This is a genomic window from Kitasatospora cineracea (assembly GCF_003751605.1).
GTDB classification, from domain to species: domain Bacteria; phylum Actinomycetota; class Actinomycetes; order Streptomycetales; family Streptomycetaceae; genus Kitasatospora; species Kitasatospora cineracea.
Genome location: NZ_RJVJ01000001.1, coordinates 2,260,898 through 2,374,651, shown reverse-complemented (window position 1 = coordinate 2,374,651; position 113,754 = coordinate 2,260,898). Strand labels below are relative to the sequence as shown.

General features: G+C 74.3%; 98 protein-coding genes (2 of these 98 only partly in view). 40 read left to right on the top strand and 58 right to left on the bottom strand.

Annotation, left to right across the window (positions count from 1 at the left end):
• A protein-coding gene (locus EDD39_RS10985; RefSeq protein ID WP_123555190.1) for an aldehyde dehydrogenase family protein crosses the window boundary here: on the top strand, window positions 1-605 show its 3' portion. The gene continues 304 nt to the left of window position 1, outside the view; only the last 605 of its 909 coding nucleotides appear in the window; its start codon lies beyond the left edge, outside the window; its stop codon occupies window positions 603-605.
• Window positions 606-799: 194 nt separating this feature from the next.
• Window positions 800-1,435 carry an ATP-binding protein gene (locus tag EDD39_RS10980; protein WP_030457287.1) on the top strand — a complete coding sequence of 212 codons (636 nt, stop codon included), beginning with the start codon at window positions 800-802 and terminating at the stop codon, window positions 1,433-1,435.
• A 178-nt stretch (window positions 1,436-1,613) separates the two neighbouring features.
• Here EDD39_RS10980 and EDD39_RS10975 read toward each other — a convergent pair whose 3' ends face one another.
• Window positions 1,614-2,420, bottom strand: coding sequence for a SigE family RNA polymerase sigma factor (locus tag EDD39_RS10975; protein WP_425269748.1), 807 nt, complete (start codon window positions 2,418-2,420; stop codon window positions 1,614-1,616).
• A 283-nt stretch (window positions 2,421-2,703) separates the two neighbouring features.
• Between EDD39_RS10975 and EDD39_RS10970 the strand changes: the two genes are divergently transcribed.
• From EDD39_RS10970 to EDD39_RS10955, 4 genes are all read left to right on the top strand, one after another.
• Window positions 2,704-3,381 carry a response regulator transcription factor gene (locus tag EDD39_RS10970; protein WP_208765475.1) on the top strand — a complete coding sequence of 226 codons (678 nt, stop codon included), beginning with the start codon at window positions 2,704-2,706 and terminating at the stop codon, window positions 3,379-3,381.
• Between the two features lie 31 nt (window positions 3,382-3,412).
• A complete protein-coding gene (locus EDD39_RS10965) occupies window positions 3,413-4,924 on the top strand; it encodes a sensor histidine kinase (RefSeq protein ID WP_123555184.1) in 1,512 nt (503 codons plus the stop codon).
• Complete coding sequence (locus EDD39_RS10960) at window positions 4,921-5,238, top strand: hypothetical protein (RefSeq protein ID WP_123555182.1); 318 nt, start codon at window positions 4,921-4,923, stop codon at window positions 5,236-5,238. The genes EDD39_RS10965 and EDD39_RS10960 overlap by 4 nt, the downstream gene beginning before the upstream one ends.
• 97 nt (window positions 5,239-5,335) lie before the next feature.
• The gene (locus EDD39_RS10955) at window positions 5,336-6,043 is read left to right on the top strand and encodes a VanZ family protein (protein WP_162869990.1); all 708 of its coding nucleotides are present in this window, start codon (window positions 5,336-5,338) and stop codon (window positions 6,041-6,043) included.
• 13 nt (window positions 6,044-6,056) lie between these two features.
• On the opposite strand, the gene EDD39_RS10950 is transcribed toward EDD39_RS10955, so the two are convergent.
• The gene (locus tag EDD39_RS10950; protein WP_123555177.1) at window positions 6,057-6,875 is read right to left on the bottom strand and encodes a hypothetical protein; all 819 of its coding nucleotides are present in this window, start codon (window positions 6,873-6,875) and stop codon (window positions 6,057-6,059) included.
• A 291-nt stretch (window positions 6,876-7,166) separates the two neighbouring features.
• Between EDD39_RS10950 and EDD39_RS10945 the strand changes: the two genes are divergently transcribed.
• Window positions 7,167-7,349 carry a PspC domain-containing protein gene (locus tag EDD39_RS10945; RefSeq protein WP_030905187.1) on the top strand — a complete coding sequence of 61 codons (183 nt, stop codon included), beginning with the start codon at window positions 7,167-7,169 and terminating at the stop codon, window positions 7,347-7,349.
• Between the two features lie 111 nt (window positions 7,350-7,460).
• On the opposite strand, the gene EDD39_RS10940 is transcribed toward EDD39_RS10945, so the two are convergent.
• The 3 genes from EDD39_RS10940 to EDD39_RS10930 all read right to left on the bottom strand — a co-directional run bounded on the left by EDD39_RS10940 (window position 7,461) and on the right by EDD39_RS10930 (window position 10,331).
• Window positions 7,461-7,955, bottom strand: coding sequence for a hypothetical protein (locus EDD39_RS10940; protein WP_208765474.1), 495 nt, complete (start codon window positions 7,953-7,955; stop codon window positions 7,461-7,463).
• A 188-nt stretch (window positions 7,956-8,143) separates the two neighbouring features.
• Window positions 8,144-9,292 carry an adenosine deaminase gene (locus EDD39_RS10935; protein WP_123555175.1) on the bottom strand — a complete coding sequence of 383 codons (1,149 nt, stop codon included), beginning with the start codon at window positions 9,290-9,292 and terminating at the stop codon, window positions 8,144-8,146.
• Window positions 9,293-9,374: 82 nt separating this feature from the next.
• On the bottom strand, window positions 9,375-10,331 hold the full coding sequence (locus tag EDD39_RS10930; RefSeq protein ID WP_123555174.1) for a LysR family transcriptional regulator: 957 nt from the start codon (window positions 10,329-10,331) through the stop codon (window positions 9,375-9,377).
• 64 nt (window positions 10,332-10,395) lie between these two features.
• Here EDD39_RS10930 and EDD39_RS10925 point away from each other — a divergent pair, with 64 nt between their 5' ends.
• Window positions 10,396-11,667, top strand: a complete 1,272-nt coding sequence (locus EDD39_RS10925) for an MFS transporter (protein ID WP_123555171.1) — start codon at window positions 10,396-10,398, stop codon at window positions 11,665-11,667.
• Window positions 11,668-12,103: 436 nt separating this feature from the next.
• On the opposite strand, the gene EDD39_RS10920 is transcribed toward EDD39_RS10925, so the two are convergent.
• From EDD39_RS10920 to EDD39_RS10890, 7 genes are all read right to left on the bottom strand, one after another.
• Complete coding sequence (locus EDD39_RS10920; RefSeq protein ID WP_123555169.1) at window positions 12,104-13,381, bottom strand: thymidine phosphorylase; 1,278 nt, start codon at window positions 13,379-13,381, stop codon at window positions 12,104-12,106.
• A 96-nt stretch (window positions 13,382-13,477) separates the two neighbouring features.
• Window positions 13,478-13,879, bottom strand: coding sequence for a cytidine deaminase (locus EDD39_RS10915; RefSeq protein WP_123555167.1), 402 nt, complete (start codon window positions 13,877-13,879; stop codon window positions 13,478-13,480).
• The gene (locus EDD39_RS10910; RefSeq protein WP_123555165.1) at window positions 13,876-15,141 is read right to left on the bottom strand and encodes an ABC transporter permease; all 1,266 of its coding nucleotides are present in this window, start codon (window positions 15,139-15,141) and stop codon (window positions 13,876-13,878) included. Before EDD39_RS10910 ends, EDD39_RS10915 begins: the two co-directional genes overlap by 4 nt.
• A complete protein-coding gene (locus EDD39_RS10905) occupies window positions 15,138-16,304 on the bottom strand; it encodes an ABC transporter permease (protein WP_051816391.1) in 1,167 nt (388 codons plus the stop codon). Before EDD39_RS10905 ends, EDD39_RS10910 begins: the two co-directional genes overlap by 4 nt.
• Before the next feature lie 4 nt (window positions 16,305-16,308).
• Window positions 16,309-18,138 carry an ABC transporter ATP-binding protein gene (locus tag EDD39_RS10900; RefSeq protein WP_244256672.1) on the bottom strand — a complete coding sequence of 610 codons (1,830 nt, stop codon included), beginning with the start codon at window positions 18,136-18,138 and terminating at the stop codon, window positions 16,309-16,311.
• An 84-nt stretch (window positions 18,139-18,222) separates the two neighbouring features.
• On the bottom strand, window positions 18,223-19,281 hold the full coding sequence (locus EDD39_RS10895) for a BMP family lipoprotein (protein ID WP_123555163.1): 1,059 nt from the start codon (window positions 19,279-19,281) through the stop codon (window positions 18,223-18,225).
• 286 nt (window positions 19,282-19,567) lie between these two features.
• A complete protein-coding gene (locus EDD39_RS10890; protein WP_425269676.1) occupies window positions 19,568-20,818 on the bottom strand; it encodes an amidohydrolase in 1,251 nt (416 codons plus the stop codon).
• Window positions 20,819-21,215: 397 nt separating this feature from the next.
• Between EDD39_RS10890 and EDD39_RS10885 the strand changes: the two genes are divergently transcribed.
• On the top strand, window positions 21,216-23,270 hold the full coding sequence (locus tag EDD39_RS10885) for a S53 family peptidase (protein ID WP_244256671.1): 2,055 nt from the start codon (window positions 21,216-21,218) through the stop codon (window positions 23,268-23,270).
• Window positions 23,271-23,448: 178 nt separating this feature from the next.
• On the opposite strand, the gene EDD39_RS10880 is transcribed toward EDD39_RS10885, so the two are convergent.
• Window positions 23,449-25,038, bottom strand: a complete 1,590-nt coding sequence (locus tag EDD39_RS10880; RefSeq protein ID WP_123555161.1) for an acyl-CoA mutase large subunit family protein — start codon at window positions 25,036-25,038, stop codon at window positions 23,449-23,451.
• A 183-nt stretch (window positions 25,039-25,221) separates the two neighbouring features.
• Between EDD39_RS10880 and EDD39_RS10875 the strand changes: the two genes are divergently transcribed.
• On the top strand, window positions 25,222-25,965 hold the full coding sequence (locus EDD39_RS10875) for an SDR family oxidoreductase (RefSeq protein ID WP_123555159.1): 744 nt from the start codon (window positions 25,222-25,224) through the stop codon (window positions 25,963-25,965).
• Between the two features lie 256 nt (window positions 25,966-26,221).
• Window positions 26,222-26,719 (top strand): 2-oxo-4-hydroxy-4-carboxy-5-ureidoimidazoline decarboxylase, encoded by a 498-nt coding sequence (locus EDD39_RS10870; RefSeq protein WP_123555157.1) that lies wholly within the window; start codon window positions 26,222-26,224, stop codon window positions 26,717-26,719.
• Here EDD39_RS10870 and EDD39_RS41990 read toward each other — a convergent pair.
• A complete protein-coding gene (locus EDD39_RS41990) occupies window positions 26,709-27,476 on the bottom strand; it encodes a hypothetical protein (protein WP_123555155.1) in 768 nt (255 codons plus the stop codon). The genes EDD39_RS10870 and EDD39_RS41990 overlap by 11 nt on opposite strands.
• A 245-nt stretch (window positions 27,477-27,721) precedes the next feature.
• Between EDD39_RS41990 and sdhC the strand changes: the two genes are divergently transcribed.
• From sdhC to EDD39_RS10845, 4 genes are read left to right on the top strand one after another with little or no spacing between them, the layout of a single operon-like run.
• The gene (gene sdhC, locus EDD39_RS10860; RefSeq protein ID WP_030457313.1) at window positions 27,722-28,102 is read left to right on the top strand and encodes a succinate dehydrogenase, cytochrome b556 subunit; all 381 of its coding nucleotides are present in this window, start codon (window positions 27,722-27,724) and stop codon (window positions 28,100-28,102) included.
• Between the two features lie 5 nt (window positions 28,103-28,107).
• Window positions 28,108-28,596 (top strand): succinate dehydrogenase, hydrophobic membrane anchor protein, encoded by a 489-nt coding sequence (sdhD, locus tag EDD39_RS10855; protein ID WP_030905128.1) that lies wholly within the window; start codon window positions 28,108-28,110, stop codon window positions 28,594-28,596.
• Window positions 28,597-28,623: 27 nt separating this feature from the next.
• Window positions 28,624-30,366 carry a succinate dehydrogenase flavoprotein subunit gene (gene sdhA / locus EDD39_RS10850; RefSeq protein ID WP_123555153.1) on the top strand — a complete coding sequence of 581 codons (1,743 nt, stop codon included), beginning with the start codon at window positions 28,624-28,626 and terminating at the stop codon, window positions 30,364-30,366.
• The gene (locus tag EDD39_RS10845; protein WP_030457316.1) at window positions 30,366-31,139 is read left to right on the top strand and encodes a succinate dehydrogenase iron-sulfur subunit; all 774 of its coding nucleotides are present in this window, start codon (window positions 30,366-30,368) and stop codon (window positions 31,137-31,139) included. Before sdhA ends, EDD39_RS10845 begins: the two co-directional genes overlap by 1 nt.
• Window positions 31,140-31,226: 87 nt before the next feature.
• Here EDD39_RS10845 and EDD39_RS10840 read toward each other — a convergent pair whose 3' ends face one another.
• The 3 genes from EDD39_RS10840 to EDD39_RS10830 all read right to left on the bottom strand — a co-directional run bounded on the left by EDD39_RS10840 (window position 31,227) and on the right by EDD39_RS10830 (window position 34,715).
• Window positions 31,227-32,570 (bottom strand): hypothetical protein, encoded by a 1,344-nt coding sequence (locus tag EDD39_RS10840; protein WP_123555151.1) that lies wholly within the window; start codon window positions 32,568-32,570, stop codon window positions 31,227-31,229.
• A 120-nt stretch (window positions 32,571-32,690) separates the two neighbouring features.
• Window positions 32,691-34,310, bottom strand: coding sequence for a hypothetical protein (locus EDD39_RS10835; protein WP_148089426.1), 1,620 nt, complete (start codon window positions 34,308-34,310; stop codon window positions 32,691-32,693).
• Between the two features lie 132 nt (window positions 34,311-34,442).
• Entirely contained in the window at window positions 34,443-34,715 is a 273-nt protein-coding gene (locus EDD39_RS10830; RefSeq protein WP_123555147.1) for an SCO4848 family membrane protein, read from the bottom strand.
• Between the two features lie 137 nt (window positions 34,716-34,852).
• Between EDD39_RS10830 and EDD39_RS10825 the strand changes: the two genes are divergently transcribed.
• The gene (locus tag EDD39_RS10825) at window positions 34,853-36,067 is read left to right on the top strand and encodes a D-alanyl-D-alanine carboxypeptidase family protein (protein WP_341869295.1); all 1,215 of its coding nucleotides are present in this window, start codon (window positions 34,853-34,855) and stop codon (window positions 36,065-36,067) included.
• Between the two features lie 61 nt (window positions 36,068-36,128).
• Here the strand turns inward: EDD39_RS10825 and EDD39_RS10820 are convergent, their stop codons facing one another.
• From EDD39_RS10820 to EDD39_RS10810, 3 genes are all read right to left on the bottom strand, one after another.
• A complete protein-coding gene (locus EDD39_RS10820; RefSeq protein ID WP_123555145.1) occupies window positions 36,129-37,016 on the bottom strand; it encodes a class I SAM-dependent methyltransferase in 888 nt (295 codons plus the stop codon).
• Between the two features lie 91 nt (window positions 37,017-37,107).
• Complete coding sequence (locus EDD39_RS10815; RefSeq protein WP_123555142.1) at window positions 37,108-38,052, bottom strand: YihY/virulence factor BrkB family protein; 945 nt, start codon at window positions 38,050-38,052, stop codon at window positions 37,108-37,110.
• Window positions 38,053-38,231: 179 nt separating this feature from the next.
• Window positions 38,232-39,230: a glycosyltransferase family 2 protein gene (locus EDD39_RS10810; protein WP_425269675.1), complete on the bottom strand. Its 999-nt coding sequence runs from the start codon at window positions 39,228-39,230 to the stop codon at window positions 38,232-38,234.
• A gap of 140 nt (window positions 39,231-39,370) precedes the next feature.
• Between EDD39_RS10810 and EDD39_RS10805 the strand changes: the two genes are divergently transcribed.
• Window positions 39,371-42,949, top strand: a complete 3,579-nt coding sequence (locus tag EDD39_RS10805) for a bifunctional glycosyltransferase/CDP-glycerol:glycerophosphate glycerophosphotransferase (RefSeq protein WP_123555140.1) — start codon at window positions 39,371-39,373, stop codon at window positions 42,947-42,949.
• 137 nt (window positions 42,950-43,086) lie between these two features.
• The gene (locus tag EDD39_RS10800) at window positions 43,087-45,519 is read left to right on the top strand and encodes a CDP-glycerol glycerophosphotransferase family protein (protein ID WP_123555138.1); all 2,433 of its coding nucleotides are present in this window, start codon (window positions 43,087-43,089) and stop codon (window positions 45,517-45,519) included.
• A gap of 55 nt (window positions 45,520-45,574) precedes the next feature.
• Here EDD39_RS10800 and EDD39_RS10795 read toward each other — a convergent pair whose 3' ends face one another.
• From EDD39_RS10795 to EDD39_RS10785, 3 genes are read right to left on the bottom strand one after another with little or no spacing between them, the layout of a single operon-like run.
• Window positions 45,575-46,132 carry a 2'-5' RNA ligase family protein gene (locus EDD39_RS10795; protein WP_123555136.1) on the bottom strand — a complete coding sequence of 186 codons (558 nt, stop codon included), beginning with the start codon at window positions 46,130-46,132 and terminating at the stop codon, window positions 45,575-45,577.
• Window positions 46,132-47,169, bottom strand: coding sequence for a tryptophan--tRNA ligase (gene trpS / locus EDD39_RS10790; protein ID WP_123555134.1), 1,038 nt, complete (start codon window positions 47,167-47,169; stop codon window positions 46,132-46,134). Before trpS ends, EDD39_RS10795 begins: the two co-directional genes overlap by 1 nt.
• A 29-nt stretch (window positions 47,170-47,198) precedes the next feature.
• Window positions 47,199-48,512 carry a hemolysin family protein gene (locus EDD39_RS10785; RefSeq protein WP_123555132.1) on the bottom strand — a complete coding sequence of 438 codons (1,314 nt, stop codon included), beginning with the start codon at window positions 48,510-48,512 and terminating at the stop codon, window positions 47,199-47,201.
• 185 nt (window positions 48,513-48,697) lie between these two features.
• Between EDD39_RS10785 and EDD39_RS10780 the strand changes: the two genes are divergently transcribed.
• The gene (locus EDD39_RS10780) at window positions 48,698-50,269 is read left to right on the top strand and encodes a glycosyltransferase family 39 protein (protein ID WP_162869989.1); all 1,572 of its coding nucleotides are present in this window, start codon (window positions 48,698-48,700) and stop codon (window positions 50,267-50,269) included.
• 71 nt (window positions 50,270-50,340) lie between these two features.
• Here the strand turns inward: EDD39_RS10780 and EDD39_RS10775 are convergent, their stop codons facing one another.
• The 3 genes from EDD39_RS10775 to EDD39_RS10765 form a co-directional block, all read right to left on the bottom strand.
• A complete protein-coding gene (locus EDD39_RS10775) occupies window positions 50,341-51,333 on the bottom strand; it encodes a malate dehydrogenase (RefSeq protein WP_123555128.1) in 993 nt (330 codons plus the stop codon).
• Window positions 51,334-51,499: 166 nt separating this feature from the next.
• Window positions 51,500-51,913: a DUF3017 domain-containing protein gene (locus EDD39_RS10770; protein WP_208765473.1), complete on the bottom strand. Its 414-nt coding sequence runs from the start codon at window positions 51,911-51,913 to the stop codon at window positions 51,500-51,502.
• A 5-nt stretch (window positions 51,914-51,918) separates the two neighbouring features.
• Window positions 51,919-52,773, bottom strand: a complete 855-nt coding sequence (locus EDD39_RS10765; RefSeq protein WP_123555127.1) for a bifunctional methylenetetrahydrofolate dehydrogenase/methenyltetrahydrofolate cyclohydrolase — start codon at window positions 52,771-52,773, stop codon at window positions 51,919-51,921.
• Window positions 52,774-53,121: 348 nt separating this feature from the next.
• On the opposite strand from EDD39_RS10765, the gene EDD39_RS10760 reads away from it, so the two are divergent.
• Together EDD39_RS10760 and EDD39_RS10755 are read left to right on the top strand one after the other, a co-directional pair.
• Entirely contained in the window at window positions 53,122-53,565 is a 444-nt protein-coding gene (locus EDD39_RS10760) for a DUF2752 domain-containing protein (RefSeq protein ID WP_208765472.1), read from the top strand.
• A gap of 131 nt (window positions 53,566-53,696) precedes the next feature.
• Window positions 53,697-54,425 (top strand): RDD family protein, encoded by a 729-nt coding sequence (locus EDD39_RS10755; protein WP_123555125.1) that lies wholly within the window; start codon window positions 53,697-53,699, stop codon window positions 54,423-54,425.
• Window positions 54,426-54,510: 85 nt separating this feature from the next.
• Here EDD39_RS10755 and purH read toward each other — a convergent pair whose 3' ends face one another.
• Window positions 54,511-56,094, bottom strand: coding sequence for a bifunctional phosphoribosylaminoimidazolecarboxamide formyltransferase/IMP cyclohydrolase (gene purH / locus EDD39_RS10750; RefSeq protein ID WP_123555123.1), 1,584 nt, complete (start codon window positions 56,092-56,094; stop codon window positions 54,511-54,513).
• Entirely contained in the window at window positions 56,091-56,750 is a 660-nt protein-coding gene (purN, locus tag EDD39_RS10745; RefSeq protein ID WP_244256669.1) for a phosphoribosylglycinamide formyltransferase, read from the bottom strand. Before purN ends, purH begins: the two co-directional genes overlap by 4 nt.
• A 356-nt stretch (window positions 56,751-57,106) precedes the next feature.
• Between purN and EDD39_RS10740 the strand changes: the two genes are divergently transcribed.
• A complete protein-coding gene (locus tag EDD39_RS10740) occupies window positions 57,107-57,715 on the top strand; it encodes a hypothetical protein (protein WP_123555119.1) in 609 nt (202 codons plus the stop codon).
• A gap of 65 nt (window positions 57,716-57,780) precedes the next feature.
• Here EDD39_RS10740 and EDD39_RS10735 read toward each other — a convergent pair whose 3' ends face one another.
• Window positions 57,781-58,803: a Scr1 family TA system antitoxin-like transcriptional regulator gene (locus EDD39_RS10735; RefSeq protein WP_123555118.1), complete on the bottom strand. Its 1,023-nt coding sequence runs from the start codon at window positions 58,801-58,803 to the stop codon at window positions 57,781-57,783.
• Between the two features lie 107 nt (window positions 58,804-58,910).
• On the opposite strand from EDD39_RS10735, the gene EDD39_RS10730 reads away from it, so the two are divergent.
• Genes EDD39_RS10730 through EDD39_RS10720 form a run of 3 tightly spaced genes read left to right on the top strand, consistent with a single transcriptional unit; the run spans window position 58,911 to window position 59,838 of the window.
• Window positions 58,911-59,123: a hypothetical protein gene (locus EDD39_RS10730; RefSeq protein ID WP_123555116.1), complete on the top strand. Its 213-nt coding sequence runs from the start codon at window positions 58,911-58,913 to the stop codon at window positions 59,121-59,123.
• Between the two features lie 41 nt (window positions 59,124-59,164).
• A complete protein-coding gene (locus tag EDD39_RS10725; RefSeq protein WP_123555114.1) occupies window positions 59,165-59,449 on the top strand; it encodes a hypothetical protein in 285 nt (94 codons plus the stop codon).
• Window positions 59,449-59,838: a hypothetical protein gene (locus tag EDD39_RS10720; protein ID WP_123555112.1), complete on the top strand. Its 390-nt coding sequence runs from the start codon at window positions 59,449-59,451 to the stop codon at window positions 59,836-59,838. Before EDD39_RS10725 ends, EDD39_RS10720 begins: the two co-directional genes overlap by 1 nt.
• Here the strand turns inward: EDD39_RS10720 and EDD39_RS10715 are convergent.
• Together EDD39_RS10715 and EDD39_RS10710 are read right to left on the bottom strand one after the other, a co-directional pair.
• Window positions 59,790-60,467 (bottom strand): response regulator transcription factor, encoded by a 678-nt coding sequence (locus tag EDD39_RS10715; RefSeq protein ID WP_123555110.1) that lies wholly within the window; start codon window positions 60,465-60,467, stop codon window positions 59,790-59,792. The two genes, EDD39_RS10720 and EDD39_RS10715, sit on opposite strands and share 49 nt — an antisense overlap.
• Window positions 60,464-61,609: a sensor histidine kinase gene (locus tag EDD39_RS10710; protein WP_123555108.1), complete on the bottom strand. Its 1,146-nt coding sequence runs from the start codon at window positions 61,607-61,609 to the stop codon at window positions 60,464-60,466. Before EDD39_RS10710 ends, EDD39_RS10715 begins: the two co-directional genes overlap by 4 nt.
• A 132-nt stretch (window positions 61,610-61,741) precedes the next feature.
• On the opposite strand from EDD39_RS10710, the gene EDD39_RS10705 reads away from it, so the two are divergent.
• Together EDD39_RS10705 and EDD39_RS10700 are read left to right on the top strand one after the other, a co-directional pair.
• Window positions 61,742-62,650, top strand: a complete 909-nt coding sequence (locus EDD39_RS10705; protein ID WP_123555106.1) for an ATP-binding cassette domain-containing protein — start codon at window positions 61,742-61,744, stop codon at window positions 62,648-62,650.
• Window positions 62,647-63,387 carry an ABC transporter permease gene (locus EDD39_RS10700; protein WP_123555104.1) on the top strand — a complete coding sequence of 247 codons (741 nt, stop codon included), beginning with the start codon at window positions 62,647-62,649 and terminating at the stop codon, window positions 63,385-63,387. Before EDD39_RS10705 ends, EDD39_RS10700 begins: the two co-directional genes overlap by 4 nt.
• A gap of 180 nt (window positions 63,388-63,567) precedes the next feature.
• On the opposite strand, the gene EDD39_RS10695 is transcribed toward EDD39_RS10700, so the two are convergent.
• Window positions 63,568-64,839 carry a cell division protein PerM gene (locus tag EDD39_RS10695; RefSeq protein WP_123555102.1) on the bottom strand — a complete coding sequence of 424 codons (1,272 nt, stop codon included), beginning with the start codon at window positions 64,837-64,839 and terminating at the stop codon, window positions 63,568-63,570.
• A gap of 126 nt (window positions 64,840-64,965) precedes the next feature.
• Here EDD39_RS10695 and EDD39_RS10690 point away from each other — a divergent pair, with 126 nt between their 5' ends.
• A complete protein-coding gene (locus EDD39_RS10690) occupies window positions 64,966-66,414 on the top strand; it encodes a LuxR C-terminal-related transcriptional regulator (protein WP_162869988.1) in 1,449 nt (482 codons plus the stop codon).
• A gap of 108 nt (window positions 66,415-66,522) precedes the next feature.
• Here EDD39_RS10690 and sucD read toward each other — a convergent pair whose 3' ends face one another.
• From sucD to EDD39_RS10665, 5 genes are all read right to left on the bottom strand, one after another.
• Window positions 66,523-67,413 carry a succinate--CoA ligase subunit alpha gene (gene sucD / locus EDD39_RS10685; protein ID WP_123555098.1) on the bottom strand — a complete coding sequence of 297 codons (891 nt, stop codon included), beginning with the start codon at window positions 67,411-67,413 and terminating at the stop codon, window positions 66,523-66,525.
• 19 nt (window positions 67,414-67,432) lie between these two features.
• Window positions 67,433-68,605, bottom strand: a complete 1,173-nt coding sequence (sucC, locus tag EDD39_RS10680) for an ADP-forming succinate--CoA ligase subunit beta (RefSeq protein ID WP_123555096.1) — start codon at window positions 68,603-68,605, stop codon at window positions 67,433-67,435.
• Window positions 68,606-68,949: 344 nt separating this feature from the next.
• The gene (locus EDD39_RS10675) at window positions 68,950-70,083 is read right to left on the bottom strand and encodes a VWA domain-containing protein (protein ID WP_123555094.1); all 1,134 of its coding nucleotides are present in this window, start codon (window positions 70,081-70,083) and stop codon (window positions 68,950-68,952) included.
• A 148-nt stretch (window positions 70,084-70,231) separates the two neighbouring features.
• Window positions 70,232-72,655, bottom strand: a complete 2,424-nt coding sequence (locus EDD39_RS10670) for a DUF5682 family protein (protein ID WP_244257161.1) — start codon at window positions 72,653-72,655, stop codon at window positions 70,232-70,234.
• An 11-nt stretch (window positions 72,656-72,666) separates the two neighbouring features.
• Window positions 72,667-73,764, bottom strand: a complete 1,098-nt coding sequence (locus tag EDD39_RS10665) for an ATP-binding protein (protein WP_208765471.1) — start codon at window positions 73,762-73,764, stop codon at window positions 72,667-72,669.
• 253 nt (window positions 73,765-74,017) lie between these two features.
• Between EDD39_RS10665 and EDD39_RS10660 the strand changes: the two genes are divergently transcribed.
• The 7 genes from EDD39_RS10660 (at window position 74,018) to EDD39_RS10635 (ending at window position 79,908) form a co-directional block, all read left to right on the top strand.
• Window positions 74,018-74,698, top strand: a complete 681-nt coding sequence (locus EDD39_RS10660; RefSeq protein WP_123555088.1) for a WXG100-like domain-containing protein — start codon at window positions 74,018-74,020, stop codon at window positions 74,696-74,698.
• Window positions 74,695-75,492, top strand: a complete 798-nt coding sequence (locus tag EDD39_RS10655; protein WP_123555086.1) for a hypothetical protein — start codon at window positions 74,695-74,697, stop codon at window positions 75,490-75,492. Before EDD39_RS10660 ends, EDD39_RS10655 begins: the two co-directional genes overlap by 4 nt.
• Before the next feature lie 20 nt (window positions 75,493-75,512).
• The gene (locus EDD39_RS10650; RefSeq protein WP_123555084.1) at window positions 75,513-76,040 is read left to right on the top strand and encodes a hypothetical protein; all 528 of its coding nucleotides are present in this window, start codon (window positions 75,513-75,515) and stop codon (window positions 76,038-76,040) included.
• Between the two features lie 43 nt (window positions 76,041-76,083).
• Window positions 76,084-76,614: an SUKH-4 family immunity protein gene (locus tag EDD39_RS10645; protein ID WP_123555082.1), complete on the top strand. Its 531-nt coding sequence runs from the start codon at window positions 76,084-76,086 to the stop codon at window positions 76,612-76,614.
• Window positions 76,615-76,702: 88 nt separating this feature from the next.
• Complete coding sequence (locus EDD39_RS10640; RefSeq protein ID WP_123555080.1) at window positions 76,703-78,016, top strand: SWIM zinc finger family protein; 1,314 nt, start codon at window positions 76,703-76,705, stop codon at window positions 78,014-78,016.
• Between the two features lie 183 nt (window positions 78,017-78,199).
• Window positions 78,200-78,334 (top strand): hypothetical protein, encoded by a 135-nt coding sequence (locus tag EDD39_RS41985; protein ID WP_279633963.1) that lies wholly within the window; start codon window positions 78,200-78,202, stop codon window positions 78,332-78,334.
• Window positions 78,331-79,908 carry a DUF5691 domain-containing protein gene (locus EDD39_RS10635; protein WP_123555078.1) on the top strand — a complete coding sequence of 526 codons (1,578 nt, stop codon included), beginning with the start codon at window positions 78,331-78,333 and terminating at the stop codon, window positions 79,906-79,908. The genes EDD39_RS41985 and EDD39_RS10635 overlap by 4 nt, the downstream gene beginning before the upstream one ends.
• Window positions 79,909-79,994: 86 nt before the next feature.
• Here the strand turns inward: EDD39_RS10635 and icmB are convergent, their stop codons facing one another.
• The 6 genes from icmB to EDD39_RS10605 form a co-directional block, all read right to left on the bottom strand.
• The gene (icmB, locus tag EDD39_RS10630) at window positions 79,995-80,399 is read right to left on the bottom strand and encodes a coenzyme B12-dependent isobutyryl CoA mutase small subunit (protein WP_030457357.1); all 405 of its coding nucleotides are present in this window, start codon (window positions 80,397-80,399) and stop codon (window positions 79,995-79,997) included.
• Window positions 80,400-80,568: 169 nt separating this feature from the next.
• Window positions 80,569-83,202: a DNA helicase PcrA gene (gene pcrA / locus EDD39_RS10625; RefSeq protein WP_123555076.1), complete on the bottom strand. Its 2,634-nt coding sequence runs from the start codon at window positions 83,200-83,202 to the stop codon at window positions 80,569-80,571.
• Between the two features lie 101 nt (window positions 83,203-83,303).
• The gene (locus EDD39_RS10620; RefSeq protein WP_244256668.1) at window positions 83,304-84,500 is read right to left on the bottom strand and encodes a hypothetical protein; all 1,197 of its coding nucleotides are present in this window, start codon (window positions 84,498-84,500) and stop codon (window positions 83,304-83,306) included.
• A gap of 170 nt (window positions 84,501-84,670) precedes the next feature.
• Window positions 84,671-86,248: a glycosyltransferase family 39 protein gene (locus EDD39_RS10615; protein WP_162869987.1), complete on the bottom strand. Its 1,578-nt coding sequence runs from the start codon at window positions 86,246-86,248 to the stop codon at window positions 84,671-84,673.
• A gap of 82 nt (window positions 86,249-86,330) precedes the next feature.
• The gene (locus EDD39_RS10610) at window positions 86,331-87,008 is read right to left on the bottom strand and encodes a LuxR C-terminal-related transcriptional regulator (RefSeq protein WP_030457361.1); all 678 of its coding nucleotides are present in this window, start codon (window positions 87,006-87,008) and stop codon (window positions 86,331-86,333) included.
• A complete protein-coding gene (locus EDD39_RS10605) occupies window positions 87,001-88,380 on the bottom strand; it encodes an ATP-binding protein (RefSeq protein WP_123555071.1) in 1,380 nt (459 codons plus the stop codon). The genes EDD39_RS10610 and EDD39_RS10605 overlap by 8 nt, the downstream gene beginning before the upstream one ends.
• Window positions 88,381-88,514: 134 nt before the next feature.
• On the opposite strand from EDD39_RS10605, the gene EDD39_RS10600 reads away from it, so the two are divergent.
• Both EDD39_RS10600 and EDD39_RS10595 read left to right on the top strand, forming a co-directional pair.
• Window positions 88,515-90,068, top strand: a complete 1,554-nt coding sequence (locus EDD39_RS10600) for a PspC domain-containing protein (RefSeq protein WP_123555069.1) — start codon at window positions 88,515-88,517, stop codon at window positions 90,066-90,068.
• Window positions 90,068-90,295, top strand: a complete 228-nt coding sequence (locus EDD39_RS10595; RefSeq protein ID WP_030457364.1) for a hypothetical protein — start codon at window positions 90,068-90,070, stop codon at window positions 90,293-90,295. The genes EDD39_RS10600 and EDD39_RS10595 overlap by 1 nt, the downstream gene beginning before the upstream one ends.
• Here EDD39_RS10595 and EDD39_RS42515 read toward each other — a convergent pair.
• The 12 genes from EDD39_RS42515 to EDD39_RS10535 all read right to left on the bottom strand — a co-directional run bounded on the left by EDD39_RS42515 (window position 90,292) and on the right by EDD39_RS10535 (window position 108,395).
• Complete coding sequence (locus EDD39_RS42515) at window positions 90,292-91,293, bottom strand: Rieske 2Fe-2S domain-containing protein (protein ID WP_123555067.1); 1,002 nt, start codon at window positions 91,291-91,293, stop codon at window positions 90,292-90,294. The genes EDD39_RS10595 and EDD39_RS42515 overlap by 4 nt on opposite strands.
• 146 nt (window positions 91,294-91,439) lie before the next feature.
• On the bottom strand, window positions 91,440-93,026 hold the full coding sequence (gene guaA, locus EDD39_RS10585; protein WP_123555065.1) for a glutamine-hydrolyzing GMP synthase: 1,587 nt from the start codon (window positions 93,024-93,026) through the stop codon (window positions 91,440-91,442).
• A 749-nt stretch (window positions 93,027-93,775) separates the two neighbouring features.
• Window positions 93,776-95,326 carry a zinc ribbon domain-containing protein gene (locus tag EDD39_RS10580; protein WP_148089425.1) on the bottom strand — a complete coding sequence of 517 codons (1,551 nt, stop codon included), beginning with the start codon at window positions 95,324-95,326 and terminating at the stop codon, window positions 93,776-93,778.
• A gap of 64 nt (window positions 95,327-95,390) precedes the next feature.
• A complete protein-coding gene (locus tag EDD39_RS10575) occupies window positions 95,391-97,151 on the bottom strand; it encodes a GMC oxidoreductase (protein WP_123555060.1) in 1,761 nt (586 codons plus the stop codon).
• A gap of 15 nt (window positions 97,152-97,166) precedes the next feature.
• The gene (locus EDD39_RS10570; protein ID WP_123555058.1) at window positions 97,167-98,774 is read right to left on the bottom strand and encodes a succinic semialdehyde dehydrogenase; all 1,608 of its coding nucleotides are present in this window, start codon (window positions 98,772-98,774) and stop codon (window positions 97,167-97,169) included.
• A gap of 116 nt (window positions 98,775-98,890) precedes the next feature.
• Entirely contained in the window at window positions 98,891-100,588 is a 1,698-nt protein-coding gene (locus EDD39_RS10565; protein WP_123555056.1) for a serine/threonine-protein kinase, read from the bottom strand.
• Between the two features lie 156 nt (window positions 100,589-100,744).
• A complete protein-coding gene (locus EDD39_RS10560) occupies window positions 100,745-101,827 on the bottom strand; it encodes a protein kinase (protein ID WP_123555054.1) in 1,083 nt (360 codons plus the stop codon).
• Window positions 101,828-101,880: 53 nt separating this feature from the next.
• Window positions 101,881-103,548 (bottom strand): serine/threonine-protein kinase, encoded by a 1,668-nt coding sequence (locus EDD39_RS10555; RefSeq protein ID WP_123555052.1) that lies wholly within the window; start codon window positions 103,546-103,548, stop codon window positions 101,881-101,883.
• Window positions 103,549-103,801: 253 nt separating this feature from the next.
• On the bottom strand, window positions 103,802-104,920 hold the full coding sequence (locus EDD39_RS10550) for a GuaB3 family IMP dehydrogenase-related protein (protein ID WP_014136225.1): 1,119 nt from the start codon (window positions 104,918-104,920) through the stop codon (window positions 103,802-103,804).
• A gap of 165 nt (window positions 104,921-105,085) precedes the next feature.
• A complete protein-coding gene (guaB, locus tag EDD39_RS10545) occupies window positions 105,086-106,588 on the bottom strand; it encodes an IMP dehydrogenase (protein ID WP_123555050.1) in 1,503 nt (500 codons plus the stop codon).
• Window positions 106,589-106,865: 277 nt separating this feature from the next.
• Entirely contained in the window at window positions 106,866-107,588 is a 723-nt protein-coding gene (gene shbA, locus EDD39_RS10540; RefSeq protein ID WP_081966661.1) for an RNA polymerase sigma factor ShbA, read from the bottom strand.
• Between the two features lie 195 nt (window positions 107,589-107,783).
• On the bottom strand, window positions 107,784-108,395 hold the full coding sequence (locus EDD39_RS10535; protein ID WP_014136228.1) for a response regulator transcription factor: 612 nt from the start codon (window positions 108,393-108,395) through the stop codon (window positions 107,784-107,786).
• A 533-nt stretch (window positions 108,396-108,928) separates the two neighbouring features.
• Here EDD39_RS10535 and EDD39_RS10530 point away from each other — a divergent pair.
• Entirely contained in the window at window positions 108,929-109,255 is a 327-nt protein-coding gene (locus EDD39_RS10530; RefSeq protein ID WP_030457376.1) for a WhiB family transcriptional regulator, read from the top strand.
• Window positions 109,256-109,340: 85 nt separating this feature from the next.
• Here the strand turns inward: EDD39_RS10530 and EDD39_RS10525 are convergent, their stop codons facing one another.
• The 3 genes from EDD39_RS10525 to groES form a co-directional block, all read right to left on the bottom strand.
• Window positions 109,341-110,342 (bottom strand): LysR family transcriptional regulator, encoded by a 1,002-nt coding sequence (locus tag EDD39_RS10525; RefSeq protein ID WP_123555047.1) that lies wholly within the window; start codon window positions 110,340-110,342, stop codon window positions 109,341-109,343.
• 266 nt (window positions 110,343-110,608) lie between these two features.
• Window positions 110,609-112,243: a chaperonin GroEL gene (groL, locus tag EDD39_RS10520; RefSeq protein ID WP_123555045.1), complete on the bottom strand. Its 1,635-nt coding sequence runs from the start codon at window positions 112,241-112,243 to the stop codon at window positions 110,609-110,611.
• 114 nt (window positions 112,244-112,357) lie between these two features.
• Complete coding sequence (gene groES, locus EDD39_RS10515) at window positions 112,358-112,663, bottom strand: co-chaperone GroES (protein WP_014136232.1); 306 nt, start codon at window positions 112,661-112,663, stop codon at window positions 112,358-112,360.
• Window positions 112,664-112,956: 293 nt separating this feature from the next.
• On the opposite strand from groES, the gene EDD39_RS10510 reads away from it, so the two are divergent.
• Together EDD39_RS10510 and EDD39_RS10505 are read left to right on the top strand one after the other, a co-directional pair.
• The gene (locus tag EDD39_RS10510; protein ID WP_123818211.1) at window positions 112,957-113,280 is read left to right on the top strand and encodes a hypothetical protein; all 324 of its coding nucleotides are present in this window, start codon (window positions 112,957-112,959) and stop codon (window positions 113,278-113,280) included.
• Between the two features lie 30 nt (window positions 113,281-113,310).
• Window positions 113,311-113,754: the 5' end (the start) of a class I SAM-dependent methyltransferase gene (locus EDD39_RS10505; protein WP_123555041.1), read on the top strand. It continues 735 nt past the right edge of the window; only the first 444 of its 1,179 coding nucleotides appear in the window; its start codon is at window positions 113,311-113,313; the stop codon falls past the right edge of the window.

Here is a 113,754-nt window from a genome sequence, read left to right as displayed (position 1 = left end):
AGGGCGTGGGCGCCAGGAAGGCGGCGGCGCTGGTGGACGCGGCGATCGACCGCTGGATCTGGTACGCGGGCTGGACCGACAAGGTCGCGCAGGTCGCGGGCGGCGCCAACCCGGTGGCGGGGCCGTTCTTCAACCTGTCCACCCCGGAGCCGACCGGCGTGGTCGGCGTCCTGGCGCCGCGGGCCGGCACCGGCTTCTCGCTGCTGGGCCTGGTCTCGGTGATCGCCCCGGCGATCGCCACCGGCAACACCGTGGTGGTCGCGGCGGCCGAGCAGGCCCCGCTGCCCGCGCTGTCGCTGGGCGAGGTGCTGGCCACCTCGGACGTGCCGGGCGGCGTGGTCAACCTGCTCTCCGGCCGCACCGCGGACCTCGCCCCGACGCTGGCCTCGCACCAGGACGTCAACGCGCTCGACCTGGCCGGGGCGATCGACCCGGACGGGCCCGGCGCGGCGGCGGCGCTGGAGGCGTCGGCGGCGGATACATTGAAGCGAGTGGTCCGGCCGGCCGCCGACCCGTCCGCCGAGGACTGGACGGCCGCTCCCGGCACCGGGCGGCTCCTCTCCTTCCTGGAGACCAAGACGGTCTGGCACCCGATGGGCATCTAGCCCACCCGCCCGACCCCGCAGACCGGCCGTCCTCAGTGCCCTACCCCCCCCGGGGCCCGGGCGGCCGTGACGGGCCCGCACTTCTCCCCCCCCTGGTGCGGGCCCGTCCCCATGCCCGCGCACCCGCCCCGTCCGCAGGAGGGGCCGACCGGCGGGTTCCGAGCTGCCCCTGTGATGCCTCAGACTGGTTTCCCGTGAGTGACACCCCGCTGAACCGCCGCCCGATATCCCGCGTCATCCTGCTGTCGGGCCCCTCGGGGTCGGGAAAGTCCTCGCTGGCCGAGCGCAGCGGCCTCCCGGTGCTGCAGCTGGACGACTTCTACAAGGACGGCGACGACCCGTCCCTGCCGCAGCTGCCCGACGACGGCGGGACGGACTGGGACTCCCCGCTCTCCTGGCACGCGGAACAGGCGCTGGCCGCGATCCGGACCCTGGCCTTCGAGGGCCGGGCCGAGGTCCCGGTGTACTCGATCCCGGACAACGGCCGGGCCGGCAGCCACCTGCTGGAGCTGGACGGCGCGGCCGGCTTCGTCGCCGAGGGCATCTTCGCCGCCGAACTGGTCCGCCGCTGCGCCGCCGAGGGCCTGCTCGGCGACGCCCTGTGCCTGCGCAACAAGCCGTCCACGACGGCCTGGCGGCGCTTCCGGCGGGACGTCCGGGAGGGCCGCAAGTCGGTCCCCTACCTGGTCCGCCGGGGCCTGCGCCTGATGCGGGCCGAGCGCGGCATCGTGGCCCGGCAGGTCGAACTGGGCTCCTACGCCTGCTCCGGCGTGGAGGCGGGCCGCCGGATCGCCGCGGTGGCCCGGCAGCTGCCCGCCGAACTGGTCTGAGCGCACCCGGCCCGCACAGCGCGACGGGCGGGGCCCCGGTGCCGTTTCCCCCGCACCGGGGCCCCGCCCGTTCCGTTCGGGTGCGGGACCTTCCCCCGCGGCCGTCTCCCCCGAGCCGTCCGCCGCGTCCCGCGCCCTTCCCCCACTGCCCGTCCCCCGACGGGAGTCCTGCGTGTCGTCAGGCGACCAGCTCGCCGAAGGCGTGCACGGTGTCGCCGGAGCGGTTGAGCTGCTCGTCCTCGCGCATCCGGCGCAGCGCGCGCCAGATGGAGCTCTTCACGGTGCCGACGCTGATGCCGAGGATGTCGGCGATCTCCGGGTCGGTGCGGCCCTCGTAGTAGCGCAGCACGAGCATGGTGCGCTGGTTCTCGGGCAGCTTGGCGAGCGCCTGCCAGAGCACGGCGCGCAGTTCGGTGCCGCCCATCGCGTCGGTGTCGCCGGCGTGCTCGGGGAGTTCCTCGGTCGGGTACTCGTTGACCTTGCGGCGGCGCCAGGCGGAGATGTGCAGGTTGGTCATGGTGCGGCGGAGGTACCCGCCGACGGCGGCCTTGTCGGTGATCCGGCCCCAGGCTCGGTAGGTGGAGAAGAGGGCGCTCTGCAGCAGGTCCTCGGCCTCGTAGCGGTCGCCGGTGAGGTGGTAGGCGGTGGCGTACAGGGAGGCGCGGCGCTCGCGCACGTACGCGGTGAACTCGGCGATGTCGCGTGCCTCGTCCGTCGCGGCGGCCGGGTGCTCCCCCTGCGCGCCTCCCTGTTCGGCCTGCTCACCCCGGAAGGTCTGCGGTGCGACCCGCAGCGTCCGGCCCCCGGCCAGGTTCCCCAACCGGCCGTGGGTGGTGTCCCCGCTCCTGGTCCCCACGACCGGGCGGCGGGTCCCGGCGTTGTGCGCGCACCCCCGTACGAGCACGTTGCCGGCGTTCTCCTCCTCGTGCCGCGTCCGGTTGGTGCCCAGGACGGCGGAACGCGGCCCGGCGTTTCGGGTCGTCAGCGTTGCGGTCATCGGGCACCCCCATGGTCGGTACGAGCGGTTCTGCGCCGCTGCGGTTCCGGGCGGTGGCCCGGCCCCGTTCTGCGGCGACGAGGAAAATCCTGCCGTCCGCTCGTCATGGCGGTGTCCGTCGACTGTCACAGGGCTGTCACAAGGAGGGGCGGCCCGTGACGGTCCCGGGCTCCTCGGATGCGGACGCCGGAGCGGGGCGGTCCGGTTCCCGGTGCGCCGGGAGTCACCCGGGTGGGTGCTTCCGGTGGCCGGGTGGGACACAATGACCCCCGTGTCTTTCCTGCTTCTGATCGAGGACGACGACGCCATTCGCACCGGCCTCGAGCTCGCCCTCACCCGCCAGGGTCACTGGGTGGCCGCCGCCGCGTCCGGCGAGGACGGTCTGCGCCTGTTCAAGGAGCAGCGCCCGGACCTGATCGTGCTGGACGTGATGCTGCCCGGCATCGACGGCTTCGAGGTCTGCCGGCGCATCCGCCGCACCGACCAGCTGCCGATCATCCTGCTGACCGCCCGTTCCGACGACATCGACGTGGTGGTCGGCCTGGAGTCCGGCGCCGACGACTACGTGGTCAAGCCGGTGCAGCCCCGGGTGCTGGACGCCCGGATCCGCGCGGTGCTGCGCCGCGGCGAGCGGGAGAGCTCGGACTCGGCGGCGTACGGCGGCCTGGTGATCGACCGTTCGGCGATGACCGTCACCAAGGACGGCCAGGACCTCCAGCTGACCCCGACCGAGCTGCGGCTGCTGCTGGAGCTGAGCCGCCGCCCCGGGCAGGCGCTCTCCCGCCAGCAGCTGCTGCGGCTGGTGTGGGAGCACGACTACCTGGGCGACTCCCGGCTGGTGGACGCCTGCGTGCAGCGGCTGCGGGCGAAGGTCGAGGACGTGCCGTCCGCGCCGACGCTGATCCGCACCGTCCGCGGGGTCGGCTACCGTCTCGACCCGCCCGCGTGACCCTTCTCCCCCTCCGACTGGTGAGCCTTTTTTGACCGACCATCAGACCGCGCCGCGCCGCGCCCGTTCGGCGTCCTGGCGGCGGCTCAGTTCACTGCGGGTCCGGCTGATCGCGGTGTTCGCCGCGGTCGCGCTGGTCACCGCCGTCTCCGCGTCCGGCATCGCCTACTGGCTGAACCGCGACGCGGTGCTCAAGCGCGCCCAGGACACCGCGCTGAACGACTTCCGGGGTTCGCTGACCCGGAACGTCTCGCTGCTGCCGCTGCACCCGACCTGCCAGGACCTGCGGATGCTGGCCGTCCAGGTGGCCAGTTCCGGGCTGGCGTACGACGTGGTGGTGGTCGACGACTCGGTGCCGGACTGCACGGCGTCCTCCGACCCGATCGGCTTCTCGCTGCGGCAGGTGCCGGCCGCGCTGGTCACCGCGGTGAACAAGCCGCGCGAGACCGGCCCCGGCAACCCGTACCAGTACCACCTGTACTGGCAGCGGGTGAACCTGGCCGGGCCGTACGTGGTCGGCGGGACGAAGGTGGTGCCGGGCGGGCCGACCGCCTACATGTTCAAGTCGCTGCAGAACGAGCGGGCCGACCTGAACACCCTGGGCGTCTCGCTGGCGATCGCCACCCTGCTGGCGCTGGTCGGCTCGGCGCTGCTCGCCCAGGCCGCCTCGGCGACCGTGCTGCGGCCGGTGCGCCGGCTCGGGGACGCCGCCCGGCGGCTCGGCGAGGGCGAGCTGGACACCCGGCTCGACGTCGAGGGCAACGACGAACTCGCCGAGCTGGCAAGGACGTTCAACCGCACCGCGGAGTCGCTCTCGGAGCAGGTCGCGGAGCTGAGCGCGCGCGAGGCGCAGTCCCGCCGGTTCGTCGCCGACATGTCGCACGAGCTGCGCACCCCGCTGACCGCGATGACCGCCGTCACCGACATCCTGGAGGACGAGGCCGACGCGCTCGACCCGATGATCGAGCCGGCCGTGCGGATCGTGGTCTCCGAGACCCGCCGGCTGTCCGGCCTGGTGGAGAACCTGATGGAGGTGACCCGGTTCGACGCGGGCACCGCCAAGCTGGTCGCCGACGAGGTCGACATGGCCGACCTGATCATGTCCTGCATCGACGGCCGGGCCTGGTACGACGCGGTCGAACTGGACGCCCCGCGCGGCATCCTGGCCGTGGTCGACCCGCGCCGCCTGGACGTGGTGTTCGCCAACCTGATCGGCAACGCGCTCAAGCACGGCGGCTCCCCGGTGAAGGTGAGGGTCCGCCAGGACGACGAGGCGCACACCGTCGTCGTCTCGGTCTCCGACGGCGGCCCCGGCATCCCGGAGGACGTGCTGCCGCACGTCTTCGACCGCTTCTACAAGGCCGACAAGGGCCGGGCCCGCTCCGAGGGCAGCGGCCTGGGCCTGTCCATCGCCGAGGCCAACGCCCGGATCCACGGCGGCGACATCACCGCCGCCAACAACCCGGACGGCGTCGGCGCGGTCTTCACCCTCACCCTGCCGCTCACCCAGCCGCCCGCCCCCGGGCCGGAGGACCGCCGATGACCCCCCGCCCCCGTCCCGCCCGCCGGGCCCACCGGTCCCGCGCGCTGGCCCTGCTGGCCGGCGGCCTGCTCGCCCCCGCGCTGCTGACCGGCTGCGGCATCCGCCCCACCGAGGTGCCGGTGGACGCCGGCGCCCCGGCCAGCCGCACCGCCTGCCCGGGCGAGGTGCTGGTCCCGATGGCGCCCGAGAGCGCCTCCCCGTCCGCCGCCCCCGCGCCCGGCCCCTCCCCGGCGGCCGGCCGGACCCCGGCCCCGGCGCCGTCGGCCACCCCCAGCAGCGCGTTCGTCGCCCCGTCCGCCAGCACCTGCCCCTGAGCCGGGGGCGACGACGGTGCGGAAGGCCGCAGGACCCGGCGGGGCCGCCGGACGGCCGCGGGGAACCGGGCCGGACGGAACCTGCGTCCCCCGCAGTGTGCACACCACCGCACCCCGCGACCCCGCGGCCGCCGACCACCGCCCGACCCGCCGACCGACGGCCGGGCGGGCCGGTGCCGGGGCGGCGGCGCCGTACCGGTCGCGGACGGCGGCCCGGCTGCTGCTCGGCCTGCACCTGCTGCTGCTCGGCTGGCTGAGCCTGCGCCCCGTCCCGGTCGCCTGGACCAGCCCGCCCAACCTCAGCCCGTTCTCCTCGGTCCACCAGGCGCTGTCCCTCGGCCCGGCCGCCGCCGCCCGCCAACTCGGCTCCGGCATGCTGCCGTTGGCCCCGATCGGGGTGCTGCTGCCGCTCGCCGTGGGCTCCCCCCGCCGCTCCTGGCTGCTGTCCTTCCTGCGCACCACCGGCGCGGCCGCACTGCTCGGCACCGCCCTGGAGATCCTGGAGGGCTGGGCGCCCGGCCACGTCCTGGACGTGGACGACGTCCTGCTCGGCATCGCGGGCGCGGCCCTGGCCCACCTGCTGCTGATGCCCCCGCTGCGCGCCCTGGACCGGCGCCGCTCCACCACCGGCTGGATCGAGGCCGCCGAGACCGCAGAGGCGGCCGAAGCCGTCGGGGCCCCGGCCGCCGAGGACACCCCGTCACCGGCCGCCGGCCGCACCGAGGACCGGAACCGGACGCGCCCGCGCCCCGCCCCGGCTCCCGCGCTGTCGGTGCTCGGCTCCCCGGCTGCACCGCGGAGCTGAGCACCGACCGGGATCAGCCCGCGGCCTTCTTGAGCTCGTCCAGGTCGATGACCTGGTCGGCTGCCGGGGCGGCCGCCTGCACCGGCTTGTCGAAGTCGCTGAACTGCATGCTGCCGGTCGCGCCGCTGTCCACCGAGAGCAGGTAGGCCTCGCCCTGATTGGCGACGGCGACCTCCATCGCGTCGCCGCTCTTCTCGCCCTCCACCTTGAGGACGACCGCGTCGACCCCGCCGACCTTCTTGGTGCCGCCCTTGGTGCCGCTGTTGTCCGGCGTGCCGTCGTCGTTCAGACCCGCCTTCTTCAGCAGCCCCAGCGGCATGTCGCAGAACTCGCCGAAGCCGTCGGCCAGGTCGGTGGACTTGGTGGAGGTCAGCCACTTGCCCCCGATCAGGTTGGCGACCGAGGCGTTGGCGCCCGGGACGACCACCTTGATGAACTCGGCGTCCGGCTTGAGCCACACCTTCCCGCCGGTGCGCAGGATCTCCGCCTTGCCCTTGCCCTTGATCCCGATGGTGCCGGCGCAGTCGCCGGTGGAGCCGGAGGCGACGTCACCGCTGACGTCGCCGTCCGCGTCCTGCACCTGGAAGGCGGCCTTGACGCTCTTGAGCTTCCCGTTGGCGGCGCGCATCTTCGTCATGATCTGCTCGACCGACAGCCCCTCCAGGCCGCCGCCCGCCGCGGCGGGCTTCGAGGTGGCGGCGCCGGCCGAACCGGAGGCGGCGGCAGCGGGCGCGGAGTCGCCCTTCTTGGTCCCGTCGGAACCACAGGCCGTCAGGCCGGTGACACCGAGGACGGAGAGCACGGTGGCGGCCAGCAGCCGGTTCGCACGCATCAGAATCTGTTCTCGTTTCCTGTGACGATCGGATGCGCGAGTCTTCCAGTGACCGGAACCGGCCCCTGCCTTACCTCCCTCTTATTTACCCTCCCATTACCTTAGGTGGTCCGCCGCACAAACTCAGGGTGGCCCCGGAGCCGACCCCGAGTCCGGCGTCCTCCCGCCCGGGGACCGCACCAGGGTCCGGATCGGCTTCGCGGCTGACGCGAAAGGCCAGGTCACGGCGGCAGGATGGAGTCATCGCCCGGTCGGACGGACCGCACCGGGCCCACCCCCACGGAGGAGAAGATGAGCACCCTCGCCCGCCCCCGCCACCGTCGCGTCATCGCCGGCGTCTGCGCCGGGATCGCCCAGCGCTTCGGGCTGGACCCGTGGACGGTCCGGATCATCTTCCTGGTGTCCTGCCTGCTGCCCGGCCCGCAGTTCCTGGTCTACCTGGCGCTGTGGCTGCTGCTCCCCCAGGAGCCGTGACCCGGCCCGCGCCGCCAGGGCCCGTCGCGGGCCCGGCGCTCCGGCACGCACACGACAGGGGCCGTTCCCCCCAGCGGGAACGGCCCCTGTCGTGCGTCCGCGTCCGGTGCGTCAGCCGCCCAGGCCCGGCAGGCTGGGCAGGCCGGGGGCGCCGCCGCCGGTCGGGGAGAGGCTGCTCAGGGTGCCGACCACGCCGCCGACCGGGGTCTTGGCCAGGCCCTGGCCGCCGGGGACGGAGTCCAGGCCGCCGACCCGGTTGGCCGCCGCGGCGGGCGCGGACGGCGCCGGGGCGCCCTGCATCTGGTCGGCGCCGCCCGGGCCGGTCTGCTCGGCGACCGGCGGGGCCTGCTCGACGGCGGGGGCCTGGGCCGGGGCGCCGGCGGCCGGGTTGAGGGTGCCGGTGACCGTGCCGAGCTGGTCGCCGCCGGGGAGCTTGCTCACCGCGCCGGTGGCCGCACCGGTCACGCCGGGGTTGGTGAGCGCGCCGGTCGGCAGTCCGAGGCCGCCGGGGGCGGCCGGCGCGGCGGCGGCGGAGCCCGCGGCGACGGCGGCGAAGGCGACGCCGAGCGCGGCGGTGCCGGCGGCCTTGAGAGTGGCCTGCTTCATGTGTGCGTCCTCAGTCCTGGTCGGGCCGGTGCACCGGCGGACGCCCGGAGTCGGGGACGTCGCCGTCACACCGAGTCAGCAGTGACCGGCCCACCGTAGTGAGAAGTCCCCGCACCCTTCAAAGCCCGACCACTCCGGAGAGTGATAAGTCCGACCATCTCCCTGGACGCCGGAGCTGCGCCGGTCCGCTAGCCGCGCGGGCCGAACAGCCACTCCGCCTTCAGCTCGGCGTACCCGGGCTTGATCACGTCGCTGATCATCGCCAGCCGCTCGTCGAACGGCAGGAACGCCGACTTCATCGCGTTGACGGTGAACCACTCCAGGTCCGCCAGGGTGTACCCGAACGCCTCCACCAGGTGCGCGAACTCGCGGCTCATCGAGGTGCCGCTCATCAGCCGGTTGTCGGTGTTGACGGTGACCCGGAACTTCAGCCGGGCCAGCAGCCCGAGCGGGTGCTCGGCGTACGAGGGGGCCGCGCCGGTCTGCAGGTTCGAGGTCGGGCACATCTCCAGCGGGATCCGCTTGTCCCGGACGTACGCGGCCAGCCGGCCCAGCTCGACCCGGCCGTCCGCACCGACCGTGATGTCGTCCACGATCCGCACCCCGTGGCCGAGCCGGTCCGCGCCGCAGCACTGCAGCGCCTCCCAGATCGACGGCAGGCCGAACGCCTCGCCCGCGTGGATGGTGAAGTGGTTGTTCTCGCCCTTGAGGTAGTCGAACGCCGCCTGGTGCCGGGTCGGCGGGTGGCCCGCCTCGGCGCCCGCGATGTCGAAGCCGACCACGCCGCGGTCCCGGTGCCGGTTCGCCAGCTCGGCGATCTCCTGCGAACGGGCGGCGTGCCGCATCGCCGTCAGCAGCGTCCCGACCCGGATCCGCCGCCCGCGCGCCCGGGCGTTGGCCTCGCCCAGCCGGAAGCCCTCGTTGACGGCCTCCACCACCTCGTCCAGGCTCAGCCCGGCCTCCAGGTGCTGCTCCGGCGCGTACCGCACCTCGGCGTACACCACCCCGTCGGCGGCCAGGTCCTCCGCGCAGTCCGCGGCCACCCGCACCAGCGCCGCCCGGGTCTGCATCACCGCGCAGGTGTGCGCGAAGGTCTCCAGGTACCGCTCCAGCGACCCGGAGTCGGCCGCCTCCCGGAACCACTCCCCGAGCTCCTTCGGGTCGGTGGTCGGCAGCCCCCGGTAGCCGCAGTCGGCGGCCAGTTCGACGATCGTCTCCGGCCGCAGCCCGCCGTCCAGGTGGTCGTGCAGCAGCACCTTCGGCGCCCGGACGATCTGCTCGGGGGTGGGAACGCGCGGGGCCGTGGTGCCCGCGATTGCACTGATCTGCTTCTCCATTGCCGGAGCATAGCCCCTACGCGCGTAGATTGCCTACCACCACGCCGGTTCCCCGCCCGCCCCGGGCCTACCCGCCCCGGGCCTAGTCGTGCGCCAGGATGCTCCCCCGCCGCGAGAGCACGAAGTCGCGGAAGGCCGCCGCCGGCGGCGTGAGCGGGCGGTTCGCGTGCCAGGCGAGGCCGATGGCCCGGCGGGTGCGGGGCGCGGTGACCTCCAGTTCGACGACGCCGGGGCGGGGGACCAGCGCGGGCGGGAGCAGCGCGACGCCGAGGCCGGCCGCGACCAGGCCGCGCAGGGTCTCGACCTCCTCGCCCTCGAAGGCGATCCGCGGGGTGAACCCGGCCTCCGCGCAGAAGCCCTCCATGATGTGGCGCAGCCCGTACCCCTCCTCGACCGTCACCCAGCTCTCCTGCGCGACCTCGGCGAGCCGGATCCGGCGGCGGGCCGCGAGGCGGTGGTCGGCGGGGACGGTGAGGAAGAGCCGCTGCTCGTCCAGCGGCCGGGCGGTCAGGCCGGGTTCGTCCGGGAGCGGGGAGACCAGGCACAGGTCGAGCTCCCCGGCCCGCAGGCGCTCCAGCATCGCGGCCACGTAGTCCTGGACCAGCTGGAAGCGCACCCGCGGGTGCCCGGCCCGGAAGCCGCGCAGCAGGGCGGGGACGGCGTCCGTGCCCATGGTGTGCAGGAAGCCGAAGGCGACCCGCCCGGCCGCCGGGTCGGCCTCCGCGCGGGCCGCCTCGACGCCGCGCTCGACCTCGGCGAGGGCCCGTTCGACGGCGTCCAGCAGGATCCGGCCGGAGCGGGTGAGCCGGACGGTGCGGCCCTGCCGGGCGAGCAGGCCGACGCCCAGGTCGGCCTCCAGCCGGGCGATGGCGCGCGACAGGGTGGGCTGCGGCATGCCGAGCAGCTGGGCGGCCTGGGTGACGTGCTCGAGCCGGGCGACCGCCGCGAACTCCGCCAACTGCGGTGCGAGCAGGGTCACATCGGCGTCCGGGCCGAGTTCGGCGAGGCGGGTGGGCCCGGAGCTGCTCTCATGCGTCATGGCATCAATGCTCCCCCATTCATGCATTGGACGCATCAAGCGGCCCGGGCCTAGCGTCGACACCATGCAGCCCGCCAGTACCGAGGCGTCCGCGCCCGCCCCCACCCGCACCCCCGCCGACCTGCGCCTGCGCCCCGGCAGCCGGGACTTCCGCCGCGCCAACCTCGCCCTGTTCGCGGCGGGAGTGGCCACCTTCGTCCTGCTGTACTCGACCCAGGGCCTGCTGCCGATCCTCTCCGCCGACCTCGGCCTGACACCCGGTCAGGCCAGCTGGACGGCCTCCGCCTCCACCCTCGGACTCGCCCTCGCCCTGCTCCCGGCCAGCGCCCTGTCCGACCGCTACGGGCGCACCGCCGTGATGACGGCCTCCACCCTGGCCGCCGCGCTGCTCGCCGTGGCCCTGCCGTTCGCCCCGGACCTCACCACCCTGGTGGTGCTGCGCGCGGTGCAGGGCGCGGCCCTGGCCGGTCTGCCCGCCACCGCGATGGCCTACCTCGCCGAAGAGGTGCACCCGTCGGCGCTGGCCTCCGCGATGGGGCTGTACGTGGCGGGCAACTCGATCGGCGGGATGGGCGGCCGGCTGGTCTCCGGCTGGGCCGCGGCCGCCTGGGGCTGGCGCTGGGGGCTGGCGGTCTCGGCCGCCCTGGCGCTGCTCGCCGCGCTCGCCTTCCGCGCCCTGGTCCCCCGCGCCCGGCACTTCCGCCGCGCCCCCGTCGACGCCCGGGCCCTGGCCGCCACCGTCACCGCGCACCTGCGCAACCCGCTGCTGCTGCGGCTGTACGCGCTGGGGATGCTGTTCATGGCCGTGTTCGGCGCGGTCTACAACACGGTCGGCTACCGGCTGACCGCCGCGCCCTTCCACCTCCCGGAGTCGGTGGCCGCCTCGATCTTCGTGGTCTACCTGGTCGGCACCGCGTCCTCCGCCTCCGCGGGCCGGCTGACCGCCCGCTGCGGCCGCCGCGGCACCCTCTACCTGGCGATCGGCACCACCACCGCCGGCCTGCTGCTCTCCCTCGCCGGCTCCCTGCTCTGCGCGGTCCTCGGCCTGGTCCTGATCACCGCCGGCTTCTTCGCCGGCCACGCCACCGCCTCCTCCGCCGTCGGCCGCACCGCCGCCACCGGCCGCGCCCAGGCCTCCGCCCTCTACCTGATCGCCTACTACCTGGGCAACAGCCTCGGCGGCACCCTCGGCGCCGACGCCTACCACTCCACCGGCTGGTCCGGCACCACCGCCGTCGCCCTCACCGCCATGGCCTGCGCGGCCGGCGTCACCCTGTACGCCACCCGCCGCGCGCACGCGACCCGCCGCGCCGAGGGCGCTGCCGTCCGGGCATGACCGACGAGTACCGGGCGCCGCGGGCGACGGCCGATCCGGTGCCCGCGGTGGCGGACCCGCGGGCTCCGGAGACCGCCGGCGGCACGGTCCACCTCGCGCTCGCCCCGGGCCCGCGGCACGGCGCCACCGTGGAACTGCTCCGCCGCCGACCGGCCGCCCGGCTCGCGGCGCCCGAACGGGCAGTCCCGGGCCATCCCCTGCAGGCCCCGCACCCGAGCCTGCTGCGCCGCCCCGGCCTCGGCCTCCCGTCCCCTCCTCGCCGTCGAGTCGCCGTCGAGGTCGTCGCCCCGCACAGCCCGGCGACCGGCTACCGGCGACCGGGACAAGGCCCGCGACCACGCGGCCACGGGCACCCCGCTCCGCCTCCTGGTCGACCCCCGCCCGGGCACCGGCGTCCTGCGCACCTGCTCCGCGTAGCAGGACGCCGGGCGCACGGCTAGCCGATCCGGTCCAGCACGATCGGGGCCGGGGTGAAGACGGTGCCCGCCGGGGCGACGGTGACGGCGCCCTCCAGGGCCTCCAGGGCGTAGTCGAAGCGCTCGGGGGTGTCGGTGTGCAGGGTGAGCAGGGGCTGGCCGGCGGTCACCGGGTCCCCCGGCTTGGCGTGGAGTTCGACGCCGGCGCCGGCCTGGACCGGGTCCTCCTTGCGGGCGCGGCCGGCGCCGAGGCGCCAGGCGGCGACGCCGACGGCGTAGGCGTCGAGGGCGGTGAGGACGCCGGTGGCGGGGGCGGGGACGACGTGGGTCTCGCGGGCGACCGGGAGGGGGGCGTCGGGGTCGCCGCCCTGGGCGGTGATCATGCGGCGCCAGTGGTCCATGGCGGTGCCGTCGCGCAGGGCGTCGGCGGGGTCCTTGCCGTGGACGCCCGCGGCGGCGAGCATCTCGCGGGCGAGGGCGAGGGTGAGTTCGACGACGTCGGCGGGGCCGCCGCCGGCCAGCACCTCGACCGACTCGCGGACTTCGAGCGCGTTGCCGGCGGTGAGCCCGAGCGGGGTGGACATGTCGGTGAGCAGGGCGACCGTGGCGACGCCGGCCGAGCGGCCCAACCCGACCATGGTGCGGGCGAGTTCGCGGGCGTCGTCGAGGTTCTTCATGAAGGCGCCGGAGCCGACCTTGACGTCCAGGACGAGGGCGCCGGTGCCTTCGGCGATCTTCTTGGACATGATCGAGGAGGCGATCAGCGGGATGGCCTCGACGGTGCCGGTGACGTCGCGCAGGGCGTAGAGCTTCTTGTCGGCGGGGGCGAGCCCGTCGCCGGCGGCGCAGATGACGGCGCCGCAGCCGCGCAGCACGTCGAGCATCTCCTCGTTGGAGAGCAGGGCGCGCCAGCCGGGGATGGACTCGAGCTTGTCGAGGGTGCCGCCGGTGTGGCCGAGGCCGCGGCCGGAGAGCTGGGGGACGGCGGCGCCGCAGGCGGCGACCAGCGGGGCGAGCGGGAGGGTGATCTTGTCGCCGACGCCGCCGGTGGAGTGCTTGTCGGCGGTGGGGACGCCGAGCGAGGAGAAGTCCATCCGCTCGCCGGAGCGGATCATGGCGTCGGTCCAGCGGCTGATCTCGCGGGCCGTCATGCCGTTCAGCAGGATGGCCATGGCCAGGGCGGACATCTGCTCGTCGGCGACCTCGCCGCGGGTGTAGGCGTCGATGACCCAGTCGATCTGGGGGTCGGTCAGTTCGCCCCGGTCGCGCTTGGCCCGGATGACGGAGATGGCGTCCATACACGTGCTCCAGAAGAGGTGGCCGTAAGAGGTGAAATGCGTAGAGTGCCGCGGGATGTCCCCCGCGACACTCTACGCGCGTAACCGCGCAAACAGCTACAACTTGTCCGGCCCGAACGCGTCCGGCAGCACCTCGCTCATCGGCCGCACCCCGGAGGGCAGTTCGACCAGCAGCTCGGGCCCGCCGTGCTCGTACAGCAGCTGGCGGCAGCGCCCGCACGGCATCAGCAGCTCGCCGCCGCCGTCCACGCAGGTGAAGGCGACCAGCCGGCCGCCGCCGGAGGCGTGCAGCGCGGAGACCAGCCCGCACTCGGCGCACAGGCCGAGGCCGTAGGAGGCGTTCTCCACGTTGCAGCCGACCACCGTGCGGCCGTCCTCGACCAGGGCCGCGGCCCCGACCGGGTACTTGCTGTAGGGCGCGTACGCGTGCCGCATCGCGGCCCGGGCGGCCTCCCGCAGCGCCTCCCAGTCGACGTCCCCGACCTCGACGGCCGTCACTTGGCCTGCCCCTTGCGGTAGACCTGGCCGTCGGCCTTGGGCATCCGCAGCCGCTGCGAGGCCAGCGCGAGCACCACCAGGGTGATGACGTACGGGGTGGCGACGATCAGCGGGCGCTGCACCTGGTCGGTGCAGGCGTACCAGGTGGCGGTGCCGCCCGCGACGACCAGGCTGATCACGCCGGCGGTGAGCTTGCGGCGGTAGAACTGCCAGAGCGCGAGCAGCGCCATGGCGATGGCGACCACCAGCAGCAGCACGTGCACCGAGTCGGCGTCGCGCAGCTGGAGGCTGTCGGTGAAGCCGAACAGGCCCGCGCCGGCGGCCAGGCCGCCCGGCATCCAGTTGCCGAAGATCATCGCGGCCAGGCCGATGAAGCCGCGGCCCTGGGTCTGGCCGTCCCGGTAGAAGTGCGCGGCGACCAGCGACAGGTAGGCGCCGCCGAGGCCCGCGAAGGCGCCGGAGGCGACCACCGCGAGGTACTTGTACTTGTAGACGTTGACGCCCAGCGACTCGGCGGCGGTCGGGTTCTCGCCGCAGGAGCGCAGCCGCAGGCCGAACACGGTGCGCCAGAGCAGGAAGTAGCTGGCGACCAGCAGCGCGGCGGCGATCAGGGTGACCACCGACAGGTCGGTGACCAGGCCGCGGACGATGCCCGCCACGTCGGAGACCAGGAACCAGTGGTGCTGCTCGATGCCGTCCAGCCAGCCGGAGAGGCCGGGGAAGGTGAAGGTGGGCAGCGCGTCGGCGGGCGGCGACTGGTTCGCGCCGGCGCCGTCGTTCACGTAGTCCTTGTAGTAGATCCGGTTGACGTAGGCGCAGATGCCGGGGATCAGCAGGTTGATGCCGACGCCGGAGACGATGTGGTCGACGCCGAAGGTGACGGTGACCAGCGCGTGCAGCAGGCCGCCGAGCGCGCCGCCCGCCATGCCGGCCAGCAGGCCGACCCACGGGTTGACCAGGAAGCCGCCCCAGGCGCCGCAGAAGGTGCCGGCCACCATCATGCCTTCGAGGCCGATGTTGACCACGCCCGCGCGCTCCGCCCAGAGGCCGCCGAGGCCGGCCATGGCGATCGGGACGGCGGAGGCCAGCGCGGCGGTGATCTGGCCGGAGGAGGTCAGGCCGTGGTTGCCGGTGGCGGCGCCGACGGCGGCGAACAGCACCAGGGCGAGCGCGATCAGCAGCAGCACCACCGGCCAGGTGAGCTTGGCCCGCTTCGCGGGGGCGGCCGGCGTCTTGGGCTTGTCGGCGACTGCGGTGCTCATGCCGCGACCTCCTTCTGGGCGGCCGCGGCAGCCTGCGCGGCGAGCTCGGCGCCGACCTTCTGCTGCTGGCGCTTGAGGCCGTAGCGGCGCACCAGTTCGTAGGCCACGACGACGCAGATGACGATGGTGCCCTGGATCACCGGGATGATCTCGGCCGGGTAGTCGCCCCGGGTGGGCAGCTGGGCGCCGGAGGCGTCCAGGAAGGCGAACAGCAGCGCCGAGAACGCGATGCCGATCGGGGTGTTGCGGCCGAGCAGCGCCACCGAGATGCCGATGAAGCCGAGGCCGCTCTGCACGTTCTGCCCGAAGTACGGGGTGTTCTGCATGAGTTCGGGCAGGCCGACCAGGCCGGCCAGCGCGCCGGAGACCACGATCGAGGTGATCACCATGCGCTTGACGTTGACGCCGGAGGCGCCCGCGGCGCTCTCCGAGCGGCCGGTGGCGCGCAGGTCGAAGCCGAACCGGGTGCGGTTCAGGGTGAAGTGGAAGACCACGCCGACCAGCACCGCGATCACCAGGAAGCCCCACAGGGTGCCGCCCTGGGTCTCGAACGAGAAGAACCGGCTGGACTCGGAGATCTTGCCGGTCTGGATCGAGTTGGTGGTCCCGCTGGTCTTCGGCGCGAGCACGCCCGGCACCAGCAGCACGCCGATCAGCGCGACGGCGATGGCGTTCAGCATGATGGTCGAGATGACCTCGCTGACGCCCCGGTAGACCTTCAGCAGGCCGGCGATCGACGCCCACAGGCCGCCGACGCACATGGCGACCACCAGCAGCAGCGGGATCTGCACGAAGGCCGGCAGGTCGATCTGGCTGCCGACGTACGCGGCGAACAGCATGGCCAGCTTGTACTGGCCCTCGATGCCGATGTTGAACAGGTTCATCCGGAACCCGAACGCGGCGGCGGCCGCGGCCAGGTAGTACACGATGGCCTTGTTCAGGGTGGCGACCTGGCCGTCGGACGCGGTGCCGTAGTTCCACATGATGGAGAACGCGTCGAACGGGTCGCGGCCGGAGACCGCCAGCAGGGTGCCGGCGATGATCAGCGACAGCAGCACCGCCAGCACGGGGGCGGCCAGCGCGAGGCCGATCCGCTCCAGGTCGACGCGCTCGCGCAGCGACCGCTTGGCCGCGGGTGCGGCCGGGGGGTTGGGACTGGTCATGTGGTTACTCCCCCGCCTGCTCGTCGTCGGCGGTGTCGGTGGGCGGGGTCGCCTCGGCGGCGGCCTCGGTGGCCTCGGCCGCGAGGGCCTGCGCCTCGGCGACGGCCTCCGGGTCGGACTCGATGTGGCCGGTGGCGGCGCCGGTCATCGCACTGCCCAGGTCCTCGGCGGTGACGGTGGCCGGGTCGGCGTCGGCGACCAGGCGGCCGCGGTAGATCACCCGGATGGTGTCGGACAGGCCGATCAGCTCGTCCAGGTCGGCGGAGATCAGCAGCACCGCGAGGCCGTCGCGCTGGGCGGAGCGGATCTGCTCCCAGATCTGGGCCTGCGCGCCGACGTCCACGCCGCGGGTGGGGTGGGCGGCGATCAGCAGCTTCGGGGAGTGGCTCATCTCCCGGCCGATGATCAGCTTCTGCTGGTTGCCGCCGGACAGCGAGGCCGCGGTGACCTCGATGCCGGGGGTGCGGACGTCGTACTCCTCGACGATCCGCTGGGTGTCGGCGCGGGCGCCGACCAGGTCGAGCAGCACGCCCTTGGAGTTGGGCCGCTCGGTGACGTGGCCGAGGATCCGGTTCTCCCACAGCGGGGCTTCCAGCAGCAGGCCGTGCCGGTGCCGGTCCTCGGGGATGTAGCCGATGCCGGCCTCGCGGCGGGTCCGGGTCAGGGTGCGGGTCAGGTCGGCGCCGTCCAGCACGACGGTGCCGGCGTCCAGCGGCAGCATGCCCATGATGGCCTCGACCAGTTCGGCCTGGCCGTTGCCCTCGACGCCGGCGATGCCGAGGATCTCGCCCTTGCGGATCCGCAGCGAGACGTCGTCCAGGACGATCCGCTCGACGCCCTCGGCGTCCGGCTTGGCGATCCGCAGGCCCTCGACCCGGAGCATCTCGGTGTCGGTGACGGTGGACTCGCGGCTCTCCGGGGAGGGCAGTTCGGCGCCGACCATCAGCTCGGCGAGCTGGCGGGCGGTCACCTCGCGCGGGTCGGCGTCGCCGACGGTGGTGCCGCGGCGGATCACGCTGATCGCGTCGGCCACCGAGAGCACCTCGTGCAGCTTGTGCGAGATGAAGATGACGGTGACGCCCTCGGCCTTGAGCTCGCGCAGGTTGTCGAACAGCGCGTCGACCTCCTGCGGGACGAGGACCGCGGTCGGCTCGTCCAGGATCAGGATCCGGGCGCCGCGGTAGAGCACCTTGAGGATCTCGACGCGCTGCCGGTCGGCCACGCCCAGGTCCTCGACCAGCGCGTCCGGCCTGACGCCCAGGCCGTACTGGTCGGAGAGCTCGCGGATCCGGGCCTTGGCCTTGGCGCCGATGCCGTACAGGCTCTCGCCGCCCAGGACGATGTTCTCCCAGACGGTGAAGTTGTCGGCCAGCATGAAGTGCTGGTGGACCATCCCGATGCCGCGTGCGATGGCGTCCGCGGGGGTGGAGAACTCCACCCGCTCGCCGTCGATGGCGATGGTGCCCTCGTCCGGCTTCTGCATCCCGTAGAGGATCTTCATCAGGGTGGACTTGCCCGCGCCGTTCTCGCCCATCAGCGCGTGGACGGTGCCCCGCTGCACGGTGATGTCGATGTCGTGGTTGGCCACCACGCCGGGGAAGCGCTTGGTGATGCCGCGCAGTTCGACGGCAGGTGTCGCCGTCCCCGCGCGGGGGGTGCCGTCCGTCGGGACGGAGTCGGAGGGGGTGATGGCGATCTCCTGCTGGTCGTCGGGCGCTTCGTCGCGCTGAGGGCTCAGGGGGAAACCCGGGAGGAGCCGCGCCGCGGGGCCGGGGCGTGGTGCGGCGGTGGGGACGGAACCGGCAGGGGCCCGGGCGGGCGCGCCTGGGCGCATCCGTCCGGGCCCCTGCCGTGCGATCCGGTGGGCCCGCCGGTCCGCCGCCCGGTGGGGGCGGGGTGCGGCGGGCCGCTGCCGTCCTTACGGGGCGGTCGGGACCGTGGTCTGGCCGCTGGTGATCTGCTGGGTGGCGGCGTCGAGCTTCGCCTTGAGGTCGTCGATGTAGCCGCCGGTGACGGACAGCGAGACGCCGCCCTCCTTGAGGTCGAAGTTCTTCACGCCGGTCAGCACGTTGCCGTCCTTGGCCGACTTGATGTAGGTGAACACCGCGGTGTCCACGTTCTTGACCATCGAGGTGAGGATGTGGGTCTTGTACTTCTCCAGGGCCGGCTGCTTGGCTTGGTCGGAGTCGACGCCGATGGCCCACTTGTCGCCGGCGGCGGTGGAGACGGCCTCGATCGCGCCGGTGCCGGAGGAGCCGGCCGCCGAGTAGATGACGTCGGCGCCCTTGTCGAGCTGGCCCTGGGCGGCCTGCTTGCCCTTGCCCGGGTCGGCGAAGCCGGAGGTGTCCGGCGGGGTGCTCAGGTAGGTGACGTCGATGGTGATGCCGGAGTTCACCGACTTGGCGCCCGCGGTGTAGCCGGCCTCGAACTTCTTGATCAGCTCGGACTGCACGCCACCGATGAAGCCGATGTGGTTGGTCTTCGACTTGCTGGCCGCGGCCACGCCGGCCAGGTAGGAGCCCTGCTCCTCGGAGAAGGTCAGCGAGGTGACGTTCTTCGGCTGGTCGGCCGCCGCGGAGTCGATGATCGCGAAGTTGACGTTCGGGTTCTCCGCCGCGACCTTGTCCACCGCGTCCTGGTAGGCGAAGCCGACCGCGATGATCGGGTTGAAGCCGCTGGTCACCAGGGACTTGAGGCGCTGCTCGCGGTCGCTCTCGGACTCGCCGGACTTGGCCTCGGCCTCGTTCACGGTGGCGCCCAGCTCGTTCTTGGCCTTGTCCAGGCCGCGCGCGGCGGAGTCGTTGAAGGACTGGTCGCCGCGGCCGCCGATGTCGTAGGCCATGCCGACCTTGAAACCGGAGGCCCCGGCACCGGCCGAGGACTTGTCGTCGGTGCTCTTTGCGCCGCAGGCGGCGAGCGAGGCGATGCCCAGGGAACCCGAGAGCACGACCGCGGCGAGCTTGAGTGAACGGCGCAAGGGAGTTTCTCCTTCTCACACACCCGGTTGGCGTGGTCGAGCGCCACCGTAACGCGCGTAGAACACGGTTGTGTTACGGCCTGCGGAGGCACCCGGGTTGTTATCAAAATGTGGTCGTACGCCCAGGCAAATCCAGACATAGCCGCACACATGATCAACCCGATGTTCATTACCGGCTGGTATCGGGCCACCACGGTACGCCCCCCTCCCGAAGGCCGAGAAGGTGCCGCGCCGAAGTGCGGGGGCCCGGGGCCTCGGCCCCGGGCCCCCGCGCGCGCGAACCGGGTCAGATCCGGGCGTGCTCCAGCGCCAGCGCGGCGAACAGTTCGACGCCGATGCCGATCGCCCGCTCGTCCGCGTCGAAGTCGCCCTGGTGGAGGTCGCGCGAGCCCTTCTCGTGCGGGCCGCGCACCCCGAGCCGGGCCAGCGCGCCGGGGGCGTGCTCCAGGTACCAGGAGAAGTCCTCGCCGCCCAGGCTCTGCTCGGTGGGCTCGACCACCGGGCCGCTCCCGTCGGCGAACCGGGCGTTCATCGCGGTCTCCAACTGGTCGATCGACGCGGCCTCGTTGACCACCGGCGGGACGCCCCGGTGGTAGTCCAGCGTCCACTTGGCGCGGTGCGTCTCGGCCAGGTGCGCGACCAGCTCCTCCAGCACCTCCGGCGTCTCCCGCCAGCCGGCCAGCTCCAGGCAGCGGACGGTGCCCTCCAGTTCGGCGTGCTGCGGGATCACGTTCGGCGCGGAGCCGGACGCGATCCGCCCCCACACCAGCGAGACGCCCCAGCGCGGGTCCATCCGGCGGGAGAGCCCGGCGGGCAGCTCGGCGGCCAGCTTGGCCACCGCGGTGACCAGGTCGGTGGTCAGGTGCGGGCGGGCGGTGTGCCCGCCCGGGCCGTCCAGCGCGATCCGCACCTTGTCGCAGGCCGAGGTGATCGCCCCGGTCTTCAGCCCGATCCGGCCGACCGGCACCTTGGGGTCGCAGTGCACGGCGAAGATCCGGCCGACCCCCTCCATCCCGCCGGCCGCGACGACGTCCAGCGCGCCGCCGGGCATCATCTCCTCGGCGGGCTGGAAGATCAGCCGCACCGGGCGGGCCAACTCCCCGGCGGCCAGCGCCTCGGCCAGCACCAGGCCGGTGCCGAGCACCACCGCGGTGTGCACGTCGTGGCCGCAGGCGTGCGCCCGGCCGGGGAGCGTGGAGCGGTATGGCACGTCCTGCTTGGCGTCGTCGATCGGCAGCGCGTCGATGTCGGCGCGGAACGCCAGCAGCGGGGTGCCCGGCGCGGTGCCCGGCGGGACGAGGTCCACCAGCAGCCCGGTGCCGCCCGGCAGCACCCGCGGCTCCAGCCCGGCGGCGACCAGCCGCTCGCGCAGCAGCCGGGTGGTGCGGAACTCCTGGCGGCCGAGCTCGGGGTGCCGGTGGAGGTCACGGCGCAGCTCGATCAACTCGTCCCGGTACGACGCCACCCGGGCGCGCAGGTCGGCGGGCGGGCGGGCGGCGGTGACGGTGGCGGCGGCTGCCGGCTGGGGATCGTTCACCTTGACAAGAGTAGGCCGACGGTGGGGTTTTGGCCCGGGTTCCGGAGAACTGATCACCGGATGGGTGCATAGCGGCCGCTGGGGTGGGTAGGACACTTCGTTTCGCCGCCCTTCGTTCCGACCCCCCTGCCCCTGTGCAACGACCCGCACCGGCGATCGGACACGGCGGCTGCTCCGTGCGGGCCCCGGAGCGCCCCGGTCAAACGTTTCCCCCGATCGAGTCATGCGGGGGTAAAGCTTTCGGACCTGCTCTTGAGTGGCGTACATCAGTCCGAATAGACAGCTTCCGCACAGTCAACTCCGGTGCCGCGGTGGGGGGTCTTCCGCTCGCGGCGCACCTCGTCACGCCCTCACGAGGGGCAGCCGACGATCCATCGAACGAGAAGGGGGGACCGACGTGCCCATCGCGCGCAACAAGCTCGCCAAGAGCATCGCACCGGCCACCGTCGCCGCCGCACTCATCCTCGCCACCCTCGGCGCGGTCGCTCCGGCCTCCGCCGCCACCCCGGCCGGCGACGGCGCCCAGGCGCTGCCCGGCACCCACCCCGAGTGGGCCACCCCGCAGGCCGACGCCGGCGCCGCCGACGCGGCCGCCCCGGCCACCGCGCGGATCTACCTGGCCGGCCGCGACGCCAGCGGCCTGGCCGCACTCGCCAAGGCCGTCTCCGACCCGAACTCGGGCTCCTACGGCCAGTACCTGACCTCGGACCAGGTCCGGGCGAAGTTCGGCGCCGGCCCGGAGCAGGTCAAGGCCGTCACCGACTGGGTGACCGGCGCGGGCCTGACGGTCTCCGCCAGCACCGACCACTACGTGCAGGTGGCCGGCTCCACCGCCGCGATGGCCAAGGCCTTCGGCACCGGCTTCCACAACTACCGCACCCCGGACGGCACCCACCGCGCGCCCACCGCCGACGCCAAGGTCCCCGCCGCGGTGGCCGGCTCGGTGCTGGCCGTCTCCGGCCTGGCCGACGCGATCCACAAGAACAGCTCGACCGCCACCTCGGTGCGCGAGGCCGAGCAGCGCGCGAACGCCGCCGCCCGGCTCGCCGCCCCGGACAAGAAGGCCCCGGCCACCCTGCCGGACGTGCCGACCTGCTCCGAGGACGGCTACGGCTCCAAGACCGCCAAGGGCGCCCCGGTCGGCTACGAGAAGAACGAGCCCTTCGCCCCCTGCTCGTACGTCCCCTCCCAGCTGCGCAAGGCCTACGGCGTCACCGACGCCAAGGTCTCCGGCAAGGGCGCCCGGGTGGCGATCATCGACGCCTACGGCCTGTCCACCATGGAGCAGGACGCCAACCACTACTCCTCGCTGCACGGCGACCAGCCGTTCAAGCCGGGCCAGTACACCGAGTACGTCACCCCGGACAAGTGGACCCACGAGGACGAGTGCGGCGGCCCGGCCGGCTGGGCCGGCGAGGAGGCGCTCGACGTCGAGATGGTCCACGGCCTCGCGCCCGACGCGCAGGTCGTCTACGTCGGCGGCAACTCCTGCTACGACGAGGACCTGTACGACGCGATGGCCAAGGTCGTCGACGGGCACCTGGCCGACATCGTCTCCAACTCCTGGGGCGAGATCATGCACGGCACCGGGGGCGACATCGACCCGGCCGTGGTCGCCGCCGACAACCAGATCTTCCAGCTCGGCGCGGTGACCGGCATCGGCTTCACCTTCTCCTCCGGCGACTGCGGCGACAGCTCCCCGGGCGCGGCCGCCACCGGCGCCAACTGCCAGAAGGACACCAACCAGGCGCAGACCGACTGGCCGTCCGCCTCGCCGTGGGTCACCTCGGTCGGCGGCACCGCCCTCCAGCTGGACAACAAGGCCGGCAAGTACGGCGCCGAGGTCTCGATGGGCGACCTGCGCTCGGTGCTCTCCGCCGACCAGAAGTCCTGGAGCCCGTTCCCCGGCACCTTCTACTTCGGCGGTGGCGGCGGCGTCTCCAAGGACTTCGCCCAGCCGTGGTACCAGCAGGGCGTCGTCTCCGACCGGATCTCCAAGACCGCGGCCGACGGCACCAAGTCCGCCACCCCGCTGCGCGCCACCCCCGACATCGCCATGAGCGGTGACCTGGTCGCCGCCACCCTGGTCGGCTTCACCGACGGCGGCGCCTACAGCGAGGGCGGCTACGGCGGCACCTCGGTCTCCGCCCCGGAGACCGCCGCGATGTTCGCCAACGCCATCCAGTCCCGCGGCGGCCGCGCCCTCGGCTTCGCCAACCCGGCCCTCTACGACCGGGCCGGCAGCAAGGCCTTCCACGACGTGAACGACGACGCCGTCCACACCAAGCGCGGCAACGTGGTCGACCTCGGCGTGGTGAGCGGCTCGCTCCGGGTCCGCCTCTACAAGATCGGCGCCGACTTCGGCCTCTCGGCCGACCGCGGCTACGACACCGCCACCGGCCTGGGCTCCCCGGGCAAGGACTTCTTCAAGTCCTTCGCCATCAAGAAGTAACCGGCGGCACACGGCGGAGGGGCTGTCGGGGGATTCCCCCGGCAGCCCCTCTCCCCGTTCCCGCGCCCCGTCGGGGGCGCGGGGAACCGCGCGAAGCGGAGGGCGCACGCCGGCAAGGTCGCGGCACCGGCGGCGGGTCGCACCGCCGGAGCGCCGCCGCCCCTTGCGGCGCGGCGGCTCAGAACCGGTCGACCGGCACGTACGTCCCCCACACGCCGCGCAGCGCGTCGCAGACCTCGCCGACCGTGGCCCGGGCCGCCAGGGCCTCCTTCATCGGGTAGAGCACGTTGTCGGTGCCCTCCGCGGCCTTGCGCAGCTGCGACAGCGCCCGGTCGACGGCCGAGGTGTCCCGGTCGGACCGCAGCCGGGCCAGCCGCTCGGCCTGCTGGGCCTCGATCGCCGGGTCGACCCGCAGCGGCTCGTAGGGCTCCTCCTCGGCGAGCTGGAAGCGGTTGACGCCGACCACGGTCCGCTCGCCGGAGTCCTGCTCCTGCTGGATGCGGTACGCGGTGCGCTCGATCTCGCCCTTCTGGTAGCCCTGTTCGATGGCGGCGACGGCGCCGCCCATGTCCTCGACCTTGGCCATCAGCTCCAGCGCGGCGGCCTCCATCTCGTCCGTCATCGCCTCGACCACGTAGGAGCCGGCGAACGGGTCGACGGTGGCGGTGACGTCGGTCTCGAAGGCGAGCACCTGCTGGGTGCGCAGCGCGAGCCGGGCGGACTTCTCGGTCGGCAGGGCGATCGCCTCGTCGAAGGAGTTGGTGTGCAGCGACTGGGTGCCGCCCAGCACCGCGGCGAGCGCCTGCACCGAGACCCGGACCAGGTTGACCTCGGGCTGCTGGGCGGTGAGCTGGACGCCGGCGGTCTGGGTGTGGAAGCGCAGCATCTGCGACTTGGGGTTCTTCGCGCCGAACTCCTCCTTCATGACGCGGGCCCAGATCCGGCGCGCGGCACGGAACTTGGCGACCTCCTCCAGCAGCGTGGTGCGGGAGACGAAGAAGAAGGAGAGCCGGGGCGCGAAGTCGTCGACGTCCATCCCGGCGGCGACCGCGGTGCGGACGTACTCGATGCCGTTGGCGAGGGTGAAGGCGATCTCCTGCGCGGGGTTCGCCCCGGCCTCGGCCATGTGGTAGCCGGAGATGGAGATGGTGTTCCACTTGGGGATCTCGGCCCGGCAGTACTGGAACACGTCGGCGATCAGCCGCAGGCTGGGCTTGGGCGGGAAGATGTACGTGCCGCGGGCGATGTACTCCTTGAGCACGTCGTTCTGGATGGTGCCGGTGAGCTTGTTCGACGGCACGCCCTGGGCCTCGCCGACCAGCTGGTAGAGCAGCAGCAGCAGCGAGCCGGGCGCGTTGATGGTCATCGAGGTGGAGACCTCGCCGAGCGGGATGCCGCCGAAGAGCACGTTCATGTCCTCGACGCTGTCGATCGCCACGCCGACCTTGCCGACCTCGCCGTGCGAGATCGCGGCGTCCGAGTCGTAGCCCATCTGGGTCGGCAGGTCGAAGGCCACCGACAGGCCCATGGTGCCGTTGGCGATGAGCTGCTTGTAGCGGGCGTTGGACTCGGCGGCGGTGCCGAAGCCGGCGTACTGGCGCATCGTCCACGGCTTGCCGGTGTACATGGTCGGGTACACGCCGCGGGTGAACGGGTACCGGCCGGGCGCGCCGAGCCGGCTCGCGGCGTCGAAGCCGTCCAGGGTGTCGGGGCCGTACACCGGCTCGATCGGCAGGCCCGACTCGGTGCGGCGGGGCTCGGCTGCCATGGGTGTCCTCCGCGGGGAAAGGTGTGAGGGTTAGCGCCGATTAACGGGTCGGCTGGATACGCAATGTAGCCGTGCCCCGTCGGGAGCAGACAGATGCCACGGCTGGGACCTTGCTCACAACATCCGCAACCCGCTCCTTGGGATGATCAGTCCACCGACCGGACACACGAGGAGTGCACGAACATGACCGAGCAGAAGGTGGCCGTGGTCACCGGCGCCAGCAGCGGAATCGGGGCGGCGACCGCCCGCCGACTGGCCGCGGACGGCTTCGAGGTGGTGCTGACCGCCCGCCGCACCGAGCGGATCGAGGCGCTGGCGAAGGAGATCGGCGGCCGCCCCTACACCCTGGACGTCACCGACCGGGCCGCGGTGGACGCGTTCGCCGCCGAGGTGGGCCGGGTCGACGTGCTGGTGAACAACGCGGGCGGCGCGCTCGGCGCGGAGAGCGTCGAGAACGGCGACCCGGCGGACTGGCGCACCATGTACGAGGTCAACGTGATCGGCGTGCTGCACCTGACCCAGGCGCTGCTGCCCGCGCTGCGCGCCACCGGCGGGGGCACCGTGCTGATCATGTCCTCGACCGCGGCGCTGGCCGCGTACGAGGGCGGCGGCGGGTACGTGGCGGCCAAGCACGCCGTCCACTCGGTGGCCCAGACCCTGCGCCTCGAACTCGTGGCCGAGCCGGTCCGGGTGATCGAGATCGCGCCCGGCATGGTGAAGTCGGAGGGCTTCGCGCTGACCCGCTTCCGCGGCGACCGGGAGAAGGCGGACGCGGTCTACGCGGGCGTCGCCGAGCCGCTCACCTCGGAGGACGTCGCCGACACCGTCTCCTGGGCGGTCACCCGGCCCGCCCACGTGAACATCGACCTGCTGGTGGTCCGGCCCCGCGCCCAGGCCGCCAACCACAAGGTGCACCGGGCCAGTTGATCCGTTCCGCGTGAACGGAAAGGGCGGCGGGTCACAACTTGATAGCTCGATCGGGTGAAATCGGCCCGCCGCCTCCCCAACTGATGAGCCCTCAACTACCGTGGAGGCGCTGCCCCGCCGAGCTGTACCGGCCCCGCGCGGCGGCACCGCCGCACCCGCCTTCCCTGGCTCACCCCCCCGTCTCTGCAGCATTCCGCCTTCCTGCCCTCACGAGGAGGATCCGCTGGCCAGCGACATCCCGCCGCAGCGTCTCGACGTGCGGTCGGCACCGTCCCTGCTGGGGCTTCACCGGTTCAACGAAGCCGACTCCGGTGCGGTGGAGGAGGCGCTGCTCGCCTGTTGCGGCAGCCACCGCTGGGCCCTCCGCCTCACCGCCCACCGCCCCTATCCCGACATAGAGTCCCTGCTCGCCGCGGCCAGCGAGGCCAGCTACGACCTGCGCCCCGCGGACCTCGCGGAGGCCCTCGCCGACGAGAGCTGGATGCCCCAGCCGCTGCTCGGCATGCGCGCCCCCGGCAGCCAGGCGGCGCACACCGCGCTGCGCGCCGCCCACGCCGCGTACGAGGCCCGGTTCGGGCACGTCTTCGTGGTCTGCCTGGACGGCGTCGACCCCGAGGAGATGCTGGACGCCGTCCTCACCTCGCTCCGCACCCGGCTCGCCCACGACCCCGACGAGGAACGCCTGGTCTCCGCCGAGGAGTTGCGCCGGATCGCGCTCAGCCGCCTCGAGCACCTGGTCGCGGTCAAGAGCTGACGGATCCCCCGGCCGGGGCCCCTTCCGGGGGCCCCGGCCGCTTCCCGTTCCGGCCGAACCTGGCCAGCTGCGCCGCCACCACGTCCCGGTCCGGCTCCGGTGCCGGGTGCCCCGTCGCGTCGAGGGTGGTGAAGACCGCCAGCAGGTCCCCGGTCCGGGTGACCAGGGCGCGCTGGACGATGGTGGTGCCGCCGGTTTCATTCGTGAGGGTGAAGGCGGTCGCGGCGTCGGCTCCTCCGGGGGTGGGCGTGTCGAGGCGGGTGAGCAGGTGCCGGCCGGCGGTGGAGGTGAACGCCCGGCAGCGGTCGAGGACCCGGTCGAGCCCGGAGTGCACGGCGGCGGCCCGGCCGGGCCGGAAGGCCAGCACCGCGGTGTAGAGCGAGGCGGGGGTGTCGCCGGCCCGGGCGATCTCGAGGTCGGTCTCGGCCAGCGGGCCGGCCGCGTCCTTGGACGGGGTGAGGGCGTCCAGGACGGGCTGGCAGGCCGGGGCGTCGGCGGTCTGCGGGGGGCTGGAGATGTCGTTCCGGCCGGGCTGCATCAGGGTGACGTGCCAGCCGGGGGCGAGGTCGGCGTCGGTGACGGCCAGCGCGCGCACCGCGACGGCGTCGTACTCGGGCCCGGCGGGGCTCCCGGCGGAGGCCGCCGCGGTGGTCACCGCGGCGTCGGTGGAGGGCGGGCGCGGCGCGCCGGTGCAGCCGGCCGCGGCGAGCGCGAGCGCGAGGGCGGTGGGGGCGGCGAGGGCGGGCAGGGGTCGCACGGCGGGCCTCTCGGCTGGGCGGCGGGGGGAGCGGGAGGCGTACCGTAGCGCAGCCGAGTGGTGACGCAGCGTCACGGTTCCCGTTCCGATTAGGCCGTGCGTGCCTGATTGATCACACCAGGGGCCCCCGACGGCGGTTGCCGACGGCGCGTCGATAGGATGCTCGCGGCCGGTGGACCGTATCCGGCCGGGCTGACCGACACCGAAGCCGGCCGAGCCCCCGAACCGCTTCCGGAGGGTTTTCCGTGCCGGCTGGAACGCTGTACCGCGGCCGGGAAGGCATGTGGAGCTGGGTGGCTCACCGAGTCACCGGCGTCCTGATCTTCTTCTTCCTGTTCGCACATGTCCTGGACACCGCCCTGGTGCGGGTGTCGCCCGAGGCCTACGACTCGGTGATCGCCACCTACAAGTTCTGGCTGGTGAACCTGATGGAGTACGGCCTGGTGGCCGCCATCCTGTTCCACGCCCTGAACGGTCTGCGGGTCGTGGCGGTGGACTTCTGGGCCAAGGGCCCGAAGTACCAGAAGCAGATGCTGTGGACCGTCGTGGGCGTCTGGGTCGTCCTGATGGCCGGCGCCTTCTACCCCGTCCTCGAGCACACCCTTCGCACCTGGTTCGGGGGCTGATCCTGATGTCGACTGACACCAACGACCTGGTGGTCCCCTCCCTCCAGGCCCACACCGCCAAGGGACTGGGCACCGGCAACCCGGCCGACGCCTTCGTGGTGGAGCCCGCCCGGGCCCGCACGAAGAAGACCCCGCGCCGCACCCGCACCAACTTCGAGATGCTCGCCTGGCTGTTCATGCGCCTGTCGGGTGTCGTCCTGGTGGTGCTGGTCCTCGGCCACCTGCTGATCAACCTGATGCTGGACGGCGGTGTCTCCCGGGTCAGCTTCGCCTTCGTGGCGGGCCGCTGGGCGTCCCCGTTCTGGCAGGTCTGGGACCTGCTGATGCTGTGGCTGGCGATGCTGCACGGCTCCAACGGCATGCGCACCGTCATCAACGACTACGCGGAGAAGGACGCCACTCGTCTGTGGCTCAAGGGTCTCCTCGGTGTCGCGACCGTCTTCACGGTCGTCCTCGGCACCCTGGTGATCTTCACCTTCGACCCGAACATCTAGACGAGCCACCAGAGGCGACTGACCCCCATGCAGATTCACCAGTACGACACCGTCATCGTCGGCGCCGGCGGCGCCGGCATGCGCGCGGCCATCGAGTCGACGCAGCGCAGCCGCACCGCGGTGCTGACCAAGCTCTACCCGACCCGGTCCCACACCGGCGCGGCGCAGGGCGGCATGTGTGCCGCGCTCGCCAACGTCGAGGAGGACAACTGGGAGTGGCACACCTTCGACACGGTCAAGGGCGGTGACTACCTGGTCGACCAGGACGCCGCCGAGATCATGTGCAAGGAGGCCATCGACGCGGTCCTCGACCTGGAGAAGATGGGTCTCCCCTTCTCCCGCACCGACCAGGGCCGGATCGACCAGCGCCGCTTCGGCGGCCACTCCCGCAACCACGGCGAGGCCCCGGTCCGCCGGTCCTGCTACGCCGCGGACCGCACCGGCCACATGATCCTGCAGACGCTGTTCCAGAACTGCGTCAAGCACGGCGTCGAGTTCTTCAACGAGTTCTACGTCCTCGACCTGCTGATCAACGAGGGCCGCACGGCCGGCGTGGTGGCGTACGAGCTCGCCACCGGCGAGATCCACGTCTTCCAGGCCAAGGCCGTGGTGTTCGCCTCCGGCGGCACCGGCAAGATGTTCAAGGTCACCTCGAACGCGCACACCCTGACCGGTGACGGCCAGGCCGTGGCGCTGCGCCGGGGCCTGCCGCTGGAGGACATGGAGTTCTTCCAGTTCCACCCGACGGGCATCTGGCGGATGGGCATCCTGCTCACCGAGGGCGCCCGCGGCGAGGGCGGCATCCTGCGCAACAAGGACGGCGAGCGCTTCATGGAGCGCTACGCCCCCGTCATGAAGGACCTCGCGTCCCGTGACGTGTGCTCCCGCGCGATCTACTCGGAGATCCGGGCCGGCCGCGGCTGCGGCCCCGAGGGCGACCACGTCTACCTGGACCTGACCCACCTGCCGCCGGAGCAGCTGGACGCCAAGCTGCCGGACATCACCGAGTTCGCGCGCACCTACCTCGGCATCGAGCCCTACACGGACCCGATCCCGATCCAGCCCACCGCGCACTACGCGATGGGCGGCATCCCGACCAACGTCGAGGGCGAGGTCCTGCGCAACAACACCGACGTCGTCCCGGGCCTGTACGCCGCGGGCGAGGTCGCGTGCGTGTCGGTGCACGGCGCCAACCGCCTGGGCACCAACTCGCTGCTGGACATCAACGTGTTCGGCCGCCGGGCGGGCATCGCGGCCGCCGAGTACTCCGACAAGCACGACTTCGTGCCGCTGCCGGAGAACCCGGGCGCGCTGGTCGAGGCGCTGGTGGAGGGCCTGCGGGAGTCCACCGGCACCGAGTCGGTCGCCAAGATCCGCCAGGAGCTGCAGGAGTCGATGGACACCAACGTGTCCGTCTACCGCACCGGCAAGACCCTGCAGCAGGCCGTCGAGGACGTCACGGCGCTCAAGGAGCGCTTCAAGAACGTCTCGATCGCGGACAAGGGCTCGCGCTACAACACCGACCTGCTGGAGGCCGTCGAGCTGGGCAACCTGCTCGACCTGGCCGAGGTCCTGGTCGTCTCCGCGCTGGCCCGCGAGGAGTCCCGCGGCGGTCACTACCGCGAGGACTTCCCGACCCGCGACGACGTGAAGTTCATGCAGCACACCATGGCGTACCGCGAGGTGGCCGAGGACGGTTCCACCTCGATCCGCCTCGACTACAAGCCGGTCGTGCAGACCCGCTACCAGCCGATGGAGCGTAAGTACTGATGTCCACTCCGACCGTCGAGACGCACTCGGCCGCGCTGGACGCGGTCGAGGCGGGCAGCACCCAGCTGATCAGCGTCACCTTCCGGATCCGCCGGTTCAACCCGGAGGAGCACCCGGACCCGGTGTGGGTGGACTACCAGCTGGAGATGGACCCGAAGGAGCGCGTCCTGGACGCGCTCAACAAGATCAAGTGGGAGCAGGACGGCACGCTCACGTACCGCCGCTCCTGCGCGCACGGCATCTGCGGTTCGGACGCCATGCGGATCAACGGGCGCAACCGGCTGGCGTGCAAGACCCTGATCAAGGACGTCAACCCGGAGAAGCCGATCACGATCGAGGCCATCAAGGGCCTCGCGGTCCTCAAGGACCTGATCGTGGACATGGACCCGTTCTTCCAGGCGTACAAGGACGTCATGCCGTTCCTGATCACCAACGGGAACGAGCCGACCCGCGAGCGGCTGCAGTCGCAGGCCGACCGCGAGCGCTTCGACGACACCACCAAGTGCATCCTGTGCGCCGCGTGCACCTCCTCGTGCCCGGTGTTCTGGAACGACGGCCAGTACTTCGGCCCGGCGGCGATCGTCAACGCGCACCGCTTCATCTTCGACTCGCGCGACGAGGGCGGCGAGCAGCGCCTGGAGATCCTCAACGACCGTGAGGGCGTGTGGCGTTGCCGCACCACCTTCAACTGCTCGGAGGCCTGCCCGCGCGGCATCGAGGTCACCAAGGCGATCCAGGAGGTGAAGCGCGCGCTCGTCACGCGTCGCTTCTAGTCCGGCCCGTTCGAGGGGCCCGTCCGGAGTTCGCTCCGGGCGGGCCCTTCGGCGTCCGGTCCGCGCGGCGTTCAGGCAGGGCGGCGTTCAGGCGGGGCGGCGGGTGCGGACGGTGGCGAGGGTGAGCAGCAGCGGGCCGAGGAACAGGGCGGCGCCCATGGCGCGGTAGTCCTGGTCGGCGGCGGAGGCGGTGAGCGCCAGCTGGACGCCGAGGACGGCCGCGCCGGCCACCGGGACCAGGGCCCGGATCCGGTGCCGCCAGGCGTGCAGCACGGCGGCGGCCAGGCCCAGGTAGGCCCACAGGGCGCCGCGCCACAGCAGCCGGTCGAGCTGCGGGGCGCGCAGCAGGGTGCGGCTCCAGCTCGCGGCGGCGTGCAGCGGGTGCCACAGGCCGCGCGAGCCGGCCGCCGGGCCGGGCACCCCGGTGGCGGCGTGCGGGCCGCCGTCGGCCGCCCACACGGCCCAGGCGATCCGGCCCCGGCAGAGCCGGGCGTCCAGTACCCGGTCGGGGTGGTCGCGGAGCAACTGCCGCCAGGCGTCGGCGAGTTCGGTTTCGGCGCGGCGGGCCGCGGCCGGGTTCCAGCGGTCGGTGAGGGCGGCGGTGGCGGAGCAGTCGGCGCCCGCCGCGGCCCAGTCGGCGGGCGGGGCGACCGCCGTCAGCGCCGGGTCCAGCGGGGCGGCGGCCCGGTACTGGGCCCGGGCCAGGTCGGCGGCCCGCAGCGGGTGCAGGTCGCCGCCGCGGGCGGCGGGGTGGCCGAGCAGTCCGAGCGCGATCGGCACCGCCAGCGCGAGCACGGTCAGCAGCGCGAGGCGCACCCGGGCCCCGGGCAGGAACAGCAGCAGCACCGCGACGGCGACCAGGGCCGTCCCGGCGCCCCGGGTGCCGGTCAGGGCGAGGGCGCAGACGGCCGCGGTCAGCACGGCCAGGTCCAGCCGCTGGGCGGGGCCGCCCTGCGCGAGGGTGCCCTCGGCCCGCCGGGCGAGCAGCCGCAGCCCCGCCCCGGTGAGCAGCAGCGCGGCGACGGTGGCGACCGCCTCGGGGGTGGCCGAGACCACCAGGCTCGCGGTCGGCGGCAGTCCGGCCAGCGCCAGCGCGACCGGCCCGCTGTAGCGCCCGCGCACCCCGAAGTGGGCCAGCGCGGCCACCAGGTAGCCGAGGGCGAAGGCCGCCGCCGCGGTCTGCACCAGCACCGCCGGCCCGGTGTGCAGGGCCCGCACCGCGGCCGCGTACAGCGGCGCGCCCGGCTCGGGGGCGTCCCCGGTGAACGCCGGGTAGACCGCCGCCCACCACAGCAGCAGCACCGCCCAGCAGGCCGCGGCCACCGCGGACGGCAGTCGCAGCCGGGACTTCGCCCGCCGGTGCCGCCGCTCCCGTTCCTGCCGCCGCGCCCACTCCGGGCGGGTCTCACCGAGGGTGGTACTGGTACTCACGCCGAAGCCCTCCCAGCAGTTCGTGCCGGGCAGGCTAGCAGCGGGATTCGGCCACTTGAAGGGGGCCCGCACCGGGAAGCTCCGGTGCGGGCCCCCGCGGGCCCCGAGGGGGGGGCGGCGTCAGGCCAGGGCGCCCCGGTCGGCGGGCGCGGTGGTGCCGCGGTAGGTGAGCAGGTGGCGGTCGGCGGTGACGGCGTACAGGTCGGGGCGGCCGTCGCCGTCGAGGTCGCCGGAGCTGCCCAGGGTCGGGTAGTCGGCGGCCGGGAAGGTGCCGAGGACGGTGCCGGTGGCGGGGTCGGCGAGGCCGGAGAAGTCGTAGCCGCCGCCGGCGAGCTTGGGCACCGGGTGGGCACGCAGGGTGCCGGTGGCCTGTTCGCGGGACCACAGGGCGAGGTTGCCGTCGGCGTCGGGGCCGGGGGCGATCAGGTCGTAGCCGTTCCAGGCGCCGCTGGTGGTCAGGCGGGTGGCGTCGCCGAACCAGGAGGGGTCGTTCTGGAGCCAGAGGTCGCCGTGCTCGACGTCCAGCAGGGTGATGCCCTCGGGCTGGAGCGGGTCGGTGGGCCCGAAGGCGACCAGCTGCTGGACGTCGGAGTAGTCGTGCAGCATGTCGGCCGGGCAGGCGACCTGGTTGAACGCGGTGTCGACGCAGCTGGTGGCGTGCCCGGACAGCGACGGGGAGCGCACGCCCAGCGGCAGGGAGCCCTGGTTGACGTACTGGTAGAGGTAGCTGCCGCCCGGGTCGTGGGCGTAGACCGTGTCGGCGGGCGCGCCGCCGCCGCTCCAGCCCCTGTGGAGCACCTGCAGGCCCGTCCAGCTCGCGCCGTTGGGGGACCAGACGGCAGGGACGACGGTGCTCGGGGCGGTGGTGGTGGAGTCCCCGCTGATGACCAGCAGGTTGCCCCGGGAGTCGGGCAGCAGGATGTCGGGGACGCCGTCGTTGTCGACGTCGCCGAGGGCCTTGGGCGGGTTGGGGTTCCACGGCGCGTAGAAGGAGTAGCGGGCGCCCCAGCCGATCCGTCCGGCGTGGTCGACGGCCCGGACCTGGAGGTCGTTGCTGCCCCAGTCGCCGGGCTTGATGGTGAGCGTGGCGGTGCCGTCGGGGCCCGCCGGGACGGTGCCCGGGCCCGGTGCGCACAGGTCGGTGCCCGCGCCGGGCACGCCGAACATGCCGTTGAGCACGTACTGGAAGCAGGCCACGCCGGAGCCGCCGTCGGTGGCGGAGAAGGTGAAGACGCCCGGCTGGCCCGCGTACTTGCCGCCGCCCTGCTCGGGGAAGTCGGCGGAGTGCACGGTGGGGACGGCGGGGTCCGCGGTGTCGACGCCGAAGCGGCAGGTGGCGGTGGGCTGTCCGGAGCCGGGGCGGTACTGTGGCCAGACCTGCCAGGTGTAGCCGGCGCCCTCGGCCAGGCCGGTGGCGGGGGCCCGGACGGTGCCGTCGGCGGCGGTGTCGGCGGTGGTGTCGAGGAGCTTCGTGCCGTGCGCGTCCCACAGCTTGAAGCGGGCGGCGGGCGCGGTGGTGTGCGCGCTGAGGACCGGGTCCGCGGTGGTGGTCCAGCCGGGCGTGCCGGTGGCGGCGCAGCCGTCGGCGGCGGCGCTGCCGAGGACGGGGCCGGGCAGGACGGCCGGGCCGGTGACGGCGGGGCCGGTGTCGGCCTGCGCGGCGGGTGCGGCGAACAGGCCGGCGGCGAGGGCCGCCGTCGCGCAGGCGGCGAGCAGGCGCGGGGACACGGCTCGGGTCAAGGTTCCCCCCAGGGAGAGGTCGGACGGGCGGGTCGGGCCCGCCCGGCCGGGCATCTTTCTCCTCGGCCCGGGTGCTGCGCAAGCGAATTGACCACGCCTCGGACGGGCCTTTTCGCGGGGGGGGGGGGGGGGTTATTCGGTGGCGGTGCCCTCGGCGGCGGCCGCGCCGCGCAGGGCGCGCAGGCCGCGGACGCCGATCCAGCCGATGGCGAGGCCGAGCAGCAGGGAGGTGATGGTGAGCAGCAGGTGGACCCAGAAGAACGCGGTGGGCCGGGAGTGGTCGCCGTTGACGAAGGCCTGGCTGCCGGAGTCCTTCCACAGGTTCTTGGCGAAGGTCGTCCAGACGAAGAGCGACCAGACGCCGAAGGCGGTGAGGAACCAGGAGACCGGGCGGCTGAGCTTCATGGCGGGGTCCTTCGCGGCAGACGGGGTGCCCGTCCAGTATGCGGGGCCCGCCGATCGGAGCAGCGGGCGGTACTCGTTCGTGGCGCGGGGCGGCGGCGTCGCCGGGGGCCGGGCGTGGTGCGGGTTATTTTCCCGGAATGCTGATAATCCGCCGGATTCTCCACGGTTCGTCCGCTGTCGCCCTGCTGCTGGTGCCCGTCCTGCCGGCGGGCGCCGCCGTGCCCGGGGACGCCCCGCCGCCCGGCGTGGTGGGCGGGGAGCGGCTGGGCGCGGCGGGGGTGCAGGTGGCGCCGGGGCCGGGGGCGCCGCCGCTGCCGAAGGACCTGACCGGGAAGTCCTGGGTGGTCGCGGACGCGGGCAGCGGGCAGGTGCTGGCGGCGTTCGGCGCGCACGCCCAGCTGCCGCCCGCGTCGACGCTGAAGATGCTGTTCGCGGACACCGTGCTGCCGCGCTTCCCGGCCTCCCAGGTGCACCGGGTGGCGTGGGCGGAGCTGCAGGGGATGGGCGCGGGCAGCAGCCTGGTGGGCATCAAGGAGGACCTGGACTACAAGGTCGAGGACCTGTGGCGCGGGGTGTTCCTGTCCTCCGGCAACGACGCGGTGCACGTGCTGGCGAACATGAACGGCGGCGTGGCGAAGACGGTGGCCGACATGCAGGCCCGGGCCGAGCAGTTGCAGGCCCGGGACACCCACGTGGTCAGCCCGGACGGCTACGACATGGACGGGCAGGTCACCTCGGCGTACGACCTGACCCTGTTCGCCCGGGCGGGCCTGCGCAATCCGGAGTTCCGCGGCTACTGCGCGACCCGCTGGGCGCAGTTCCCGGGCGCGGTGGACAAGAAGACCGGGCAGCGCGGGAGCTTCGGCATCGCCAACACCGACCGGCTGCTGGGCACGTACCCGGGCCTGATCGGGGTGAAGAACGGCTACACCACCAACGCGGGCGCCACCTACACCGGCGCGGCCGAGCGCGACGGGCGGACCCTGCTGGTGACGGTGATGCACCCGGCGAACGGCACGAAGGTGTACGAAGAGGCGGCGGCGCTGCTGGACTGGGGCTTCGCCGCGGCCGGCAAGGTCACCCCGGTGGGGACGCTGGCCGAGGACGGCGCCCCGGAGCAGCAGGCCCCGGCGGCCGCCGCGCAGCCGGTGGCGGACGCCCCGGCGCCCTCGGGCACCCCGGCCGGGTCGGCCGCACCGGCCGCACCGGCGGGCGGGCTGGCGGCGCACGCCGCGGCGGGCGGCCCGGGGCCGGCCACCTGGTCGGCGGTGGGGCTGTGCGCGGCGGTCGCGGTGGCGGGGCTGCTGCGGCTGCGGGCGCTGCGCCGCCGGGCCGCCCGGTCGGGGGACTGACCGGTCGGGGGCTGACCGGACGCCGGACGGGCCGCGCGCCCGTCCGGCGCTTCCCGGGGCGTCAGGCGGCCCGGCGGGCGGCGCGCAGGGCCCGGCGCACCGAGCGGGTGGCGAACGGCGGCAGCACGTCGAGGGCGACCCGGCGGGGCAGCGAGCGGCGGGCCGGGGCGGGCGGCCGGGACGGCCCGGACCCGGGCTCGTCCCAGGCGAGGCGGTGGCAGAGCTGCCCGGCGAGGTGCTCCTCGTCGAGCCGGAAGCCCTCGCCGCGCCAGTCCCGGGCCAGCAGGTCGGCGCGGACGGCGTCGGGGTCGCCCCAGGTGCCGTAGAACTTCTCGGGGGTGAGCAGGACCGGGTGCAGGTCGAGGGTGAAGACGGCCTCCCAGACGGCGGCGGCCACGCCGGGGGTGTGCGGGGCCCGGTAGTCGTCGAGGGCGACGACGCCGTTCTTGGCCAGGGCGTCCCGGGCGACCAGGATGTCGCCGGCCACGTGCTCGTACAGGTGGGAGGCGTCGACGTGGACGAAGCGGCAGCTGCCGGCCGGGATCCGGCCGTCGGCGAGCACCGAGGTGGGGGCCTGGACGATCACCGGCAGGGCGGGGTGGAAGGCCTGGTAGTTGGTCTCGAAGGCGCGCCGGGTCAGGGTCTGCCGGTAGGACATGTCCATCTCGGCGGAGTTCTCGTCGTCCGGCGCGTCGAGGTCGAACAGGTCGCAGACGGTGAGGGTCTCGCCGTCGCGCAGGTGGCTGCCGAGCAGGATCGCCGAACGGCCGAGGTAGGCGCCCAGTTCCAGCAGGTCACCGCTGGTCCCGGCGGCGCTCTGCCGGTCGAGCAGGTGCGCGAAGACCTCCTGGTCGGCCCGGAAGAACCAGCCCGGGACGTCGTCGGGGGTGGTCGGCACGGGCAGCCCGGCGGGGGCGGGCGGCACGGCGGCGGTGTCGGGTGCGGACACACGGTCTCCTGGGGAGCTGGCCGGCGACCGGGTAGGGCGCGGCGGCGGCGTGCGGTCGGCGGAAGCCGGTCGGCTGTGACCGGGATCATAGTCACTCGTCCGGATGGCGGACAGCAGGAGGAGCGGGTGTTTTCGCGGCGGCCTCCAGCGCGGCCCCGGCCTGCCGCAGGGCGCGCTGCCGGGCCTCCTCCGGGTCGGCGAGCGCGGTCCAGGCCGCGCAGTACATCAGCAGCCGGGTGACGAAGTCGATCCACAGCAGCAGCGCCACCGGCACGCCGAACGCCCCGTACAGGCTGCGGCCGGCCACCGAGCCCAGGTAGGAGGAGAGCAGCAGTTTCAGCAGTTCGAAGCCGACCGCGCCGATCAGCGCGCCCTCCAGCAGGGCCCGGCGGTGCTGTCCGGTGATCCGCGGAAACGGGCCGAGCAGGTAGGCGAACAGCAGCAGGTCGGCGCAGACCGCGATCAGGAAGCCGAGTCCGGACAGCAGCCAGCGGGCGGCGGTGCCGTGCAGGTCCAGGCCGTCGGCGAGCCGGTGGGCCAGGGTGGTGGCGAGTGCGGAGGCGGCCAGCGAGGCCAGGCAGACCAGGCCGAGGCCGAGCAGCACCACGCAGTCGCGGGCCTTCACCAGGACGGGGTTGCCGCCGTCGTCCGGCAGCCGCCATATGGCCCGCACCGCGCCGCGCATGGTGTCCACCCAGCCGAGGCCGGAGACCAGCAGCAGCAGGCCGGAGACCAGGCCGACGGTGCCGGCATTGGCGACCATGGCGTTCAGGTCGAGCGAGTCGGCGAGGCCGGGCAGCTGCTCGGTGATCTTGTCCTGGAGCTGGTGCACCCGGGAGTCCGAGAGGGTGGCCAGGGCGATCGCCAGGGCCACCGTGAGCAGCGGGAACAGGGCCAGGAAGCCGAAGAAGGTGACCGCCCCGGCCAGCCGGTTGCCCTGGACGTCGTCGAAGAGCAGGTACACCCGGTAGGGGCGGCTGCGCAGCAGGCGGGCGGCCGCCGGGCCGATCACGGGCAGCTTGGTGAGGAAGTCCACGCCTGGCTGTATACCGCCGTCCGGGCCGCCGAGGCGGGAGCGACGCGGGGACGGGGCGCGCCGTGACGCGCCGTCAGCGGCCGCTCACCGGGCGGCGGTTCGGCGGCGGACGGCGCGCGGCGGCCCTGCGGCGGTTCGGCCCCGGCTCGGCGGCGGTTCGGCGACGGTTCGGCCCCGGCTCAGCGGCGGACGGCGCGGCGGGCCCGGGCGAGCGCCCGCAGGCCCTGGAAGCCCAGGTAGTTGCCGCGGGCGAGCAGTTCGCCGCGCAGGCCCTCCCGGCCGGGGGCCGGCCGGTAGCCGGCCGGGCGGTGCCGGGCGCAGTGCTCGGCGGCCCGGCGGAAGAACTCGCGGCGGTCGCCGGCCGGGACCCGGCCGGGCTTGGAGACCACGGTGGCGAGGTGGCCGAGCATCATCCGGTAGATCACGGGGCGCCAGCGGTCCAGGTCGGGGCGGGTGTCGAGGAAGGCGAACACCCGGTCGTACTGGGCGAAGACGTCGAAGTGCTTGCGGGAGGCGGTGGCGAGGATGTTGCCGCCCTCGCGGCGCTGGCGGTAGTGGACGCCGACGGCGTCGAGCAGGGTGATCCGCTCGGCGGCGAGCAGCGCCGGGTAGGTGAACGGGGTGTCCTCGTAGTAGCCGGGCGGGAAGTCCAGGCCGTGCCGGAGCAGGAACTCGCGGCGGTACGCCTTGTTCCAGGCGACCTGCAGCAGGTCGAGCAGGTCGCGGCGCTCGTCGAGGGTGAACACCTCGGCGCCGGGCCGGGCGAAGACCGGGGCGGAGACGGAGCGGGTGACCCGGCCGTCCCAGTAGCTGCGGGCGTAGTCGAACACCAGCAGGTCGGGGTCGCCGGTGGCGCGCAGCCGGGCGTCGGTGTCGGCGAGCAGGCCGGGGGTGAGGGTGTCGTCGCTGTCCAGGAAGACCAGGTAGTCGCCGGTGGCGAGTTCGGCGCCGGCGTTCCGGGCCGGGCCGAGGCCGACGTTCTCCGGCAGGTGCCGGACGGTGACCCGGCTGTCGCGGGCGGCCGCGGCGTCCAGGATCGCGCCGCAGCCGTCCGGCGAGCGGTCGTCGACCGCGATCAGCTCGAAGTCCGTGAAGGACTGGGTCAGGACCGACTCCAGGCACTCCGGAAGGTACTCCTCGACGGCGTGCACCGGCACCACCACACTGAACCGCGGCATCTCTTCACTCTCCCGACCTGGCCTGGCCTGGCGCAGACTAGCAAGCCCGGAGAGGTAGGATCGCGGCCGGTGCCGGTCCGCTTTAGCACGTTTCTCGGGCCCACCGGTCGCACTCCCTGAGGAAAGGCTCTGCGCTACCGATGGCCCCCCGTCTGTCCGTCGTCGTCCCGATCTACAACGTCGAGCGCTACCTCGAGGAGTGCCTGGACTCCATCGCCGCCCAGACCTTCGCCGACTTCGAGTGCGTCATGGTCGACGACGGCTCCAAGGACTCCAGTGCCGCGATCGCCGAGGCGTACGCCGCGAAGGACTCCCGGTTCCGGCTGGTGCAGCAGGTCAACAAGGGTCTGGGGGCGGCGCGCAACACCGGCTACCGGCACATTTCCCCGGACAGCGAGTTCCTCGCCTTCGTCGACAGCGACGACACCATGCCGCCGTCCGCGTACGAGCTGATGATCGGCACCCTGGACGAGACCGGTTCGGACTTCTGCACCGGCAACGTGCAGCGCTTCCGCGCGGTCGGCCACTACCAGTCCGGCGGCCACCGCAAGCCGTTCGCGTCGACCCGGCTGCGCACCCACATCACCGAGATCCCGGCGCTGATCACCGACCGCACCGCCTGGAACAAGGTCTACCGGCGCTCGTTCTTCGACGAGGCGGGCGTGCTGTACCCCGAGGGCATCCTGTACGAGGACGCCCCGGTCAGCGTGCCGCACCACTTCATGGCCCGCCGGGTCGACGTGCTCGCCGAGCCGATCTACCACTGGCGCGAGCGGGAGGTCGGCGAGATGTCGATCACCCAGATGAAGACCAACCCGCGGGGCGTCCTCGACCGGGTCAAGTCGATGGAGCTGGTCCGGGACTGGCTCTCCGCGCAGAGCGACCCGAAGTACCGCAAGTACCTGCGCACCTACGACGAGAACAACCTCGTCGAGGAGATCCCGATGTTCTTCGGCTCGGTGCTGGAGAACGACCCGGAGTACAACGCGGCCTACCTGGAGTCGGTCGGCCGGCTGCTGCGCGCGATCGGCCCCGAGCAGGTCCGCAAGCTGCGCGCCCCGCTGCGGCTCAAGTACCACCTGACCCTGCAGGGCCGGCTGGAGGAGCTGATCGAGCAGCTCCGCTTCGAGCAGGACAGCAACGGCGCGGCCCCGGCCCGCGGCCTGCTGCGCCCGTACGCCGACTACCCGTTCCTGCGCGGCGGCCGCAAGAGCGTGCCCGCGGACGTGCTGCGGCTGAAGAACGCCCTGGTGATGCGCTCGCGGCTGTACGAGGCCCGCTGGGAGGGCGGGAAGCTCCAGCTGACCGGCCACGCCTTCCCCGAGCACCTGGGCGCCGAGCACAAGCACGACATGGTCAAGGCGCTGATCCTGCGCGAGGCCAAGGGCCGCGGCGTGGTGGCCGTGCAGACGAAGGCGCAGTACTCCCCGGAGGCCACCTCCAGCTCCCCGCACGACCTGTACAGCTGCGACTGGGCGGGCTTCGCCGCGTCCATCGACCCGCGGCGGCTGAAGTCCCGCGGCGTCTGGAAGGAGGGCTCCTGGCGGGTCCTGGTGGCCGGGGCCGGCAAGGGCGGCGTGTACAAGGGCCGGGTGTCGGTCGGCTGGCACGACCGCAACGAGTACCCGCCGGTGCACTGGGTCGAGGACGACGTCCGGGTCGTGCCGTGGTCCCGGGACGGCCACCTGCTGCTGCGGGTGGAGCGGGTGCGCGCCCGGGCGGTGGCGGCCGCCGCCGCGGACGGCACGGTCGAGCTGCGCGGCCTGGTCCGCTCCGGCCCGGACCTGGCCGGCGCCGAGCTGCGGCTCACCCACGTCGAGTCGGACCGCGAACTGTTCGCCGGGCTGGAGCTGGGCACCCCGGCCGGCCGCGACCTGCCGTTCACCGCGCGGTTCCGGACCGCCGACCTGACCGCCGTCCGGGAGGCCTGGGACGCCCTCGACCCGACCGCCGAGGAGCGCACCCGGGACCGCTGGGACCTCGACCTCAAGCTGGCCGACGGCAGCACGCTGCCGCTGGTGCTGGACGACCGCACCGCGCCGGTGGAGCTGCACCTGCCGCTGCCGGGCGGCGGGCGCTCGCTGTACGCCAAGCCCTCCCCGTCCGGCTACCTGCAGCTGTGCGACCAGGTGCTGCAGCCGGTGATCGAGGAGGTGGCCCGGGCCGCCGACGGCGAGTCCTTCGTGGTCAGCGGCTCGTTCCCGCTGCCCGGCGCGCACCGCTACGAGCTGGTGATCCGGCACCACAAGCGCCAGGAGGAGCACGCCTACCCGGTGGAGATCGCCGACGGCCGGTTCCGGGCCGCGCTGCCCGCCGTGCCGACCGCGTCCTTCGCCGGCCGGGTGCCGCTGCACAAGGGCGCCTGGACGGTGCTGTTCCGCCCGGTCGGCTCCCCGATCGACAGCCTGTGGCCGCCGGCCGCGCTGGCCGCCGGGACCTTCGACGCGCTGCCGCTGGAGGTCGAGGCCCGCGGCAAGCGGGTCGCCCTGGAGCGCCGCGGCTTCGACACCCTCACGCTGGAGTCGCACGACCCGCTGGCGCCGGACGAGCGCAGCGGCTACCGCCAGCGCGCCCTGCGCCACGCCTACACCGAGCAGCAGGCCGGCCCGCTGACCGACACGGTGCTGTACCACACCGTCCGGGAGGACTGGTGGGCCGCGGACGGCGGCGTGTACAGCGACTCGCCGCGGGCGGTGCACGAGGAGCTGGTCCGCCGCGGCCTGCCGCTGCGCCACCTGTGGACCTCGGTGGACCTTCAGGCCGAGCTGCCGCAGACCGCCGAGGCGGTCCGGCACCGCTCCCCCGAGTGGTTCCGGGCGCTGTCCACCGCGAAGTACATCGTCACCTCCACCCACCTGCCCACGTACTTCCGCCGCCGCCCCGGCCAGGTCGTCCTGCAGACCTGGCAGGGCGTGCCGCTGAAGCGGATCGGCACCGACTTCGAGAAGGTCTGGTTCACCGACTCCGGGTACCTGGAGCACCTCAAGGAGGAGGTGCCGCAGTGGAGCCTGCTGACCGCGGGCAACCGCTGGTCGGTGCCGGTGCTGCGGCGCGCCTTCGGGTACGGGGGGAAGGTCCTGGAGAGCGGCTCGCCGCGCAACGACCTGCTGTTCGCCGCCGACCGGGAGAAGACCGCCGAGCGGGTGCGCGAGCAGCTCGGCCTGCCCGAGGGCAAGAAGGTGGTGCTGTACGCGCCGACCTTCCGGGAGGACCGCCGGCTGCCGGACGGCGGCTACCAGCTGAACCTGCAGCTCGACCTGGACGCGGCCCGGGCCGCGCTGGGCGACGACCAGGTGCTGCTGGTGCGCGGCCACGAGGTGGTGCGCGGGCAGATCGCCGAGGCCGGCAACGGCTACGTGTGGGACGTCAGCACCTACCCGGACATGGCGGAGCTGCTGCTGGTCGCCGACGCGCTGGTGACCGACTACTCCGCCTCGGTGTTCGATTTCATGAACACCGGCCGCCCGGTGCTGTTCTTCACCTACGACCTCGAGCACTACCGCGACAACCTGCGCGGTTTCAGCTTCGACTTCGAGGCCCAGGCGCCCGGCCCGCTGCTGCGGACCTCCGCCGAGGTGGTCGCGGCGCTCGGCGACCTGCCGGGGACGGCCGCCGGGTACGCCGAGAAGTACGCGGCGTTCCGCGAGGCGTACGGGGACCTGGACGACGGCCAGGCCGCGGCGCGGGTGGTGGACGCGCTGCTGGCCGAGGGCGAGTAGCCGGGGCTGCCGACCGGCGGTGACCCGTCGCCGCCGGTCAATGCACTGCCAATTCCCTGCATATTTCAGGAAAAGCTGAGAACTTTCCCAGAAAGCGGGGAATTGACTTTCCCCATTCGCCTGGCTGTCATGGGCGAGTGTCTCGAATCTCCCTTTTCGCCGGCCGCCAGGACCGCCTCCGCACCGCACCGGACGCCTCCGCCCGGGTCGGGCTGCGCCAGGCCGTCTGGGACGGCGACGTCCTGTCGCTGTCCGGCGACGGGCGGCTGGAGGGCCATCCCGGCGACCGCCCGGGCGAGACCGCGGTCGCCCTCGAACTGACCCCTCCCACCGGGCAGCGGCCGCTGGTCCTGCCGACCCACCCCCGCTACCTGCCCGAGGCCACCGACGACAGCGGCCAGCAGGCGCACGGCCTCGACTGGACCGGCTTCACCGCGCTGCTCGACCCCCGGTCGCTGGGCCCGGGCGGCCGGTGGCAGCCCGGCACCTGGCGGGTCGACGCGCTGGTGGCCGCCGGCCAGGTCCGGGCCCGTGCCCCGCTGGCCGCGCACTGGTGCGGCAGCGCCGAGTACCCGCCCGCCCGCTGGGTCGACGAGGGCGTGCTGCTGGTCCCCCGGTTCGGCGGCGGCACCCTGCAGCTGACCGTGCTCACCGGCCTGGGCGCCGTCACCGGCCTGGAGCGCACCCCCGACGGCTTCCGGCTCTCCGGCCGGGCCCCCGCCGCGGCCGCCGGCGGGCGGCTGATACTGCGTCACCGGGAGACCGACACCGCCGTCGGCTGCGCCACCGACTGGGACGGCACCGCGTTCACCGCCCGGATCGCCGCCGGGCAGTGCTCGCTCACCGGGCACTGGGAGCCGACCCTGCTCGGCCCCGGCGGCGCCACCGTCGACCTGCGCGCCGACTGCCCGCCGGCCGGCCGCCGCCAACTCCCGCTGCCGGACCGGCAGGTGCTGTACGCCAAGCAGCTCTCCGACCTGCACCTGCAGTTCTGCGTCCAGGACCCGGAGCCGCTGGTCGACACCCTCACCGCCGTCCCGGAGGGCTACCGGGTGGCCGGCGAGCTGCCGCACCACGCCGGCACCGCGCTCGAACTGGTGCTGCGCCACAGCGGCGACGGCCGGGAGCGCCGGCGCCCCGTCACCACCGGCCCGGACGGCCGGTTCGCCGCCGTCCTGCCGCTGGAGCCGCCGGCCTCCGACGGCCGCCCCCGCCCGCTCGCCAAGGGCGTCTGGGAGCTGTCGCTGCGCCGGGCGGGCGCCCCCGAGCACGAGGAGCCGTCGCTGCGCCTGCACCCCGGCGTCCTGGAGGCGCTGCCGCTGCGCGCCGCGCGCGGCCCCAAGACCTTCGTGCTGGAGCGCCGCTGGCACGACACCCTGATCCTGGACAGCACCCCGGTGCTCACCGCCGCCGAGCGCAGCGCCCGCCGCCAGTTGCGGCTGCGCACCGGGGCCTACCCGGAGGCCCGCCGCCGCCCGCTGCGCGACGCCGTGCTGTACGACGTCTTCGGCGGCCGCAGCTACTCCTGCAACCCGCGCGCCGTGCACGAGGAACTGGCCGCCCGCGGCCTGCCGCTGGAGCACCTGTGGGTGGTCGAGGACGGCCAGGAGCAGCCCCCGCCGGGCACCACCGCGCTGCGGATGTGGAGCCCCGAGTGGTACGAGGCGCTGGCCACCAGCCGCTACCTGGTCGGCAACACGCACTTCCCGGAGTTCCTGGAGCGCCGCGAGGGCCAGGTCGTCGCCCAGCTGTGGCACGGCACCCCGCTCAAGCGGATAGCGCGCCAGGTGCGCGCCGCGTGGATGACCGAGGACGGCTACCTGGACCGGCTGGAGCACGAGGTCCGGCAGTGGAACCTGCTGCTCTCCCCCAGCCCGTTCGCCACCCCGGTGCTGGCCGACTCCTTCGCCTACCGCGGCGAACTGCTGGAGGCCGGCTACCCGCGCAACGACCGGCTGGTGCGCGCCGACCCGGCCGAGCGGGCCGCGGTCCGGGCCCGGCTCGGCGTCCCCGAGGGGCGCACCGCGGTGCTGTACGCCCCGACCTGGCGCGACGACCAGCGCGAGGGCGACCGCTACCGGCTCGACCTGCGGCTGGACGTCGGGGCGGCCCGGGCCGCCCTCGGCGGGGACCACGTGCTGCTGCTGCGCCCGCACGTGCACGTCGGCGGGCGGATGCCGGACGACGACTTCGTCCGGGACGTCTCGGACCACCCGGACGTCGCCGACCTGATGCTGGCCGCCGACGTGCTGGTCACCGACTACTCGTCGCTGATGTTCGACTTCGCGGTGACCGGCCGGCCGATGCTGTTCTTCACCTACGACCTGGAGCACTACCGCAACCGGCTGCGCGGCTTCACCTTCGACTTCGAGTCGAGCGCCCCGGGCCCGCTGCTGGCGGACTCGGCCGCCGTGGTGGCCGCCCTGCGCGACCTCGACCCGGAGCCGTACCGGGAGCGCTACCGGGCGTTCCGGGAGCGGTTCTGCCCGCTCGACGACGGCCGGGCCGCGGCCCGGGTGGTGGACCGGATGCTCGAACTCGCCGGACGGCTCCCCGCGGACTCCCAGTGAACCCGCCGGGAACTCCCAGCCCGGACGCCCCGGACGGCCGGGGTGTCCGGGCTGCTCAGGCCGGCCCGAACGCGTAGCTCCGCCAGGGGCGCCACACCGAGTCCGCGCCGAACCGGGAGAGCACGAACTCGGCGACCTCGAAGACCGCCCGGAACCCCCGGGCGTCCTCGTACGCGCGGTCCAGGACGGGCTCGGGCAGGCCGTGCGCGACGGTGACGTGCGGGTGGTAGGGGAAGGCCAGCTCGCGGGCCAGCGGGCCGGAGCGGACCTCGGCCTCCAGCACCCGGCACTCCTGGGCGCCCTCCTCGACCCGGACGAACACCACGGGGGAGACCGGCCGGAAGGTGCCGCTGCCCTGCAGCAGCATCCGGAACGGCCGCTGGGCGGCGGCCACCGCCCGCAGGTGGCGCTCGATCGCGGGCAGGAAGCCGGTGCGGGTCTCGGTCGGCGGCAGCAGGGTGACGTGGGTCGGTATCGACCTGGCCTGCGGGTCGCCGTGCCCGGCCCGGGCGTCCTGCACCCGGCTGCCGTACGGCTCCGGGACGTGTATGGACACGCCGATGGTGACGGCCTCGTCGAGGCCGTCACCACCGGGGGCGGCAGCCGTCGGCATCAGCGCTTGGGCGCCAGGAAGCCGACCCGGTCGTAGACCTCGGCGAGCGTCTCGGACGCCACCGCGCGGGCCTTCTCGGCGCCCAGCGCGAGGACCCGGTCCAGCTCGGCCGGGTCGTCCAGGTACTGCTGGGTGCGGGCCTGGAACGGGGTGACCCACTCGGTGAACAGGTCGGCCAGCTCGGTCTTCAGGGCGCCGTACATCTTGCCCTCGAAGTGCGCGACCAGTTCGTCGGTCGACAGGCCGCTGAGCGCGGAGTGGATCCGCAGCAGGTTGGAGACGCCGGGCTTGTTCGCCTCGTCGTAGGTCACCACGGTGTCGGTGTCGGTGACCGCGCTCTTGAACTTCTTGGCGCTGGTCTTCGCCGGGTCGAGCAGGTTGACCAGGCCCTTGTCGGTGGCCGCGGACTTGCTCATCTTCGCGGCCGGGTCCTGCAGGTCCTGGATCTTGGCGGTGGCCTTGAGGATGTACGGCTCGGGCACCGTGAAGGTCTTGCCGTAGCGGGTGTTGAAGCGGTCCGCGAGGTCGCGGGTGAGCTCCAGGTGCTGGCGCTGGTCCTCGCCGACCGGCACCGCGTCGGCCTGGTAGAGCAGCACGTCGGCGACCATCAGCACCGGGTAGGTGAACAGGCCGACCGTGGTGCGGTCGCTGCCCTGCTTGGCCGACTTGTCCTTGAACTGGGTCATCCGGGACGCCTCGCCGAAGCCGGTGAGGCAGTTCATCACCCAGGCCAGCTGCGCGTGCTCGGGCACCTGGGACTGCACGAACAGGGTGCAGCGCTCCGGGTCCAGGCCGGCGCCGAGCAGCTGGGCGGCGGAGATCCGGGTGTTCTGGCGCAGCACCGCCGGGTCCTGCTCGACGGTGATCGCGTGCAGGTCGACCACCATGTAGAAGGCGTCGTTGGCCTCCTGCAGGTCGACCCACTGGCGCACCGCGCCGAGGTAGTTGCCCAGGTGGAAGGAGCCCGAGGTGGGCTGGATGCCGGAGAGCACCCGGGGACGGTCCTTCACGGGACCGGTGACCGCTGCGTTGACCATGGGGCCATTCTTCCAGCTTCCCCGGCCGGTCAGGAAACCTCCGGGGCGACCGGACCGGCCGGTGTGACGGTGCTCACCCGCAGCCGTTCGATCCGCCGCCCGTCGAGGCGGGCCACGGTCAGCCGGGCCCCGGTCTCGGTGACCACCTGGTCGCCCTTGCGGGGCAGCCGGCCCAGCTCGCGCACCACGAACCCGGCGACCGTCTCGTACGGGCCCTCGGGCAGGGCCAGGCCGGTCTCCTGGGTGAAGTCGGCGAGGTTGAGCAGCCCGTCGATCTCCATGCCGCCGCCGGCCAGCCGGCGGGTCGCGGTGGTGTCCTGGGCGTCGTACTCGTCGCGGATCTCGCCGATCACCTCCTCGACCAGGTCCTCCAGGGTGACGATGCCCGCGGTGCCGCCGTACTCGTCGACCACGATCGCCAGGTGGTGGCCCTCCCGGCGCATCTCGCTCATCGCCTCCAGCACCCGCTTGGTGGCGGGCAGCAGCTTCACCGGGCGGGCCAGCTCGCGCACCCGGACGGCCTGCTCGCCGCGCGCCCCGTACAGGTCGCGGACGTGCACGAAGCCGGTCACCGCGTCGTACGAGCCGTCGACCACCGGGTAGCGGGAGTGCGGGGCGGAGTCGGTCTCGTGGCGGACCTCGGCCACCGGGCGGTCGCCGTCCAGGAAGGTCACCTCGGTGCGCGGGACCATCACCTCGCGCAGCTGGCGCTCCCCCGCCGCGAACACCTCGTTGATCAACTCGCGTTCGTCCGAGCCGAGTTCGGTGTTGGCGGCGACCAGGCCGCGCAGTTCCTCGGGGCTCATCACGCCGCGCCCGGCGCTCGGGTCGCCGCCCAGCAGCCGGACCATCAGGTTGGTCGAGTGGCCGAGCAGCCAGATCGCCGGCCGCAGCACCACCGACATCACGTCCACCACCGGCGCGGCCAGCAGCGCGATCGACTCGGCCCGCTGCAGGCCGATCCGCTTGGGCGTCAGCTCGCCCAGCACCAGCGAGGCGTAGGAGATCACCAGGGTCAGGCCGACCAGCGCGACCGTGTCCGCGACGCCCTCGGACAGGCCCGCCCGGACGAACACCGGCGCCAGCTTGCCCGCCAGGGTGTCGGCGCCGAACGCCGCCGACAGGAAGCCCATGCAGGTCACCCCGACCTGCACCGCCGCCAGGAACCGGTTCGGGTCCGCCGCCAGGTGCGCGGCCCGCCCGGCCCGCCGCGTCCCCACCGCCTCCAGGGCCCGGATCTGGCCCTCGCGCAGCGAGATCAGCGCGATCTCGGCGACGTTGAACAGGCCGCCCAGCATGATGAACACCAGGACGAGCGCCGCGTCCTGCAGGGTTTCGCTCACAGCCCGCAATCCTAGAGGTCAGCCCCGCCGGCGCCGGGCGGAAACGGACGGCCGGGAGCGCGCGTAACATGCCGGTGCACCCGAACCGTCCCCCGGTGGAGCCGCGCTGCACCGGAAGCGGGTCGAACCGCTGCCCCGCCGCTCCGGCTCGGGCACCCAACGGCCGAAAGCGCAGGACTGATCCCATGGCCCGGACCGACTCGTCCCCGCCGATGCCCTCCACCGACCGGTCCGCGGGACGGGCGCACGCCCGGACGGCCGCGCTGCCGCCGGCCCTGCGGCGGCTGGCCCGCGCGGTCTGGCTGCCGCCGGCCCTGCTGACCCTGGCCGCCGGCCTGCTGATGATCAAGCGTCCGGTGCTGTGGCACGACGAGCTGGCCACCCTGACCGTGATCCGGCGCCCCACCGGCGCGATCCTCGCCATGCTCCAGCACGTCGACGCGGTGCACGGCTTCTACTACCTGTTCATGCACTACTGGACGTCGCTGTTCGGCGAGTCGCCGACGATGCTGCGGCTGCCGACGGTGCTGGCGATGTCCGGCGCGGCGGCCTGCGTCGCGCTGGCCGGCCGCCGGATGTTCGGCGCCCGGGCCGGCCTGCTCGGCGGCCTGGTCTTCGCCCTGGTGCCGACCGTGGTGCGCTACGGCCAGGAGGCCCGCTCGTACGCGTTCGTGGTGCTGCTGGCCTCGGTGGCCCTGCTGGCCCTGCTGCGGGCCGTGGAGCGGCCCACGGTGCTGCGCTGGGGCCTGTACGCGCTGTCCCTGGTGGGCACCGCCTACCTGCACCTGGTGGCGCTGACCTTCCTGGCCGCGCACGGCCTGGCCGTGCTGATCGCCTGGTGGCGGGAGCGCCGCGAGTGGCGCCGCCCGGTCGGCTTCACCGCCGCCGTGCTGCTGGCCGTGGCCTTCGCGTACCCGCTGATCCACCTGGGCACCAAGCAGTCCGGGCGGCAGATCAGCTGGATAACGGTGCCGGTGCCCGACGACCTGACCCTGGTGTGGGGCGGGATATTCTGCTCGACCCTGATGGCGGGCGGCGTGCTGCTGGCGGGCGCGCTGGCCTGGGGCGGGCCGCGGCGGGACTCCGCCGCGCTGGGCACGGCGGGCGTGCTGGTGCCGGTGCTGCTGCTGTGGGAGCTGTCCCGGGTCGGCTCGGTGTCGTACTTCATCCCGAAGTACATGTTCTTCGTGCTGCCGGCCGCCTGCGTGCTGGCCGGCGGCGGCCTGGCGCTGGTCCGGCTGCGCGGCGCGGCCGTCGCGCTGGCCGTCCTCGGCCTGCTGTCACTCCCCGACCAGGCGGCGGTGCGCGACCCGCTCTCGCACGCCCACTACGAGTACCCGAAGCCGCTGACCTGGTTCGCCCCGCTGGACTACCGGGCCGCGGCCCGGATCATCGACGCCAACTACCTGCCCGGCGACGGCGCGGCGTACGGCCAGCAGCGCGACGCCGTGTGGTGGGGCGTCGACAACGGCGTGCCGTACTACCTGCAGTACCTGCCGCACCACGTGAAGCTGCGGGACGTCGGCGCCGGGGAGAGCGGGCAGCAGCGCGACGACCTGTGGCCCACGCTGTGCGCCGAGCCGGAGTCCTGCCTGCACGACGAGCCGCGGATCTGGCTGGTCTCCAAGGACGACGGCGACCCGGACGTGCTGAACACCGTGACCGTCCCCGAGCAGCAGACCCTGGACCGGCACTTCACCGTCCAGCGGGTGTGGAAGGTGTCCGGCCTGAGCGTCGCCCTGCTGGTGCGCAAGTAGCGCCCGGCGCACGCGGCGAAGGCCGGGACCCCCGCGGGGGTCCCGGCCTTCGCCGCGTGCGGGGTCGGGGCTCAGATGAGGCCGAGCTCCTGCACCGCGTCGCGCTCCTCGGCGAGCTCGGCGACCGAGGCGTCGATCCGCTTGCGGTCGAACTCGGAGAGGTCCAGGCCCTGGACGATCTCGAACTTGCCGTCCTTGGTGGTGACCGGGAAGGAGGAGATCAGGCCGGCCGGCACGCCGTACGAGCCGTCGGAGACGATGCCCATCGAGGTCCAGTCGCCCTCGGGGGTGCCGTTGACCCAGGTGTGCACGTGGTCGATGGCGGCGTTCGCGGCCGAGGCGGCCGAGGAGGCGCCGCGGACCTCGATGATCTCGGCGCCGCGCTTGGCGACCTTCGGGATGAAGAACTTCTCGACCCACTCCTGGTCGGCGCCGACGGCGTCGAAGGCGGCCTTGCCGGAGATCTCGGCGTGGAACAGGTCCGGGTACTGGGTGGCGGAGTGGTTGCCCCAGATGGTGACCTTCTTGACGTCCTCGACGGTGACGCCGGCCTTCTTGGCGAGCTGGGCGACGGCCCGGTTGTGGTCCAGGCGGGTCATCGCGGTGAAGCGCTCGGCCGGCACGTCCGGGGCGTTGCGCTGGGCGATCAGGGCGTTGGTGTTGGCCGGGTTGCCGACCACCAGGACCTTGATGTCGTCCGCGGCGTTGTCGTTGATGGCCTTGCCCTGCGGGCCGAAGATGCCGCCGTTGGCGGAGAGCAGGTCGCCGCGCTCCATGCCCGCGGTGCGCGGACGGGCGCCGACCAGCAGGGCGACGTTGGCGCCGTCGAAGGCCACGTTCGCCTGGTCGGTGACGGTGATGTCGCGCAGCAGCGGGAAGGCGCAGTCGTCCAGCTCCATGGCGACGCCCTCGCCCGCCTTCAGGCCCTGCGGGATCTCCAGGAGGCGCAGGTTCACCGGAACGTCGGCACCCAGCAGGTGTCCCGAGGCGATGCGGAAGAGCAGCGCGTAGCCGATCTGGCCGGCGGCTCCGGTGACGGTGACGTTGACGGGGGTGCGAGTCATTTCAGCCTTCTCCTGCGATCGCCAGGTGCCCCAGGCACACCGGCGCGCTGGAGCCGAGGATGATCTCTCGATATCGAGAGACCTGGGCAAGGCTATCGCAAGGCCGAAGAGCGCGAAGCCAGGGGCGCGGGGAACCGCGTGCGGTCCCCCGCGCCCCCGGCTCCGCTCACCGCATCGGGTGCCCGATCAGCCGTCCGATGTTCTCCAGCACCGGCACCCGCAGCCACGGGTCGGGCTGGGCGACCAGGGTGAGCAGGACGATCGCGCCGCCGAGCAGGAACATCAGGGTGACGTCGGTGAACCGGCTGCGGACGGCGAGCAGGCCGACGTCGGGCAGGCCGAGCCGGAGCAGGCCGCCGAGCAGCATCGCCGCGCCGACGGTGAGCAGGCCGGACCGGAAGTGGCCGCTCCAGGTGGTGAGCAGGCCGGCCGCGGCCACGGCGAGCACCAGGGTGATCGGCCACTGGCGCAGCGGGAGGGTGTGGCGGCGGCCGAGGGCGGCCGCCGAGCCCTCCGGGGGCAGGGTGCCCAGGGTGGTGACGGGGGGACGGCGGCGGCCTCGCCGCGGGACGCCGGGCACCGGTGTCAGACGCCGGCGCGGCGCTCGGCCGCCTCGACGATGTTGTTGAGGAGCATGGCGCGGGTCATCGGACCGACGCCGCCGGGGTTGGGGGAGATCCAGCCGGCCACCTCGGCGGCGCCGGGGTGCACGTCGCCGACGATCTTGCCCTCGCTGCGGGAGACGCCGACGTCGAGGATGGCCGCGCCGGGCTTGACGTCCTCGGGCTTGACCAGGTGCGGGACGCCCGCGGCGGCGACGATGACGTCGGCCTTGCGCAGGTGCGAGGCGAGGTCGCGGGTGCCGGTGTGGCAGAGCGTCACGGTGGCGTTCTCGCTGCGGCGGGTGAGCAGCAGGCCGATGGAGCGGCCGACGGTGATGCCGCGGCCGACCACGACGACCTCGGCGCCGTCGAGGGCGACGTCGTGGCGGCGGAGCAGTTCGACGATGCCGAGCGGGGTGCAGGGCAGCGGGCCGTCGATGCCGAGGACGAGGCGGCCGAGCGAGGTGGGGTGGAGGCCGTCGGCGTCCTTGTCGGGGTCCATGAGTTCGAGCACGCGGTTCTGGTCCAGGCCCTTGGGGAGCGGGAGTTGGACGATGTAGCCGGTGCAGGACGGGTCGGCGTTGAGTTCGCGGACGACGTCCTCGACGTCCTCCTGGGTGGCGGTGGCGGGCAGTTCGCGCTGGATGGAGGCGATGCCGATCTCCGCGCAGTCCCGGTGCTTGCCGTTGACGTACCACCGGCTGCCCGGGTCGTCGCCGACCAGGACGGTGCCGAGGCCGGGGACGATGCCCCGTTCCTTGAGGGCCGCCACGCGGACGGCGAGTTCGGACTTGATCGCGGCCGCGGTGGCCTTGCCATCGAGAATCTGGGCAGTCATGGGCCCATTCTCCCGGATCCGGGGCGGGGGGCGTGCCGCCGTACCGCCCGTCGGACCGGCGCGGCGCGGCGGCCACCGAGCGTCCCCGGGGCGGACACGGAGCGTGTCGGACCCGTTGCGGTTGTGCCACGGTCCGGTCCGGGTTGCGGCTGGCGGCTGGACAGCGCGGCGTGGTACGGACGACGATGGCGGGGCAATCCCTGCCGCACCGGGTCTGGTGACGGGCCGTCCGCCGGCGGGGGACGAGATGTTCGGGGGAAGAACGACAGTGAGCGAACCGTACTTGCCGGGGCCGTCGGTCGTCCGCGGCGCGGCTGCCGCCCTGCCCGTTCGCGCCCCCCTGCGGCCGTGACCGCCCCCGGGGCCGAGGCCCCGGTCCGCACCGCCCCGTTCCCGGCCGCGCCCTGGTGGTCGGCGGGCACCGTGCCGGGTGCGGCGCTGCGGGTGCTGCTGCGGGGGGCGGTGGTCGCCGGGGCGGCGGTCGCGGTGGCGGCGGCGCACGACGCGCACGACCCGGGGGTGCTGTGCCCGCTGCGGCTGCTGACCGGGGTGCCGTGCCCGCTGTGCGGCAGCACCACGGTGTTCATCGAGGCGGGGCACGGGCGTTGGGGCGCGGCGCTGCTGGCGAACCCGGTGACGGCGCTGGCCGCCGTGCTGCTGGTGGGCTGGCCGCTCGGCCCGGGCCGCCGGTGGCGGGAGTCGTCGTACGCGGGCCGCAACCTGTTGCTGGCCGCCGCCCTGTTGCCGGCCTGGGCCTGGGAGTTGGCCCGGCTCGGCCCGTTCCGGTTCTGAACGGGCGGTCGGTCGATGGCTGTTGCCCTGTGTCCTGTCCGGATGGTCCGCTACTCTGCCCCGCGGTCGGCGTCTCTGCCCGCCCGTCCCCAGGTTTTTCCGTCCACACCCCTTCCTGCCCGGAGGCACCGATGAGTTACCCGCCCGACCCGAACAACCCGTACGGCCAGCAGCCCCCGCCGCCCGGCTACGGCTACCCGCAGCAGCCCCCGCAGCAGCCCGGCTACGGCTACCCGCAGCAGCCCCCGCAGCAGCCGTACGGCTACGCGCAGCAGGTCCCGCCGCAGCCCGGCTACGGCTACCCGCAGCCGGCCGGCACGATCCAGGCCAACAACGGCTACATCAACATCGCACACCTGGGCACCGTGCAGGTCGCCACCATGGGCCAGCGCTTCCTGGCCCGGCTGCTGGACACCTTGGTGACCGGCGTGGTCATCGGCATCGCCATGGCGGCGGGCATGGCCGGCGCGGTCGGCCTGGCGAACAAGGCCAACGAGTGCGACTACACCAGCTCCGACTACAACACCTGCGTGTCGAACGCGAGCACCAGCGCGGTGGCCGCGTTCTTCACCATGTTCGCGGTGATCGCGGTGTTCAGCCTGCTCTACGAGTGGCTGCTGATCAGCCTGGCGGGCGCGACCGTCGGCAAGATGGCGCTGGGCCTGCGCGTGGTCCGCGAGAACAACGGCCAGCACCCGGGCCTGGGCGCCGGCTTCGTCCGCTACATCATCCCGTGGGTGGGCTACCTGGCCTGCGGCATCGGCATGATCCTGGTCTGGGTGTCGCCGTTCTTCGACAACTCGGGCAAGCTGCAGGGCTGGCACGACCGGGCCGCCGGCACCCTGGTGGTCAAGAAGTAACCCGCCCCCGCGCAGCCCGAGGGCCCCGTACTCCGCGGAGTACGGGGCCCTCGGGCGTTCCCGGCGCCGGACCCGGCGCGCCGGGTCAGTGGAAGAAGTGCCGGGTGCCGGTGAGGTACATGGTGACGCCGGCCTTCTCGGCGGCGGCGACGACCTCTTCGTCGCGGATCGAACCGCCGGGCTGCACCACGGCCTTGACGCCCGCGGCGAGCAGGATCTCCAGGCCGTCGGCGAACGGGAAGAACGCGTCCGAGGCGGCGTAGGCGCCGCTCGCGCGCTCGCCGGCCCGCTCGACGGCGAGCTTGCAGGAGTCGACCCGGTTGACCTGGCCCATGCCGACGCCGACCGAGGCGCCGTCCTTGGCGAGCAGGATGGCGTTGGACTTGACGGCCCGGCAGGCCCGCCAGGCGAAGGACAGCTCGGCGAGCTCGTCGGCGGACAGCGCCGCGCCGGTGGCCAGCGTCCAGGTGGCCGGGTCGTCGCCGGCCGCGTCGACCCGGTCGACCTGCTGGAGCAGCAGGCCGCCGGAGATCCGGCGGGACTCCACCGCGTCGGCGGGGGCCCCGGAGGCGCGCAGCACCCGCAGGTTCTTCTTCTTGGCCAGCACCTCCAGGGCGCCGTCCTCGTAGCCGGGAGCGACGACGACCTCGGTGAAGATCGGGGCGATCTGCTCGGCCAGCTCGACGCTCACCGGGCGGTTGACGGCGATCACGCCGCCGTACGCGGAGACCGGGTCGCAGGCGTGGGCCTTGCGGTGCGCCTCGGCGACGTCCGCGCCGGTGCCGATGCCGCACGGGTTGGCGTGCTTGATGATGGCGACGGCCGGGCCCTCGTGGTCGTACGCGGCGCGGCGGGCCGCGTCGGTGTCCACGTAGTTGTTGTAGGACATCTCCTTGCCCTGCAGCTGCTCGGCGCCCGCCAGGCCGCCGGTGCCGTCGGTGTACAGGGCGGCCTGCTGGTGCGGGTTCTCGCCGTAGCGCAGGACGTTGCCGAGCTCCCAGGTGCTGCCCAGGAAGGTCGGGAACGCGGCCTCCGACTCGGTGTAGCCCGACTCCTCGAACCAGGAGGCGACCGCGACGTCGTACGCGGCGGTGTGCGCGAACGCGGCGGCCGCGAGGCGCTTGCGGGTCAGCAGGTCGAAGCCGCCGCCCTGCACGGCGGTCAGCACGTCCGCGTAGCGGGCCGGGTCGACCACGACGGCCACCGAGGGGTGGTTCTTCGCGGCGGCGCGGACCATGGACGGGCCGCCGATGTCGATCTGCTCGACGCACTCGTCGGGGGTGGCGCCGGAGGCGACGGTGGCGGTGAACGGGTACAGGTTCACCACGACCAGGTCGAACGGCTCGACGCCCAGCTCGGCGAGCTGCGCGCGGTGCGACTCCAGGCGCAGGTCGGCCAGCACACCGGCGTGCACGCGCGGGTGCAGGGTCTTGACCCGGCCGTCGAGGCACTCGGGGAAGCCGGTCAGCTCGGAGACCTCGGTGACCGGGACGCCCGCGGCGGCGATCTTCCCGGCGGTGGAGCCGGTGGAGACGATGGCGACCCCGGCGGCGTGCAGGCCCTGGGCCAGCTCCTCCAGCCCGGTCTTGTCGTAGACGCTGATCAGCGCGCGCCGGATCGGGCGCACGTTCTCGGAGACGGGCTTGCTGGCGGAGGAAGCGGCGCTCATGCCGGAATCCATACCTTTCGGTCTTCGATGCGGTGTCCTTCGCGGGCCAGCCGGCCCACGACCTCGACGAGCAGCTTGCGCTCGACAGTCTTGATGCGCTCGTGCAGCGCCTCGCCGCCGTCGGCGTGGTCGGCGTCCTCGACCTCCACCACGCCCTGGGCGATGATCGGCCCGGTGTCCACCCCGGCGTCCACCAGGTGCACGGTGCAGCCGGTGACCTTGACCCCGTACGCCAGCGCGTCGGGGACGCCGTGCGCTCCCGGGAAGGCGGGCAGCAGCGCGGGGTGGGTGTTGACGGTGCGCCCGGCGAAGGCGGCGACGAACGCGGGGCCGAGGATCTTCATGAACCCGGCGGTGACCACCAGGTCCGGTTCGTACGAGGTGGTCTCGGCGGTCAGCGCGGCGTCCCAGGCGGCCCGGTCGGCGTGGTCCTTGATCCGCTGGACGAAGACCGGGATCCCGGCCTTCTCGGCCCGCCCGATGCCCGCGATGCCGTCGCGGTCGGCGCCCACCGCGACGATCTGCGCCCCGTAGGCGGGGTCGGCGGCGGCGTCGATCAGCGCCTGGAGGTTGGTGCCGGAACCGGAGACCAGCACCACCAGCCGGGCCGGTCCGGGGGTACGGGGCGGGAACACTTGGGCGTCAGCGGCAGCCACGGGCGCGATTCTCCGTACGTCGGGGTTGTCGCCCGCTGGTACGTCCACCGTCGGTGGGGCCACTACGGGCGGCGGCAGGTCGGGAGCGACGGCGGCGGGTCGCCGGGCGGCCGCGGCGCTGCGGTGGCCCGAGGAACCTTGGGAAGCTGCCGACCGTCACCACGATAACGGCTGGTGGGAGGCCACCCGTAACCGGACGGCCACGCTACGCGCGTAGTTGAGACGGGGATCTCCCACCCGGCACGGCACCGACCCGGCAGGGTGCCGCACGGCCGGGAACCGGCTGGGGGATCATTGACCGACCGTCCACTCCCCCACCCCCGGACGGCCACCCGACGAGACAGGAACGGGACACCATGAGCAGCGGCGAGGACAGCGGCGAGCGCAACCCCTTCGCGCCCCCTCCGCCCGGCGCGCCCGACCAGCCCTGGCGTCCCCGCACCCCGCGGCCGCCCGCCTCCGGCCCGCGACCGGACGGCTCCCCCGACGAGGACCGGCCCCAGCCGCCGCCGTGGGGCCACCGCCCCGACCAGGACCCCCAGCAGCCCGCCCCGCCCAAGCCCGACCCCGCCGACCCGGCGCAGCGCACCGCCCGCAACGCCCTGCTGTCGGGCTTCGCCGCGCTGCTCACCGTGCTCTTCGGCCTCTACTGGCTGGCCTTCCCGCTGTCCCTGCTCGCCGTCTGGTACGCCGTCGCCGTCCTGCGCACCCCCGCCGAACCCGTCAGCGACCCGTTCGCCCCGCGCCCCGTCCGCCCCCAGGTCCCGGCGGCGCTCGGCGCCCTGCTGACCGGCGGCCTCGCCCTGGTGGTCTCGCTGGGCGTCTTCACCATCCAGTTCGCCTACCACGACTACCTGGACTGCCGGACCGCCTCGGTCACCCAGGAAGCCGCCCGCAGCTGCGCCCAGGAGTACGAGGTCCCGACCTGGCTGAGCAACCTGGCCGAAGTCTCCACCGACCAGTAGGCCCCCGGAACACCAGCAGCCCCCGGCGGACCGCCGGGGGCTGCTGCCGTTCGCCGTCCGGCGGATCAGACCGCGTCCGCGAAGGCGCTCCACGCGGCGGCCGGCAGGGTCAGGTACGGGCCGTCCGGGTCCTTGCTGTCACGGACCAGCACCACGCCGTGGGACTCCGCGTGGACGGTGCTGACCTCGACGCACGCGCCGGCACCGTCCGAGTAACTGGACTTGAACCAACTGGCGTTGGCCTGGTCAACAGGGAGCATGGTGCAGAGTTCCTTCCGAGCCTTGCTGATCAGCGCGAGGGAGTCAGCCGGGGAAAGTGCTTCGACCTGCAGGCGATGATACTCGTGCATCCAACCCATCACGGTTTCGTTTTCGTGTTCGACGTAGCCGCGTTGATGTGTCTCGGTGTATCCCACCAATGCGCCGTCAGGCATGGTCAGAAGAATGGTCAGATGGGTGAAAGGCCGCCTCGCTCCACCGGCGAACGGCATGACCTGGAGAACCACGTTGGGGCGTGCGGACAGCTCGGCCAGCCAAGCGAGTTGGCGTGCCGTCACTCCGGGCGATCCGACCACCGTGCGGATGCAGCTCTCGTCGAGCACCATGTACAACTCCGGCGGGTCCGGCAGGTGCAGCGGGGCCTGCCTGCCGATCAGTACGCCGATTCGCTCCTCGGCTCGTTCGGGCGTCACCGATCCCCGTTGCACATAACCGGCTTGCAGCGCACGCGCGTATTCCTCGGTCTGGGCAATACCCGGCGGAAGTCCGATGTCCCACGCATGGATCCGGCGGGCCACCGCCTCAAGGCCGACGTACTCCGGAAAACCTCCTCGGAACGCGGTGTGGCCCAGCATCCACCACGCGCCCTCCAGTGCCCCCGCCGCGCCCAGCGCCCGGTCCAGGGCCCGGATGAATTCAACAGGTGGGCGTCGTCGCCCGTTCTCGATCAGGGACACGTACGCCGCCGTGTAGCCCGCCAGCCGGCCCAGCTCGCCCTGGGTGAGGCCCTCGCGTCGCCGCCGTTCGCGGATCTGCCAGCCGAAGGCTGCCAGCGGGGATGACGAGGGGTCAAGTTCGTTGATGCGCACGGGCGTTCCCTCTTTTCAACGTGCCGAGATGTTGAATGGAAACCGCTTCCGATCGTAGTCGCCGGTGCCGATGCTGGTGACACATCGCCGAAGGATCGGAGCGCAGAGTGAGCGGCGGGGACGAACCCCCGGCGGCCGGGCCGTACCGGCCTTCCGCCGTGGGCGAGTTGGTGCTCGACCGGAAGTCCGGGGCGGTCGTCCGGTACATGGGCGAGTGGTGCGGGTTGATGTGGGTGCGGCCGGTCGGCGGCGGGACGGAGGTGCCCGTCCACCGGGACGGCCTCGCTCCCGTGCCGGACGCCTGCGACGGCACCGGATGACGTCGTCCGGTTCACCCGATCGAGGAGAGGAAGGAGAAGCGTTGTCAGCACAGACCGACCCGCCGGCGGGGGACGCCGGCGAGCGGGCCCGCTGGATCGGCGGCGCGCTGCACCGGCTGACCGGGCGTCAGCCGCTGGTCGAGGGCACCGGCGACGGGGGGTTCCGGATCACCGCCCGGGTGGTGGAGCACCCGGACTCCGCCGTGGCGGCGGCGGTGCTCCGGGTGCTCGGCGCGGGCGACCGGTTCGGGCACGGCAGGAACGAGCGGTGGGAGCACCTGTGGACCGAGATCGACCCGCGGCGTCCGGAAGGGGGAGCGCGGTGATGCACCCGGTGGAGTACTACCCGCACGGCCTTCCCGGGCTGGACTGGCGCGCCGTCAGCGACGACCTGGACGGGCTGGTGCTGGCGGCTTCCCGCCACGGGGTGGCCATCGCCCGGGCCACCGATCCGCGGAAGGTGCTGGTCGTGGACCCCGACGAGTGGGCCGATCTGCGCCACGCCATCAAGCGGGGCGACTGCGACCACCTGCTCGGGGACCGCCTGCTGTGCGCCGACCCCACGCCGCGTCCCGACCCGCGCCCGGTGCCGTGCCACGGCCCGTGCCCGGGCTCGGGCAGGGACGCGGGCGGGGGTTCGGGCTCGGGCACGGCCGCCACGCCGTCCTACGGCTGCCCGGAGTCCGACTCCGGGGTGACGAAGCCCGACTCGTAGGCGGCGATCACGGCCTGGGTGCGGTCCCGGGCGCCGAGTTTGCCGAGCAGGCTGCTGACGTGCGTCTTGACGGTCTGCACGCCCAGGTGCAGCCGGTCGCCAACCTCGGCGTTGGACAGGCCGCGGGCCATCAGCCGCAGCACCTCGCCCTCGCGGGTGGTCAGTCCGGCCCGGGCCACCGCGCCGCCGTCCGCCGGGTCCCGTCCGGCCCGGGCGGCGGCCAGCCGGCGGATCGAGGCCGGGAACAGCAGCGACTCGCCCGCCGCGACCAGGCGCACCGCCTGCACCACCTCGGCCGGGCGGGAGCGCTTGAGCAGGAAGCCGTCGGCGCCCGCGCGCAGCGCCTCGTACACGTAGTCGTCGGCCTCGAAGGTGGTGACCACCAGGATCTTCGGCGGGCGGTCGGGGCCGCGCAGGATCGCCCGGGTCGCGGCGAGGCCGTCCAGGCCGGGCATCCGCACGTCCATCAGCACCACGTCGGGACGCAGCGTGCGGACCAGGCCGAGCGCCTCGGCGCCGTCGGCGGCCTCGCCGACCACGTCGAGGTCGGGTTGGGCGTCCAGGACGGCGCGCAGGCCGAACCGGATCAGCTCCTCGTCGTCGACCAGCAGCACCTTGATCACCGTCACCGGCCCAACCGTAGCGGCAGCCGCACCCGCAGCAGCCAGGCCGCCCCGTCCGCGGCCGTCCCGTCGGGGCCGGCCTCGCAGTCGCCGCCGAGCAGCACCGCCCGCTCCCGCACCCCGCGCAGACCCTTGCCGCCGCCGCGGTGCGAACTTCCCTTCGCCGCAAGGCCGTTGCGGCAGGACAGCTCCAGCACCCCACCGCTGACGGCGCCGCGGACCCGGATCGGTGCGCCCGGGGCGTGCCGCAGCGCGTTGGTGACGCCCTCCTGGACGATCCGGTACGCCTCCCGGGACAGCACGCCGGGCAACTCGGCGGCGCGGACGTCGAGTTCGGCGTCGACGGGGCTGCCGGCCGACCGGGCGGCGGTGAACAGTTCGCCGACGCGGTCCAGGCCGGGCCGCTCGGCGGCGGTCGCGTCCGGGCTCTCGCGCAGCAGCACCAGCATCCGTTCCAGGTCGTCCAGGGCCCGCCGCCCGGTGGTCTCGATCGCCTCCAACGCCCGTTCCCGGAACACCGGATCGGCCACCTCGCGGGCCGCGCCCGCCTGCACCACCGTCACCGTCAGGGCGTGCCCGATCGAGTCGTGCAGCTCCCGGGCCAGCCGGTTGCGTTCCAGCAGCCGCTCCGCCCGGGCCTCGGCGGCCGCCAGCCGCTCCGCCCGCGACGGCCCCAACAGGCTCACGGCGAGCGCGAGTTGGAGCCTCCCGGCGAGCACCGTCAGCCAGAGCAGGCCGGGGACGGCCGGCAGCGCCAGCAGCGGCGCGTGCACCACCGCCCGGACCGCCGCCACCGTCACCGCCCCGACCGCCACCCCCAGCCCGACCCGGGCCACCAGCCAGCACGCCGTCCGCCCCCGGTCCGCCCAGCCCGCCGACGGCGCGACCCCGATCTCCTCCTCCCGCGCGGGCCCCAGCAGCAGCCGCGCCTGCACCCCTTCCCCGCGCCGCATCCCCGGCACCAGCGCCGCCAGGCACAGCAGCGGCACGTCCAGCACCACCCCCCACAGCACCGCGCGCCCCGTCGACACCCCCTCCGTCCCCGGGTACACCAGCAGCACCACCCCGGCGAACACCGTGCCGATCATCAGGTGCAGCCAGCGGGTGTACGTCACGGGACGCAGCAACGGAGCGAACAGGGCGGCCATCCGGCCATCCTTGCGCACCCTCCCACCTGCCCGGCTCCCTCCCGGGAGGGAGGCGGGCCACTCGCGGGCGGGATCCGGCGGGACCGGTCCGGGCGGTTGACTCGAACCAGCAGCCGGACGAAGGGAGTTGCCGTGATCGAGATCCGCGACCTGACCAAGGAGTACGACGGGCGGCGGGTGGTCGACGGCCTGGCGTTCCGGGTCGAACCGGGGCGGGTGACGGGTTTCCTGGGGCCGAACGGGGCGGGGAAGTCGACGACGCTGCGGATGGTGCTGGGCCTGGACCGGCCGACGTCCGGGGCCGCGCTGGTGGACGGGCGGCCGTACGCCGCGCTGGAGCGTCCGCTGGACCGGGTCGGCGCGCTGCTGGACGCACAGGCGGTGCACCCGGGCCGGACCGCCGCCGGGCAGTTGCGCTGGATCGCCGCCTCGCACGCGCTGCCGGCCCGCCGGGTCGGGGAGGTGCTGGCGCTGGTGGGCCTGGCCGAGGTCGCCGACCGCCGGATCCGGACCTTCTCGCTCGGCATGCGCCAGCGCCTGGGCGTGGCGGCGGCCCTGCTCGGCGACCCGGCCGCGCTGCTGCTGGACGAGCCGGTGAACGGCCTGGACGCGGAGGGCATCCGGTGGATCCGGGGCCTGCTGCGCCGGCTCGCGGGCGAGGGCCGGGCGGTACTGGTCTCCTCGCACCTGATGGCGGAGATGGCGGTGACCGCCGACCACCTGGTGGTGATCGGCCGGGGCCGCCTGCTCGCCGACACCTCCACCGCCGACTTCCTCGCCGTGCACGGCCGCCGCCGGGTCCGGGTCCGCGCCGTGGACCCGGCCGCGCTGGCCGCGCTGCTGGCCGCCGCCCACCCGGACGCGGTGCCGAGCGGCGACGGCGCCTTCGACGTCCCGGACGCCGACCCGGGCCGGCTGGGCGCACTGGCCGCCGAGCACCGGGTCGCCCTGGTCGAACTCTCCGTCACCCACGACTCCCTGGAGGAGGCCTTCATGCGGATGACCGCGGACGCCGTCGAGTACCGGGCGGTGGCGGCATGAGCGCCCGCACCCGCCCGCTGCGCGCCGAGTGGGCGAAGTTCGCCACCCTGCGCCCGCTGTGGGCGTCCCCGCTGCTCGCGGTGGCCCTCAGCGCCGGGATCACCACGGCCGTTCAGGCCGCGTACGGGCACTCGGACCACTCGCTGCGGGACGACCCGATGGAGGGCCTGTTCTACGGGCTGAACTTCGGCCAGGTCGCGGTCGCCTGCCTGGGCGTCCTGCTGATCGGCCAGGAGTACGCCTCCGGGACGCTGGCCACCTCGCTCGCCGCCGTCCCGGACCGGCTCCGGTTCTACCGCGCCAAGCTCCTGCTCGGCGCGGGCCTGGGCCTGGCCGTCGGCCTGGCCACCGTCGGCGCCCAACTGGCCGCCACCATCGGCACGGTGGGCCTGGACCCGACCGTCCCCGGCACCGCCCGGGCACTGGCCGCGGGAGTCCTCTACCACCCGCTGCTGCTCGTCCTGTGCCTGGCGCTCACCACCGCGCTGCGCAACCAGACCGCGGCACTCGGCCTGCTCCCGCCCGCCGTCTTCCTCGGCACCACCGTCCTGGCCGGCATCCCCGGCATCCGGGAAGCCGCCCAGTTCCTCCCGGACCGGGCCGGCCAGTACGCCCTGCGCCTCGACGACGCCCCGGGCACCCACTACGGCCACACCACCGGCCTGCTCCTGATGGCCGCCTGGACGGCAGCGGCAGTCCTCGTCGGACTGCGCACCCTGCGCCGCAAGGACGCGTGAGCAGCACCGGAAGCCCAGGGAGGCGTCGACTTCAGGGGCGCGGGGAACTGCGCGACCGGCCGGGCACCCGCAGCAAGATCGCCAGGCGACAGCAGGCCATTGCCGTCGTCGCGGTCCCGCTGACGCTCCCCTGCCGCTGCGCCCAGTTCCCCGCGCCCTGCCTGTCCTCTCCGCCCCCGCCTACGCGGCGAGGCGGCACACCAGCCGGTACGCCCCGACCCGGGCCCGGACCACCGGGCCCGCGCCGTCGCCGCGGCGGCCGAGCCACCAGCGGTGCAGCAGTGCCCCCGGGAGCGCCACGGCGAGCAGCCAGGCGCTCTGGGCGAGGGCGAACTGCCAGGGCACCGGGCCGAGTTCGGACATCCGGCCGGGGCCGAGCGCGCCGCCGGCGGCGTACCCGGCGAGCAGGCCGGGCCCGGCGGCGGCGAGGGCGGTGGCGGCGGCGACGGCGACGGTCTGGGTCGGGGTCCAGCGGGTGGCGGCGCGGCCGAGCAGCAGGGCGGTGGCGGTCGCGGCGGCGAGCGGGGCGGCGCAGGCGAGCAGGTGCCAGTCGGGGCCGCGGTCGGCGGGCAGCAGGGTGAGCAGCGGGAAGTCGGGGACGGGGTCGAGCCGGGTGCCGAGCGGTCCGGCGTGGCCGCCGGTACCGACCGCGAAGCCCGCCCCGAGGGCGTAACTCGCGGCCCAGAGGAGCCCGTTGGGCACCAGCAGCAGGCAGGCCAGCAGCAGTCCGAGCCAGTCGGCCGCCCCGCCGCCGAGCCGCTGCGCGTCCTGTCCGGCGGAGCCGAGCAGCACGGCGACGGCGAACACCGCCCCGCCGCCGGCCGTCAGCTCGAGCAGCCAGCCGGCCAGGGCCCGGCCGACGGCGGCCCCGGCGCCGTCCGGCCAGTACGCGGACGGAAGCGGCAGCCGGGGCAGGGCCCAGGGGCGGCCGAGGCCGGACCACAGGCCGTGGCCGAGCCCGGCGGCGGCGAGCAGGGCGACGGCGGCGAGGTCGGCGACCGCCCGGGAGTGCAGCAGGGCCCGCGGGTCGGTGCACTGGGCGACGGCGAGGGCCGCGACCAGCAGGTACCCGGCGTACACGGTGAGCGGGGAGCGCCAGCGGACCCATCCGCGCCCCCGGGCGCGCCGGGCCTGGCGGTGTCCGGCCCGGGAGAGCAGCACGGCGGTGACGGCGGTGAGCAGCAGCGGGGCGACGGTCACCGGGGCGTCCTGCGGGCCGCGGGCCAGGGGGGCGCCGTGGCCGAGCAGCCAGAGCCCGAAGACGGCCCGGGCGGCGTCCTGCGCCGTGTCGTCGCCGTACGGGGCCAGCACCCACAGGCCGAACACCGGGGCGGCGACCACGGACAGGGTGAGCAGCGCGGTGCGGACGCCGGTGAGCAGGTCGGTGAGGGTGGAGCGACTGTCCAAGTCGCTCGGCAGGCCCAGGATCGGACGGCCCATCAGCTGCGTCATGGCCCTCATGCTGCCAAGGCCACCCGTTGAGGGGTGTCAACGGGCGAACCTTCGCCGTGTCCCGGATTATCAGTACATGTGCCTTTTTCCGGCACGGACCCGCCCCGGACGCCACGGAGGAGACCGGTGACCTCGCCCTCGACCGCCGAGCCCGAGCCGACCATCGGAACCTCGCCCAGGGCCCGCGAGGACGCCGAACTCCTGCTCCGCCGCCTCGCCCCGCACGAGGCCCAGGCCCTGGCCCGGCTGGCCGCCGGCGACGACCTGCGCGCGACGGCCCGGCACCTGGGCGTCGCCCCCAGCACCGCCCGCAACCACCTCAACCGGGCGATCCGCAAACTCGGCGTCCGCGACCGCGAGGAGGCCCTCGCGCTGCTCGCCGCCCTCGCCCCGGAAGCACCCCGGGCACCCTCTCCCGACGCACCGTCGTCCCCGCCCGCCGCCGAGTTCGTCGGCCCCCCGCGCCCGGACGCTCCCGCCCCCGAGCCCGCGGCCGAGCCCGCCCCCGCCACCTTCGACGAGTTCGCCGCCCGGGTGCACACCCGCCTGGTCCAGCAGACCTTCCTGCTGACCGGCCACCGCCACCGCGCCGTGCACTGCGTGCACCTGGCGCTGGGCGCGGCCGCCCGCCGGTGGGCGGAGGTGGCGGCGGACCCCGACCCGGAGGGGCGGGTGCGCGGGGCGGCGTTCGACCTGGCGCTGTCGCCCTGGCACCGGGGCGGCCCGCGGCGGGCGCACCTGCTGCGGTGGCCGCGGCGCCGGATCGCGGTCGACGCGGCGGGCGCGCCCGAACCGCCCGAGCCGCCGCAGAAGCTGACCCACCGCGACCGGGCGCTGGTGAAGGCGCTGCTGCGGCTGTCGCGGCCGCGGCGGCGGGCGCTGGTGCTGCACGACACGCTGGGCCTGCCGGTGGAGCAGGTCGCGGTGGAGGTGGAGTCGAGCACGGCGGCCGCCGCGGGCCGGGTGCGGGCGGCCCGGGCCGCGCTGGCCCTGGAGGTGCCGGCGCTGGTCGGCGCGGACCCGGAGGAGCCGGGGTTCGCGGAGCGGCTGGCGGAGCTGCTGCACCGGGCGGCGGTGCACGGCTGCCCGGGCCCGCGGCTGCCGTCCACGGCGCGGCTGGTGGCGGACAGCCGGCTGCACACCGGCCTGGTGACGGGCGCGGCGGCGGCGCTGACGGCCGTGGTGGGCGGGGCGATCGCGGCCACCCTGCTGGGGGTTGGCCCGTCCGGGATGGTCCGGCCGGAGCCGGTGCGGCAGACGGCCTGCACCTCGGCCGGTTCGGGCAGCGCCGGTCCGGCGGCTCCGGACGGCGCGCCGGGGCTGCGGACGCCGTGGTGCGGGCCGACGCCCGGGGTCCCGGTCCGGGTGGCCGGCGGCCCGGTCGGCCCGCTGCCGCCGCCGCTGGCCCCGGCCGCCACCGCGGACCTGCCGGGCCCGGACGCGCTGCCGCCCGGCCCGTTCGCGGCCCGCCGCCCGCTGTTCGCCGCGCCCCCGCCGGAGCGCCGCCCGCTGCCGCCGCCGCTGGCGGGCCCGTGCGGCCCGGTCGAACACTGCGGCCCGCCGCGCACGCCCTGACCGGGGTCGGCCGGACCCGACCGACCCCGGGAACGCCGGAGGCGCCGCCCACCGTCACGAACGGTGCGCGGCGCCTCCGCCGTACTGCTACCTGCTACCTGCTACCGCTTACTTCGCGGCGGCGATCAGCTCGCGGGCCAGGCGGGCGGTCTCGGACGGCGTCTTGCCGACCTTGACGCCGGCGGCCTCGAGGGCCTCCTTCTTCGCCTGGGCGGTGCCGGAGGAGCCGGAGACGATGGCGCCGGCGTGGCCCATGGTCTTGCCCTCGGGCGCGGTGAAGCCCGCGACGTAGCCGACGACCGGCTTGGTGACGTGCTCGGCGATGTAGGCCGCGGCCCGCTCCTCGGCGTCGCCGCCGATCTCGCCGATCATGACGATGAGCTCGGTCTCCGGGTCCTCCTGGAACGCCTTGAGGGCGTCGATGTGGGTGGTGCCGATGACGGGGTCGCCACCGATGCCCACCGCGGAGGAGAAGCCGAGGTCACGGAGCTCGTACATGAGCTGGTAGGTCAGGGTGCCGGACTTCGACACCAGACCGATCTTGCCCGGGCCGGTGATGTTGGCCGGGATGATGCCCGCGTTGGACTGTCCGGGGCTGATCAGGCCGGGGCAGTTCGGGCCGATGATGCGGGTCTTGTTGCCCTTGGCGCCGGCGTGGGCCCAGAACGCGGCGGTGTCGTGCACCGGCACGCCCTCGGTGATGACCACGGCGAGGCCGATCTCGGCGTCGATGGCCTCGATCACGGCGGACTTGGTGAACGCCGGCGGGACGAAGATGACGGTGACGTCGGCACCGGTCTTCTCGATCGCCTCGACCACGGTGCCGAACACCGGCACCTCGGTGCCGTCCACGTCCACGGTGGTGCCGGCCTTGCGCGGGTTCACGCCGCCGACGATCTGGGTGCCGGAGGCGAGCATGCGGCGCGTGTGCTTCATGCCCTCGGAGCCGGTCATGCCCTGGACGATGACCTTGCTGTCCTTGGTAAGGAAGATAGCCATGGTGTTGAAGTCCCCTTCCTTACTTGTTGGCCAGCTCGGCGGCGCGGTCAGCGGCGCCGTCCATGGTGTCCACCTGCTGCACCAGCGGGTGGTTGGCGTCGGTCAGGATCTGGCGACCGAGCTCCGCGTTGTTGCCGTCCAGGCGGACGACCAGCGGCTTGGTGACGGCCTCGCCCTTGCTCTCCAGGAGCGCGAGGGCCTGCACGATGCCGTTGGCGACCGCGTCACAGGCGGTAATGCCGCCGAAGACGTTGACGAAGACCGACTTGACGTCGGTGTCGCCCAGGATGATCTCCAGGCCGTTCGCCATCACCTCGGCGGACGCGCCGCCGCCGATGTCGAGGAAGTTGGCCGGCTTCACGCCGCCGTGGTTCTCACCGGCGTACGCGACGACGTCCAGGGTGCTCATGACGAGGCCCGCGCCGTTGCCGATGATGCCGACCTGGCCGTCGAGCTTGACGTAGTTCAGGCCCTTGGCCTTCGCCGCCGCCTCGAGCGGGTTGGCGGCGGCCTTGTCCTCGAGCGCCTCGTGCTCGGGCTGGCGGAACTCGGCGTTCTCGTCCAGGGAGACCTTGCCGTCCAGGGCGATGATCTTGCCCTCGCCGGACTTGATCAGCGGGTTGACCTCGACCAGGAGGGCGTCCTCCTTGACGAAGACCACCCAGAGCTTCTGCAGGACGTCGGCGACCTGGTCGGCGATCTCGGCCGGGAACTTCGCGGCGGCGACGATCTCGGCGGCCTTCTCCGGAGTCACGCCCTCGTTCGCGTCGACCGGGATCTTGGCCAGCGCGTCCGGGTTCTCCTCGGCCACGACCTCGATCTCCACGCCGCCCTCGACGCTGGCCATCGCCAGGAAGGTGCGGTTGGTGCGGTCGAGCAGGAAGGAGACGTAGTACTCCTCCTTGATGTCCGCGGTCTGGGCCAGCATGACCTTGTGGACGGTGTGGCCCTTGATGTCCATGCCGAGGATCGCCTCGGCCTTGGCCACGGCGTCCTGCGGGTCGGACGCGAGCTTCACGCCACCGGCCTTGCCTCGGCCACCCACCTTCACCTGAGCCTTGACGACGGCTCGGCCGCCGAAGCGCTCCGCGATGGCGGCAGCGTCTGCGGCGGTCTCGATGACATCGCCGTCAAGCACGGGTACGCCGTGCTTGGCGAAGAGGTCCCTCGCCTGGTACTCGAACAGGTCCACGTGTTTGTCCTTGTTCGTGGTCGCGGAATGTGTCTCTACGAGCGTGCCACGGCAGGATCTTCGCTGCGGGTCGTCGACACTGAGCGGGTACGCAGATGTACGGCCTTGCGGCCCACGCAGTTGCCGGGCGCATCGTCAATCAACACGCGCGTCACGTCCGCATGGCAGGTTATCCCCGGACGACCGGCGTGTTTCGCCCGGGGCCGGGTCCGCCTTGGTGAGAACCGTCACAACCGCCCCGGTCCGGGCCCCTCACCAGCGGGGGCGCGCAGTGGTGAGGCCCACCACCGCTTCACCCGGACGGGTGGGTACCGCGCCCCTTGACCGGCCCCGGACCGCCCCGCTCACCCCCGGTCGGGCACCGGCAGCGGACGCTTCTCGATCGCCGCCGCCATGATCTCCGGGAACGCGTCCGGCGTGCAGGCGAACGCCGGGGCCCCCAGCTCCGCCAGCGCCTGCGCGTGCGCGTGGTCGTACGCCGGGGCGCCCTCGTCGGACAGCGCCAGCAGCGCGATGAACTGCACCCCCGCGGCCTTCATCGCCGCGACCCGCTTCAGCATCTCGTCGCGGATCCCGCCCTCGTACAGGTCGCTGATCAGGACCACGATCGTCTCGGACGGCCGGCTGATCTTCGACTGGCAGTACGCCAGCGCCCGGTTGATGTCGGTGCCGCCGCCCAGCTGGGTGGCGAACAGGACGTCCACCGGGTCGCTCAGCTGCTCGGTCAGGTCGACCACCGAGGTGTCGAACACCACCAGCCGGGTGTCCAGGCTCGGCATCGACGCCAGCACCGCGCCGAACACCGCCGAGTGCACCACCGACGGCGCCATCGACCCCGACTGGTCGATGCACAGGATGACGTCCTTCTTCACCGCCCGCTGGGCCCGCGCGTAGCCGACCAGCCGCTCCGGCACCACCGTGCGGTACTCCGGCAGGTACTTCGACAGGTTGGCCCGGATGGTGCGGTCCCAGTCGATGTCCCGGTGCCGGGGCCGGTTCACCCGGGCGCTGCGGTCCAGCGCCCCGCCGACCGTCGAACGGGTCTTGTCGGCGAGCCGGCGCTCCAGCTCCGCCACCACCTTGCCGACCACCGCCCGGGCCGTCTCCCGGGTGGTCTCCGGCAGCGCGTGCTTCAGCGACAGCAGCGTCCCCACCAGGTGCACGTCCGGTTCGACGGCGGCCAGCATCTCCGGCTCCAGCAGCAGCCGGTCCAGGCCGAGGCGGGAGATCGCGTCCTGCTGCATCAGCCGCACCACGCTGGTCGGGAAGTACTCCCGGATATCCCCCAGCCAGCGCGCCACCTTCGGCGCCGACCCGCCGAGCCCCGCCGAGCGCTTCCCGTCCTCCCGGTACAGCGCCCCCAGCGCCCCGTCCATCGCCGCGTCCCGCCCGGTCAGCCGCACCCCCGTGCCGTCCCCGTCGCTGCCCAGCACCAGCCGCCAGCGCCGCATCCGCTCATCGTCCTGACGGACAGTCATCTTCTTTCACTCCTTGGCTTGCCCATCGGGCCGGTCGAAGACCGCCCTGCCCAACCCCCGCGCCCCGTCAGGGGCGCGGGGAACTGCGCGAAGCGGAAGGGAACAGGGGGGAGGTCGGGGCAGCGCCGCAGCGGATCCCGCGGGCCGGTCAGGCGGTGGCCCGGCGGTCCGTCTGGCGCGGGATGCGCGGCTGCGGGACCTGCACGCCCAGCAGGAGGGCCAGCACCTCCGTGGTCGCGTCGGCGCGCTCCTCGTCGAGCGGGGCGCTCGGGGCGGAGCCCCCCGCGGGAGCCGTGAGCGGGCCGGCCGCGACCCGGGAGCCGATGGTGTGGCGGACGCCCGTCTCCAGCGAGGAGAAGGTGCGGCGCAGCACCGGCAGCAGGTCGGTGAAGGCGTCGGCCGGCACCCCGCACAGCCAGGCGTCGAGCAGGCCGAGCAGCGTCGGGTCGTGCAGCAGCAGTGCGCCGCCGCCGGAGACGAAGCCCTCGACCCAGCCGCCGGCGTCGGCCGGTTCGGAGGCGGTGGAGAGCACCAGCCCGAGCCGCCGGCCGGCCTCCTCGGCGTCCAGCCGTCCGTCGTCCAGCAGCAGTCGCACCGCGCGGCCGCGCAGCAGGCCGGGGACGCCGGTGGCGGGGCCGCCGTGCGGTTCGCGGGCGGCGAGTGCGGCCAGGGCGCCGGCCCAGCGTTCGGCGGTGTCGCCGCCGAGCAGGGCGATCGCCTGGTGGACGGCGTCGAGTTCGGCCCGGCGGGCGGTGGCGCCGTCCGCGTCGAGGCCGGTGCAGGCGGCGGGCAGGGCGAGGCTGAGGCGTTCGGCGAGGCCGTGCGCGACGGCGGTGAGGGCGCTGGTGTCGGTGGCCCGGACGTCGCCGTAGCGCAGGGTGCGGACCAGGGCGGGGAGCGCGGCGGCCAGGTGCCCGGCGTCGGTGTCGAGCGCGGCGCGGTCGGCGAGGGCCCGCATCACCTCGGGCAGCGCGTCGGGCAGGTCGGCCAGCAGGCACTGCTCGGCGAGCGCGGTCAGGGCGGTGAGTTCGGCGTTCGCGGCGTCGGCGACGGCCTTGCCGGTGGCGGCGGAGCGCACGGTGGTGCCCCACTGGCCGGCCTCGACCAGCCGGACCGAGAACTCCGGCTCCCAGCACAGCTGCCAGGTCTCCCGGAAGGTGCCGGTGGAGTTGACGCCGTCCCGGGAGGGGCGGCCCCAGTGCAGGCCGAGCAGCCGCAGCCGGTGCAGCAGCCGGGAGCGCTCGCCGTCGAGGTCCTTGCGCAGGTCGAGGACGAGGTCCCGGGGTTCGGCCTCGGGCTTGAGCCGCAGGGTGCGCTGCAGGCGGGTGAGGTCGCGCTGGAGCGGGACGGCGGGCACCGAGTCGGGGACCTCGCCGAGCGCGTCGCCGACCACCAGGCGCCGGTGCACCAGGGCGAGCGCGACGTCCGAGCCGTCGCACATCACGGCGCGCACCGCGTCCAGGGTCTCGGTGAGGCCGGGCAGCGGGCGGCCGCGCACCGCGGCGAGGGTGTCGGCGAGCCGGACCGCCTCGATGACGTGCGCGGAGGAGACCGGGTGGTCCTCGGCGCGGAGCAGTTCGGCGACCTTGGTCATCCAGCGGGCGACCGGCTGCTCGGGGGAGGTGAACAGGTGGTGGTACCAGCCGGGCGAGTCGATGCCCGCGCCGTAGCCGGTGTGCTGGGACAGCCGGCGGTGCGTCCACGGCACCCAGGTCAGCTCGACCTTGAGCTTCTTGGGCAGTTCGGCGAGCAGGGCCCGGTCGTGCGCGACGGTGGGCATCGCGGCGAGCGCCGGGACGTGCCAGGCGCCGCAGACCACGGCGATCCGCCGGTGCCCGGCCCGGCGGGCGGCCCGGACCTGCTGGCGCATGGCGGCCTCGCGGACCAGGTCGCGCCGCTCGGCGGGGTGGTGCTCGCGCAGCGCGGCCATCGCCTCGGCGAGGGCGGCGAACGGGGCCAGAGGGTCGCCGTCGGGGGTGCGGTGCTCGACCGCGTCCTCCCACCAGGACTCCGGGTCGAGGTGGCCGGCGGCGGCGGCGAGTTCGGCGATCGGGTCGACGGGCGCGGGCCCGGAAGTGCCCCCCGGCACTCCCGACCCCTCCCCCTCTTCTGACGCGCCGTCACGGCCGGACGTGTCGCCCCCGCCGGTAACGGTTCCGTCGCCGTCCGCGGGCGGGCCGTCGTCGCGGGCGCCGCGCGGGCCGAGCGCGAGGCTCTGCGCGGCGGGCAGGTCGATGAACCGGACGGGCACGCCCGCGTCCAGCGCGTGCCGCAGCGCCACCCACTCGGGCGAGAACTCGGCGAACGGCCAGAACGCGGCCCGCGCCGGGTCGTCGGCGACGTGGGCGAGCAGCGCGACCGGCGGCACCATCTCCTTCTCGGCGGCGGCCGCGACCAGCCCGTCGGCCTCCGGCGGGCCCTCGATCAGCACCGCGTCGGGCTGCAGGGCGGCCAGCGCGGCGGCCACCGCGCGGGCCGAGCCGGGGCCGTGGTGGCGCACCCCGAGCAGCGTCACCTCCGCGCTGGCCGCCCTGCCGCCCGCCGCCTCCGCGCCCGCTGCCCCGGCGCTCATGGCCTCGGCACTCACGCGGAGACCTCCCGGGCGGCCCGGTAGAAGTCCTTCCAGCCGTCGCGGTCGCGGACCACGCCCTCCACGTACTCGCGCCACACCTGGCGGTCGGCGACCGGGTCGCGGACCACCGCGCCGACGATGCCGTCCGCGACGTCGCCCGCGCGCAGCACGCCGTCGCCGAAGTGCGCGGCCAGCGCGAGGCCGTTGGTGACCACCGAGATCGCCTCGGCGGTGGAGAGCGTGCCGCTGGGGGTCTTCACCTTCGTCCGGCCGTCGGCCGTCAGGCCGGCCCGCAGCTCGCGGAAGACCGTCACCACCCGGCGGATCTCCTCGGCGCCGCCCGGCAGTTCGGGCAGGTCGAGCGAGCGGCCGAGCTGGCCGACCCGGCGGGTGACGATCTCCACCTCCTCCTCCAGCGTCGCGGGCAGCGGCAGCACCACGGTGTTGAAGCGGCGGCGCAGCGCGGAGGACAGCTCGTTGACGCCGCGGTCGCGGTCGTTGGCGGTGGCGATCACGTTGAACCCGCGCACCGCCTGCACCTCGGAGCCCAGCTCCGGGACGGGGAGGGTCTTCTCGGACAGGATGGTGATCAGGCTGTCCTGCACGTCGGCCGGGATGCGGGTGAGCTCCTCGACCCGGGCGAGCTGCCCGTCGCGCATGGCGCGCATCAGCGGGGAGGGCACCAGCGCGTCCTCGCTGGGGCCGTGGGCCAGCAGCTGGGCGTAGTTCCAGCCGTAGCGGACGGCCTCCTCGGGGGTGCCGGCGGTGCCCTGGACCAGCAGCGTGGAGTCTCCGGAGATCGCCGCGGCGAGGTGCTCGGAGACCCAGGTCTTGGCGGTGCCGGGCACGCCGAGCAGCAGCAGCGCCCGGTCGGTGGCCAGCGTGGTCACGGCGACCTCGATCACCCGGCGCGGCCCGATGTACTTCGGCGTGATCACCGTGCCGTCGGGGAGCTCGCCGCCCAGCAGGTAGGTGGCGACCGCCCACGGTGAGAGCCGCCAGCGCTCCGGCCTGGTCCGGTCGTCGTGCCGGGCGAGGGCGGCCAGCTCCTCGGCGAACGCGTCCTCGGCGTGCTGCCGCAGGACCTCGCTGGTCGTCTCGGTGGTCATCGACTGCTCCGATCTCACGGGGATCTCACGGGTCATCAGAACGGTGCGCGCAGCGGGCGCGAGAAGGACGGGCGGCACGGGCGCTGACCTGGGCGGGAGAACTCCCGTTCGCCCCGTGCGAGTTCCACTCTGCCCTCCGCCACTGACAACCGGAGCCGGGGCCGCCGGTCCGCCGGTCCGCCAACTTCCTTGCCCACGGCAGCGGACGGGCCATATCGTCCGATGGACTGACTAGCGCTCGGGGGTGCGTGTCATGGGAGTGGTCCTGCCCGACGAGGTCGCCTGGGTCCTCGACCTCATCGGCGTCAACTGGCCGAACGTGGACGAGGACGAGTTCCGCGAGATCGCCGACAGCATGCGGGCGTTCGCCGAGGAGGTCGACGCCGGGCGCACCGACACCATCGCCGCCGTCGCGCGCCTGGTCTCGGAGAACGTCGGCCCGGCCAGCGACGCCTTCAACAACCACTGGACCTCGGTGGCGGGCAAGCACCTGGAGGGCCTCGGCGAGGCCGGCCGGCTGCTCGCCACCGCACTGGACGGCGCCGCCCTGGTGATCACCGGCGCCAAGATCGCCGCGGTCGCCCAACTCGTCGCCCTGGCCGTCGAGGTGATCGCCGCCCAGGCCGCCGCGCCGTTCACCTTCGGCCTCTCCGAGGCCGGGGCGCTGGGCGCCACCCAGGCGACCCGGGTGATCGTCCGCCGCCTGCTCAAGGAGGCCGAGCAGCAGATCGTCCAGCAGCTGCTCTCGGTCGTCGAGGAGCCCGTCCTCAACGCGCTGTCCAACATGGCCGGCGACCTGGTCCTGCAACTCGGCGAGAACGCCCTCGGCATGAAGCAGGGCGTCGACTGGGGCGACGTCGGCCGCTCCGGCCTGGACGGGGCGAAGCAGTCGCAGCTCGGCTCCGCGGTGACCGGTGGAGGTGGGCGGCAGTGAGCGAGATCCGCCACAACTACGACGAGACCGACCGGATGGCCCGGCGCCTGATGGAGCACGCCGAGCGCCTGCGCGGCACGGCCGGAGCGCACAGCGGGCAGGCCCACACCCGGCTGCGCGCCCACCACGGGCAGGACCCGCTGGCCACCGCGGTGTCCAACGGCTCGACCAGGATCCTGGACGTCATCCGCAAGGCGGAGGACCAGCTGCACGAGCACCTGAAGAACATGTCCCAGGGCCTGGAGCGGACCTCCCTCAACCACAAGGAGAACGAGGCCGACCTGGAGAAGGCCCTCAAGAGCCTCCTCAAGGTGGAGGACAAGGCCGACGAGATCCGCAAGAAGCAGGGCCCCGAGCACCGCGGCCCCAAGCCGGGCCTGGCGCCGCACACCGTCACGCTGGAGTGGAAGCACGGCATGCCGCGGCTGGAGTTCCTGCAGAAGGCGATGGCCCTGCGGCGGCTCGGCAAGCAGGGCAAGCTCTTCAACGCGCCGAAGGTGGAGCGCGCGGACGGCATGACCCAGAAGTACAAGAGCGCCCTGATCAAGGTCCTGCACGACAACCACAAGGGCTCGCCCGACTACCGGGCGATCATGGACCGGGTCAACGGCATGCAGGCCGACCACGTCAACGAGCTCCAACTCGGCGGTCTCGACTCGTGGAAGAATCTCCGGATGCTGCACGACGCGACCAACTGGGACGTCGGGACGCAGCAGATCACCAACGACCTGGTCAAGCACAAGGTCCCGGTCGGCACCCCGATCAAGATCAAGATGAAGTGGAAGTGGTGGTAGCGGTGCCGAGCGGGGAGACCATGGAACTGCTCATCCCGGAGCTCGCACGGGTCTGGCGGGAGCGCGCCGACTTCCCGGCGGTCGGGTTCGGCCCGGCCAGGCCGATCGAGGAGCTGCCCGGGGAACTGCCGACGGACGTGCGCCGGCTGCTGGCGCTGAGCGACGGGATCCACTTCGGCGTGCGGGCGTCCGTCCACTCCAGTGCCGGCATCCCCGCCTACGAGGGCGCCGAGATGCTGGGCGTCGCCACCGGCGTCGACAACCCCGGGGACTACCTGAACATCGGCTTCGTCGACGAGGAGCCGCTGCTGGTCGACACCCGGGACGGCAGCGTCTGGGTGGCCCGATCCGAGCCCGGCGGCCTCTGGTACCAGGGGTCCGAACTGCTCCGGATCGCCGACGGCCTCGACTCCTTCCTGTCCGAGTGGGTGGCGGGGCCCCGCTTCCCCGAGCTCGTCCTGTCCAAGGCCCTGGACGAGGAGGACCGCGACCTCAGCTGGGACGACTGGTGGCGCCTGCTGCAGGCCGCCGGCCGCGTCCCCGCCTGACGGCGACCGGCCCACCGCACCGCGACGACACTGGAGACCTGACGTGGCCACGTACGCCGAACTCGCCGAGCTGTTCAGCCCCGACGGCATCGTCCGGATGCCCCTGGACGAGGCCCTCGCCAACGGCATCCCGGAGGAGGACGCCCGCCTGCTCGCGGAGGTCGGCGTACCGGTCTTCGTCGACGTGCTGTTCACTGCCAAGGTGCAGGGCGACCCGCTCGCGTACACCCTGGTGCCGATCAGCGCCGGGGACGAAGGCGTCACCGTGCTGGCCCTCGGCGGCCCCACCGACGCCGACCTGATGCGCTACTGCCTGGACCTCGACAACGGGTACGTGATCCTGCTCGGCCTCGGCGAGGAGCCCACCGCCGAGATCGTGAACCGGGACCTGGCCTCCTTCGTCGAGTTCCTCTACCGGTACGCGCTGCGCCTCCGGCACGTCGCCGGGGTGTCCGACCGGCAGGCGGACGAGTACACCGTCAAGCTCCGCGAGTACCTCGCCGCCCGCGACCCGTACGCCTTCGCCGCCCCGGACAGCTGGTGGAACATGGTGTTCGGCGCCCTCACCGACTAGGACCGACCGGCGGGGCCCCGTCGGCGCCCCGCCAGGGCCCCGCAGGCGCCCTGAGGGGTTGTCAGTGGGTCCCCCTAACGTCGGTGCCATGGAGGAACGCTGGAGCACCGAACACGTCCTTTCGCTGGCGCCCGACCCGGCTTCCCTGAAGGCCGCGGGCAAGCTCTCCGGGCCCGCCCCGTGGTCGGCCACCGGCACCGGCGGCGGCGCGCTGTGGGGCCTGTGCAAGGGCAGCGGCAGCACGCCCTACCGGACGGCGGTGGAGCTCGGGACGCCCGCGTACAAGTGCAGTTGCCCGAGCCGGAAGTTCCCGTGCAAGCACGCCCTCGGGCTGCTCCTGCTGTGGGCCGCCGGGCCCGGGGCGGTCGCCGACGGGGCCACCCCGCCCGACTGGGCGCAGGAGTGGCTGGACGGCCGCGGCCGGGCCGCCGCCGACAAGGCCGCCAAGCAGCAGGCCAAGGCCGCCGACGCGGACCCGGAGGCCGCCCGCAAGCGGGCCGAGAAGCGCTCCGCCCGGGTCGCCGGCGGCGCCCGCGAGCTGCGGCTGCGGCTCGCCGACGGCGTCCGCCGCGGCCTGGCCGACCCGCAGCCGGCCGGCACCTGGGAGGAGGTCGCCGCCCGGATGGTCGACGCCCAGGCCCCCGGCCTGGCCTCCCGGGTCCGGGCGCTGGCCGAGGCCCCGCAGGACGAACTGCTGGAGGAGTACGCGATGCTGCACCTGCTGGCCGGCGCCTACGGCCGGATCGACACCCTGCCCCAGGCCCTCGCGGCGACCGTCCGCACCCGGGTCGGCTTCACCACCGACACCGCCGAACTGCTCGCCGGCCCGACCGTCCGGGACCGCTGGCACGTCCTGGGCAGCCGGGACACCGCCGACGACCGGCTGACCACCCGCCGGGTCTGGCTGCGCGGCGCGAAGACCGGACGGCAGGCCCTGCTGCTCGCCTTCGGCCGCCCCGGCCAGGCCCCGGACCTCGCCCTGCCCACCGGCCGCCTGCTGGAGGCCGACCTGGCCTACCACCCCGGCGCCCGCCCGCTGCGCGCCGTCCTCGGCGCCCGCTACGGCAGCCCCGAGCCCGCCCCGGCCGCCGCGCCGGCCGGCCTGTCGCCCGCCGCGGCGCTCGCCGAGTACGGCGCCGCCGTCGCCGAGGACCCGTGGCTGGACAGCTGGCCGGCCGTGCTGGCCGACGTGGTGCCGGTCCGCACCCCGGACGGCTGGCAGCTCACCGACGGCACCCACACCCTGCCGGTGCGCCGCGGCGCCCTGCCCGAGCCCGCCCTGTGGCGGCTCGCCGCGGTCTCCGCCGGCCACCCCGTCACCCTGTTCGGCGAGTGCGGCCACCACGGCTTCGCCCCGGTCACCGCCTGGGACGCCGACCACCGGCCGGTCGCCCTCGGCTGACCGGCGCCGCCGCCCCGAAACCCCCGCACACACAACCCCGCTGACGGACCGTCGGCCGCCGGGTCGACCCGGCACGCCCTGACGCGCCGCCACTCCCGCTCCCCGCACCGCAAGCCCACCCCGACGGAACGGGACGCTCCCCGGCGCCCCCTGACGTACCGCCACCGTCGACCGGAGGAAACCATGACCCGCACCCGGCAGCGCACCGCCGTCCGACGCATCACCCTGCACCACGCCGCCCGCCGCGCCGCCCTGGCCAGCGGCTGGGGCCGCCGCCACCGCACCGCCACCCACCGGCCGAACGGAGTCCGGGCATGACCGCGTCCCCCCGCACCGGCACCGGACCCACCGGCACCGACGACTGGGCCGACCTGCAGGGCGCCGCCCTGCTCGGCACCGACCGCCGCCCGCTGCCCGAGGCCCGCACCCCGCTGTCCGCCGCCGTCGACCGGGCCGACCCGGCCGGCGCGCTGCTCGACCTGGCCGCCGTCGCCGCGGTCCGCCGCCGGGCCGGCACGCTGCCCGCGCCCGCCGTCGACACCCCCGAGCCCGCCCCCGCCGACCCCCGGCCCGCGCTGCCCGAGGCCGCCGCCCGCCGGCTGGCCGTCCTGCTCGGCACCCGCAGCGGCCACGGCACCACCGCCAACCTCTCCGAACTCCTCCCGCAGTGGCTGACCGCCGCCCGCGCCCGCGGCTACCGGCTACCGCCCGCCCTCGTCCCGGCCCTGCTGGACACCGGCCGGGCCCGCTCCGAACTCCGCTCCGACGCCGTCACCCTGGCCGGCCCGCTCGGCCGCTGGCTGGCCCCGCACAACCCCGACTGGAAGTACGTCACCCGCACCGCCGGCGACCAGGACGCCCTCGACCAGCCCGGTGAACTCCTCTGGCAGGAAGGGCTGTTCGCGGAACGCGTCACCCACCTCACCCGGCTGCGCCGCACCGACCCGGCCGCCGGACTGGCCCTGCTCGCCTCCACCTGGAGCACCGAGCGGGCCGAGGACCGGGTGCTCTTCCTGGACGCCCTCCAGGACGGGCTCTCCGCCGCCGACGAGGAGTTCCTGGAGGCCGCGCTCTCCGACCGCTCCAAGAACGTCCGGGCCACCGCCGCGGAACTGCTCACCACCCTGCCCGGCTCCGCCCTGGCCGCCCGGATGGCCGCCCGCGCCCGGACGGCCGTCCGGCCCGACGGCGACCGGCTGCACATCACCCCGCCCGCCGCCTGCGACGCCGCCATGCAGCGCGACGGCATACCCGTGAAGTCCCCCACCGGGCGCGGCGAGCGCGCCTGGTGGTTCGGCGAGGTCGTCGCCGGGGCGCCGCTCGCCGGCTGGACGGCCGACACCGGCCGCACCCCCGAGCAGCTGCTCGCCCTGCCCACCACCGACTCGCCCGACGGCGGCGGCGCCGAGTGGGCCGAGGACCTGCGCGAGGCCTGGGCCCGGGCCGCCGTCCGGCAGCAGGACGCCGCCTGGGCCCGCGCCCTGCTCGGCACCCCGCCCCGCCCCGGCCGCGACACCCGCGCACCGGGCGCCCCCGCCAAGCTGCTCGCCGTCCTGCCGCCCGCCGAGCGCGCCGCCTGGACGGCCGCGTTCGTCCAGACCCACGGCCTCGGCGACGCCTTCCAACTCCTCGGCGCCTGCGCCACCCCGTGGACGCCCCCGCTCTCCACCGCCGTCGTCGCCGCCCTCAAGCGCGCCGCCGAACTCGGCTCCTACCCCTGGAGCCACAGCGGCGTCCTCGGCATGACCGAACGCGCCCTCGCCCCCGAGACCGCCCCCGCCGTGGAGGCCCTCGCCGCCGACACCTCCCCCGACACCGCCTGGTCCGACACCTTCACCCGCCTCGCCGGCACCCTCCGCTTCCGCCAGGCGATGCTCGCCGAACTCGACTAGGTCCGGACGCGACCAGGCCCGGACGCGGCAGGGGCCGGGAGCGGTGTCTCCGCTCCCGGCCCCTGCCGGGCTGCCCGTCCGGTCCGCTACGCGGAGCGCAGGTTGGACTCGACCCAGCTGACCACGTCCTGGGTGGAGGTGCCCGGGGTGAAGATGTCGGCGACGCCGAGGGCCTTCAGCTCGGTGATGTCGGCGTCGGGGATGATCCCGCCGCAGAAGACCTTGATGTCGGCGGCGTCGCGCTCCTTGAGCAGCTCGATCACCTTGGCGCAGAGGGTCATGTGCGCGCCGGAGAGGATGGACAGGCCGATGCCGTCGGCGTCCTCCTGGATCGCCGTGTCGACGATCTGCTCGGGGGTCTGGTGGAGGCCGGTGTAGATGACCTCCATGCCGGCGTCGCGCAGGGCGCGCGCGATGACCTTGGCTCCCCGGTCGTGCCCGTCGAGTCCGGGCTTGGCGACCACGACTCGGATCGGCCCCGACACCACCATGACTGCCTCCTGGACCACGTTGTCCACCACCCGGCCGCTCTCGGCCGCGGGCTCGGTGTTAACCACTTTTAACAGATCTGAGGGGAGGGTAGCGGCCCGGCGGGGCCGCCGTCCTTCCCCACCTGCCGAGAGGAGGGCAAAATCACAGCGTGCGGGGCCGTCCGGCCCGTCAGAGCTTCTCGACGGGGGCGTAGCGCAGCAGCAGTTCCTTGCGCCCGGCGGAGCCGAAGTCGACCGTGGCGCGGGCCTTGTCGCCGACGCCCTGGGTGGCGACGACGGTGCCGAGGCCGAAGCTGTCGTGGCTGACCCGGTCGCCGACGGCGAGCGCGACGACCTCCCGGTCGGTGACCGTCCGGGCGGACCTGCCCCAGCCGGCCTTCGGCGAGGCGGCCGCCGAGGAGCCGGAACCCCGCGAGGAGCCCGAGCCGGACGAACCGGAGGACGAGTAGCCGCGCGAGACCGGCACCGCGGCGGCGCCGGTGCGCTTCCACTCGATCAGCTTCTCCGGGATCTCCTCCAGGAAGCGCGAGGCCGGGTTGTAGGAGGGCTGGCCCCAGGCGCTGCGCAGCACCGAGCGGGTCAGGTAGAGCCGCTGCCGGGCCCGGGTGAGGCCGACGTAGGCGAGGCGGCGCTCCTCCTCCAGTTCCTTGGCCTGGTTGAGGGCCCGCATGTGCGGGAAGATCCCGTCCTCCATGCCGGTGAGGAAGACGACGGGGAACTCCAGGCCCTTGGCGGTGTGCAGGGTCATCATCGTGATGACGCCCGCGCCGTCCTCCTCGTCGGGGATCTGGTCGGAGTCGGCGACCAGCGCGACCCGCTCCAGGAAGTCGGCGAGCGAGCCGACCGGCGGGCCCTCGTCGCCCTCGGGGCGCTCCCCCGGGTCCTTCTCGTACTCGAGGGCGACCGAGGCGAGCTCCTGCAGGTTCTCCACCCGGGTCTCGTCCTGCGGGTCGGTGGAGGACTGGAGCTCGGCGAGGTAGCCGGTCTCCTCCAGCACGGCCTCCAGCACGGCGGCCGGTCCGGCGCCGGACTCGACGACCTGGCGCAGCCCGGCCAGCAGTTCGTTGAACTTCTTCACGGCGTTGGCGGAGCGCGCGGCCATCCCGTACGCCTCGTCGACCCGGCGCAGCGCGGCGGCGAAGGAGATCCGCTCGCGGGAGGCGAGCGCGTCGATCATCGCCTCGGCGCGCTCGCCGATGCCGCGCTTGGGGACGTTGAGGATGCGGCGCAGCGGGACGGTGTCCTCGGGGTTGGACAGGACCCGCAGGTAGGCCAGGACGTCCTTGACCTCCTTGCGCTCGTAGAAGCGCACGCCGCCGACGACCTTGTAGGGCAGGCCGACCCGGATGAACACCTCTTCGAAGACCCGGGACTGGGCGTTGGTGCGGTAGAAGATCGCCACGTCGCCGGGGCGGGCGGCGCCCGCGTCGGTGAGCCGGTCGATCTCCTCGGCGATGAACTGGGCCTCGCCGTGCTCGTCGTCGGCGACGTAGCCGACGACCTGCTCGCCCTGGTCGCCGGCCGTCCACAGGTTCTTCTTGCGGCGGTTGGTGTTGCGTTCGATGACCGAGTTGGCGGCGGTGAGGATGGTCTGGGTGGAGCGGTAGTTCTGCTCCAGCAGGATCGTCGTCGCGTTCGGGTAGTCCTCCTCGAACTGGAGGATGTTGCGGATGGTCGCGCCGCGGAAGGCGTAGATCGACTGGTCCGCGTCGCCGACCACGCACAGCTCGGCGGGCGGGATCTGCGCGAGCTGCGCGTCGGCGGGGTTCACGTAGTCGCCGTCGGCGGTCATCCGGGGCGCCTGCCCCGCGGAGCCGCCGGAGAGCTCGCGCACCAGGGTGTACTGGGCGTGGTTGGTGTCCTGGTACTCGTCGACCAGGATGTGCCGGAACCGGCGCCGGTAGTGCTCGGCGACGTCGGGGAACGCCTGCAGCAGGTTGACGGTGGTCATGATGATGTCGTCGAAGTCGAGGGCGTTGGCCTCGCGCAGCCGCCGCTGGTAGAGGAAGTACGCCTCGGCGAGCTTCTTCTCCATCGGGTTGGCGGCCTGGTCGGCGTACGTCTCCTCGTCGATCAGCTCGTTCTTGAGGTTGCTGACCTTGGCGGTGAAGGACTTCGGCGGGAACTGCTTGGGGTCGAGGTCGAGGTCCCGGCAGACCAGGGACATCAGGCGCTGGGAGTCCGCCGAGTCGTAGATCGAGAAGCTGGAGTTCATGCCCAGCTGCTTGGCCTCGCGGCGCAGGATCCGCACGCACGCGCTGTGGAAGGTGGAGACCCACATCGCCTTGGCGCGCGGGCCGACCAGCGCCTCGACGCGCTCGCGCATCTCGCCGGCGGCCTTGTTGGTGAAGGTGATCGCCAGGATCTCGCCGGGCTGGACGCCGCGGGCGGCCAGCAGGTGGGCGATCCGGTGGGTGAGCACCCGGGTCTTGCCGGAGCCGGCGCCGGCCACGATCAGCAGCGGCGACCCGGCGTGCAGCACGGCCTCGCGCTGCGGGTCGTTCATGCCCTCCAGCAGCTGCGCCGGGTCGACCACGGTGCGGGCCGCGCCGTTGCGGTGCCAGGCGTCGCGCTCGGCCTCGGCGGCGTGGTCGGTGGCGAACAGCCCGTCGGGGATGTCCTCCCCGTACGGCTCGTCGTAGGGGCCGGCGTCGTACGGCTCGTGGGGCGGTTCGTCGGCGGGCGGTGCCTCCTCCTCCGACCACTGCGGCAGCGGCGCCTGCGGCGCTGCGGGGCGGGGGCTCGACCCGACGGCGGGACGCTCGAAGCCGGGGAGCGGGAGGTCATCGAAGAGGCTACTCATGGCCCTTCGAGTCTATGACCCGCCGCCGACATCCCAGGCCGCTTCCCCGAACGGGGCCGCGGGGACCGCGGGTTCCGGCGGCCCGGCACCGCGGGGGCGGGTCACGGGGCGTCCGGGTAGACCAGGACGACGTGGCCGCCGTACGCCGCGGAGAGCAGCGCGGCCGCGCCGAGCAGCACCGCGGGCACCGCCCGGCCGCGGGTGCGGGCCAGGGCGGTGGCGAGCGGGAGCAGCAGTCCGAAGGCGGGCAGCAGGAAGCGCGCCCGGGAGGTGAAGTAGGCGGCGTCGCCGAGCGCCAGGGCCAGCATCGCGGCGCTGTACAGCAGCAGCACCGGCGGCTGGCGGCGCAGCGCCGAGAGCGCCAGCAGCAGCACGGCGGCCAGCAGGGTGCCGGCGGCGACCACGTCGGCCAGCCAGACCGGTTCGGCGGCGGTCAGCAGGCGGCGGAAGGCGAGCAGGGTGGAGCGGCCGAGGTCGAACCGGCTCTGCCAGGCGTCCTGGACCCGGAAGTAGCCGTCCCAGCGGCCCTTGCGCCACCCCACCCAGGCGACGAAGCCGGCGCAGCCCAGCGGCGCCAGCACCGCCCCGGCCAGGGCCCGCGGGTCGCGGCGGCCGGCCGCGCCCGGGCCCGGCCGCGCCCACTCCAGCAGCGCGGCGGCGGCGACCGCCAGGGCGAGCGCGGCCCCGGTCGGGCGGGTCAGCCCGGCGGCGGCGCACAGCAGCCCGGCGGCCACCCAGCGGCGCCGGAGCGCCGCGTGCACGGACCAGGCGGCGAAGGCGGTGAACAGCGGCTCCGAGTAGGCGGCGCTCTCCACCACCGCGTACGGCAGGACGCCCCACAGCACGGCGGCGCACACCCCGGCCCGGTCGCCGTACAGCCGGGCGGCGACCGCGAAGATCCCCCCGGCGGCGGCCAGCGACGCCGCCCAGGCCACCGCGAGCGCCGCCGCGCCGACCGGGAGCAGCAGCGCGGCGGCCCGGACCAGGAGCGGGTATCCGGGGAAGAACGCGTACGCCTCGTACGGGCCGTACGGGCCGGGCACCGGCGGGGTGCCCGCGTAGCCGTGCAGGGCGATCTGCCGGTACCAGTGGGCGTCCCACATGCCGTCGAGCCGGTGCGCGGCGCCGACCGGGCCGGCCCAGCCGGCCAGCAGCAGGACTCCGGCGGCCCGGACGGCGAGGTGGCCGAGCAGGGCGGCCCGGACGGCGGGGCGGGGGTACCGGGGGCGTCGGCGGGCGGCGGGTGCGCGGTCGGCGGGGCGGCCGGCCTCGGCGGCCCGGGTCAGGACCCGGGCCACGGCCCGCCCCGTCCGGCGGGCGCCCGCCGGGCGCGGTCGCGGGGGGTGGCTGGCACGGCGCCCACGCTATGCAGCGGGGTGGGGCGGGAACCGCAGGCTCGCCGCACCCGGGCCCCGGACGGACGACCGCGCCCGCGGCGCCCCGGCCGGCCCGGGCCCGCCCGCCCCGGTCAGCGCTCCAGCAGGGCGATCAGCACGTTGTGCCGGTGGGTGACGGTGCTCTTCGGGAAGGCCGCCCGCAGCGCCGCCGCCTCGGCGGGGTCGAAGCCCGCGAACGGGTCGTCGTGCGCGGTGGCGCGGGCGCCGTCGGGTCCGACGGCGTCGTCGTCGACCAGGGTGACCACCCAGACCCGTCGGACGCCGTCCAGCCGGGCCGCCGGGTCGGTGGCCATCTGCGGGTAGAGGTCGCCGAGTCGGACCGCGCTCCGTTCGACGAAGACGTCGTCGAGCCGGACCCGTTCGGGCAGGTAGAGGTCGAGCGCGGTGGGGATGGCCGCGAAGACCGCCTTCCCGTAGCGCTGCGGCGCGACGCCGTCGCCGGGCCGGTAGCCGTCGGCGATCACCTTCGCCGCGGCCGCGCCGTCCCACGTGGTGTGCGCGTAGCGCTGGCGCACCACCCGCTGGTCGTGCGCGCCGAGCACCAGGACGGCGGCCAGGCCGATCGCGGTGAGCGCGCGGGGGCGCAGCGCGGCGAGGCCGGCCCCGGCCAGCACGGTCCAGGCGGGCAGCGTGAAGAGCAGGTAGCGGTCGAGGAAGTAGGAGGTGTGCCCCTGCGAGGCGGCCCACAGCAGCGGGATCGGCAGCACGGCGACCAGGCCGACCTCCACCGCCGGGCGGCGCCCGTGCGGCCAGGCCAGCGGCAGCGCCGCGCAGGCGAGCACCAGCAGGGCGACCCAGGCCGAGCCGTACAGGTTGGGCCACATCCGGGCGACGGCCGGGACGGTGGGCTTGGCCAGCCAGCCGAGCTGCCGGCCGACCTGGTCCTGGCCGAGCGCGATCAGCGGGAGCAGCGGCAGCACCGCGCCGAGGACGGCGAGCGGGTGGCCGACCGGCACGCCGCGCGCGCGGCCGGTCCGCCACCGCCCGGCGGCGACCAGGGTGTGCGGGACGATCAGGACCAGCGCGACGACGTGGAACAGTCCGGCGCCGGCCAGCGCGAGCGCGTACAGCACCCAGCGTCCGGCGGTGGGCCGTTCCAGGGCGCGCAGCAGCAGGAAGGTCGCGGCGGCGGCGAAGAGCACCACGAAGGCGTAGCCGCGGACCTCCTGCCCGTACCGGGACACCGACGGGGTCAATGCGAACAGCAGGCCCGCGACCAGGCCGGCGGTGGGCGTGAAGAGCTTGCGGCCGGTCAGCGCGACGAAGGCGGCGGCCCCGGCCATGGCCAGCGCGGAGGGGGCCCGCAGCGCGGCGGCGGAGTGCCCGAACGCCTCGGCCCAGAAGTGGATCAGCAGGTAGTAGGCGCCGGTCACGGCGTCCACGTTCCCCAGCAGGTGGAAGATCTCGGCCGGGGAGCGGTTCGCCGCGTTCCAGGTGGCGAGTTCGTCGTCCCACAGCAGTGGTCCGCCCGCCCCGTACAGGCAGGCCGCGAGGGTCAGCGCGGCGGGCCAGACCCACAGCAGGCGGCCGGCCCGGGCCGACAGGGCCTGTCCGGCGCGCCGCCGGCCGGCCGGGCCGGTGTCCGGGCCGGGGGCGGGACCGTGGTCCGCTCCGGGGGCCGGGGGGCGACGGGGGCGGGGGGTCGGCACGGCTCCCATCCAAACACACCGTCACCCGTCCGGGTGCACCGCCGCTCCCCCGCCGGGCGGCCCGGCGGGGGACGCCGGGGTGTCAGACCAGGCGGCGGGCGGTGGCCCAGCGGGTCAGTTCGTGCCGGTTGGAGAGCTGGAGCTTGCGCAGCACCGCGGAGACGTGGCTCTCCACGGTCTTCACCGAGATGAACAGCTGCTTGGCGATCTCCTTGTAGGCGTAGCCGCGGGCGATCAGCCGCAGCACCTCGCGCTCGCGCTGGGTGAGCCGGTCGAGGTCCTCGTCGACCGGCGGGGTGTCGGTGGCGGCGAACGCGTCGAGCACGAAGCCGGCCAGCCGGGGCGAGAACACCGCGTCGCCGTCGGAGATCCGGAAGATCGCGTTGACCAGGTCGGTGCCGGTGATGGTCTTGGTGACGTAGCCGCGGGCGCCGCCGCGGATCACGCCGATCACGTCCTCGGCGGCGTCCGAGACGGACAGCGCGAGGAAGCGCACCCCCTCGACGCCGGCCGAGCGGCGCAGCACCTCGACGCCGCCGCCGCCGGGCAGGTGCACGTCGAGCAGCACCACGTCGGGCCGGGTCTCGGCGACCACCCGGACCGCGGACTCGACGTCGTCGGCCTCGCCGACCACGTCGATGCCGGTCTCGTCGGTGCGCCCGATCTCGGCCCGCACGCCGGTGCGGAACATCCGGTGGTCGTCCACCAGCACCACCCGGGCCCGCCTGCCGGGTGCCTCCGCTGACGCTGCGTCAGTCATCTGCCGCCCTCTCCATCTCCAGCTCGACCTCGGTCCCGCCGTCCGGCGCGGGCCGCACCCGCGCGGTGCCCCCGTTGCGCCGCATCCGGCCGATGATCGATTCGCGTACGCCCATGCGGTCCTCGGGGAGGTCGTCGGGGTCGAAGCCGGGGCCGTGGTCGCGGACGAACACCGACACCGTCCTCCCCTCCACCTCCGCGTAGACCTGGACCGGTCCACCGCCACCGTACTTGGCGGCGTTCACCATGGCTTCCCTGGCCGCCTGCATCTGCGAGGCGATCTTCTCGTCCATCGGGCAGTCGCCGACGCAGACCAGCTCCAGGTGGACGCCGTGCCGGTCCTCGACCTCGGCGACGATCTCGCGCAGGTGCTCGGCCAGGGTGTCGGGGGCGGCCTCGGCGGCGGCCTCCGGGCGGTACAGCCACAGGCGCAGTTCGCGCTCCTGGGCGCGGGCCAGGCGCAGCACCTCCTTGGGGTCCTCGGCCCGGCGCTGGATCAGGGTGAGGGTGTGCAGCACCGAGTCGTGCACGTGCGCGGCGATCTCGGCCCGCTCCTGGGCCCGGATCCGGGCGGTGCGCTCGGCGCCGAGGTCCTGCCACATCCGCAGCATGGACGGCCCGCCGAGCACCAGCACGCCCGCCACCACGGCCAGCGAGGACTCGATGACCAGCGCGACCGGGGAGTCCACGCCCTGGGTGACGAAGTAGCCGATGATGCCGGCCACCACCAGCAGCGCCCCGGCCAGCACCCGCAGGTAGGCGCCGCGGCGGCTGCCCGGCGTCGGGCCGAACCAGCTCTGCCAGCGCGAGTCGTCGGCCTGCCGCCACACCAGGGCGACGCCGATGCCGACCGCGAGCAGCGGCCACACGTACGGCTTGGCGGTCTGGATGCCGAGCGCGGACAGCAGCGCCATCACGCCGATCACCAGGGCGACCAGCGCGAACAACTGGCCCATGCTGCCGCCCCGGCCGGTCCGGGCGCCCGCCGGGGCCGGGCCGTCGCCGGCCGCGGCGGGGGCGTCCTGCTCGCCGTGGAAGGTGCGCTCCAGCAGGTCGCGCAGCCACCCGAAGCGGCCGGGGTCGGCGGCCGGGCGGCGGGCGGGGGCGGCGCCGGGGACGGCCTGGTTGATGCCCAGCGGCACCACCACCCAGAACGCGGCGTACAGCAGGGCGCCGATGCCCTCGGAGAAGAACAGCACGATGAACGCCAGCCGCACCCAGGTGACGGGCACGCCGAGGTGGGTGGCCAGGCCCTGGCAGACGCCGCCGAGGATCCGGCCGTGCGGGCTGCGGTACAGCCGCCGGTAGGGCGACCCGCCGTCCGGCGGGTCGGTCGGGACGGGCTCGGTGCTTCTGGTCTCGGGTACGGCCACGGCACCGATGGTGGCAGGTGCCGGTGCGGCGGCGCATCAGGGTCCGGCCCCTAGTCCGCCCTCAGGGACAGTTCAGGGTCGCTCCCGGGCCCCGGACGGTTGGGCGGGGCCCGGCGGCCCGGAAGGATGGAGGCATGACGGACGACCAGATCCCGGAGGAACCGCCGGCCGCCCCCGAAGCGGGCCGCCCGGCGCTCACCCGCTCCTCCCGGCACCGGGTGGTGGCGGGCGTGTGCGGCGGCCTCGGCCGCTACCTGGACATCGACCCGGTGGTGTTCCGGGTGGTGATCGCGGTGCTCGGCCTGACCGGCGGACTCGGGCTGTTCCTGTACGGGCTGGCCTGGCTGGTGGTGCCGCGGGAGGCCGCGGACGGCGAGGGCGGCAGCACCGAGCTGCAGCGGGTGCTGACCGGCCGGGTCGACGGCCAGTCGGTGGGCGCGGTGCTGGTGACGGTGATCGGCACCGGGGTGTTCTTCTCCTCGATGGGCGACGGCGGCCAGCTGTTCCCGCTGCTGCTGGTCGCCGCGCTGGTGTTCCTGGCGCTGCGCTACGACCCGGAGCGGCGGCGCCGCTTCGACGGCGAGAACCCGGCCGCACCGGCCCCCGGGGCCGCCCCGCGCGACCGGCTGGAGGACTCCGGCCCGTTCGCCGACTGGAAGACCTGGAGCGAGTCGGTCGGCCGGGACCTGCGGGTCGAGTGGCGGGCCCGCAGCGCGGAGCTGCACGAGCGGATCCGGGCCCGGCACGCGGAGGCCGGGACGGCCCGCTCCGAGGAGTACGGCGACACCCCGCCGGTCGGCCCGTCCGGCTACCTGTGGGACCCGCGGCACCCGGAGCGCGACCCGTACGGCGGCGCCACGCCGCCGCCGGGGGCGCCCGCCCGGCCGTGGTGGCAGCGCACCGACCTGCCGGAGGGCGACCCGCTGCGCAAGGAGCCGCGCGAGGAGACCCACCAGGACCGGACGGAACGCCGGATGGCGGACTTCCGGGAGCGGGCCGACCGGCGCCACGAGGCCCAGCGCCAGGCCATGGAGCAGCACCGGGAGAACATGGCCCGGCACCGCGAGTGGAAGGCCCGGCGCAAGGCCGAGCGCGGCCGCTCGGTGCTGGGGGCGTCGGCGGTGCTGGTCTCGCTCGGCGCGTCCTGGGCGGTGGGGGCGGCCGGGCACGGCGAGCACCGCTGGTCGACGGTGCTGGCGGTGGCGCTGCTGCCGCTGGGCCTGGCCATGGCGATCAGCTCCCGCTGGGGGCGGGCCCGCGGGCTGACCCTGCTGGCGCTGCTGCTGACGGCGGGCCTGGTGCTGGCGGCCGGCACCTCGGCGACGGTCGCCGACTCCACCGGCGACCGCAACTGGACGGCCGCCCAGGACGACCTGCGCTCGCGGTACACGCTGGGCCTCGGCGACGCCCGCCTGGACCTGTCGGCGCTGGACCCGCACGGCGGCACCCTCGCCACCGAGCTGCGGGTCGGCGCGGGCAGCGCCCGGGTGACGGTGCCCGCCGGGGTGGAGCTGCGGCTGAAGCTGCGCGACGGCGCGGGCGACGTCGACCTGCCGGACGGGCAGCGCTTCGACGGGCCGTTCACCAACGAGGACGTGGTGATCGAGGTCCCGGACGGACAACCGTCCAGGGGAGTACTGGAACTGACGGTGACGGTGGGCGCCGGCGACATCGAGGTGGTGCGGTGATGAGGAAGCATCGGTTCGACCTGTACGCGCTGGTCGCGGGCGGGCTGTTCACCGCCCTGGCGGTGCTGTACCTGGTGGCCTCGCTGAACGACCGGGAGGTGAACAGCCGCTTCGTGCTGCCGCTGGCGTGCATCGTGCTCGGCGCGGGCGGCCTGGCCGGCGCCCTGGTGGCGGCCTCCCGCCGCGGCCGGGGCGGGGCCCGCGACGACGACCACAGCCTCGACTAGGACTGCTGCGGGCCGAGCTCCAGCCGGTCGCCGCTCTTGGTGACGGCGTACTTGGGCAGCGGCTTCACGGCCGGGCCGGTGATGACCGCGCCGGTGGCGGCGTCGAAGGTGGAGCCGTGGCAGGGGCAGTACAGCTTGCCGTCCTTGGGCGGGTTGACCGCGCAGCCGGAGTGGGTGCAGACCGAGGACAGTCCGGCGTACTGCCCGGCGGCGGGCTGGACGATGTACACGGCGTCGCCGCTGGCCGGGTCCTTGACGGTGGCGGAGCCGCCGACCGGGACCTGCGCGGCGGGCACCGCGGGCCCGGGCTGCGGGACGGGGCTGGTGGCGCCGGCCCCGCCCGCGGTCCCGGCCGCGACGGGGGTCTCGTCCCGGCCGAAGCTCGCGGTGAGCGAGCCGGAGAGCAGCCCGGCGCCGCCGAGCGCGACGGCCGCGATGCCGCCGTCCAGCAGGGCGCGGCGGCGCACCGCGTCCTCGGCGAGGCCGCGGGCCCGGTCGCGGGCGGCCCGGGCGGCGAGGTAGCCGTCGACCGACAGGTAGGGGGTGCCGGCCAGCAGCAGCGGCGTCCAGGCCAGCAGGTAGGCCAGGTCGTTGCCGAGGTAGTACGGGGTGGTGTGGAAGCTGACGGTCAGCCAGAGGGTGGCGGACAGCAGTGCGCCGCCGAGCGCGGCGACCCGGCCCCACAGGCCGAACAGGGTGCCGAGGCCGACGGCGAGTTCGCCGAAGGCGATCAGCAGGCCGAAGAAGGTCGGCGCGTGCAGCGCGGGGCCCAGCGCCCAGCCGATCGGGCTGTTGTCCTGGGCCGCCCTGGTCTGGGAGTAGAAGGAGGCGGCGTCGCCGGCGCCGGCCAGGTAGTGCGCGTCGGAGAGCTTGTCGAAGGCCGCGTAGACGAAGGTCGCCCCCAGGAACAGCCGCAGCGGCAGCAGCGCGTAGCGCGCGCCCGGGGCCTTCCACTCGGTGGTCCTGGTGCCCGCCGTGCCGCCGGTGCCGGTCGCCATCGTTGCCGCCCTCTCGCTCGCCGCTCGCCGCCCGCCGTCCGCCGGCGGGGTCGGGTCCGATTGTGCCCGGTGCCCTTCCCACATGGCCGCGCCGCCACTCCCCTGGCGCGGGAAGCAGCGGCGCGGTCACACGGTTGCCGGTGGGATCACTCCCACTCGATGGTGCCCGGCGGCTTGGAGGTGACGTCCAGGACGACCCGGTTCACGTCCTTGACCTCGTTGGTGATCCGGGTGGAGATCTTCGCCAGCACCTCGTAGGGCAGGCGCGACCAGTCCGCGGTCATGGCGTCCTCGGAGGAGACCGGGCGCAGCACGATCGGGTGGCCGTAGGTGCGGCCGTCGCCCTGCACGCCGACGGAGCGGACGTCGGCCAGCAGCACCACGGGGCACTGCCAGATCTGGGCGTCCAGGCCGGCCAGGGTCAGTTCCTCGCGGGCGATGGCGTCGGCCTCGCGGAGCAGGTCGAGGCGCTCCTTGGTGACCTCGCCGACGATCCGGATGCCGAGGCCGGGGCCGGGGAACGGCTGGCGCTGGACGATCTCGGCGGGCAGGCCGAGCTCCTGGCCGACCATCCGGACCTCGTCCTTGAACAGCTTGCGCAGCGGCTCGACGAGCTGGAACTCGAGGTCCTCGGGGAGGCCGCCGACGTTGTGGTGGGACTTGATGTTGGCGGTGCCGGTGCCGCCGCCGGACTCCACCACGTCCGGGTACAGGGTGCCCTGGACCAGGAACTCCACGGCGGGGCCCTCGTCGGCGACGATCTCGGCCTGGGCCTGCTCGAAGACCCGGATGAACTCGCGGCCGATGATCTTGCGCTTCTGCTCGGGGTCGCTGACGCCCTTCAGCGCGGTCAGGAAGCGCTCCTCGGCGTCGACCACGACCAGCTTGACGCCGGTGGCCGCGACGAAGTCCTTCTCGACCTGCTCGGTCTCGCCCTTGCGCATCAGGCCGTGGTCGACGTACACGCAGGTCAGCCGGTCGCCGATGGCGCGGGCCACCAGTGCGGCGGCGACCGCGGAGTCCACGCCGCCGGACAGGCCGCAGACGGCGCGCTTGTCGCCGACCTGCTCGCGGATCAGCGCGACCTGCTCCTCGACCACGTTGGTCGTGGTCCAGTTCGGGGCGATGCCGGCGCCGCGGTACAGGAAGTGCTCCAGCACCTGCTGGCCGTGCTCGGAGTGCATCACCTCGGGGTGGTACTGCACGCCGTACAGCTTGAGGTCGTCGTTCTCGAAGGCGGCGACCGGCACCACGTCGGTGGAGGCGGTGACGGTGAAGCCCGCGGGCGCGGCCGAGCAGGCGTCGCCGTGCGACATCCACACCGACTGCTGGTCCGGGGTGCCCTCGAACAGGGTGGAGCCGGAGCGGGTGACGGTCAGCGCGGTGCGGCCGTACTCGCGGGCGCCGCTGTTGTCGACGGTGCCGCCGAGGGTCTTGGCCATCAGCTGGAAGCCGTAGCACATGCCGAAGACCGGGACGCCGGCCTCGAAGAGCGCGCGGTCGAGCTGCGGGGCGCCTTCCTCGTACACCGACGACGGACCGCCGGAGAGGATGATCGCCTTCGGGTTCTTGGCGAGCATCTCGGCGACCGGCATGGAGCTCGGCACGATCTCGCTGTAGACCCGCGCCTCACGCACCCGACGGGCGATGAGCTGGGCGTACTGGGCACCGAAGTCGACGACCAGGACGGTGTCGTTCTCGGGTGCGGACTGGGCGGGTGTATCAGCGGACACAGACGGCCTTCCGGCGGCGGTACAAGGGGGTGTCGCCCCCGAGTCTACCGGGACGCTTTCACCCGACTGCCCGCACCGCCGCCCGTGACCGGCCGGGCGGGCGAATCGTTGCACCGGGAGACCGCACGAGACGCCGGCACCCTCCAGGTGCGGGCCGCACCGGGCGGCGGAACCACGCGTGGATCATTTCCGGTCCACCGGGTGCGCGTGGCGGGCACGGGCCCGCCGTGGGACCGCGCCCCGGTGCCGCGGTCGGGTCAGCAGGGGACAGCGACCCCGTCCGCGACCGGGCGGACCCGGGGTGTGGCGGCCGGTACCGGTGCCGGCCGCCACACCTCAGTCAGCCGCCCGCTCCGGCGTACGCCCCGGTACGCCCCGCAAGCCGTTATCACGGACGGTGACCACCCCTTGGCGGTCCGGTCCGGCGCTCCCCCGCGCCGTGTCCTGTTCCGTCCATCCTTTCTTTTACGCCGAATCGGTTGCACGGCAAGGCCCTCGTCCACGACGATGCTGGGAGGCGGGGGCTCACCGTACACCCCCGGCCGCGATGAGGCCGTCGACCCGCACGGCCCCCTTTCACGCTCCGTGAGGCCCGGACGGCCCCGGCGCGTGCCATGACCATCCTTCCCGGACGGCGCTCCTCCCCCGGCGCCGTCTCCCAGCACCGGCGCGGCCCTGACGCCGAGTGCTGCGACAAAGGGCCCCGTTCCCCCGCGGGGCCCTTTGCCCTGTCCGGGGGCCCTGCGGGCTCAGCCGGCGTCCGGGCGCCGGTACGCGGCGTGCGGGTCCCCGCCCTGGTCGGCGACGGCGGCGGCGGCCGGCGGCACGTCGACCACCAGCTCGACCGACCCGTGCGCGAGGGTGTCGGTCACGGTCTGCCCGGGCAGCGGCGGTGCGGCGGGCATCGGCGGGACGGGCGGCGCGGGCGGGACGGCGGGGGCGGCCGGGGCGGGCACCGGTACGGGGGTGCCGCGCACGGCGTCCAGCACGGCGGGCACCACCAGCGCGCCGAGCAGCGCCCAGAGCGCGCAGGCGACCAGCACCGACGGCAGCGACCAGCCGAGGGCGTCCCGGTCCCGCAGCGAGAACCCGCCGACCTGGGCGGCGCCGCTCCGGCTCTGGGCGGCCCAGATCGAGGTGCCGAGCAGCAGGGCGGCGGTGAGCACCGCGTACAGGCCCGCGAGCACGGCCCGGTCGCGCCGGCCCAGCCGGCCCCGGTGCGCGGACCAGCCGAGCGCCAGCGCGGCGGCCAGCGGCAGCAGCACCGCGCACCACCAGCCGCTGCCGTGGCCGCCCAGGTCGAACAGCGACATCGACCGGTGGCCGAGCCCGAAGGCGCCGGCGGACAGCAGGGTCGCGCCGCTGCCGACGCCGTGGAGCAGCAGGCCGTTGTTGGTGACCAGGCCCAGCGAGCCGCTGTCCGGGAAGGCCGTGTCGGAGGAGAGCTGCACCACCAGCGCGACGGCGGTGAGCAGCACCAGCAGGCCGCCGACCACCCGGGAGGCGTGCTGCCAGGCGAGCAGCAGGCTGCCCAGCCACCCGCGCCGGGCGGCCTCGGCGCGCAGCGCGGGCGCGCCGTCCACGGCCAGCACCACGACGGCCGCGGCCAGGCCCGCGGACAGCGCCAGCGGCAGCAGCGCGGGGCCGAGCTCGACCTTCAGCTCGGCGCTCTTCCCGCCGGTGTCCGCGTCGTGGCCGGCCAGCAGGCCCAGCAGCAGCGCGAGGGCGGCGGACAGCGCGCCGGTGCGCAGCGCCTGGAGGCCGGCCGCGGCCGCGGTCGGCTCGGCGGCGGTACGGCGGCGGGCCCGGGCGGTGAGGTGCTGGCCGCCCCAGAGCGCCAGCAGCCAGCCCAGCGCGACCACGTACATGATCAGGTGGCTGTCGCTGGAGATGGTGTCCGCCCTGGTGCCGGGCGCGCTCATCACCATCCGCAGGGGGGTGCCGAAGGCGGTGAGGACCAGGGCCAGCCAGGTCTGGAAGCCCTCGGCCGACCAGGCGGTGGCGAAGATCTCCGAGCCGGCGCGGCCGTCGTCGCTGCCCGCGCCGATCACGGCGGCCAGCACCAGCAGTGCGGTCGGTGCGATCAGCACCCGGCCCGCGGTCAGCCAGCCGCGGGAGAGGACGGGCAGTTCCCGGGGGTGGTGCACCCGGCCGGCGCCCCACGGGGAGGGGCCGGCCGCGGCGGTGCCGGTGTCCTCGACGACGTCGCCGATCGCGGGTGCGGCGACCGGCCGCCCGCAGTTGGCGCAGGTCACCGCCGGGTCGGGCGAGGCCGCTCCGCAGGACTGGCAGATGGGCATGGTGGTCCCCCCGGGGTGGTCCGTGTTCCGAGGGCCCGTTTATCCCACCGCGGCCGAAGGGCTGTCAATCTTCTTCCGGGGCCCGCCGGGGCACCGCGGGAACGGGCAGCAGCGGCAGCCGCAGCGCACCGAACGCCCCTGCGGGGACGGCGGGTTGGCGCGGGGCGACGGGCGGCACCGGGCGGTAGGCGGCGCCCGGTTCGGGGCGCGGGTCGGCCTCGCCGCGGTTGGGCCACATCGACATGGCGCGCTCGGCCTGCGCGGTGATGGTCAGCGAGGGGTTGACGCCCAGGTTGGCGGAGACCGCGGAGCCGTCGACCACGCTGATCCCGGGGTGCCCGTACAGCCGGTGGTAGGGGTCGACGACGCCGGTGTCGGCGCTGTCGCCGATCGGGCAGCCGCCGAGGAAGTGCGCGGTCAGCGGGATGTCGAAGATCTCGCCCGCGGTGGAGCCGGGGAAGCCGTTGATGGAGGCGGCCAGCGCCCGGGCGCCCTCCTCGGCGGCCGGGATCCAGCTGGGGTTGGGCGCGCCGTGGCCCTGCCGGGAGGTGAGCCTGCCGTTCTTCAGCGAGACGGTCAGCGAGTTGTCCAGGGACTGCATGACCAGGCCGATGATGGTCTTCTCCGACCAGCGGTGCTGGTTCATCGACTGGACGAAGATCCACGGGTGCCGGGCGGCGGTGCCCAGGTAGCGCAGCCAGCGCGGCCCGCGCCCGGCGCCGGACACCTGCTGGACGGAGAGCGCGCCCATCGCGTTGGAGCCCCGTCCGTAGCGGACCGGCTCGATGTGGGTGTTGGCGTCGGGGTGCACCGAGGAGGTGATGGCCACCCCGCGGGTGAAGTCGGGGCGTTCGCCGTAGCGCCGGGTGGAGGTCTGCGCGCCCACCAGGGCTTCGGAGTTGGTGCGGGTGAGGTGGCCGAGCCGGGCGGAGATCCGGGGCAGCAGCCCGCCCTCGCGCATCCGGTGCAGCAGGCTCTGGGTGCCGTAGGTGCCGGCCGCGACCACGACCCGCTCGGCGGTGATCGTGCGCGCCCCGGCCCTCTGCGCCCGCCGGGTGCGGGCGTCGGTGGGCAGCACGTCGACGGCGTAGCCCTCGCCGTGCGGGCGCAGCCGCTTGACGGTGGTCATCGGCAGGATCTCGGCGCCGGCCCGTTCGGCCAGGTACAGGTAGTTCTCGGTGAGGGTGTTCTTGGCGCCGTGCCGGCAGCCGGTCATGCACTCGCCGCACTCGGTGCACGCCTTGCGGCGGGGCCCGGCGCCGCCGAAGTACGGGTCGTCGACCTCGCCGCCGGGGGCGGCCTTGGCCTCGCCGGTGCCGTCCTGCCCGTCGCCGAAGAACACCCCGACGGGCGCCAGGTGGAAGGTGTCGCCGCAGCCCATCTCCTCGGCGGCGGCCTTCAGGTGCACGTCGGAGGGGGTCATGGTCGGGTTGAGCCGGACGCCGAGCATCCGCTGCGCCTGGTCGTAGAACGGGCCGAGTTCGGCCTGCCAGTCGGTGATGTGCCGCCACTGCCGGTCCTCGAAGAACGCCTTCGGCGGCACGTACAGGGTGTTGGCGTAGTTCAGCGAGCCGCCGCCGACGCCCGCCCCGGCCAGGATCAGCACGTTGCGCAGCAGGTGGATGCGCTGAATGCCGTAGCGGCCGAGGGCGGGTGCCCACAGGTAGTCGCGCAGGTTCCAGGAGGTGCTGGGCAGTTCCTCGCGGCGGAACCTGCGCCCGGCCTCCAGGACCGCGACCCGGTAGCCCTTCTCGGTCAGCCGCAGGGCCGCGACCGACCCGCCGAAGCCCGAACCGACCACCACGACGTCGTAGTCGTACGACACTGCTGCCCCTCCGTACTACTTGAGTCGGAACGCCTTCATGGCCTTGAGGCCGGTGGTGAAGAACTCGGCGAACTTCCGGTCGTCCATGCCCATCGACGGGCCGATCGGCAGCAGCCGCTGCACCGCGACGGTCTGCGCCTCGGTGTAGCGCAGGATGCCCTCGGAGCCGTGCCGCCGGCCGAGCCCGGAGTCGCCCATGCCGCCCATCGGGGAGGCCACCGAGCCGTAGGCGGCGGCGTACGCCTCGTTGACGTTGACGGTGCCGGTGCGCAGCCGGGCGGCGACCTTGCGGCCGCGGCGGGTGTCCTTGGTCCAGACGCTGGAGTTCAGGCCGTACGGGGTGGCGTTGGCGGCGGTGACGGCCTCGTCCTCGGTGTCGAAGCGGTAGACCGAGACGACCGGGCCGAAGGTCTCCTCGGCGCAGACCGCCATCTCGGGGGTGACGCCGTCGAGGATGGTGGGCTCGTAGAACAGCGGGCCCAGGTCGGGCCGGGCCTGACCGCCGGCCAGCACCTTCGCGCCGGCCTTGACGGCCTCCTCGACGTGCCGGGTGACGGTCTCCAGCTGGCGGTGGGAGACCAGCGAGCCCATGTCGGCGCCGTAGGCGAGGCCGCCGCCCAGGCGCAGCGCGGCGGTCCTCTCGGCGAACTTGGCCAGGAAGGCGTCGGCGACCGAGCGGTGCACGAAGAGCCGTTCGATGGAGATGCAGAGCTGGCCGGCCGAGGAGAAGCAGGCCCGGACGGCGCCCGCGGCGGCCCGGTCCAGGTCGGCGTCGGCGAGCACCAGCATGGCGTTCTTGCCGCCGAGTTCGAGCGAGGCGCCGACCAGGCGCTCGGCGGCCCGGCGGGCGACGTCGCGGCCGGTGCGGGTGGAGCCGGTGAAGGCGACGTAGTCGGCGCGCTCGACGACCTGCGGGCCGACCACGGGGCCGTCGCCGAGCACGATCTGCCACACCTGCGGGGGCAGTCCGGCCTCGACGAACAGCTCGCGGGCCCACAGCGCGGTCAGCGCGGTCTGGGTGTCCGGCTTGTTGACCACCGCGTTGCCCGCGACGAGCGCGGGCAGCGCGTCGCCGACGGACAGTTCCAGCGGGTAGTTCCACGGCGAGATCTGGCCGACCACGCCCTTGGGGCGGCGGGCCTCCACGGCGCTGGTCAGGCCGGGCACGGCGCCGCCGCGGCGGCGGTCCTTCAGGTAGGAGTGCGCGGTGCGGCCGTAGTGCCGGGCGGCCGAGGCGACGGCCATGACCTCCTCGAAGGCGTGCAGCCGGGCCTTGCCGGTCTCCGCCTGGATGAGGTCCAGCACCTCGTCCTGCCGCCTGAGCAGCAGGTCGTGGAAGCGCAGCAGGACGCCCGCCCGGTGCCGCACCGACAGTGCGGCCCAGGCGGGTTGGGCCCGCCGCGCCTGGGTGAACGCCTGCTCGACGTCCGCCTCCGAGGAGACCGGCAGCGCGGCCAGCGCCTCGCCGGTCAGCGGCGCGAGCGTCCCGGCGGTCCGCCCGCCGGTCGCGGTCACGCCCTCGGCCAGCCGCGCCACCAGCGCGGCCGGCACCGCCGAGGCGACGTCGCGCGCCGCCCCCTTCGCCGCGGGGTTGCGCCGGCCCTGGATCGTGCTCTCCGTCATGCGGGCAGCCTAGGCCCTGGAACCCGACTTGTGTACCCGCCGGTAACACCAAAAGGCGGCGGGTCGGATTCCGGTCGGACGGCGGGCGGGTCCGGTCAGATGGTGGGCGGGTCCGGTCAGATGGTGGGCGTGAAGTTGTTCAGGACGGTGGTGAACTGTCGCAGGCTGTCGCGCCAGTCCTTCTCCGGCCCGGACACGTACACCATGAACGCCGTCCCGTCGGCGCGCCGGAACTCGACCTCCTTGGCGTGGCGGCGGGCGTCCTTGGCACCGAAGCTGAACTCCCACACCGCCGCCTCCTGCCCCTTGATCTTGGCGGTGTCGAGGCTGGTGCGCTGGTAGTCGGTGAGGCTCTTGCTGAGCGAGCCCTCCATCTGCAGGAAGTGGTCCTCGGGCGCGAGCGGCTGGCCGACCATCACCGCGAACAGCAGGAAGTGCTCCTGCTTGTCGGGCGTGTAGTAGATCTGCCCGCCGTCCTTCTCGGTGCGCACCCAGGTGCCGTTGGTGGGCAGCAGGAAGCGGAACCCGGCCGGGTCGTCCTTCCAGGTGTACCCGGCGGGCGCGGGCGCGCCGCTGGGCAGCGGGCTGTCGCTGGGCAGCGGGTTGTCCCCGGTGGGGAGCGGGCCGGGCGGGGTCGGGTCGGGTGCGACCACCGGCGTCCCGCGGTGCTGGTGCAGGTAGTACGCACCGCCGCCCGCCCCGGCCAGCAGCAGCGCGCCGACCAGCGTCCACAGCACCGCCCGGCCGCGCCGGCGCCGGGGCGCCGGAACGGGCCCGGCGGCCGGAACGGGAGCGGGCGCGGGTACGGGGGCGGTCGGCTGCACCGGGGTGCGGACCGGCTCGGTGACCGGCTCGGCCACTGCGGCCGCCGCCGCGGCGGCGGCCTCGGCCGCGGCCGTCTCGGTGGTCCGGTCGACCACCGGGACGACCTGGGTGGGCAGCCGCGGCTCCCCGGCCTGCTCGGGGACCCGGATGCTGACGGTGTGTCCGTCGGCGACCTCGCGCAGCATCCGGCCGGTCTCGTCGGCGCCGGGCCGCTCGGCCGGGTCCTTGGCCATCAGCGCGGCCAGCACCGGTCCGAGCCCGGCGGCCCGGCGCGGTTCGGGCAGCGGCTCGTCGACCACCGCGGTGAGCGTGCTGAGCGGGTTGTCCCGGCGGAACGGCGACTCGCCCTCGACCGCGTGGTACAGCGTCGCGCCGAGCGCCCACAGGTCGGAGGCCGGTCCGGGCCGCTGGCCCTGGGCCCGCTCCGGGGCCAGGTAGTCGGGCGAGCCGACCAGGTCGCCGGGGCGGGTGATGTCCATCGCGCCCTCGAACTTGGCGATGCCGAAGTCGAGCAGCACGGCCCGCCCGGTGCCGTGCTCGAGCAGCACGTTGGCGGGCTTGACGTCGCGGTGCAGCACCCCCAGCTGGTGACCGCGGTGCAGGGCGGCGAGCACCTGGAGGCCGACGTCGGCGGCCTCCCGGGGCGTCAGGGTGCCGTCCTGGTTGATCACGTCGGACAGCGCGCGGCCGTCCACCAGCTCCATCACGATCCACGGCCGGCCGTCCTGCTCCAGCACGTCGTGGATGGTGATCACGCCCGGGTGCTTGATCCGGGCCGCGGCCCGGGCCTCGCGCTTCATCCGGGTCTGGAGCATCTCCAGGTCCTCCTCCGAGAGGTGGCTGACCGTCAGCTCCTTGACGGCCACCTCCCGGTCCAGCATCTCGTCCCTGGCACGCCAGACGGTCCCCATCCCGCCGCGTCCCAGGCGCTCGCCGAGCGCGTAACGCCCGGCCAGCAGACGGCCTGTCGACTGGTCCTGTGCGCCCATGACCGTCCCCCCCTTCATTCCCCCACCGCCGGTCGGACGGGGTCCTGGCAGACCGTGTGCCTGCTCGCACCGACGGTTCAGGAGGCAAGCCTAGGCCGCCCGGGGCCCGCCGGGAATCGCGCCCCGGCCTCCGCATCGCACGGTGACCGGGCGCTCTCAGCCCGCGACCGCGACGATCACCCCGATCGCCGCGCACAGCAGCACCAGCACGCCCGCCAGCACCAGCGGCCCGAGCAGTTTCGGCGGCACCCGCGGCGGGCGGGCCGGGCCCTGACGGTCCGTCGGCCGGCCCGGGCGGCGGCCGCCGCCCGGCCGCGGCACCAGCGGACCGGCCTCCGGACGGGGCACCGGCAGCAGCGAACCGGGCGGGCCGTCCAGGCCCGGTTCGGGCGCGAACGCCAGCAGGTCGCGCAGTTCCCGCTGCACGGCGACCGCGTCGGGCCGGGCCGCGGCGTCCGGCCGCAGCAGCCGTTCGACCAGCGGCCGCAGCGGGCCGCAGCCGTCCGCGGGGTGGTGCTGCCCGTCCCGGACGGCCGCCAGCAGCGTCGGCAGGTCGTGCTCCGGGTAGGGGCCGTGGCCGGTCAGCAGCCGGTACAGCAGCACGCCCAGCGCCCAGGTGTCGGCGGGGGCGCCCGCGTCGATCGCCCAGCGCTCGGCGAGCGGTCCGAGCATCAGCGCCCGGGTCTCGTACACCCGGCGCGGCACCTCGCCGCCGAGCGCCGCGCACAGCTCCTCCTCGGCGGCGCCCAGCAGCAGCCCGCCGAGCATCGCCGCGCCGTCCTCGCAGACCAGCACCGTGCGCAGGGTCAGGTTCCCGTGCGTCAGACCGGCCTCGTGCACCGCCCGCAGGGCGCCCGCCAGGTCCGCGCCGATCTCCGCCACCCGGTACGGCGAGACGGGGCCGTTGCCGGCCAGCCGCTCCAGCGGCACCCCGCCCACCGCCTCCTCGGCGACCCACAGCACCTCGTCCTCCGGGCCCGCCGCGAGCCCGCGCAGCAGCCGCGGGTGCGCGGCGGCGGCGGCCGCGACCTGCGCGACCCGGGCGGTCAGCCGCGGCCCGTACGACGGCGCGGGCGCCCCCACCGGGTGCCCGGGCACCAGCAGTTCGGGCAGTTCCAGCCCGAACAGCCGCACCCGCGCCCCGCTCTGGACGTCCACCGCAGGAAGGCCGACCTCCCCCTCCGAACGGCCCGTCACCCGGTACCGCCCGGCCACCACTTGACCCGGCTCCGCTCGCATGCCTGTTCCTCACGCCGTCGTCCCGCCAGCGTACGGCCCCGGGCCGCCGCGACCTACGGTGCGGGCTGGAAGCTCTCGAAGGCGATCCGGCGGGCCAGCGAGCCGTCCGGGGCCGACCAGACCTCCTCGGGCATGGTCCAGTAGATCGCGTACCCGTACTTGCCGCCGCCGGTGACGAAGCCGCGGTTGAGCGAGTGCAGCAGGGTGCCGGTCTTGCCGGTGTAGGTCCACTCCCAGTCGGCGGCGTTGGCCCAGTCCCGGTAGGAGACGGCCTCCACCCGGACCTTGCGGTAGTTGGTCATCTTCGCGTTGCGGTCGGACTCCTGCCAGTCCTTCAGGGCGCTCGCCCCGGCCGGGGACTGCCAGTCGACGACCAGCCGCAGCCCGCGGCCCTCGAAGCGCCGGCTGGTGGCGCGGTAGTCCGGCCCCTGGTCGGACATCCAGTCGGGCAGCGCGATGCTGAACCCGGACTTGTCCTTGTACACCGTGTACCCGGCCGGGAGCTGCCCGGGCGACAGCACCGGCGACGGGTCCGCGGCGGCCGGCGCCGAGGGCGAGCCGTCGGCCGACGGGCTCGCGGACGCCTCCGCCGAGGGCGGGCCGGCCGGCGCGGACGCCGTGGCCGCCGGGGACCCCTGGTCCGCGGCGGCCGCGCCGCCGCCGTGGCCGCGGGGCCAGAACACCACCAGCGCCGCGATCAGGGCGAGCGCCGCGACCACCGCCGCCCCGGCCAGCAGCGCCCGCCGCCGCGAGCCGAACGGCCCGCCCGCGGACGGCACTTCGGCCTTCCGCGCGGGCCCGGCGGCCGGTTCCGCGATCGGCGCCGCGGCCGGTTCCGGCCCGGGCTCCGGCGGCTTCGGGACGGCCACCGTCTCGGCCTCCGGCAGCGGCTTGCCGGCCGCGATCAGTTCGAGCAGCGGCCGGGCGGCGTCGGCGTCCATCCGCTTCGCCGGGTCCTTCTCCAGCAGGCCCTCGATGACGCCGCGCAGCGGCCCGGCGTTGCGCGGCTCCGGCAGCGGCTCGGTCATCACCGCGGTGAGGGTGGCCAGCGCGTCGCCCCGGTCGTACGGCGGGACGCCCTCGACCATCGCGTACAGCGTGCCGCCCAGCGACCACAGGTCGGAGGGCGGTCCGGGCAGCTTGCCGCGGGCCCGCTCGGGGGCGATGTAGGAGGGTGCGCCGACCAGCATGCCGGTGGAGGTGATGGAGGTGTCGCCCTCGACGCTGGCGATGCCGAAGTCGGTGAGCACGGTCCGCCCGTCCTCGCCGATCAGCACGTTGGACGGCTTGACGTCGCGGTGCAGGATGCCCTGGCGGTGCGCGGCGCCGAGCACCCCGAGCAGGTCGAGCGCGATCCTCGCGGCCCGTTCGGGGGCGAGCGGGCCGTCCTCGGCGACCACGTCGGCCAGCGAGCGGCCGGCCACCAGCTCCATCACGATCCACGGCCGGTCGTCCTCCTCGACCACGTCGAAGACGGTGACGGCCGCGGTGTGCCGGATCCGGGCGGTGGCCTTGGCCTCGCGCAGGGTGCGGACCACCAGCCGGTGCTTCTCGATCTCGTCGACGGTGCCGGTCATCCGCAGTTCCTTGACCGCGACGATCCGGCCCAGCATCTCGTCCTCGGCCCGCCAGACGGTGCCCATGCCGCCGCGCCCGAGCACCTCGCCGAGCCGGTAGCGGTCCGCCAGCAGTCGGCCGGTCGGTTCCTGCGGCTGCGTCATCGGTGCGCTCTCCCCATGGTGTTGCGGCCCTCGGCGGGCACCCCGGCCGTGACCTGACGGCATGTCGGACCGCCGGGGGCGGCGGTCGCACGCCGGAGCCCCCATCATCCCCTGTCCCGCCCCGGCCCGGCCACCCGCCCCCGGTCCGGCCGGCCGGTGGCCTCCGGGTGTCCTCCCGGCGTACGGACGCCGCAGGGCCCCCGCCGGTTGCGGCGGGGGCCCTGCGGCCTGCTGACGGGTGCTCAGCGGGGCGTCACCGGCCGGGGTTGACCGTGACCTCGACCCGCTGGAACTCCTTGAGCTCGGTGTAGCCGGTGGTGGCCATCGCCCGGCGCAGCGCGCCGAACAGGTTCATCGTGCCGTCGGGGGTGTGCGACGGGCCGGCCAGGATCTGCTCGGTGGTGCCGACGGTGCCCAGGTGCACCCGCTTGCCGCGCGGCAGCTCCTCGTGGACGGCCTCCATGCCCCAGTGGTAGCCCTGGCCGGGCGCGTCGGTGGCGCGGGCCAGCGCGGCGCCGATCATCACCGCGTCCGCGCCGCAGGCGACGGCCTTCGGGATGTCGCCGCTGTAGCCGACGCCGCCGTCCGCGATGACGTGCACGTACCGGCCGCCGGACTCGTCCATGTAGTCGCGGCGGGCGGCGGCGACGTCCGCGACGGCGGTCGCCATCGGGACCTGGATGCCCAGCACGCCCCGGGTGGTGTGCGCGGCGCCGCCGCCGAAGCCGACCAGCACGCCGGCCGCGCCGGTGCGCATCAGGTGCAGCGCGGCGGTGTAGGTGGCGCAGCCGCCGACGATCACCGGCACGTCCAGCTCGTAGATGAACTGCTTGAGGTTCAGCGGCTCGGCCGCGCCCGACACGTGCTCGGCCGACACCGTGGTGCCGCGGATCACGAACACGTCGACGCCCGCGTCCACCACGGCCTTGGAGAACTCGGCGGTGCGCTGCGGCGAGAGCGCGGCGGCGGTCACGACGCCCGAGTCACGGACCTCCTTGATCCGCTCCTTGATCAGCTCGGCCTTGATCGGCTCCGCGTACACCTCCTGCAGGCGCCGGGTAGCCGCCGCCTCGTCGGGGATGGCGGCGATCTCCTCCAGCAGCGGCCGCGGGTCCTCGTACCGCGTCCACAGCCCCTCCAGGTTCAGCACGCCCAGGCCGCCCAGCTGCCCGATCGCGATGGCCTGCTGCGGCGACACCACGCTGTCCATCGGCGCCGCCAGGAACGGCAGTTCGAACCGGTAGGCGTCGATCTGCCAGGCGATCGAGACCTCCTTCGGGTCACGCGTACGGCGGCTGGGGACGACGGCGATGTCGTCGAAGGAGTACGCCCGGCGGCCGCGCTTGCCTCGCCCGATCTCGATCTCAGTCACTTCGAGCCCTTCTGCTGCTTTCCATCTCCCGACCGGGTCCCCCCGGCCACGCCCCCAAGTATCCCGTACGCGCCCCCACCTGCCCCGCCAGGGGCGCGCCCGGGCCCGGACGGCACGGAACCGCCCGGCCGGCGGTCGATCCGCGGCCGGGCGGTTCCGGTGGCCTCAGCGCGCGTTGTAGTTCGGCGCCTCGACCGTCATCTGGATGTCGTGCGGGTGGCTCTCCTTGAGGCCCGCCGAGGTGATCCGGACGAACCGCCCCTTGGTCTGCATCTCCTCGATGCCGGCCGCGCCCACGTACCCCATGGTCTGCCGCAGGCCGCCGACCAGCTGGAAGAGCACCGCGGACAGCGGGCCGCGGTAGGGCACCTGGCCCTCGATGCCCTCGGCGATCAGCTTCTCGTCCGAGGAGACCTCGGCCTGGAAGTAGCGGTCCTTGGAGAAGGACTTCGCCTGCCCGCGGGTCTGCATGGCGCCCAGCGAGCCCATGCCGCGGTACGACTTGAACTGCTTGCCGTTGATGAAGAGCAGCTCGCCGGGCGACTCCTCGCAGCCGGCCAGCAGCGAGCCGAGCATCACGGTGTCGGCGCCGGCGCACAGCGCCTTGCCGATGTCGCCGGAGTACTGCAGGCCGCCGTCGCCGATGATCGGGACGCCCGCGGCCTGGCAGGCCTGGGCGGCCTCGTAGATCGCGGTGACCTGCGGGACGCCGACGCCGGCGACCACGCGGGTGGTGCAGATCGAGCCGGGGCCGACGCCGACCTTCACGCCGTCCACGCCGGCGTCGAGCAGCGCCTGGGCGCCGTCCCGGGTGGCGACGTTGCCGCCGACGACGTCCACCGGCACGGCGGACTTGATCTTGGAGATCCAGGACAGCGCGTTGTGCGAGTGCCCGTGCGAGGTGTCGACGACCAGGAAGTCCACGCCCGCGCCGACCAGCGCCTGGGCCCGGTCGAAGGCCTCGGCGGAGGCGCCGACGGCGGCACCCACCAGCAGCCGGCCCTCGGAGTCCTTGGCGGCGTTCGGGTACTTCTCGGCCTTGACGAAGTCCTTGACGGTGATCAGGCCCTTGATCCGGCCCTCGTCGTCGACCAGCGGCAGCTTCTCGATCTTGTGGCGGCGCAGCAGCGCGACCGCGTCCTCGCCGGAGATGCCGACCTTGCCGGTGATCAGCGGCATCGGCGTCATGATGTCGCCGACCTTGCGGCTGCGGTCGGTCTCGAAGGCCATGTCGCGGTTGGTGACGATGCCCAGCAGCTTGCCCTCGGCCGTGGCCACCGGCACGCCGGAGATCCGGAACCGGGCGCACAGCGCGTCGGCCTCGGCCAGCGTGGCCTCCGGGCCGACGGTGATCGGGTCGGTGACCATGCCGGACTCGGAGCGCTTCACCAGGTCGACCTGGTTGACCTGGTCCTCGATCGACAGGTTCCGGTGCAGGACGCCGACGCCGCCCTGGCGGGCCATCGCGATCGCCATCCGGGACTCGGTGACCTTGTCCATCGCGGCCGACAGCAGCGGGATGTTGACCCGCACGTTCCGGGAGATCCGCGAGGAGGTGTCGACCTGGTTGGGCAGCACCTCGGAGGCCCCGGGCAGCAGCAGGACGTCGTCGTACGTGAGTCCGAGCATGGCGAACTTCTCGGGTACGCCGGCGGCGTTGTAAGACATGGGGAACCTTCCGTGGCGGGCCGTCGTTCTGCGCACGGGCGCCCGGCTGTCACCGGCCGCCAAGACGCCCGGCGCTTCGGAGGAACCTCCAAGGGAACCCCGCGCGCACCGGAGAAACTTTGGCGACCCGACCAGGCGCCGATACCCCATGGTACTGGTGGTCCGGGGTGGGTCGTCGCGCCCTCTTGACAACATCCGACCGCCCGCACTTCTTCCGCTCGCAGCCGGTCGGCCGTCCACGCGCGTCCAGCAGCGCGGACGGGAGCCGGGCCCGGACTCAGCCGCTCTCCTCCGCCAGCGCCCGCAGCCGCGACAGCGCCCGGTGCTGGGCGACCCGCACCGCGCCCGGGGACATCCCGAGCACCTCGCCGGTCTCCTCCGCCGACAGCCCGTCCGCCACCCGCAGCAGCACCAGTTCGCGCTGCCGGGCCGGCAGGTAGGACAGCAGCTCCTTGATCCACTCGGCGTCGCTGGAGAGCAGTGCCCGCTCCTCCGGGCCGAGCGAGTCGTCCGGGGTCTCCGGCAGGTCGTCCGGCGGGATCACCGTCGAGCCGGGCCCGCGCATCGCGGCCCGCTGCAGGTCGGCGATCTTGTGCGCGGCGATCCCGTACACGAAGGCCTCGAACGGGCGCCCGGTGTCCCGGTAGCGGGGCAGCGCGCAGAGCACCGCGACGCACACCTCCTGGGCCACGTCGTCCACGTGGTGCCGGGCCCCGCCGGGCAGGCGCACCAGCCGGCCGCGGCAGTACCGCAGCGCGAGCGGGAGCACGTAGCCGAGCAGCGCCTCGATCGCCGGGCCGTCCCCGCGGACCGCCGCCGCGACCAGTTCGGCCACCTCGGGCGACGTCCCCGCGCCGAGGACGGGCGGGCGGACCGCCGCTCCCGACGGACCGTCGGATCCGGTCACCGGACCGCCCGGTGCCGACGACGGATCGGCAGCCGCACCCTCGGGGGCGGGCTGCACCGGGTCGGGCCCGGCGGCCTCCTCGTCGTCACGCATCGGTCCATGGTGCCTGGTCGGGCCGGAAAACGCGGCACCGCGTCCGGACTTGTGCATCGGAACGTTATCCGTCGCCGCGTGCACCGTGCCGCCTCCCCTGCCTGTCCGCTGGTCCCCGAGGTGCTCCACTACTCCATGGTGCAGCCTCGGGACCACAACGTCACACGTCCGAGCGAGCGCAGTTCGCGCGCCCGCTCAGCGGACCAGGCCCCAACGGAAGCCCAGCGCCACCGCGTGCGCGCGGTCCGAGGCGCCCAACTTCTTGAACAGCCGCCTGGCGTGCGTCTTCACGGTGTCCTCGGACAGGAACAGCTCGCGGCCGATCTCGGCGTTGGAGCGGCCGTGGCTCATCCCCTCCAGCACCTGGATCTCACGGGCCGTCAGGGTCGGCGCGGCGCCCATGTCCGGGCTGCGCAGCCGGCGCGGGGCGAGCCGCCAGGTCGGGTCGGCCAGCGCCTGGGTGACGGTGGCCCGCAGCTCGGCGCGCGAGGCGTCCTTGTGCAGGTAGCCGCGGGCCCCGGCGGCGACCGCGAGGGCCACCCCGTCCAGGTCCTCGGCGACGGTGAGCATGATGATCCGGGCGCCCGGGTCGGCCGACAGCAGCCGGCGGACCGTCTCCACCCCGCCGAGGCCGGGCATCCGGACGTCCATCAGAACGAGATCGGAACGGTCGGCCACCCAGCGGCGGAGGACCTCCTCACCGTTCGTCGCAGTGGTCACCCGGTCCACGCCGGGCACGGTCGCCACCGCACGGCGAAGCGCCTCCCGGGCGAGCGGGGAATCGTCGCAGACGAGTACGGATGTCATGACCGTCGTCCTCCGCAGCTGATCCGCGTCACGTTGAGCCTCCTGGCTGGTACGAACCTCTCCGACACGGCCCCGGACGGACCCGTCCCGATCGCCTCGCTGCGCGACCGTTCCCTGTCCTGCACCCGCTGACCGCCTCCGTACATCCAACGACCGTCACTCGAATGAGTTACGGCCTCACGTCCATATCCACCACTGTACGTGGCCGACCCATCACAGAAGAGCCACCTCGCGGTGCACACGCCGCACTTTTGTGCAGCTCGCGCGCGGTGCCCGCGCCGCGCACGCCCTCCGCGGAGGGTCCGCGCCCGGCCGGGCACCCGATCGGTGCAGCAATCGGGTTCAAACCTCTTGCCCCGTTTGTCCGTTTTTATAGCTTCTGTCAGGTCATTGACTGATTCGTCGGACTGTGGGTGACTTGTCCGTGTAGTTGGCTTAAGTCATATTTCCAGGTGTCCGTACCGGCCCCGTGCAGCCTCGCCGCAGCAGTCGCAGTCGAGCCGCCAGGTCCCGAGCCATGAAGGGAATGAGCCATGGCAGATTTCTCCCGCCTCCCCGGCCCCAACGCAGACCTCTGGGACTGGCAGCTCTCCGCCGCCTGCCGCGGCGTCGACAGCTCGCTGTTCTTCCACCCCGAGGGCGAGCGCGGCGCGGCCCGGACCTCCCGCGAGACGAGCGCCAAAGAGGTCTGCATGCGCTGCCCGGTCCGCACCCAGTGCGCGGCCCACGCCCTGGCCGTCCGCGAGCCGTACGGGGTCTGGGGCGGCATGACCGAGGACGAACGCGAGGAGCTGCTCGGCCGCTCCCGCAACCGCCTGGCCGAAGTCCCGCTGGCGATGCCGCAGACCATCCGCCGCTGAACCCCCGCCCCGCCGCGGCCGTCCCCGCCGCAGCGGCCCGCACCACGCGGACGCGTCGCCCGCCCGTCCCCGGCCGGCGCCGCGCTCAGCGGGCGGCGGCCGACGCCGCGAGCTGGTCCAGCATCAGCGCCACCGCCGGAACCTCCGCCAGGTCCGGCAGGGTCAGCGCCACCACCTCGCGCCGGGCCGGCTCGCCCGACGCCACCCGCACCGGCACCGCCGCCACCCCCGGGTGCCGCACCGACTCCAGCGCCAGCCCCGGCAGCACCGCCACCCCCAGGCCCGCGCCGACCAGGCCCACCACCGCCGGGTAGTCGTCGGTGGCGAACTCGATCGCCGGCGCGAAGCCCGCGTCCGTGCACAGCTCCACCAGGTGCCCCCGGCACTGCGGACAGCCCGCGATCCACTGCTCCCCCGCCAGCTCCGCCAGGTCCACCGGGTCGCCCTCGCCCCGGCCCGCCAGCGGGTGCCCGGCCGGCACCAGGCCCACCAGCGGGTCGTCCAGCAGCGGGCGCACCACCAGCTCCGTCCAGTCGTTCGCGGCCGCGGTCGCCGCCGCCTCCAGCGCCGCCTCGGCCCGCGCCTCGCGCAGCGTCGCGTGCGGGGACGGCAGGCTCAGCCCGCCCTGCGAGTCCGGGTAGCGGAACGCCAGCGCGACCTCGCACTCGCCGCCCCGCAGCATCGCCAGCGCCTGGGTCGGCTCCGCCTCCACCAGCGAGACCCGCACCCCCGGGTGCGCCGTCCGCACCTGTGCCACCGACCGCGGCACCAGCGTCGAACTCGCCGTCGGGAACGAGACCAGCCGCACCCGCCCGGCCCGCAGCCCGGCGATCGCCGCGACCTCCTCCTCGGCCGCCGACAGCCCCGCGAGGATCCCGTCCGCGTGCCGCAGCAGCACCCGTCCGGCCTCGCTCAACTGCATCTCCCGCCCCGACCGCACCACCAGCGGGGTGTCCACCGCCTTCTCCAGCGCCTTCATCTGCTGGCTCACCGCGGGCTGCGTGCACCCCAGTTCGCGCGCCGCGGCGGAGAACGACCCGGTCCGGGCGACGGCGTGCAGGACGCGGAGGTGGCGGGCTTCGATCACGCTTCAACTCTAGGGGAGCCGGAAAACCACAGGGTGCGAGAGCCTGCGGAAGCAGGGGCGCGGGGAACTGCGCGCCCGGCCCGGCACCGCGCCCGCAGCCGGCGACGTGCCTCCGGCCCCACCCGCCCCGCTCCACGCGAAGGGGCGCGAGGCCCTGGCGGTCCGAGCCCGGCACCACGAGAGTGCCCGGTCGGTCGCGCAGTTCCTCGCGCCCCTGCTTCCGCCTTCGCCGCCTCAGCGGCGGCCGGCGGCTAGCGGCCGGCGCTTCAGTGGCTGTGGCCGTGGCCGCCGTGCGAGTGGCCGTGGCCCGCCCCCTCGTCCTCTTCCTTCTTCTCCACCACGAGGGTCTCGGTGGTGAGCAGCAGGGAGGCGATGGAGGCGGCGTTCTCCAGGGCGGAGCGGGTGACCTTGACCGGGTCGATGACGCCGGCCTTGACCAGGTCGCCGTACTCGCCGGTGGCGGCGTTGTAGCCCTGGCCGGCCTCCAGCTCGGCGACCTTGGAGGTGATGACGTAGCCCTCGAGGCCGGCGTTCTGGGCGATCCAGCGCAGCGGCTCGGCGAGCGCCTTGCGGACGACGGCGACACCGGTGGCCTCGTCGCCGGACAGGCCGAGGCCGCCCTCCAGGACCTTCGCGGCGTGGACGAGCGAGGCGCCACCGCCGGCGACGATGCCCTCCTCGACCGCGGCGCGGGTCGCCGAGATGGCGTCCTCCAGGCGGTGCTTGCGCTCCTTGAGCTCGACCTCGGTGGCCGCGCCGACCTTGATCACGCAGACGCCGCCGGCCAGCTTGGCGAGGCGCTCCTGGAGCTTCTCGCGGTCCCAGTCGGAGTCGGTGTTGGCGATCTCGGCCTTGATCTGGGCGACCCGGCCCGCGACCTCGGCGGAGTCACCGGCGCCGTCGACCACGATGGTCTCGTCCTTGGTGACGGTGATCCGGCGGGCGGTGCCGAGCACCTCCAGGCCGACCTGGTCGAGCTTGAGGCCGACCTCCTCGGAGACGACCTGGCCGCCGGTGAGGGTGGCGATGTCGCCGAGGATCGCCTTGCGGCGGTCGCCGAAGCCGGGGGCCTTGACCGCGACCGCGTTGAAGGTGCCGCGGATCTTGTTGACCACCAGGGTGGAGAGGGCCTCGCCGTCGACGTCCTCGGCGATGATCAGCAGCGGGCGGGAGCCGCCGGCCTGCAGGACCTTCTCCAGCAGCGGCAGGAGCTCCTGGATGGAGGAGATCTTGCCCTGGTTGATCAGGACGTACGGCTCCTCCAGGACGGCTTCCTGGCGCTCCGCGTCGGTGACGAAGTACGGCGACAGGTAGCCCTTGTCGAACTGCATGCCCTCGGTGAACTCGAGCTCGACGCCGAAGGTGTTGGACTCCTCGACGGTGATCACACCGTCCTTGCCGACCTTGTCGATCGCCTCGGCGATCAGCTCGCCGACCTGGGCGTCCTGCGCGGAGAGGGAGGCGACGGCGGCGATGTCGTCCTTGCCCTCGATCTCGCGGGCCACCGAGAGGAGGTGCTCGGAGACGGCGGCGACGGCCTTGTCGATGCCCTTCTTCAGGGCGGCCGGGCCGGCGCCGGCGGCGACGTTGCGCAGGCCCTCGTTGACCAGGGCCTGGGCCAGCACGGTGGCGGTGGTGGTGCCGTCGCCCGCGACGTCGTTGGTCTTGGTGGCGACCTCCTTGACCAGCTGCGCGCCGAGGTTCTCGTACGGGTCGTCGAGCTCGACCTCGCGGGCGATGGTCACACCGTCGTTGGTGATGGTGGGGGCGCCGAACTTCTTGTCGATGACGACGTTGCGGCCCTTGGGGCCGATGGTCACCTTGACGGTGTCGGCCAGCTTGTTGACACCGCGCTCCAGCGAGCGGCGGGCGTCCTCGTCGAACTGCAGGGTCTTCGCCATGGTCCCGTTTCCTCAGGGGTAGGTCTGCGTACGTGGAGCAACAACCGCGCCCCGGGCCCCTGTCGGTGCGACACGGATCCGGGGCGGGCTGGGACGTCTTACTGCGCGGACGTCTTACTTCTCGATGATCGCGAGGACGTCGCGGGCCGAGAGGACGAGGTACTCCTCGCCCTGGTACTTCACCTCGGTGCCGCCGTACTTCGAGTACAGGACGATGTCACCGACGGCGACGTCGAGCGGCAGACGCTGGCCGTCCTCGAAGCGACCCGGGCCGACGGCCAGGACGACGCCCTCCTGGGGCTTCTCCTTGGCCGTGTCCGGGATCACCAGGCCGGAGGCGGTGGTGGTCTCGGCGTCGAGCGGCTGGACCACGATGCGGTCCTCGAGCGGCTTGATGGCAACCTTGCTGCTGGTGGTCACGTCCGAGCTCCCCTTCGGAGATTACGGGGTTGTCTAACAGGTAGGTGGCGACTTCTGCGCGCCCGCCGTCGCGGGGGTCGGACACGCTTCATCGCGTTAGCACTCTCCCTGGGGGGAGTGCCAGGAACGACCTTAGGACGCCGTTAGCACTCAGTCAACCAGAGTGCCAACGACGTCGTGTCGGATTCGCGCCCGCCGCCCGCCGCACGCCCCCCGGGAACGGGTACCCGAGCCGGGTGGAGCTGAGCCCGGGTACTCAGGTGGTGCACCAACGGCCCGGCCAGGATGGGCACATGACGACGATTCGACCGTCCGTGCGGCGGGACGCGTTCCACGCGGTGTGGCTGCTGGCCCTGGTGGTGCCGCTGCTGATGGCGGTCCCGTACCTGTTCGTGGTGGGCGTGTTCGGCCTGGCCGTGATGTCCGAGCCGGACGGGACCGGCGACGGGGCGGGCTCGGCGGTGGCGGCGTGCGGGCTGCTCCTGCTGCTGGCGGTGGCCGTGCCGGTGCTGGCGACGGCGCTGACCGCCCGGCGGGGGTACCGGATCGCGCCGCTCTCGCTGTGGACGGCGGGCCCGGTGCTGGCGGTGGCGCTGTCCTCGGTGGTCAGGCTCTGACCACCGGCGCCGGGCGGGGACAATGGCCCGGTGGAGATCGAGTCGTTCCGGGCGCTGCTGACCGAGCAGGGGCAGGCGCTGCTGGCCGAGTTGCGGGGGTTCACGGCGGCCGGGGAGCTGGCGCTGGCGACCAGGCTGCGGCGGGAGTACCCGGCGGAGCTGGTGCGGGCGGCGTTCGAGCAGGCCCGGCTGCGGCAGCGGGCGGAGGCGAAGTTCGGGGCGGACGCCGCTTCGATGTACTTCACCCAGCACGGGGTGGAGCAGGCCACCCGGCGGTCGGTCGCCGAGTGGCGGGCGGGCCGGTTCGCGGCGCTGGGGGTGAGGCGGCTGGCCGACCTGTGCTGCGGGATCGGCGGGGACGCCGTCGCGCTGGCCCGGGCCGGGATCGCGGTGCTGGCGGTCGACCGGGACGGGCTGACCTGCGAGGTGGCCCGGGCGAACGCGGCGGCGCTGGGCGTGGCCGACCTGGTGGAG

What these genes read in the sequence shown, in the direction of transcription:
- EDD39_RS10960 (WP_123555182.1), top strand. Translation starts at nt 4,921, where the DNA reads ATGACCCCCCGCCCCCGTCCCGCCCGCCGGGCCCACCGGTCCCGCGCG.
- EDD39_RS10950 (WP_123555177.1), bottom strand. Translation starts at nt 6,875, where the DNA reads ATGCGTGCGAACCGGCTGCTGGCCGCCACCGTGCTCTCCGTCCTCGGT.
- EDD39_RS10945 (WP_030905187.1), top strand. Translation starts at nt 7,167, where the DNA reads ATGAGCACCCTCGCCCGCCCCCGCCACCGTCGCGTCATCGCCGGCGTC.
- EDD39_RS10940 (WP_208765474.1), bottom strand. Translation starts at nt 7,955, where the DNA reads ATGAAGCAGGCCACTCTCAAGGCCGCCGGCACCGCCGCGCTCGGCGTC.
- EDD39_RS10935 (WP_123555175.1), bottom strand. Translation starts at nt 9,292, where the DNA reads ATGGAGAAGCAGATCAGTGCAATCGCGGGCACCACGGCCCCGCGCGTT.
- EDD39_RS10930 (WP_123555174.1), bottom strand. Translation starts at nt 10,331, where the DNA reads ATGACGCATGAGAGCAGCTCCGGGCCCACCCGCCTCGCCGAACTCGGC.
- EDD39_RS10925 (WP_123555171.1), top strand. Translation starts at nt 10,396, where the DNA reads ATGCAGCCCGCCAGTACCGAGGCGTCCGCGCCCGCCCCCACCCGCACC.
- EDD39_RS10920 (WP_123555169.1), bottom strand. Translation starts at nt 13,381, where the DNA reads ATGGACGCCATCTCCGTCATCCGGGCCAAGCGCGACCGGGGCGAACTG.
- EDD39_RS10910 (WP_123555165.1), bottom strand. Translation starts at nt 15,141, where the DNA reads ATGAGCACCGCAGTCGCCGACAAGCCCAAGACGCCGGCCGCCCCCGCG.
- EDD39_RS10905 (WP_051816391.1), bottom strand. Translation starts at nt 16,304, where the DNA reads ATGACCAGTCCCAACCCCCCGGCCGCACCCGCGGCCAAGCGGTCGCTG.
- EDD39_RS10900 (WP_244256672.1), bottom strand. Translation starts at nt 18,138, where the DNA reads ATGCGCCCAGGCGCGCCCGCCCGGGCCCCTGCCGGTTCCGTCCCCACC.
- EDD39_RS10880 (WP_123555161.1), bottom strand. Translation starts at nt 25,038, where the DNA reads ATGGCAGCCGAGCCCCGCCGCACCGAGTCGGGCCTGCCGATCGAGCCG.
- EDD39_RS10875 (WP_123555159.1), top strand. Translation starts at nt 25,222, where the DNA reads ATGACCGAGCAGAAGGTGGCCGTGGTCACCGGCGCCAGCAGCGGAATC.
- sdhD (WP_030905128.1), top strand. Translation starts at nt 28,108, where the DNA reads ATGTCGACTGACACCAACGACCTGGTGGTCCCCTCCCTCCAGGCCCAC.
- sdhA (WP_123555153.1), top strand. Translation starts at nt 28,624, where the DNA reads ATGCAGATTCACCAGTACGACACCGTCATCGTCGGCGCCGGCGGCGCC.
- EDD39_RS10845 (WP_030457316.1), top strand. Translation starts at nt 30,366, where the DNA reads ATGTCCACTCCGACCGTCGAGACGCACTCGGCCGCGCTGGACGCGGTC.
- EDD39_RS10830 (WP_123555147.1), bottom strand. Translation starts at nt 34,715, where the DNA reads ATGAAGCTCAGCCGCCCGGTCTCCTGGTTCCTCACCGCCTTCGGCGTC.
- EDD39_RS10825 (WP_341869295.1), top strand. Translation starts at nt 34,853, where the DNA reads ATGCTGATAATCCGCCGGATTCTCCACGGTTCGTCCGCTGTCGCCCTG.
- EDD39_RS10810 (WP_425269675.1), bottom strand. Translation starts at nt 39,230, where the DNA reads ATGCCGCGGTTCAGTGTGGTGGTGCCGGTGCACGCCGTCGAGGAGTAC.
- EDD39_RS10805 (WP_123555140.1), top strand. Translation starts at nt 39,371, where the DNA reads ATGGCCCCCCGTCTGTCCGTCGTCGTCCCGATCTACAACGTCGAGCGC.
- EDD39_RS10795 (WP_123555136.1), bottom strand. Translation starts at nt 46,132, where the DNA reads ATGCCGACGGCTGCCGCCCCCGGTGGTGACGGCCTCGACGAGGCCGTC.
- trpS (WP_123555134.1), bottom strand. Translation starts at nt 47,169, where the DNA reads ATGGTCAACGCAGCGGTCACCGGTCCCGTGAAGGACCGTCCCCGGGTG.
- EDD39_RS10780 (WP_162869989.1), top strand. Translation starts at nt 48,698, where the DNA reads ATGGCCCGGACCGACTCGTCCCCGCCGATGCCCTCCACCGACCGGTCC.
- EDD39_RS10775 (WP_123555128.1), bottom strand. Translation starts at nt 51,333, where the DNA reads ATGACTCGCACCCCCGTCAACGTCACCGTCACCGGAGCCGCCGGCCAG.
- EDD39_RS10765 (WP_123555127.1), bottom strand. Translation starts at nt 52,773, where the DNA reads ATGACTGCCCAGATTCTCGATGGCAAGGCCACCGCGGCCGCGATCAAG.
- EDD39_RS10755 (WP_123555125.1), top strand. Translation starts at nt 53,697, where the DNA reads ATGAGTTACCCGCCCGACCCGAACAACCCGTACGGCCAGCAGCCCCCG.
- purH (WP_123555123.1), bottom strand. Translation starts at nt 56,094, where the DNA reads ATGAGCGCCGCTTCCTCCGCCAGCAAGCCCGTCTCCGAGAACGTGCGC.
- EDD39_RS10740 (WP_123555119.1), top strand. Translation starts at nt 57,107, where the DNA reads ATGAGCAGCGGCGAGGACAGCGGCGAGCGCAACCCCTTCGCGCCCCCT.
- EDD39_RS10720 (WP_123555112.1), top strand. Translation starts at nt 59,449, where the DNA reads ATGCACCCGGTGGAGTACTACCCGCACGGCCTTCCCGGGCTGGACTGG.
- EDD39_RS10710 (WP_123555108.1), bottom strand. Translation starts at nt 61,609, where the DNA reads ATGGCCGCCCTGTTCGCTCCGTTGCTGCGTCCCGTGACGTACACCCGC.
- EDD39_RS10700 (WP_123555104.1), top strand. Translation starts at nt 62,647, where the DNA reads ATGAGCGCCCGCACCCGCCCGCTGCGCGCCGAGTGGGCGAAGTTCGCC.
- EDD39_RS10695 (WP_123555102.1), bottom strand. Translation starts at nt 64,839, where the DNA reads ATGACGCAGCTGATGGGCCGTCCGATCCTGGGCCTGCCGAGCGACTTG.
- sucD (WP_123555098.1), bottom strand. Translation starts at nt 67,413, where the DNA reads ATGGCTATCTTCCTTACCAAGGACAGCAAGGTCATCGTCCAGGGCATG.
- EDD39_RS10675 (WP_123555094.1), bottom strand. Translation starts at nt 70,083, where the DNA reads ATGACTGTCCGTCAGGACGATGAGCGGATGCGGCGCTGGCGGCTGGTG.
- EDD39_RS10670 (WP_244257161.1), bottom strand. Translation starts at nt 72,655, where the DNA reads ATGAGCGCCGGGGCAGCGGGCGCGGAGGCGGCGGGCGGCAGGGCGGCC.
- EDD39_RS10665 (WP_208765471.1), bottom strand. Translation starts at nt 73,764, where the DNA reads ATGACCACCGAGACGACCAGCGAGGTCCTGCGGCAGCACGCCGAGGAC.
- EDD39_RS10660 (WP_123555088.1), top strand. Translation starts at nt 74,018, where the DNA reads ATGGGAGTGGTCCTGCCCGACGAGGTCGCCTGGGTCCTCGACCTCATC.
- EDD39_RS10650 (WP_123555084.1), top strand. Translation starts at nt 75,513, where the DNA reads ATGGAACTGCTCATCCCGGAGCTCGCACGGGTCTGGCGGGAGCGCGCC.
- EDD39_RS10640 (WP_123555080.1), top strand. Translation starts at nt 76,703, where the DNA reads ATGGAGGAACGCTGGAGCACCGAACACGTCCTTTCGCTGGCGCCCGAC.
- EDD39_RS41985 (WP_279633963.1), top strand. Translation starts at nt 78,200, where the DNA reads ATGACCCGCACCCGGCAGCGCACCGCCGTCCGACGCATCACCCTGCAC.
- EDD39_RS10635 (WP_123555078.1), top strand. Translation starts at nt 78,331, where the DNA reads ATGACCGCGTCCCCCCGCACCGGCACCGGACCCACCGGCACCGACGAC.
- icmB (WP_030457357.1), bottom strand. Translation starts at nt 80,399, where the DNA reads ATGGTGGTGTCGGGGCCGATCCGAGTCGTGGTCGCCAAGCCCGGACTC.
- pcrA (WP_123555076.1), bottom strand. Translation starts at nt 83,202, where the DNA reads ATGAGTAGCCTCTTCGATGACCTCCCGCTCCCCGGCTTCGAGCGTCCC.
- EDD39_RS10610 (WP_030457361.1), bottom strand. Translation starts at nt 87,008, where the DNA reads ATGACTGACGCAGCGTCAGCGGAGGCACCCGGCAGGCGGGCCCGGGTG.
- EDD39_RS10600 (WP_123555069.1), top strand. Translation starts at nt 88,515, where the DNA reads ATGACGGACGACCAGATCCCGGAGGAACCGCCGGCCGCCCCCGAAGCG.
- EDD39_RS10595 (WP_030457364.1), top strand. Translation starts at nt 90,068, where the DNA reads ATGAGGAAGCATCGGTTCGACCTGTACGCGCTGGTCGCGGGCGGGCTG.
- EDD39_RS42515 (WP_123555067.1), bottom strand. Translation starts at nt 91,293, where the DNA reads ATGGCGACCGGCACCGGCGGCACGGCGGGCACCAGGACCACCGAGTGG.
- EDD39_RS10580 (WP_148089425.1), bottom strand. Translation starts at nt 95,326, where the DNA reads ATGCCCATCTGCCAGTCCTGCGGAGCGGCCTCGCCCGACCCGGCGGTG.
- EDD39_RS10570 (WP_123555058.1), bottom strand. Translation starts at nt 98,774, where the DNA reads ATGACGGAGAGCACGATCCAGGGCCGGCGCAACCCCGCGGCGAAGGGG.
- EDD39_RS10565 (WP_123555056.1), bottom strand. Translation starts at nt 100,588, where the DNA reads ATGGGCGCACAGGACCAGTCGACAGGCCGTCTGCTGGCCGGGCGTTAC.
- EDD39_RS10560 (WP_123555054.1), bottom strand. Translation starts at nt 101,827, where the DNA reads ATGCGAGCGGAGCCGGGTCAAGTGGTGGCCGGGCGGTACCGGGTGACG.
- EDD39_RS10555 (WP_123555052.1), bottom strand. Translation starts at nt 103,548, where the DNA reads ATGACGCAGCCGCAGGAACCGACCGGCCGACTGCTGGCGGACCGCTAC.
- guaB (WP_123555050.1), bottom strand. Translation starts at nt 106,588, where the DNA reads ATGTCTTACAACGCCGCCGGCGTACCCGAGAAGTTCGCCATGCTCGGA.
- shbA (WP_081966661.1), bottom strand. Translation starts at nt 107,588, where the DNA reads ATGCGTGACGACGAGGAGGCCGCCGGGCCCGACCCGGTGCAGCCCGCC.
- EDD39_RS10535 (WP_014136228.1), bottom strand. Translation starts at nt 108,395, where the DNA reads ATGACATCCGTACTCGTCTGCGACGATTCCCCGCTCGCCCGGGAGGCG.
- EDD39_RS10530 (WP_030457376.1), top strand. Translation starts at nt 108,929, where the DNA reads ATGGCAGATTTCTCCCGCCTCCCCGGCCCCAACGCAGACCTCTGGGAC.
- groL (WP_123555045.1), bottom strand. Translation starts at nt 112,243, where the DNA reads ATGGCGAAGACCCTGCAGTTCGACGAGGACGCCCGCCGCTCGCTGGAG.
- EDD39_RS10510 (WP_123818211.1), top strand. Translation starts at nt 112,957, where the DNA reads ATGACGACGATTCGACCGTCCGTGCGGCGGGACGCGTTCCACGCGGTG.